We start from the raw sequence: 115,343 nt of genomic DNA on the forward strand, positions 1-115,343 counted from the left end.
CCCTAATCGATCAGAGCCTCCGGCCCACAACGTCCGAGTAGCCCCGCACCGAACCCACTTATCGATAGAGCGGGACAGGGTCCGGCGCGGACGGAAGCGGGACCGGGCCAGGCGCGGACGTGTCACGCACCGGCGCGGAGGACGCTGTAGACGAAGCCATCAGGCCGCAGGACCACCACGTCCCCCTCCCGCACCGGGAATCCGCGCAGTTCCTCGGAGTCCGGCGACACCCGCGCGAGCGCCGGTCCGCGGTGAGCCAACTCCGGCGGCACCGGCACCGTTCGGGGATCCACGCCCACGCCGACCAGCGACCACCCTGACCCCACGACCGTGTCCAGACGGCCCGTCGCAGCCCGTCCATCACCCGTGCGCCTCCCGGCGGCCCCTTCGGAATCCGCTACTTCTGTCTGCGCATTTGCCAGCTCCCGTCGCGCGGTGCGGGCTTCCATCGATCAGAGCCTCCGGCCCACAACGGCCGAGTAGATCCGAGCCGAACCCACTTATCGATGAGGTGGCGCTGGCCTGGCCGCGACGAGCGACGGGCTGCAAGCGGTAAGCGGCAAGCGACGGGCGCGCCGCGCTCAGCCGCGGACGGCGGCGATGACCGCGGCCCGGGCCTCCGCGGCGGTGTCGGCGTCCAGCGCGAGCGCCGCGAGCTCCCGGCACCGCTCCAGCGTGACCTCCGAGAGCGCCGCCCCGACGAACGGGATCGCGGCACTGGCCGCCGAGAGCGAGCTGACGCCCAACCCCAGCAGCACCATCGCCAGGTGAGGGTCGGCGGCGGCCTCACCGCACACGCCCACCGGCACCACGCGCCCGTCGGGCGTCGCCGATCCGGCCTGCGCGACGGCGCGGATCAGCCGGAGCACTGCGGGCTGCCACGGATCGGTCAGCGCCGCCAGCTCCGAGGACATGCGGTCGGCGGCCATGACGTACTGCGTGAGGTCGTTGGTTCCGATGGACAGGAAGTCCACGTGCGGCAGAAAGCGGTCCACGGCCACGGCCACCGAGGGCACCTCGACCATGATCCCGGGGGTCAGGCCGCGCTCGCGGCACCGCCGGGAGAAGTCTCGGGCCTCGTCGACGATAGCGACCATCGGGGCCATCACCCATGGCGAGGACTGGGCGCCGCCTACCCGCCCGCCGGCCTCGGCGAGGGCGTCGAGCTGCCGGTCGACCAGCCCCCGGTCGATCCTGTCGACGCGGATGCCCCGCACGCCCAGAGCCGGGTTCTCCTCCTGCGTCATCCCCGCGAACGCCAGCGGCTTGTCCGATCCCGCATCGAGGGTGCGGGTGACGACCTTGGCATCCGGGAACGCGCTGAGCACCTGGGCGTAGAGCTCCGCCTGCTCGTCGACGGTCGGCTCCGTCGGGCGGTCGAGGAAGGCCAGCTCTGTGCGGAAGAGCCCGATTCCCCCCGCCGGTCCCGCTGCGGCGGCGGCCGCGCCGTCGCCGTCCTGGACATTGGCAAGCAGGTCCACCGGGTGACCGTCGGCCAACACGGAGGGGCCCGTCCACCCCGCCGCCTTGAGGCGCATCTCCCTGTCCGCCGCCGCGGCCTCGGTGGCAACGCGCTCGTCGGGGCCCACCTCGACCGTCCCGGCCGCGCCGTCGACCAGCACGCGTTCCCCGTCTGCCACGTCGCCGAGGCCGGCGGCCGCGACGATGCACGGGATCCCGAGCTGCCGCGCGATGATCGCCGTGTGGGAGGTGGGGCCGCCGTGTTCGCAGACGATCGCCAGCACCATGTCGGGGTCGAGTCCGGCGGTGTCCGCCGGCGCCAGGTCGTCGGCCAGGAGCACGCCCGGCTCGTCGAACTCGGGGATCCCCGGCTCGGGCAGGCCCTGCAGCTCGGCGACCACGCGGGCGCAGATGTCGCGCAAGTCGGTGATCCGCTCTGCCTGCCGTCCGCCGATCTTCGTGAACATCGCGACGAAGGTCTCCGTGGCGGCGACGGTGGCGGCCTCTACCCCGAGCCCCTTCTTCAGCTCCTTGACCACAGCTTTCGCCCATCCCCGGTCCCGCGCGAGGACGGCGTTGGCCGTGAGGACTTCAGCGCTGACGCCGGTGGCGAGCGCGGCCCGACGGTCCAGCCGTTCGCCGACGGTCGCGGCGGCGTCGACGAACCGCTGCCGCGACTGATCGACCTGCTCCGGGGTCGAATCCGGGGCCTGGCCCGGGTCCGACGTCGGGGGCTGCTCCGGAGCCTGGCCGGTGTTCGGGGCCGGAGCGGCGGCGTCGCCCGAAGCGGGCGATCCCGGGCCGGATCCGTCGGAAGCGGCCGCCCCGGTCTCCGTCGGGTCAGCCCGCCGCACCCATCGGGCGGGGCCGTAGGCGAGCCCGGCCACCACCGCGGTCCCGCGGATCGTCGTCCGGGCCTGCCCGGCCGTCCCAGTCTGCGCGTCAAGGGGCATGAGGCTCTCCTGAAAGAGGAACGGGCACGCGGGCCCGGGTCCGACACTCGAATTGTGACGAGCCTAACTAATTCGGCTTGACTTTCCAACCGGATTGGGCAGAATCCAACGCAATCGGTCACCGGCGGAGGGCGGGCTCTACATGTACGGCAGCGAACGGCGTCGCCACATCACCGAGACCCTGGCCGCGTCCGGTCGGGTCACGGTGGCCGCCCTGGCGTCGGGGCTCGACGTGAGCGCGGAAACCATCCGTCGCGACCTGTCGGCGCTCGAGTCCGAGGGGATCCTCGAGCGCACCCACGGCGGCGCCGTCCCCGCGATCCCCGGCGGCAGAACCGAGCGCACGCTCGCTGCCCGCCGCGCCGAGAACGTGGACGCCAAGGCCGCGATCGGCCGCGCCGCCCTGCAGTTCCTGCCCGCCCCCGGCGGCACGGTCCTGCTCGACTCCGGCTCCACCACCGCCAGCCTCGTCGACGCGATGTGTACGGGCCCGGCGGAGGGGCACGGCCTGAGCCTCATCACCAACTCGGTGCCGCTGGCCGACACCCTCCACCGCGCCGGCCGCGATCGCCTGCACATGCTCGGCGGCAGCGCGCGCGGGCTGACCGGGGCCTGCGTCGGCGCCGAGACCCTGCGTGCGCTCCGGGCGATCCGCGTGGACGTGGCCTTCATCGGCGCCAACGGTCTCGACGCCGAGCGGGGGCTGACCACACAGGACCCCGAGGAGGCCGCGGTCAAGGCGGAGATGTGCCGGGCCGCCCGACGGGTGGTGCTGCTCGCCGACTCGAGCAAGTTCGGCCGCGACTTCCTGGTGTCGTTCGCCGGCCTGGACACGGTCGACGTCCTGGTCACCGACACCCGACCGACCGGGGCGCTGGCCACCGCGCTCGACGAGCAAGGAATCGAGGTGCTGCTGCCGTGATCGTCACGCTCACCATGAACCCGTCCATCGACCGCACGGCCACCCTGCCGGCCCCACTGCAGGTCGGGGGCGTCAACCGTATCGCGGAGATGGACGACTCCCCGGGCGGCAAGGGGATCAACGTCGCCCGGGTCGTCGCCGCGGGAGGCACGCCGACGCGCGCGGTGTTCCCCGCCGAGCCCGAGGACCAGTTCGTCGCGATGTGCGTCGCCACCGGCGTCTCTACGGCTGTGGTATCAACCGGGGGTGCGGTCCGGGTCAACCTCACCGTCGTGGACTCGGACGGCACCACCACCAAGATCAACGCCCCCGGCCCCGAGCTCGGCGCAGCGGCAAGCGACCGCGCCCGCGACACCGTCGTCCACCTCGCCCGGGAGGCTGACTGGGTGGTGCTGTGCGGCTCGCTTCCGCGTGGCGTGCCGGACCATTTCTACGCCGACCTGGTCGCCGGCCTGCGGGGGGCGGGGGCGCGCGTCGCCGTCGACACCTCCGACGCGCCCCTGGCGGCCCTCGCCGCGCGGTTCCCCGACGCCGCCCCCGACCTCATCAAACCCAACGGCGAGGAGCTCGGCCAGCTCGCCGGCACCGACGGCGCCGAGTTGGAGCGGCGCGCCGCCGCCGGTGACCTCGCCCCCGTCGTCGAGGCCGCGCGGGCCCTGTGCGCCGGGGGACTCGGCGCGGCCCTGGTGACGTTGGGTGGTGCGGGCGCCGTACTGGTCGACGACGACGAGGCGTGGTTCGCAGGTTCCCCGCAGGTCCGCGTCCGATCCACGGTCGGGGCGGGCGACTCCTCGCTGGCCGGGTATCTCCTGGCCGAGAGCCGGGGGCTCCCACCCGCCGACCGGCTCGTGTGGGCGGTCAACCACGGAAGTGTGGCCGCATCCCTGCCCGGGACGGGTCTGCCGCTCGGGCTCGACCCCGCGACGTTCACCACGCTCCCAAGACGACTCGACTAGGTCACGCGCCTCGACTCGGTCGCCGCCTCAGCCCCCGAAGTCTCCCCACCCACCCCTTTCACGAACACACCCACCCCTTTCACGAACACGGAGTACGGCCATGAACCACCCGATCATCGAGACCGCCACCGTGCGGCTCGACGCCGACCTCGGCGGCAGCAAGGACGAGGTGATCCGGTCACTGGCCGGTTCCCTGGTCGATGCCGGCCGCGCCCACGATCTCGAGCAGATGGTCACCGATCTCCTGGCCCGCGAGGCCAAATCAGCGACCGGCATGAAGGGCGGGATCGCCATCCCGCACTGCAAGTCCGAGTCGGTGGAGAAGCCGAGTCTGGGATTCGCCCGGCTCGACCCAGCCGTGGACTTCGGCGCCAAGGACGGACCTGCTGACCTGGTGTTCCTCATCGGTGCGCCCGCCGGCGGCGGCAAGGAGCACCTCAAGATCCTCGCGACGCTGGCGCGCAATCTCGTGCGGGCGGAGTTCGTGGAATCGCTGCGGACGGCCGCCACGCCCGAGGAGGCCGTGGACGTGATCCAGGGTGTGCTCGCCCCGAAGGACGAGGACTCGTCGTCGTCGTCGACCTCGTCGTCCTCCCCCGCTCCGAGTGCAGCCGGCGCGGCGGGTGCGGCGGGTGCCGCAGGTGCGGCGGGCGAGGCAGGTGCCGCAGGCGCGGCGGGGAGCACCGGCGGCTCGGGCGCCCGGCTCGTGGCCGTGACCGCGTGCCCCACCGGCATCGCCCACACCTACATGGCGGCCGATTCCCTCGCCCAGGAGGCGACGAGACGCGGCATCGACCTCCACGTGGAGACACAGGGCTCGGCCGGCGCCACGCCCCTGGACCCACAAGTCATCCGTGACGCCGACGCGGTGATCTTCGCCACCGACGTGGGCGTCCGCGACCGCGGCCGGTTCGCCGGGAAGCCGGTGGTCGAGTACGGCGTCAAGAAGGGCATCGACGCCCCCGGCCAGCTCATCGACGAGGCGCTCGCCGCGGCGAGCAATCCCCATGCCCACCGGGTCTCCGGCGAGACCGGCGCCGACGCCGCCACCGGAGCCGACTCTGGCGGCGACGAGCACTGGGCGCGCGGCCTGCAACGAGCTGTGATGACCGGCGTGTCCTACATGATCCCGTTCGTCGCGGCCGGCGGCCTCCTGCTGGCGCTCGGCTTCCTGCTCGGCGGCTACGACGTGGCCTACGCCTGGCAGGCGCTGGCCACCGACTACTCGCTCACCAACCTGCCCGGCCAGATCTTCGTCCTCGACGGCGAGATCGTCAACGCCGGTACCGCCGGCGCAGAACAACTCTCCCGGACCGGCCTCAGCCTCTACGTCGGCGCGGTCCTGTTCGCGATCGGCCAGGCCGCGATGGGCTTCATGATCGCGGTCCTGTCCGGCTACATCGCCTACGGCCTCGCCGACCGCCCGGGACTGGCGCCCGGTTTCGTGGGCGGCGCCATCTCCGTGACCCTCGGCGCCGGCTTCATCGGCGCGCTCATCACCGGCATCGTCGCCGGCTACCTCGTCCGCTGGATGACCTCGTGGAACACACCGCGCTGGCTCGCCGGACTCATGCCGGTCGTCCTGATCCCGCTGCTCGGCTCACTGGTGATCGGCCTGCTCATGTTCCTGCTGCTCGGTCGCCCACTCGCCGCCGTGTCCGAGGGGCTGGAGTCGTGGCTCAACGGCATGACCGGCTCGTCCATGATCGTGCTGGGGATCGTGCTGGGCCTCATGATGTGCTTCGACCTCGGCGGCCCGGTCAACAAGGCCGCCTACACCTTCGCCACCGCGGGCCTCGCCGCCGACAACCCCGCGTCGCTGAAAATCATGGCCGCCGTCATGGCCGCGGGCATGGTCCCGCCGCTGGCACTGGGGCTGGCGACCGTCGTGCGCAAGCGGCTGTTCAGCCCGGCGGAGCAGGAGAACGGTCGCGCCGCGTTCCTGCTCGGCGCGAGCTTCATCACCGAGGGCGCCATCCCCTTCGCCGCGGCGGACCCGCTGCGGGTGATCCCGTCGATGATGGCCGGTGGTGCCGTGACCGGCGCGCTGATCATGACGTTCGACGTCGGATCCTACGCGCCGCACGGAGGGATCTTCGTGTTCTTCGCGATCAACCCGGTGTGGGGCTACATCGTGGCTATCCTCGCGGGCATGGTGGTCTCCACGACCGCGGTCATCGTCGCCAAATCCACGCGGCGAGCGCCGGAGGTCGCGGCGACGGAGGAGCGCGTGGCCGTCGACGCCTGAGCCCCTCCGGGCCGGGGCCTGACCGCCTCCGGCCCGCCCACTCGAAGTAGCTGCACGTCCGTCACGATAAAGGAGACACCATGCCCAGCAAGACCGTGATCGTCGGTTCCTCCGAAGGACTCCACGCCCGCCCGGCGGGGATCATCGCCGAAGCCGCCGAGAAGTACGACGACGACATCATCATCACCTTCGACGAGGAGGACGCCGACGCCGCGTCCGCGATGCTCATCATGGCACTCGGCGCGGAGAAGGGCGCCAGCGTGATCGTCGCCAGCGACAGCGCCGCGGCAGTGGACGAGATCGCGGCACTGGTCGAGCAGGACCTCGACGCGGAGTAGTTCACCCGCGGTGTGCCGGGCCCCGCGTCAGTGGGGCCGCAGCGGCATGACGGACGAGTTGGTCACGTCCAGCACCGTCTGCCCGTCGTCGCCCACCAGCGCGGCGTCAATGACCAGCTTCGCGTCGCCCCGGTCGGGGCGTGGCTCGATCGAGCGGATCGTGATCTGCCCGGTGAGCGTCGTGCCCGGCAGGACGGGGCGACGGAAGGTCATCTCGAATCCGCGACCGATGCCACTGGGGAACCGGGTCCAGAACGCCTGCGCCGCCAGCCGCTGGTAGACGGCGAGGGTCTGGATACCGCTGGCGATCACCGAACCCAGCGGTGAGTCGTCCGCGGGGCCGGTGTGGATGGTGATCGGGTCCCATTGCCGGGCGAAGTCGACGATCGCTTCCTCGGTGAGCGTGTAGTGGCCGAGGGGGATCTCCTGGCCCGGCGTGAGATCGTCCGCGTACAGGGTGTCGGTCATGACCGCCTCCGGTTCCGGTTCCGGTTCCGGACCACCGGTGCCTCCGGCAGCCCGGTTCCAAGTGTGCTTCCGGGGCGGCGCGCCGGGGCGATTACCTCGGAAGTCACGGCGTTCGGGGACAGCCCCAGAAGCCAATCAAGCATTTGCTTGGTTGCTCGTGAATCCATATGCTCGACAGAAGCTCCCCCTCAGGCGACACCACCGGCCACCACCGCTCCATGTCGCCGAACGCCCAGATGAGAGGTCACCGTCGATGAGCCAGCAGGTCGCCCCCGGTCGCGAAGCACTGTTCCGCCCGCTCGAGATCCGGTCCCTGCACCTGGCCAACCGGCTCGCCATGTCGCCCATGACGCGCATGGGCTGCCCTGACGGTCTGCCGGACGAGGTCAACCGTGAGTACTACGCCTCGCGCGCGGCGGGCGGCACCGGACTCGTGGTGACCGAGGGCATCGGCATCGACCACCCCACCTCGGTCGACCACGCCTGGATTCCCCGGCTGGACTCGCCCGCGTCCGTCGCGGCGTGGCGCGAGGTCACCGGTGCCGTGCACTCCGCGGGCGGGAAGATCGTCGCGCAACTGTGGCATGTGGGCCCGCTGTGGGGCGCCAACGCCCGCTTCGACAAGCCGAACCGCGACCGCCTCATGGAGTTGCGGCCGATGCGCCCGTCGGGCCTGTGGGGCACCCCGGGCGTGACGACCTACTCCGAGCGCAGCGTGGCCCGGTGGATCCCGGAGATCGAGCCCATGACCGAGGCCGAGATCACCGAGACCATCGAGGCGTACGCGCGTTCGGCGGCACTGGCCATGGAGGCGGGTTTCGACGGCGTGACCCTGCACGGCGGCCACGGTTATCTTCTCGACGCGTTCGTCTGGGCCGACACGAATCGTCGCACCGACGCCTGGGGCGGCGACCTCGCGGCGCGCGTGCGCTACCCCGCGGCCGTGGTGGCCGCCGTGCGCGAGGCGATCGGCCCCGACGCGCCGCTGTTCTACCGCTTCTCGCAGCACACGCAGCAGGACTACAAAGCCCGCAAGGCGGAGACCCCGGACGAGCTGGGCGTGTACCTGGGTGCGCTCGCCGACGCCGGTGTGGACCTGTTCGACGCGTCGACGCGCCGGTTCAGCGATGCGGCGTTCCCCGAGCTCGAGGGCGACGACGGCGAGGTGACTCTGGCCGGTTGGGCCCGCCGCCTCACCGGCAAGGCGTCGGGAGCGGTCGGCGGCGTCGGCATCGGCACGTCACTGCGCGAGCAGAAGTCGGGCGCCGAGATCAGTGCCTCGGACAACGTAGACCTGGTCACGGAGCTGATGGACCGCGGCGAGTTCGACCTGATCTCCGTCGGACGTCTCCATCTGGCGGATCCGGGCATCGCCGGTGTCCTGCGTTCCGCGGGACCGCTGCCGGAGTTCATCCGTGAGCAGCACGAGGCCCCGCTGCGCGACCCGCAGGCCTGAGTCAATCCGCTCCGGCGGCGGGTGTGCCCACGATCTCCGGACGGGCGAGGAGGCGTGCGGCCATCTCGCGGCCCTGCCACACCATCTCGGTCCCGTAGATCGGTCGGTGCGCGAACGCCCCCTCCAGCAGGAGGAACAGGTGGTTGCCGAGCATTCGGTGGTCGATGTCCGGCGCGGAGTCCTCCTTGACCAACTCCTCGAGCAGATCGCAGATCGAGTGCTTGTGATAGCGGATGACCTCGTGGGCCGGGTGGTCGTCGGGGAGTTCGGCAGCGGCGTTGAGAAACGCGCAGCCGCGGCGTGAATTCATGTGGTCGGCGGCGTAGACGGTGAAGAACGCCAGTGCACGGGGGCTCTCGGCACGCGCCACCTCGTCCTCCAGCAGCGTCCACCACCAACGATGCCGGTCGAGCAGGTACGCCACGACCAGTCCGTCCTTGGATCCGAAGTTGGTGTACAACACCGGCTTCGAGACGCCGGATTCGGCAGCGATCGTGTCCACGCTGACGGGATGAATGCCCTGCTCATAGAAGAGCCGGGACGCCACGTCGAGAATCCGCCGGGCGCCCGGGGTGAGGTCACTGAGGTCTGGAAAATCGGAGGTCATATCCCCATTGACTTTACAGGTCTGTATACCTAATCTGTAGCCGAGGTTTACAGGTCTGTAAACCTCGCAACCGCCGGACCTCTCGGATCCGGCCCCTCACACGTTCACTCACCCCTCGAGGAGGGATTCCCATGACGTTGTTCCGTTCCGTCGTCACCTATGTCACCCAGATCTTGACCGCCTTCGACACCGCCAGCGCGCTGCGCCATGGCAATTCCGTGTCGGACCGGTCCCGCCGGCTGTGCATGAACCCGGTCGAGGACACCCAGGCCCCGGTCGCGGTACCCACCCTCGTCGCCGCCTGAGCTCGGCCCGGTCTGGGCAGGGCCGGACCGACCCGGACCTGCCGGAACTTCGACGCGCACTACCGACCGTGTGAGAACAGGCGTTCTCGCGCGGTCGGTAGTGGTCAGGTGGAGTCCAGAACGCCTTCTTGCTCCCGACTCCGTCGAATGAGGTCTCCGGCATGAGTACGTCCGCCGCCGCCAGGGGTGCCAAAGGCATGCGGCTCGCACTGATCACGGGCGGTCTGGTCGCCATCGCGTTCGGCATCGCCGTGCTCGTGTGGCCCGCCAAGACCGCCGCGGCGATCACCGGAATCATCGCCTTCTGGGCGATCGTCGCCGGGCTCATCTACATTGCGATGGCGCTCGTCGACGCCGGCCAGTCGACGGCGAGCCGAGTAGGCCATGCCCTACTCGGCCTGCTGTACGTCGCGGCCGGGGTCTACGCCATCATCGCGATCCAATCCACGACGATCGTCCTCGCCTTTTTCATCACCCTGATGATCGGCATCATGTGGATCATCGAGGGTTTCACCGCCCTCTTCGCGCTCGGCGAGCCCGGCTCGAAGGGCCTGACGATCGTCTTCGCGGTGATCTCGGTCCTCGCCGGGATCTCGCTCGTCAGCACCCCGCTGTGGGGCGCCGGATTCCTGTGGTGGCTCGTGGGCGTCTCGCTCCTCGTCCTGGGGGCGCTCAACCTGATCCGCGGGTTGTTGCTCAAGTCGTGAGCGAGTTCCGCGTGAGCGTGTTCCGCGTGAGCGTGAATGGCCGGTGATCACCGCACTGCACGTGTCCAGCAGGGGGTTCCCTCCAACCCGGGAACGCCCTGTGCTTACTCTGTCCCTATACTGCTGACATCCGGAACCAGCAGGGGAAGACCGGTGAGAATCCGGCGCTGACCCGCAACGGTGTGCGGCCACCCAGGTGACCGCGAGCCCGATTACCTGCCCGGATGTTCGCGACTCCAGGTACATCGCCGAGGTCTGCGATCCAGGGGTCCTGCACCGTGCGGGTTCGCGGCACTGCGCCTACCGCCGTCAGGTCTCTCGTTTCGTCGGTCTCACGACACGATCCGAGGACTGATCATGTTTCGTCGCACACCCGCCAGTACCGTCTCCGTCGGCGCCGCGCTGCTCGTCGCAGGACTCGCCCTCACCGGCTGTTCCCGAGGGGAGGCGCTCGAGTCCACCGCCGCAGCCGAGCCGTTCGCCGAACCGGTGACCATCACCAACTGCGACCGCGAGGCCACCTTCGACGCCCCACCGCAGCGCATCATCACGATGAACCACCATGTCACCGAAACGCTGATCCAGATGGGCGCCGGCGACCGGATCATCGGCCGCGCCTACGCGGACCGCGACTCCGAGCCCCTCCCCGAGGTCGCCGACGAGATGGCGGCGATCCCCGCCCTCGCCGATGAGTACCCCACCTGGGAGCAGATCGTCGACCTCGACCCGGACCTGGTGGTGGGCGGGATGAGGAGCGCGTTCGACGAGAAGGAGGGCCGTAGCCGCGACGCTCTGGAGGCCGAGGGGATCGACACGTTCCTGTTCTCCGAGTACTGCGGCGAGGGCTTCCCGGACCTGGACATGCTCGAGACCGACTACTCCCAGCTCGGTCACGTGCTCGGCGTCGAAGAGGGCGCTGCCGCACTCACCGACCGGATCGTCGGCGGATTGGACGAGGTCCGGGCTGCCCTGGACGCCCACGCCATCAGCGGCACCCCCACGTTCTTCTATGACAGTGGTGAGGACGTGCCCATGACCATCGGCGGCGTGGGCATCGGCCAGTTGGTCGGAGACGTTGCCGGCGCGGACAACATCTTCACCGAGGGCGAGAAGCCGTACGTCAAGACCACGTGGGAGATCCTCGGTGAGCGTCAGCCGGAGGCCATCGTGGTTCTGGACTACGGGTCCACGAGCGCCGAGGAGAAGATCGCCTATCTCGAGCAGCACCCCGTCATGTCCACCACGCCGGCCGTGCGGGAGGGCCGCTATGCGGTGATCCCCCTGGACGACCTGTTCGAGAGCTCGCGCATCGTCACCGCCGCCCGGACCATCGCCGGTGCACTGCACCCGGAAGTATTCGGGCAGTGACGTGACGACGGTTGCTGAGACGCCTCATCAGCTGGTCGGCTCCACCACTGAGCGGTCGGGCCCCTCGCCCTCGGGCCGCCGCTCACTGTGGTTCATCTGCCCTCCCCTCGTGGCGCTGCTCGCGCTCGCGATAGCCGCCGCCGTGTCCCTGGGCTCGGTGTCAATCCCGATCGGGGACGTGTGGGCGATCGTCGCGCATCGCCTGGCGCCCGGCACGTTCGCGCCGTGGTGGACGGACGCCCGAGAGGCGATCGTCATCGAATCCCGCCTGCCGCGGGCCCTCATGGCCGCAGCGGTGGGCGCGTCACTGGCGGTGGCGGGCGGTGTCGCCCAGGCGGTGACCCGCAACCCGCTGGCCGACCCGTACCTGCTGGGGGTGTCTTCGGGCGCGGGCTTCGGCGTGGTGGTGCTGACCGTCCTCGGGTGGGGCGCCGGGGTTGCGGGGGTCTTCACCCTTCCGGTGGCGGCCTTCGTCGGGTCCCTGTTGCCGCTGTTGGGCGTGGTCCTCGTGGCCCGGCGGGCGAACGACACCACCGCGATCGTGCTGGTCGGCGCCGCCATGACGATGGTGTTCGGCGCCCTGAACACCTTCACCCTGCTGGTGCTCGGCGACGATCACCAGCTGGGCACGGTCATGCGCTGGCTCGCCGGTGGTTTCGGCGACGCCGGCTGGACGATGCTGTGGGCTCCGCTGTCGATCCTGCTCGTGGTGGGGGCGGTGGTGTTGATCGTCGGCCGCCACCTGGACCTGCTGCTCACCGGCGACGACGGCGCCACCGCGATGGGCGTCAACGTGCCCCGGTTCCGGGTGCTCATGCTGCTGCTCGTCTCGCTGCTCACGGCGGGCGCGGTGGCCGTGTCGGGGACGATCGGGTTCATTGGCCTGCTCATCCCCCATCTGGCGGGCTTCGTCACCGGCCGCACGTCCGTCCGATTGTTGCCGACTGCGGCCCTGATGGGGGCGATCGCCCTGGTCGCGGCCGACATCGCGGCCCGCGCGGTGAGTGAGGGCACCGAGCTGCCGGTGGGCGTGGTGACCGGAATCGTGGGCGGTCCGGTCTTCCTGCTCATGCTGTGGCACCGCTACGGGAAGGCGACGGTATGACCACCCTGACCGCCTCCGAGGTCTCGGCCCACCTGGGCGGCCGCCAGATCCTTCACGGCGTGGACCTGACCGTCGCGCCGGGCCGGGTGACTGCACTGGTCGGCCCGAACGGCAGTGGCAAGACCACCCTGCTGCGTGCCTGCTATCGCGCCCTTCCGGTGTCGTCGGGGCTGGTGACGATCGACGACGCGGACATCCATTCGCTGCGCCGCCGCACGCTGGCCCGCACGGTCGGCGCGAGCACGCAGGAGCCGGTCTCGCTCGGCGGCATCACCGTTCGCGAGTCCGTGCGCCTGGGCCGGACCGTCACGCGCGGCCTGTTCGAGCCGTTCGGCAGCGACGATTCCGAGGTCGTCGACACCGTGCTCGCGCGGGTGGGACTGTCGGAGCTCGCCGATCGCGACGTCCTGGCCCTGTCGGGCGGGGAGCGGCAGCGGGTGTCGATCGCGCGCACGCTCGCCCAGCAGCCCGACGTGCTCCTCCTGGACGAACCCACCAACCACCTCGACCTGCACCAGCAGCTCTCTGTCCTCACCCTCCTGCGCGACCTCGCCGCCGGGGGTCTCGCCGTGCTGTTGACGGTGCACGACCTGCGGATGGCGGTCGAGTACTGCGATGCCGTGGCGGTGCTCAGCAACGGCGCCCTGGTGGCCACGGGTCCGCCGGAGGAGGTGCTCGGCGCCGCGGTCCTGCGCGAGGTGTTCGGGGTGCGCGGCGAGGTCCGCGAGGGTGCGGGCGGGCGCCGCACGTTGGACGTGATCGGACTGGCGGATGGGTGACGCGTCGGCGCGGTACCTGTGGAGGGACGACGACGACAACGCCGCCACCTCGATCTCCTCACCCGAGGGCGTGGCGTCGGCCTATGCCGGCGTCGCGGGGTACCTCGGGGACTTCGCCCGCACGATCAGTCTCGGACCCGAGGTGCTGCCGGGGCCGGTGCTCACGGATCCGGAGTGGCTGGCCCAGCGCGTCCTCGACACCGGACGCCGCTGGGAATACCGCGACCGGCGCGTGAACGGCACCCTGTGGTGGTATTCGGCCAGTTCATCACTGGTGGCGGCACCGTTGATGATGCTGCTCACCGCTGGTGTCGCGCCGGATCCGCGGCCCGGCAGCGTGACCCTCTCGTTGCAGCCGAACGGCTATCTGCGGGCAGTTCGTTCGGACCGACTCCTGCCCACTGTTGAGGCTTTCGCGGACGCACTCGTCGAGGCCCACTCCGCGGTGATCGCCGCGTTGGCAGAGGTGTCCGGGGCTGCGCCGCGGGCGTTGTGGGCCATCGCGAGTGATTCCATCGGCAACCGCGCGCTGGAGGCCGGCCGGTCCGTCGGAGACCCGGTTCTGGGGATCGAGTTGGCCGGTGCCGTCTGCGCGGCGCCGCTGCTGGAACCTCGCTACATCGATGTCGAGGGCTCCGAGCGTTCCCGGACGTTCGTTCGCCGCAGCTCGTGCTGCCTCATCTATGTGGCCACGAACGGTGACAAGTGCGTCAGTTGCCCGCGCCGCACACCCGAGGACCGGCACGCCCAGCTCCGCCTCAGGACGTAGCAGCCCCAGGACCGAGCAGACCCGGGACGTAGCAGTCTCGGGTCGTCGCGGCGTACCGCTCGGGCACGGTTGACCGGGCGCTGGCACTCCGCGTGTGCGCCCGATTCCGTCCGGTCGGCGCTTGCGGACGCCGCGCTGCTGTCGGTCAGCGCTTGCGGGCGCTGTTGCTCACCTTCTGGAAGAGCTCCTTGGCCTTGCGCTGGTTCTCCGGCTTCGCGGCCTCGCGCTTGGCCACCTCGACGGCCTTGACGGCGATCCCGCTCTTGATGGCCTTGCTCAGAAATCCCATGGTGCACCTCTGTGTTGTCGGAAGAGCCAGTGTAGATGCGGTGCGGAGGGGCTGCGCCCGACAGTCGGAGCTCGCGGTACCGGCGTGTCAGTCGAGCGGCACGATCATCGGGCTGCCGGCCACCGGGTCCGGAACCACCACGCAGTCCATCCCGAAGATCTGGTCGACCAGCTCCGGGGTGACTACCTGTGCCGGCGGACCACTCGCGACCCAGACGCGTTGCCGCTGGCCGCCGGAGAGCTCGGAGACCGGGCGGTCCGCGAGTTCGGTGACCCCGGCCGCGTCCATCGCGCGGTCCGTGGCCTCCTCGTCAGCCCGGGACCAGCTGTTGAGCATCGTCTGGTGGGCATAGCGGCCACGGCGTACGAGGGCCTTCACCCGGATGCCCTCCGGGCTCAGTGCGGACTGGGGCAGCCTGTCGTCGTAGCCGAGGCTCAGCCCGTGCGCGCGCACGCGGTTCATCGACGGATCTCCTTTGTCATGCGTCCCCGAACAGGAAATCTCGCAGTGGTGTCGACAAGATCCCCGCCCCGGCGGGCACCTCGGGTCCCCTCCGCTCAGGGTGATCAGTGCACCGTGTCGCCCCCGCGTCAGGCCGCCCACAATCACTGTCACCGCCGCGCGGAATCCGACCCGCCAACCCCGACCTTTTATCGCCGTGGGAGCTGACGCGCCAGGTGACCGGAGAAATGCTCCGCCAACCCGGCGACCGCCCCGATCACCGTGATCGCCGGTGGCTCGACACCCGCCTCGGCGCAGGCCCCGGCGATCGTGGCCGCCGTGCCATGCAGGACTAATTGCGTCGGCAACGAGCCGTCGGCGACCGTCACCGCCGGGGTATCGCCGGGCAGTCCCTGCGCCAGCAGTTCGTCGGTGATCGCCGGCAGGTTCGTCACCGCCATGAGCAGCACCAGTGTGGTGCCGGACCGGGCGAGCGCGCCGTAGTCGAGCGTCGAGTGCGGGCTATCCGGTGGGACGTGACCCGAGATCACCGACACCCCCTGCGCCAGCCCGCGGTGCGTGGCCGGGACCCCGACGAGCGCGGGCACCGAGAAAGCTGACGTCACGCCCGGGATCACCGTCACCGCCACGCCGGCGACCGTGCACGCCAGGTACTCCTCGCCGCCGCGGCCGAAGAGGAAACTGTCACCGCCCTTGAGCCGCACCACCGTCCGCTTCCGCCGTGCCTGCTCGACAAGGATCCGGTTGATCTCCTCCTGTGGCGTGGCCCGACCGAACGGGACCTTGCCCACGTCGATTATCTCGACGCCCGGCCCGAGCTCGTCGAGGACCGCCACTGGGCCCAGGCGATCGGTCACCACCACGTCGGCGGCGAAGAGCGCCTCCCGGCCGGCGACGGTCATCAGCCCCGGGTCACCGGGCCCGCCGCCCACCAGGATCACCTGACCCGTGTCCGCATCCCCGGTCGTCGTCACGTCGTCGTCCCTTCTCCGCGCCCTGCCCCGGCACCACGCCGCAGGAGATACACATCCATCACCCAGCCGTGCTCCGCGCGCAGCCGCTCCCGGTGCGCGCGCAGCTCGGCCAGCACGTCCCCGACGCGGCCTGCCACCAGCGTCTCGCCGGCGTCTCCGAGGTTGCCGCCCCACCAGATGTGCCAGTCGGTCAGCTCGTCGATCGGCAGGTCCGAGTTGAGCATCACCACCACGTTGTCCGCGCCGGCGGCCACGACCTCCTGCAGCCGCCGGCCGGTGGTGACGGTAACCGTGCCGCCGATCTCGTGCAGGACCAGCCGGTGCCGAGCGGCCAGCACCTGCAGCGCGGAGATGCCCGGGAGCACCTGTACGTCCAGCTCCAGCCGCCCGCGCTCGCGGATGCGATCGAGGATTCGCAGCGTCGAGTCGTAGAACGCGGGATCGCCCCACACCGGGATCGCCACGTCGCCCGGCCGCTGCGCCATCGCCTGCTCCCACGCCTCCGCGCGTGCCTCGTGCCAGTCCAGGACCACGCCGCGGTAGTCGCCGTGCGTCGAGGTCGACGACGACGAGCGGTCCCTCTCCGGATCCGGCACCCCCACCAATTCGACGCCCGGGGCGTGCCGCTCGAGTAGCTCGGCGCGTCGGGCGAACAGTGGATCGGTCGGCCATTCCGACGCGCCTGTGGGCGGCCCCTTCACCGCCGCCAGGGCGTAGTCGGCGGCTCTGAGGGCGTGCACGGCCTCGACGGTGATCTGGTCGAGCCCGCCCGAGCCGATGCCCACGACGTTGACCCGGCGGATCCCGGCCCCGGCACCTGTTTGGTCGACATCAGCGTTGCCGGTGCCGGCGTGTCGCGACGATTTTGTCGACCAAACCCGCGATGAGGTGGCCGCGGAGGAGGCCGATGGCGAGCGCGTGTCCGACTTCCGCGGGTCAGTCACCGTGGGCGTCCTCGAGATCACCCTCGACGTCGAGGTAGACCTGCCGCATCTGGTCTAGGAGCCCGGAGTCGGGCTCGGCCCACAGTCCACGATCGGCGGCCTCGGTGAGGCGCTCGATCATGCCGCGCAGTGCCCACGGGTTGGACTGCCGCAGGAACTCCTGGTTGACCTCGTCCAGCACGTACTCGCGGGTGAGCGACTCGTACATCCAGTCATGGACGACTCCGGCGGTGGCGTCGAACCCGAAGAGGTAGTCCACGGTGGCCGCGAGCTCGAAGGCGCCCTTGTACCCGTGCCGCTGCATCGCGGCGATCCAGCGCGGGTTCACCACCCGGGCGCGGAACACCCGGTTCGTCTCCTCTGCCAGCGTGCGGGTGCGGATGGCATCCGGCACGGTGGAATCCCCGACGTAGGCCCGCGGCTCGGCTCCGGTGAGCGCGCGCACGGTCGCGATCATGCCGCCGTGGTACTGGAAATAGTCATCAGAATCGGCGATGTCGTGCTCGCGGGTGTCGATGTTCTTCGCTGCCACGGCGATGCGCCGGTAGTTGGTGCGCATGTCGTCGGCCGCGGGCACGCCATCGAGGTCCCGGCCGTAGGCGTAGCCGCCCCAGCGGGTGTACACCTCCGCCAGGTCGCGGTCGTCGCGCCAGTTCCCGGCCTCGATCGTCTGCAGCAGACCCGCCCCGTACGAGCCGGGGGCGGAGCCGAAGATCCGCGTGGTGGCCCGCCGCTGATCAGTGTGCTCGGCCAGGTCGGCCCGCGCGTGGGCGGCCACGAAGTTCTGCTCGTCCGGCTCGTCCAGGCCCGCGACCAGCTGGACTGCGTCGTCGATCATGGCGATGACGTGCGGGAACGCATCGCGGAAGAAGCCCGAGATGCGGACCGTCACGTCGATGCGGGGACGTCCCAACTCCTCGAGCGGGATCACCTCGAGCCCGGTGACGCGCCGCGAGGCCTCGTCCCACTCCGGGCGCACGCCCAGCAGGGCCAGCACCTCGGCGATGTCGTCGCCTGAGGTCCGCATCGCGGAGGTACCCCAGATCGACAGGCCCACCGAGGCCGGATAACCGCCGGTCTCGGACACATGCCGCTCGAGCAGGGAGTCGGCCATCGACTGCCCTGTGTCCCACGCCAGCCGCGAGGGGATGGCCCGCGGGTCGACGGTGTAGAAGTTTCGGCCGGTCGGCAGCACGTTGACCAGGCCGCGCAGTGGCGAGCCCGAGGGCCCCGCCGGGATGAAGCCGCCGTCCAGCGCGTGCAGGACCGCATCCATTTCGCCTGTCGTCGCGGCCAGGCGCGGGACGACCTCGCGGGCGGCGAACTCCAGGACGTGGGCGACGTCGGAGCCGGAGTTGTTGTCGTCGTCGTCTTTCCCTCCGGCAGAGCCACCGGCGTCGAGCCCCGCGGCGGCGAGGACCTCGGGCACGGCGGCCACGTCCCAGTCGCGGGCGTCCATCGCCACCACCAGCTCGCGGGCGAGCGCCTCGACGCGGTCCACCTGCTCGGTCGGCGCGCCCTCGGCCAGCCCCAGCGCCCGGCGCAGACCCGGCACTGCCCCCGACTCGCCGCCCCACACCTGCGAGGCCCGCAGGATCGCCAGCACCAGGTTGACGCGCGCCTCGCCACCTGGTGCCTGGCCGAGAATGTGGAGGCCGTCGCGGATCTGGACATCCTTGATCTCGCACAGCCAGCCGTCGACGTGGAGGATGAAGTCGTCGAACTCCTCGTCACCCGGCTGCTGCTCCATCCCCAGGTCCTCGTGCATGTGCGCGGACTGCATGAGCGTCCAGATCTGGTCGCGGATCGGGCCGATCTTGGCCGGGTCCATCGCGGCGATGTTGCCGTACTCGTCCAGCAGCTGCTCGAGCCGGGCGATGTCGCCGTACGACTCCGCGCGGGCCATCGGCGGCACCAGGTGGTCGACGATCGTCGCGTGCGCCCGCCGCTTGGCCTGCGCCCCCTCGCCCGGATCGTTGACCAGGAACGGGTAGATCAACGGAAGGTCGGCGATCGCAGCGTCCGTGGCGCACTCCGCCGACAGGGCCGCGTTCTTGCCCGGCAGCCACTCGAGCGAACCGTGCTTGCCAATGTGCACCAGCGCGTGGGCGCCGAAACCGTGCCGGAGCCACCGGTACGCGGCCAGGTAGTGGTGCGACGGCGCGAGCTCCGGATCGTGGTAGATCGCCACCGGGTTCTCGCCGAAGCCGCGCGGCGGCTGGATGAGCAGCACCACGTTCCCGGCCTGGAGTGTGGCCAGCACGATCTCACCGGCGTCGTTGACGAACAGCTCGCCCGGCGCCTCGCCCCATGCCTCGACCATCTCGCCGCGCAGCGATTCCGGCAGGTCAGCGGTCCAGCGCAGGTAGTCGGAGGTGCTGATCCGCACGTGCGAGTCGGTGAGCTGCGCGGTGGTGAGCCACTCTTCGTCCTGGCCGCCGGCGTCGATGAGGGCGTGGATGAGGGCGTCGCCGGCGGCGGTGTCGTCAGCGTAACCGCCCGCGCTGGAGCCGGCGGGACTGTCGGCATCGGCGGGGGCCGCCGAGTGGCTGCGCTCCAGGAACCGCGCGAGGGGGCCGTCGTCCGGGCCCAGGTCGTAGCCCTCCTCTCGCAGTCGGCGCAGCAGCCGGATCGTGGACACCGGCGTGTCCAGGCCCACGGCGTTGCCGATGCGGGAGTGCTTGGTGGGGTAGGCCGAGAGCACCAGCGCGACGCGGCGCTCGGCCGGCGGGACGTGACGCAGCCTGGCGTGGGCCACGGCGATCCCGGCGACGCGGGCGCACCGCTCTGGGTCGGCGACGTAGCGCGGCAGACCGTCCGCGTCGATCTCCTTGAAGGAGAACGGCACGGTGATGATCCGGCCGTCGAACTCGGGGATCGCGATCTGGTTGGCCGAGTCCAGCGGGTTGACGCCGTCGTCGGAGCCCTCCCAGTCCTCGCGGCTCCACGTCAGGCTCAGCCCCTGGATCACGGGGATGTCCAGCGCGGCGATGCGCTCGACGTCCCAGCTCTCATCGTCGCCGCCCGCGCTCGCGGAGCCCGGCGTGGTTCCGCCCGCGGCCAGGACCGTCACGACCAGCGCGTCCAGCGTCCCGAGCGCGTCGAACAGCTCGTCCGGTGCCGAGCGCAGCGACCCGGCGAACACCGGCACACCCACGGCCTCGCCGGTCGCGTCGATCGCGTCGGCCAAGGCGTGCGCGAAGCCGGCGTTACCGCTCACCTCGTGCGCGCGGTAGTAGAGCACGCCGACGCGCGGCAGGGAGCCAGCGGAGACCCCAGGCCGCTCGGGGATCCCCCACACCGGCACGGCCACAGGGGGTTCGAACCCGGTTCCGGTGAGCAGGACGGTGTCCGAGAGGAAGGCGTGGAGCTGCGCGAGGTTGGCGGGCCCGCCCTCGGCGAGGTAGCGGTGCGCCTCGGCGGCGATGCCGATCGGGACGGTGGAGACCTCCATGAGGTCCGCGTCAGGGGACTGTTCGCCGCCCAGGACGACGACGGGCACGCCGGCGCCCAGCACCGCCTCGAAGCCATGGTCCCACGAGCGCCTGGGTCCGAGGATCCTGACGACGACGACGTCGGCCCCCTCGAGTAGTGGACCCAGCTCGGTGTCCACATCGATGCGGGACGGATTGCCAAGCACGAAGTCGGCCCCCGACTCCCGCGCGGAGAGCAGGTCCGTGTCGGACGTAGACAGCAGTGCGATGCGAGGAGCACGCGACTCCGCGGATGTGACCGTTGTGGCCTCTACAAGTGTTGCTGAGGCGTCGTCAGGGGACGCCGAACGCCGGTCGTGGCGCATGTTCTTCTCCAAACCCTCGTGGAACTCCTCGCCGTGGCCGGTCTCCTGGCTTTCGCATCGACGCCACGCGGGCCGACCTTCCCGGGTTGGTGTACCCAGTGGCCTCCGCCCCTTCAGGGACAGACGAGGGCCGCGGAACTCCGCGACTACAGTGGCGAGGGCCGCGCCGGCTTTTCCTCCGGCTTCCCGAACACCACGGCACCGCCGAGACTATCCGCCGCCTGCAGCGCCCGGCCCGCAGCCCTGCGTTTTGTGGGCTCCGCGTAGGATCTTTAGGCATCCCAAGGCGAGGAACCCGGTGCGATTCCGGGGCGGTTCCGCCACTGTGAAGCCCTGACCAGGGCTGTCAGCCAGATACTGGCCGAGGGATGGACGTGCGGTCACTCCGCGCCGACTTCGACTTCTGACCGGGGCGAGAACCCCGAGGAGGACCCATGCCTCGTGCCGTTCGGCCGCCGCGTCGCTATGACTACATCGACGACGGACCCGCCATCTACGTTGATTCCTTCGCCACCATCCGGCGGGAGACCGACCTCTCGCGCATCCCCGGTGACGCCGAGAAGCTCGCGGTCCGCATGGTGCACGGCACAGGTCAGACCGACCTGACCGACGACCTGCAGGTCCATCCCGGCCTGGTCGGCGCCGCCCGAGCCGCCCTCGAGGCCGGCGCGCCGATCCTCTGCGACGCCCATATGGTCGCCTCGGGAGTGACCCGATCCCGGCTGCCGCGGGCCAACGACGTGGTCTGCACGCTGAACGACCCGCAAGTCGCCGAGCTGGCGCGGCAGATGGGCACCACCCGCTCCGCGGCCGCGCTGGCGCTGTGGGGCGACCGACTGGACGGCGCGGTGGTGGCGATCGGCAACGCGCCCACCGCGCTGTTCCACCTGCTGGAGATGCTCCTCGACGGCGCTCCCCGACCGGCGGCGATCATCGGCTGCCCGGTTGGGTTCATCGGAGCGGCCGAATCCAAGGCCGCGCTGGCGTCGTTCGCCGACGACCACGGCATCGACATTCCGTTCGTCACCGTGCACGGCCGCCGGGGTGGGTCGGCCATGACCGCCTCGGCGATCAACGCCCTGGCGCAGGACGCCGAGTGAGCGGCGGGAAGCCCGGCGCGGAGGCCGTCGGTGTGGCCGTGGTCGTCGACACCGATGACGACGACGCGGTCGAAGACGCTGGCACTGGCACTGGCACTGGCACTGGCCGTCTCTACGGCGTCGGTGTGGGCCCGGGCGACCCCGAGCTCATGACCCTCAAGGCCGCCCGACTGATCGGTGCCGCCGACGTGGTGGCCTTCCACGCCGGTCGCGGCAAGCAGTCCAACGCCCGCCGCATCGCCGCCGACCTCATCCCCGCCGGCGCGATCGAGGAGGTGCTCGAGTACCCGGTCACCACGGGTCTGACCGAGCACCCCGGCGGGTACGCGGGCGCGATCGCCGAATTCTACGAACGGAGCGCGCGGCGTCTGGCCGAGCACCTCGCCGCGGGCCGGGACGTGGTGCTGCTGGCCGAGGGCGACCCGCTGTTCTACGGCTCCTTCATGTACATGCACGACCGGCTGTCCGGGGAGTTCGCCACCGAGATCGTCCCCGGGGTGCCCGCCTTCGCCGCTGCCACCGCCGCGTCCGCGACGCCGCTGGTCAGGCAGACCGATGTGCTCACCGTCCTGCCCGGCACGCTGCCCGAGCCCGAGCTCGCGCGGCGCCTGGCCGACACCGACGGCGCGATCATCATGAAACTGGGCCGCAACTTCCCGGCCGTCCGCAGGGCGCTCGAGGCGGCCGGCCGGCTGGACGGCGCGGTGTACGTCGAGCGCGCCTCGACAGATGCAGAAGCGCATCACCCGGTGCGCGAAGTCGACCCGGAGACCGTGCCGTACTTCTCCCTCGTCGTCGTCCCCGGGGACTCCCACCACCAGGACCCCACCGGCCGCCGACCCGTCCCCCTGGCCGCGTCGGCCCCCTCCCCCGGCGGCACCGCCGATGATGACGCCCGCCCCTCCGGCCACACCGGCCCGTCCAGCGGCCCCGCCCCGCGCGGCGTCGTGCACGTGGTGGGCCTGGGCCCCGGGCCGGACGACTGGCTCACGCCCGAGGCCGTGCGCGTACTCAGCGAAGTGGGCCATGTCGTGGGCTACGCACCGTACGTGAACCGCGTGCCGCAGCGGCCCGGCCTGCGGCGACACGCCTCCGGCAACACCGTCGAGGTTGACCGGGCAGGGTTCGCCCTGGAGCTGGCCGCCGGCGGAGAGCGCGTCGCCGTGGTCTCCGGCGGGGACGCAGGCGTGTTCGGCATGGCGTCCGCGGTGTTTGAGGCCGCCGAGGACCCGACGTTCGCCGGGATCGAGATCCGTGTCGCGCCGGGCGTCTCGGCAGTGCAGGCCGTTGCCGCGCGGGCCGGCGCACCGATCGGCGCCGACTTCGCCGTGGTGAGCCTGTCCGATCGTCTCAAGCCGTGGGAGGTGATCGCCCGTCGGCTCGACGCGATCGCCGCCGCCGACCTGGTCCTGGCCGTCTACAACCCGGCCTCACGCTCGCGCACCCACCAGGTTCGCGACGCACGCGACGTGCTGCTGCGCCACCGCGAGCCCTCTACGCCCGTCGTGGTGGGCCGGGACGTCGGCCGCGACGGCGAATCACTGACCGTCACCACACTGGGCGAGCTCGACTGCGCCTCGATCGACATGAAATGCCTGCTCATCGTGGGTGCGTCCGGGACCCGGGTGACCGGCGACAGGCGCGTGTGGAGCCCGAGGTTTGTTCGAGCATGACGCCCGCGAATCACGAGGAGCACTATGCAGCCGACGCGGACGCACCCCATGTAGCCGCCGCGAGCACCTTCCCTGCGTCCGACGCCGACGCGCTGTGGCGGGTACTCGCCACCCGGCGAGACCACCGACATTTCCACCCCACACCGGTGCCACGGGAGCTGATCGAGCGGCTCCTCTCGGTGTTCTCGGTCGCCCCGAGCGTGGGGCTCAGCCAGCCGTGGCACGTGACCGTGGTGCAGGAGCTTGCCGTTCGAGAGGCCGTCCATGCCGGTTTCCGGGACGTGCGCGCCACCGAGGCCGAGCGTTTCTCCGGCGAGCGGCGCGAGCTGTACAACACTCTGCGACTCGAGGGCATCCTCCAGGCCCCGGTCGGCCTGGTGGTGAGCCACCTGCCGCCGGACGGGCCCGTGTTGGGCACCACGGCGATGCCCGCCGCGTCGGAGTACAGCGTCATCTCGGCCATCACACTGCTCTGGTTGGCCGCCACCGCCGAGGGGCTGGGCATGGGCTGGGTGAGCCTGCTCGACCCGGCCCACCTCTCGGGCGCTGTGCCGCTCCCGACCGGCGCCCGGCCCCTGGCCTACCTGTGCCTCGGCTACCCGTCGCTCGACCTGGACGAGCCGTTGCTGCAGACCGTCGGCTGGGGGCAACGTAGACCGCTCCCGGTGGACTGGGTATAGCGACCACGCATTCCGCCGTCGCGCAGATAGCGCCCTTAGTTGCAGGACGGACTGGATCTCCGCACCGTGCCAGGCCGCCCCGGCGCCCGTTATCGGCTCTCGGCGGTGAAATCCGCCCGGCGGGATCGTCGGTCAGCTCATCGTGCCGTTCGTCGCGGGGCAGCTACTGCATCGCCGCATCGGCGACTGGCTGGCACGCAACCGGGTGCTGGTGTCGATCGTCGACCAGGGATCTGTACTGCTGGTGGTGTACGTAGCGTTCAGCACCGGCGTCACCCAGGGACTGTGGACCGTCGTCCCGCCGGTGCAGCTGCTCACCGTGGTCGGTGTCTACGTGGTGCTTCTTGCCGTGGTGATGGCTCTGTTCGCAAGCGTGGCGGCGGCCTCCAAGCTCCCACGGGCTGACCGGATCGTGCTGTTCTTCTGCGGCTCGAAGAAGAGTCAGGTCAGCGGGCTGCCGATGGCGTTCCTACTGTTCCCCGCGGCCGAGGTGGGCGTCATGGTGCTGCCGCTGATGATCTTCCACCTCATCCAGCTGCTGGTCTGCGCGGTGATCGCCAACCGGCTCGGCAAGACCGCAGCCGACCAGGGGTTGGAGCGGAAGCCAGCAGACGAGCAGGAGTTGCGGCCGCGCGAGAGCGTACGTACGCAGGCGTAAGCCCAGGTGGTCGACGCCGTGCTGATTCTTGTCGACACCACTGCGAAGGAGCACCCGGATTCTCGCAGTGGTGCAGACAAGCCTCGAGGTGACGGCAGCAGGCCGGCCACAGCCCTGCGTGGAGCCTCGCGGGTCAGCCCAGCGCCTCAGCCATCGCATTCGGCACACCCGGCGTCTGCCCGGACGCCACCACCTCGCCGAGCCCGCTCGGTTCGCCGTCGAGCGATCGCCCGCCCCTGACTGTCCCGCTCCCCGGCTATTCCGCGGTCCGCCGCCGCTTCAACTCGCGCTCCGGGTCCGACGCATAGAGCCACGACTCGGCCGAGCCTGGCCGCTCCAGCGCGTGGCCGACCAGGATGACCGCCGCCTGGCGCAGGCCGGCGGACTCGACGGAGTCGGCGATGTCGGCCAGCGTGCCGCGCAGCTCGACCCGGTGCGGGCGGCTCGCCTGGGCCACCACCGCGACCGGGCAGTCCGCACCGTGTGTGGGGAGGAGCCGCTCGGCCAGCTCCCTGATTCGGGTGATGGCCAGGTGTAGCACCAGGGTGGCGCCGGTGGCGGCGAAGTTCTCCAGCGCCTCGGAATCCGGCATGGCAGTGGACCGGGCCTGCACGCGCGTGAGCACCACGGACTGCACCACCTCGGGCACGGTCAGCTCCACCCCCAGCTCGGCCGCGGCCGCCGCGTAGGCGGGCACGCCCGGCACCACGTCCCACGGCACGCCGGCGGCGTCCAGGCGGCGGGTCTGCTCGGCCAGCGCCGAGTACAGCGATGGGTCCCCCGAACACAGGCGCACGACGTCCAAGCTCTCGGCGTGGGCGGCGACGACCTCGGCGATGATGGCGTCCAGGTCCAGGTGCTGGGTGTCCACGAGCCGCGCCTCCGGTCGGCAGTGCTCGAGCACGCCGTCGTCGAGGTAGGTGCCCGCGTACAGGCACACGTCGGCCCGGCGGAGCGCCTCGGCGGCGCGGAGGGTGAGCAGGTCGGCGGCGCCGGGACCGGCCCCCACGAAGTGAACGGTCACGAGCGCTCCTTTACATCTGTTCCGGCACCGACAGCTCCGAATGGATCTGTTCCGGCCGTCGTCTCCGGTGGCTTGACGGCCGCCCACTGGGTCACCGCGCGCGCAGGCGCCCAGCCGGTGAAGCTGCCGATCGCATCGGCGTGTTCCACATGGAACCTGGTCATCTCGCCGCCGAACTCGGCGTGGGTGTCCCACAACGCCTGCTCGGTCTCGACGGTCACCGCGTGCGCGACGAGCCGGCCGCCGGGCGCGAGCGCGTGCCAGCACCGGCGGAGCAGTCCGGGTGCGGTGCCCCCGCCGCCGACGAACACCGCGTCGGGCCGGGGCAGGCCGTCCAACGCCGCCGGCGCCCGGCCCTCCACGACCTCCAGAGCGGGAACCCCCAGGCGGGAGGCGTTGCGCGCGATCCTGGCTGCGCGGGTGGGATCGGCTTCGACGGCGACGGCCCGGCAACTCGGATGGGTTCGCATCCACTCGATGCCCACCGAGCCTGCCCCCGCCCCCACGTCCCACAGCAGGTGCCCCGCCGCCGGGGCGAGCCGGGAGAGCGCGGAAGCCCGCAGGTCACGCCGGGTGAGCTGACCGTCGTTCTCGAAGGCGTCGTCGGGAAGTCCGGGGGCCAGCCCCAGCGCCCGAGGGCCGGCGGCGGTGTCGACGTCATCGTCGTCGTCCCCTCCCCCTCCAGGTGGGTCGTCGGGCGCGCACTCCACCGCGAGCACGTGCAGTGGCGGCACCCGTTCGCCCGCACCCTCGTCTCCACCCACGGCCCAGTCCCGGGCGCGGCACCCGCTGCGTGCCTCTTCCGTGGCGCCGAGGTCGGACAGGATGGTCATCGCGCTGGCCCCGAAGCCCGCGTCACGCAGCATCCGGGCTACCTCGCCCGGGGTGTCACTGTCGGCCGAGAGGACCAGGACCCGGCGGCCCGGGGAGAGCTCGCGCGGGAGCGTGCGGTGGTCCCGCACCACCGCCACGGTCTCGGCGGGCCAGCCCATCCGCGCCCGCGCCAGCGCCACCGAGGACACCGCCGGCAGGACCGTCACGGCCTCGGCGCCGAGCACCTCGATCAGCGTCGTCCCGACCCCCGCGACCAATGGATCACCCGAGGCCAGGGCCACAATCCGCCGTCCCTCGTGCCGGGCGAGGAGCTCCGACACACCGGTCCGCAATGGCCGCGGCCAGGGCTCGCGGACGGCCGCGAGATCGTCGGGAACCATCGCCAGATGACGCTCGCCACCGAGCAGCACCTCGGCCTCCCACACGGCTCGCCGGCGCACCTCATCGAGACCTGCCCAGCCGTCAGCGCCAATGCCCACCACGACCACCTGTGCGTTCATGAGCCGGAAGACTACAGCCGACGCCGGAGGCCGCGATGTCCGAGATGGCGGGTAGCATCCGACCACATAACAGAACACCCACAGCACGAGGTGCCCCACGACCCGCCACAGGCGGAGCGGAGGGGAGAATCAGGGAAGCCGGTGAGAATCCGGCACAGGGCCCGCTACGGTGACCCGCGCCCCTCGACGTGCACGTCCGCCACGGCGGCGCCGCATGCCGAGATGAGCCGGGAAGTCCGGAGACCGGCCTCGCGCTGACCCACCTGGCAGACGAGAGCGGGAGCCCCCATGCCACAGCACTACCCGTTCAGCGCGGTCGTCGGATCGGACGACATGGCGCTGGCCCTCATCCTCACCGCGGTGTCCCCGGCGGTCGGCGGCGTCCTCATCCGCGGCGAGAAGGGCACCGCCAAATCCACCATGGTGCGCGCGCTCACCGGCGTGCTGCCGCCCATCGAGGTGGTCTCCGGGGACCGCTTCTCCTCGGCCCCCGACGACCGCGGCGCCGAGACCCCTGACGGCCGGATCCCCGCCGACGCGCCCACCGAGGAGCGCCCGGTCCGACTGGTGGAGCTGCCGATCGGCGTGGCCGAGGACCGCATCACCGGGTCTCTACACCTGGAGAGCGCGCTGAGCGACGGGGTGATGGTGTTCGAGCCCGGCCTGCTCGCACGCGCCCACCGCGGACTGCTGTACGTGGACGAGGTCAACCTCCTGCACGACCACGTAGTGGACCTGCTTCTGGACGCCGCGGCGATGGGCCGGGTCACCGTGGAGCGCGACGGGGTCTCGGTCGAGCACGCCGCGCGGTTCGTGCTCATCGGCACCATGAACCCCGAGGAGGGCGAACTGCGGCCGCAGCTGCTGGACCGTTTCGGGCTCACCGTGGAGGTGGCCGCGCCGCGCGACCCCGGACTGCGGGCGGAGGTGGTGCGCCGCCGCATCGCGTTCGAGACCGATCCTGCCGGGTTCGCCACGTCCTTCGCCGCTGACGAGGCCGCGCTGGCCGAGCGGATTGTCGCCGCGCGCGAGCTGGTCGGGCGGGTGCCGATGTCGGAGTGGGCGCTGGCCACCATCGCGCGGGTCTGCGCCGGGTTCGACGTGGACGGCATGCGCGCGGACATCGTCACCGCCCGCACCGCCGCCGCACACGCCGCGTGGCAGGGGCGGGAGCAGATCACGCGGGAGGACATCCGGGTCGCCGCGCGCATGGCGCTGCCCCACCGCCGCCGGCGCGCACCGTTCGATGCGCCGGGCCTCGACGAGGACCTGTTGGAGAGGTTGTTGGGCGACGACGACGAGCCCGACCCCGATCCCGACACCCGACCGGATCCCGACACCACTGATTCCGCAGACACTTCTCAGGACCAGCACGACGACGAGGGCGGCGCCCGGACTGAGGGCGGCCAGGAGGCGGACAGCGCTGAGGCCGGAGCTGCGTCGGATCCCGCGGAGGTCCCCGCCTCGTCGACCGCCAACGCCGACGCCGACGAGGACGATACAGAACCAGCGGCCGACGCATCGCCCGATTCCTCCCGACCGGATGCCCACGGCGAGGACCGCTCCCCCGCCGACACCGCTGGCTCCGGGACGCCCGGCTCCGGGGTCCCGGGTTCCGCCCCGCCGGGCACAGTGACCGCTGCCGCGGACCCGTACAGGACCCGGCTGTTGTCGGTGTCCGGAACCGGCCACGGCGCGGCCGGCCGCCGCTCGCGGGCGGTGACCAGCTCGGGTCGCCGCATCGGCTCCGGCGAGTTCACCGGAGCTGACCTGCATCTGCCCGCCACCATCCGGGCCGCCGCGCGGTGGCAGGCCGTCCGCGGCCGCGCCGGCGGCGTAGAGGGCGGCAGCGCTGGCAGAACAAGCGGCGGCCGGCTCCTGCTGGAGCCGACCGACCTACGCTCGGCCATACGGGAGGGTCGCGAGTCCAACCTCGTCCTGTTCTGCGTGGACGCCTCCGGCTCGATGGCCGCCCGGCGGCGGATGGAGCAGGTCAAGACCGCCATCCTTTCGTTACTGCTCGACGCTTACCGCCGCCGCGACACTGTGGGCCTGGTGACCTTCCGCGGGTCGGGCGCCGAGGTGACGCTGCCGCCCACCTCCTCGGTCGACATCGCCGCGACCCGCCTGGCGGAGCTTCCCGCCGGGGGACGCACACCGCTGGCGGAGGGTCTCCTGGCCACCGCGGAGGTGCTGCGGGTCGAGAGGGTCCGGGATCCGCGGCGGCGGCCTCTCGTCGTCGTCGTCACCGACGGCCGCGCCACCCACGGCCCGGACGCCCTCGCCCGGTCCCGCCACGCGGCGGCCGGGCTGGCCTCGCTCGGCACTACATCTGTCGTGGTGGACTGCGAGACCGGGCGGTTCCGGATGGGCCTGGCCGTCGAGCTCGCCGCGCACCTGGGCGCCGAGCACGTGCCGCTGGGCGAGGTCACCGCCGAGGGGTTGGCCGACGCCGTCCGCGCGCGCACCCACACCGGGCCCGCGGCGCAGCCTGGTGCCGACCGCGGCGCGGACCCCGGCGGCCACTCCGCCCCCGGCGCCGGCGCGCCGCACCCCGCCGACATCCCCTTCACTCACCGCTCCACTCCCCAGAACGAGGTGGCCTGATGCCCAAGGGACAGCCGCTTTCCGTGCCCGACGACGGGCTCAGCACCCGCCAGCGCCGCAACCGGCCGCTGGTCATGGTCCACACCGGGCCCGGCAAGGGTAAATCGACCGCCGCGTTCGGCCTGGCGATGCGCGCGTGGAACCAGGGCTGGGACATCGGCGTGTTCCAGTTCGTGAAGTCCGCCAAGTGGAAGATCGGCGAGCAGAACGTCTTGGAGCGGCTCGGGCAGCTGCACACCGAGACCGGTGAGGGCGGGCCCGTCGAGTGGCACAAGATGGGGTCGGGCTGGTCGTGGCGGCGCAAGGAAGGTACCTACGAGGACCACGCCGCCGACGCCGTGGAGGGCTGGAACGAGATCAAGCGGCGGCTCGCCGAGGAGCGGCACGACCTCTACCTGCTCGACGAGTTCACCTACCCCATCAAGTGGGGCTGGGTCGACGCGCAGGAGGTGGCCGACACGCTCGCCTCCCGGCCCGGTCGGCAGCACGTGGTGATCACCGGCCGCGACGCCGCGCCGGAGTTGCTCGAGGTGGCCGACCTCGTGACCGAGATGGGCAAGGTCAAGCACCCCATGGACGCCGGACAGAAGGGCCAGCGGGGCATTGAGTGGTGAGGCGGGCCGTGCTGCCGGCGCGACGCCGGGTCGCTTCGCGGGCGGCGCGGCGCAGGGCGGCGGCGTGACCCGATGAGCGTCGACCTGCCCCGGTTCGTCGTGGCCGCGCCCGCCTCCGGGCACGGCAAGACCACCGTCGCCACGGGACTGATGCTCGCGCTGCGGCGTGCCGGCCTGCGGGTCTCGGGCCACAAGGTGGGCCCCGACTACATCGACCCCGGCTACCACACCCTCGCCACCGGGCGGCCCGGCCGCAATCTCGACCCGCACCTGGTGGGCGAGGACCGGATCGTGCCGCTGCTGCTGCACGGCGCCTCCGCGGACGGGCCCGGCTCGGCTTCCGCGCCCGGCCCCGCCGACGTCGCCGTGATCGAGGGCGTCATGGGCCTGTACGACGGCCACATCGGCGGGGACGGTTTCGCCTCCACCGCCCACGTCTCCACGCTCACCTCGAGCCCCGTGATCCTCGTCGTGGACATCTCTCACGCCTCCCGCAGCATCGCCGCCGTGGTGCTGGGCATGGCCACGTTCCACCCGGACGTCCGCATCGCCGGCGTCATCCTCAACAAGGCCGGCTCGCAGCGGCACTCCGACGAGGTCCGCCGCGCTCTACAGCCGTTGGGCATCCCTGTCCTGGGCGTCCTCCACCGCGACGACGACGTCTCCGCCCCCTCCCGCCACCTCGGACTGGTCCCGGTGGCGGAGCGCCCCGAGGCCGCGCGCTCACTCGAGCACCTGGCGGACAAGATCGCCTCGTCGATCGACCTCGACGCCGTCATGCGCATCGCGCGCAGCGCATCGCCCCTGGTGGGAGCACCGTGGGACGCACGTGCGGCGCTGCCGGGGGTCGATGGTGGTGACGACGACAACGGTAGGCAGCCCCTGGGAGGTGCACTGTCGCTCAACGGCTTCGACCGCGCTCGCCCAGTCGTCGCCGTCGCCGGCGGCCGGGCATTCACCTTCCGCTACACCGAGACCGTCGAACTCCTCGAGGCCGCGGGCTGCGAGGTTCAGGTTTTCGACCCGACTGCCGACGAGGCGCTGCCGGCGGGGACCTCGGGCATCTACCTGGGGGGCGGGTTCCCGGAGGTGCACGCCGCGGAGCTCAGCGCCAACGCACCGCTCCGGGAGTCGCTGAGGTCGGCGATCGCCGAGGGCGTGCCGACCGTCGCCGAGTGCGCCGGGCTGCTGTACCTCTGCCGGACCGTCGACGGGGCGCCCATGGTCGGGGCCATCCCCGCCGACGCCGCGATGGCGCCCCGGTTGACGCTGGCCTACCGCCGCTCGACCGCGCCCGCAGACAGCGTGCTGGCCGCCGCCGGCACCGAGGTCACCGGCCACGAGTTCCACCGGACCGCGGTCACCCCGGCAGCGGGCGGATCGGGTGCGTCAGGCGCGTCCGGTGATCTGGGAGCCGCGGCTCCCGCTGCTGTTGCCGCTCCCGCGTGGACCAGCGCCGCCGGCCCCGAGGGCTTCGCCGGCCCGACACTCCACGCCTCGTACCTGCACACCCACTGGGCTGGGCACCCGGCGCTGGCCGCGCGCTTCGCGACGCACGTCCACCACTTCGCCGGCGCAACCCCCCGGCTGCAAGACACGCCCACGCGGTAGCAAGACCCAGGTTGCGAAATCGGGCGCGATTAACGAACAGGGTGTCGGGCAACCGGGTTGGCATGTCTTGCAACCGGCTGCAGGTTGCAGCCGGCGCAGGTTGCAGCCGGCGCAGGTTGCAGCCGGCGCAGGTTGCAGCCGGCGCCGGCTACGATCGGGAGCCGGGAGTGCGAGGACCGCTCAGGCGGTGGCGGCCCACTCTACGGCCTCGGCGGCCGTGTCGACCACCGTCACGCTGGACGGCGGGCCGGGGCGGCGCACCACGACCACCGGAATGTCCGCGGCCGTCGCGACCGCCATCTTGGGCCACGTCAACGCGCCGCCGGAATCCTTGGTGACCAGCACATCGATCCCGTGGCTCTCCATGAGCTCGCGCTCCCCGGCCTCGGTGTAGGGGCCCCGCGCGCGCAGCACCTGCCACGGCTCGGGCAGCGGATGCTCCGGGGGATCGACCACCCGGACCACGGCCGGGACATTGGCGAGCGGTCCGGTGAAGCGGTCGAGCGACTGCCGGCCGACGGTCAGCAGCGGTCGGCGGCCGAGTCTGGCGGTGGCCTCGGCGGCGGCGTCGTGCCCGTCGACCCAGTGCCAGTGCTCCGCGCCGGGGGCCTGCGACCAGCCCGGACGCTCGAGCCGCAGCAGCGGGACCCCGGCGGCCCCACACGCGGAGGCGGCGTTGCCCGAGATGACCCGCGCAAATGGGTGCGTGGCATCCACGACCGCACGCACGCCCGACTCCCGCAGATAGCCGGCAAGGCCGTCGATTCCCCCGAAGCCTCCGATCCGGACCTCACCCACCGGCAGCCGCGGCGCGGACACCCGTCCCGCGAGAGAGGACACCACCGGCACCCCGGCTTCGACCAGCAGTTCCGCGAGCGCCCGCGCCTCTCCGGTCCCGCCGAGGATCAGCACCGGACGTCCCGCCATCGCCGGTGATTCGGTTCCTATGCTCATCGACTCGCCCCCGGCTCGAGCAGGCGCAGGTCGGGCGCCCCGGCGCGGGCCAGTTCGAGGATCGCGTCCAGGTCGAGGTACTCCTCGGCGAGGTCGGCGAGCAGGTCCAGCCGCGCCTCCCGCGCCCGGCCGAAGCCCGCCCCCGACGCCTCGCGCGCCCCGCCGGCCCGCCCGTGAGGCGCACCACCGGCCGCAGCGGAGCGAGCCACCTCGGCCAGGAACGCGCTGCGGAAACCGTCCGCCTCCAGCGTGCCGTGCCACATGGTGCCGAACACCCGACCCCGCCGGGCCCCGCCTATGAAATCGTCGTCGTCGTCACCTGGGGTGATCCGTCCGTGGTGGATCTCGTACCCGGCCACGTCCTGCCCGAACTCCCGCCCGGTGGGCAGTCGCAGCACCTTCTCCGCGGCGAATCGCGTGGTCAGACCCAGCAGGCCGAGACCGTCGACGAGGGCGCCGGAGCGTCCCTCGGTGCCGTCGGGGTCGGCGATCGTACGGCCGATCATCTGGCAGCCGCCGCAGATCCCGAGCACCGCGCCGCCGCGCTTAACGTGTGTAGAGAGCGCGTGGTCGAGGCCCCGCGCGCGGAGCCAGTCGAGGTCGTCGAGGGTCGCCCTGGTTCCGGGGACGACGACGAGGTGGGCCCCGGCGAGGTCGCGGGGCTCCGTGACGAACTGCAGCTCGACGTCCGGTTCGAGCCCCAGCGCGTCGACGTCGGTGAAGTTGCTGATGCGCGGCAGCCGGATCACCGCGACGCGCAGGGGGGCGGTCGCGGTGCCGGCGGACGCAGGGTGCTGCCCGTCCGCTGCGGCGTCGGACGACGTGGCGGGCCCGGTGGCGCGGGGGGCGGGAACGGCGAGAGCGTCCTCGGAATCGAGCCAGAGGTCGGGATGCCACGGCATCACCCCGAGCGTGGGACGACCGGAGAGCGCCTCGAGCTCCCGCAATCCGGGCGTGAGCAGGGTGGGATCGCCGCGGAACTTGTTGAGCACGAACCCCGCAACCAGCCGTTGGTCCGCGGCTTCGAGCAGGGCGACGGTGCCGAACAGGGCGGCAAAGACGCCGCCGCGGTCGATGTCGCCCACCACCACGACCGGCATGTCGGCATGGCGGGCCAGGCCCATGTTGACGTAGTCGCTGCGGCGGAGGTTGATCTCGGTGGGGCTACCGGCGCCCTCGCAGATCACGAGGTCGTGGCGGGCAGCGAGGTCGTCGTAAGCGGCGAAGGCGGTCTCGGCCAGGTGCGCGCGGCCATCAATGAAATCGCGGGAGGACACCGAACCGGCCGGCTGTCCCAGGACCACGACGTGGCTGCGGCGGTCGCCGCCGGGCTTGAGCAGGACCGGATTCATGGCGGGTTCGGGCTCTACACCTGCCGCGACGGCCTGGATCCACTGCGCCCGGCCGATCTCGCCGTACCCGCCGGGCGCGGCCGGGCTGCGGACCACCATCGAGTTGTTGGACATGTTCTGCGCCTTGAACGGCGCCACCTTCAGTCCGCGGCGGGCGAACGCACGGCACAGCGCGGTGACCACCACGGTCTTGCCCGCGTCAGAGGTCGTACCGGCGATGAGCAGGGAAGAGGCCACGTTCGTCGACTCTAGTCCCTCGGATCGTCACGCCGTGAGGGAGTTCGGGCGTGACACACCAGCGGCATACAGATCAGGGTACGACCGCTCCGGCGACTTCGAGATCAGGGCACGACCGCTCCCGCCCATCCGCGGTCAGGGCACGAGCACCGTGCCACCGCAGCCGCCGTACGGGTTGCTCTCCGAGCCGGTCGGGATCTGGAACAGGCCCAGGGAGAAGGTCGGGAGGAACGCACCGACCTCGTCAGCGGTCATGCCCCACTCGATGGTTCCGGGACCGGTGTCGACGATGACGCCGCGACCCCGACCGCCTCCGATGTCTATCCGCCCGAGCATGGACTGATCCACAGTCCCCTCCGCCCCGGTGTCCCTGGTCGGAAGACTGCGCGACGGCGGCGGGGGCGCCCATCGACAAGGCGAGCCCGACGGCGGCGGAGACGGCGAGTGTCCTTCGGCGAGGGCGGTACGACATGGTTTCACTATCTCGCCAGGGCTGAACGGGGGCACGAGATTTCACCGGCGACCTTCAATTGTGGCCGCATTGACACCTCCGACCGTGGCCGTTGAACCGACATCACGCCCAGATGGACACCCGTACGAGTCCGCATCCACGATCAGGCCGCCTCACCCGACGGCATCGCCGGTGGTATCACCGCTGGCATCACCGGCGACACCCCCGCATCACCGCCGACATCGCCGGGGGCACGCCCGCACCGCCTCCGGCACATCCGCCTCCCGACCTGTCAATGAACCCTTGACGTTGTCGTCGTTGTCAATCTACCCTTGACGCGATGGCCACGTACTTCGACACCGCCCTCACCACCGACCTCGACCCCGCCGTCCAGGCCACCCACGCCGCCGCGGTCAATGCCACCTACACCCAGGCCCAGCAACTCCTCGGCCCGCAGCCAACCGACGCCGCAGACGCCGAGAGCTGGAACGTTGCCGTGCAGATCCTCGCGTTCCGCATCGAGCACGCCGCGGGCTACGACGCGTTCGGCTCGGTCCTGGGCCTCCGTCGCTGGGGCGTGACCTGGGAGACCATCGGCAGCGCCGCCGGCATCAGCCGCCAGGCCGCGCACGCCCGGTGGGGCCAGCAAGTCCGTGCCACCCTCGACCCGTACGGGACCGGCGAGATGGGCGGGCCCGTGGCGAACGACGAGGCCGACCTCGCCTGAACCGACCTCGCGCGCCCCACCGCACAGGGTAGGAAGGCCCCATGGCCACACATAGTCAGCCCGACCGCACGCCCACCGTCACCGGAATCGACCACTGCGGCAACTCGCCGCGCATGGCCCTCACCGCCGACTTGGTCGTCGCCTGGGCCAGGGGAGGAAACGACGACGACGTCGTCGGCACCCGGCTCGCCGACGATGTCTCCCATACCGTCCTGGGCCCCGGAGCCGCCGACAGCTCCCACGGCGCGGAGGCGGTCGCCCGGTCATTCCGGGCCCCGGGCGAGGTCGAACGGCTGACCGTCCACGGACTGCTGAGCCACGGCAAGGAGTCCGCTTGCGACGGCACCCTGACCCTGGCCGACGGGAGCGAGGTGGATTTCGCCCACCACTTCTCCTTCGCGTCCGCCGGTAAACAAGCCGGGCTCCGCTCGATCCGGACCTACCTGGTCCCGCGCGCCGCCTAGCGACGGACCCGCGTATCGGCGGCGGTCCCGGCGCCCCGAACCCCGTCAGCCGTCACTCCGGTCAGCGTTTCCCCAGGACAGTAACTCGGAAAACGTACCGGAGTGACGGCTGACGGATTTCTGGGCGGCGCGGAAGATCCGGAGCGGCGACGGTGCGGGGAAGCGCCAGTGCAGGCAGACCGCCGCGTAGGTAGTCGGCGGCGGCCGGGACTGCTAGAAGACGTCGATCCCCAGCGCCCGGCGCGCCCTCATGTCCCACAGGGCCGCGGTGTAGAGCCTGCGCAGGGGCGTGGGGATGACGCGGTCGCATCCGCGCGCCACGGTGTGGATCCTGCGCTTGCGACGCAGGTCGGACGGGGTGATCTCCCAGCCCATCTTCTCGCGGGCCCGACCCGGAACGCCGAAGCGCGTGTACGAGTGGTGCACGGGACCGACGGTGCGGTGCAGGAGGCTGCCCGAGCCTGCGAGCTTGCCGTCGAGCGGGCCGAACTCGCAGAGGTCGTCGAGCATCGCGCGGACCGGCTCGTCGATGGTCGCCTCCTCCATGCCCTCAGCGAACACCCGCTCGTACTCGTCCCACGTGGCGGGCCACGCCTCGGGGCGGACGTTGAGCACGGTCGCGAGCGGCTCCCCCAGCCCGAGCACGTGCTCGCGCTCGGCGGCGGACAGCGGCCGGTAGAGGAGCTCGAACTGGTCCACGAAGAACCGGATGAGGCACAGCGCGACCCACAGCTGGAGCTTCTGGGAGTTGCCCGAGTAGCGGACCGGCGAGTCGGACGTGGAGACCACCTCGTCGTGGATCCGCTTGACCTCCTCGTGGATGAACCGGCGGTCCTCGGCGCTACCGAGAGTGGCCACGGCCAGGTAGAGCGCGGTGGTGCGGGCCCGCTTGATGGGGTGCCGGTCGACGCGCCCGGACTCCACGCGACTCTCCACAACCCCGTGGCCGACGCCCGGGTTGGCCAGCTGCATCACGACATTCGCCCCGGCAAGCCACGGCCACAGCCCGCTGGACAGGTCGAGGAGGGAGTCGATCTGCGTGAGATCCCGCTCGGCGGGGCGACGCCGGACGAGGAAGCGGTCGAGGCGCGCCCGTGCGGCGGAACGGGCGGTCGTGCCCCCGCGCGCGAGGGCGCCCGGGGACTGCGTTGATCCGCTGTTCGACCCGGTCGGGCCGGGCAAGCTGGCGTGAGTGTGTACCGCGGTCATCGGCGTCCCTCCTGGACGGTGCGTGAGTCCTCGGGCGGGTGCCCGGGTCCGATGCCCTCACGGTAGACCCCCACACGCCATCTGAGCAAGCATGTAGTCAGATTGGTTCTGGCCGCGCCCCCCGTTCGCCCCGTTGCTAGTGTCTGATCGGCAACCACCGGACGAGCAGGACGGAACCACCACGGCCATGGCAGCGCAGGGCAAGCAGGGACGCGTCTACGGCGGCCTGTCCTCGGCCGATCGCGAGGCACAGCGCCGCCAGAGCCTGTTGGACGCGGCGATCGACCTGCTCATCGCCGGAGAGAAGCTCACCGTCCGCGGCGTGTGCGCCCCGACCCGCCTGACGTCCCGCTATTTCTACGAGAACTTCCGCTCCACGGACGAGCTCGCCGACACCGCGTACAACACGTGCGTCGCCGAGCTCGCCATGGCCGTGACCGAGGCCTTCGACGCCCCGTCGGGCCTGGAAGCGCAGATCGCCAACGCGATGACCGTGATGGTGACGAGCCTGGACGCCAATCAGCGGGCCGCGCACATCCTGTTCTCACACCGGATCACCAATCCGCTGATCCTGCGCAAGCGCCAGGAGTCGACCGCCTTCTTCGCGCAGATCACCGCGATCACGGCCGGCGACGCGACGCCGGCGGGGATCGACGCGGTCCAGGCCGCTCACTTCGTGGTGGGTGGGGTGACCCAGTTGCTGTCGGTGTGGCTCAACGAGGGTGACAAGAAATCCGACGACGACGACAACGCCGGTCCCGCACCACTCGACGGTCCCGCGGTGGCCGAGCTCGCCACCACGATGATCACCGCGCTGGCCACTCAGCTCGCCGGTGGGCAGGAGACCGACTGACTGTCCGTGAGGCCAGTCGGTCCACGAGGCTAGCCCGTTCCGTGAGGCCAGTCCGGTCCGCGATGCCCTCGCGTCCCGTGAGGTCAGTCCGTTCCCTGAGCTCAGTCGGTCGCTGTGGGATCGAGCTCCGGCAACCGATCGGCGCCCCAGCTGCGGTGCAGGTACCCCACGGCCGCGTCGATCTCCTCGGTCGTCACCGATCCGGTCTCGCCGGGTTCGAGTGGATCGAAGTGGAAGATGTACAGCCTCGAGGCGAACTGCTCGAACGGTAGTGACGATTCACCGAACCGCTCGCCGTGGCCTGCGGTGCTCACCACGACGGAGTCCCCCCAGTCCTGACCGCTGTCGTTGTTGGGGTTGAAAAAGTAGACCCGCATGGTGCCCTCGGGGTCCAGCGCGGCCCGCAGGATCGTGATGGCGTGCCAGCCGACGAACCTCGCGGAGCTGTCTGTCACGGCGACGCCGGCGGGCTGCGGGTGGATGAGCGGCTGGTTGCCGTTGTGCAGCGGGTGGTAGCTGCCGTAGAAGTGGCGGAGGAAGTCGTTGACTCCGGTGAGTCGTCCGGTGGCCACGTCCACGATGATCCGGAATCCGCGGGCGGCCCACCAGCCGTGGAATTCCGGGTTGACCCAGCGGTGCGGGTCGCCCTCGCGGTCTGCGCACAGGCGCCCCATCTCGGCGTAGATGCGGTCGAGATGCGGCACCACGAGTAGGGACACCGGGTCCAGGTCCACGGGCAGTGTGGCCGCGAGTCCCGCGTCGACCTCCTGCGAGGAGATCGGCCGCCCCTCAAAATGCATCACCAGCTCGTCGTCGCGGGCGGCGCGGGCGATGGTCTGCAGCAGGTAGTCGGGGTCGTTGTACGCCCACATCGACAGCGCGCGGGCGGACTGGCAGGTCGGATTGTCGCCCTGACCCACCCCGAGCGGCTGCCCGAGCATGGACAGGGTGCCGGCCAGCAGCCAGACGCGTCCCTCGTGTGCGTTCCCGTATGCGAGTGCCAGTCGCTCCCGCGCGTGCTCGGACAGCGGCAACGCGAGCTGACGCCACAGGCCGGGCGCGACGGGGGGCTGGAAGAGGATCCCACGTTCCAGGAGCAGTGCTAGCCCGTACACGGCCTGCGGCGTCTCCGGATGTACGGCGGCGTCGATGAGCGCATCCACCAGGGAGTGGAAGGACAGCAGACTCTCGCGCCCCGTGCTGGACAGTCCCAGCGCCTCCACCATGAGGAGGCTGCCCGATTCCCGGAGGAACCGCAGCAGCACCGGGTGATACGGGGAGACGAGTCCGGTGTCGTGCATCGATCGGGCGAAACCGGCCGCCTCGTACTGGAGATCGCCCTCGTCCATCGACTCGAGTCGTGCGCGGTAGACGTCCACCCCGGGATCTTCGCGGCTCGCCTCGGTGGTGCCGTAGATGCTCGTGATGAGGCGGTCCACCCCCACGCCGCCGCGGCTCATGTCCATGTCGGGGTCCTGGCGGGCCACGTCGATCTCGGAGATGGTCTGCTTGATCTGTTCCACCTGGATCGGCCGCTGGCGCAGGATCCGCCAGATCTCCTCGACCAGTTGGTCCAGGACACTGTCGAGGCCGATCTCGTGGGCGAGGTGCCTGATCGCCGAACGGGTCACCGTGGCCATGCGACCCTGCCTGGTCCGTTCGGCCTCGCTGGCCGTGGTGAACAGCAGCGAGGCGTTGTGCGCAAGGACCTCACTGAGGTGCCCTCGAGCCTGCTCCGCGCTCACGTCGGCGTGGGTGTGTTCGCCCAATGCCACGGCCGCCAGCCGGAGGTCACTGACGATCTCCATGACGACCGTGTCCGCTTCCGCGCTTCCGAGCGATCCGGTACTGAGCGCGGGCACCAGCGATCCGGGGCTGGCCCAGTCGGTGCCGTCGAACAGGCCGGCGGACTCGAGTCGCGCCGCGCGGTCCTGTACTGCGCGGGCGCCACCGTCCTGCAGCAGGACGAGGCGCAGCCCATCCAACACTCGACGCATGGCGGTGGCCTTGCCCAGTCCGCCGGCGTCGGCGAGCGCAGTGGTGGCGTCGTCGAGCGAGTCCAGACGCTTCTCGAGCACCTGCACGTTTCCGGTCACCGGCCACCACTCCCGTCTGCGCGTGCCGACTGAGGTGCACACGACATCATTTCCCGTTCCCGGTACCGTACCCGCGCCCACCCTGCGCACGGTCGGGCGTGGTGCCCGGTCGGGTCACGCTGACCGCGCTGGCGGCCGAGCGCGATCCCACAGCTTGGCGAGCGCGATCGCGCGGTACGCCGAGCGCGATCGCCCGGCTCGGCGCCGCTGCGCGACGACCTCACACGTAGAAGTCGAGCTCCTCCTGCCGGGAGAGAACGGAGCGCATCTCGTATGCGTCGTCGCCGAAGAAGTACACCAGTCCCCAGTGGGTGCCGAACGCGGTGCGCTTGGTGACGGTCTCCTCCAGCGGGGCGCTGAGCTCGTGGGACTCGAAGTACGGGTGGTCCTCGGTCTCCTCCGGGATCTCGAGCTCCGAGACAACGCGCCGCCGCGGGTAGACGCCGAAGCATCCGGCGTGCCCGGTGGCGTCCACGACCTCGCGTGGGAAGAAGTCGGCGATCTCCTCGGCGGTGGTCTTGGGATCGAACGACAGGACGAGACCCTGGTAGGCGTTGAACCCGTAGGCGCGCTCCAGCAACTCGAACACCTTGAAGCCCGGCGGCCGGTAGGCCACCTCGCCGAAGTACATCTCGCCATCGCTGGTGACGAAATACTCCGGGTGTACGAACCCGAACTTGATGTCGAAGGTCTTGATGAGCTTCTCGATCTGCCGGGTGATCTCGGGCCGGTACTTCTCCAGTTCCGGCGAGGCGGGCACGAACACGGAGTAACCGAGTCGCACGTACTCGGAGATGTTGAGGAAGACGATCTTGCCGTCGTGGACCCAGGCCTCAACGGCGAACTCCCAGCCGTCGAGGTGAGATTCCATCAATACGGGAAATTCTTCCTCCGGAATGGAGTCGATCTCGTCCGGAGTGCGGATCACCCGGTGCCCCAGGCACCCGGCCTTGTCGAAGGCCTTGAGGTGGATCGGGTCGTTGGGGTCGCCGTCGAGCTTGAGCAGGGTCTGGTTGACCCGCTTGAGGAAGCGGATCACGTCGTCACGTTCGTGCGCCTCCTCGAAGATGCCCACACGGATACCGCCGAGTTGGGCGCGACGCTTCATCAGTGCCTTGTCGCGCAGCAGTAGGGATTGTCCGTAGAGAGTCGGATTGTCCATGAGCATCGAGTTGATGGCGCCGGCCCATTCGACGGTCTCCTCGAACAGGGGAATCGCCACGTCGACTCCCATGTCCTTGAGTGTCTCGGCGATCTCCATGGACCGGTCGTTGAGACGCTCGAAGTTCCAGGGGACGTACGGGATCCCGTGCTCTCGGCAATAGTCCTCCGCCCAGTCCGGGGCCACCACGACGTATCGACGGTCGAACCGGTCCACCGCGTCCACGGCGCCGGGCGCCCACCCGAGGAGTGCGACGAAACCCTTGTCCGGATCTCGCTGGTCGATTTTCGGATCGAAGGTGCTCGGCCGTGTGTGCTCGGCCGACGTGTGGTCTGTGGCTGCCGTCTCGTGTGCTGTGGCGGATGAGATCAAACCTGTATTCCTCCTCGGTGCGGGCGCTGCTGGGACTCCCAAAACTACCCACGAGGTCACCTGATGCAAGGGCCCGGAGACCGCCACCACGAGCAGCGGGTCGACTCTCAGTTGATGCTCAGCCGCGTCGGGTTCCCGCGCCCCTTGCGGGTGAGGGCCGGGCAGGCCTAGCGCCGATTCGGTCGGCAACACCGTGGCCGACGATGGTCTCTCCGGAGGGCAGCACCCCCATGTCCCGCGTTCGCATCCACAACTACTTCGTCTCGCTGGACTATCTGCACGTCGTGGTGGTCCCGGTGACGCTCGGGGAGGGACAGCGCGCCTATCCCGACGGGCTGGATCTCTCCGAGCGGTTCGATCGGGAGTTCCTCTCCACGCCCACCGGTCGCACGCACCAGTTGTGGAACCGGCGAACGTAGGAGTTCCGGCGGGCGTAGGAGTACCGGCGGGTCCAGGAGGTCAGGCGGATCAGGGCACGGTGACCGTGCCGGCGCACCCTCCGTAGGGATTGCTGTTCGATCCCGCGTCGATCCCCATCATGGTGAGTGAGAAGGCCGGCAGGAAGAGGCCGTCCTCCGTGGCGTTCATGGACCACTCGATGGTGCCGGGCCCGGTGTCGACGATCGCGCCCCACGTCTCGTCACCTTGGAAGTCGATCCAGTTGATCTGGTCGAAACCGGACAAGGTGCCCTCGGCGCCGGTGTCGGTGTTGGTCCAGTGGATCTCGATGTTCTCCGTGGTGGTGCTGCCCTCGGAGTTGAGGTTCTGGTCCACGAGGAACACGGTCTCGCCGGGGTTCTCACCCGGCACGGCGCCGGTGTGATTGCGGTCGCCGATCCCGACCGATCCCATCGCGGTTAACGTCGCAATGGGCGAGAAGCGCCGCGCGGGTGGAGATGTGAGCTGCGTTCAGGTCCGTGTAAGTCACCGATAAGGAAGGAACGACGACGACCCTGCCCGACGCCTCAGTCCGAGGGGCGGTAGTGCAGGTACGTCGTCGAACCGAACACGCGGTGCTCGACGAGGTCCAGTTCGAGACGGACGTCGTCAGGCAGCGCGGGCAAGCCTCCGCCCACGATCTTGGGAATCACGAAGAAGCGGAAGTCGGACACCATCCCCGCGCGGATCGCCGGGGTGGCGACGGTGGGGCCGAAGATCTCGACCTCGCCGGGTGCCTCGTCGACGATCCGGCGGAGCTCGTCCAGTCCCAAGTCCGCGACCAGCTCGTCCTCTGACCTGACGAGCTCGCCCAAGGTCAGCGTGGACGAGGCCACGACGTGTCGGATCCCCAGCCAGCGCCGGGAGAACTCCTTCTCGTCGGGGCCCCACTCCTCGTCGTCGGGCTCTGCGTGCCAGTACCGCATCAGCTCGTAGGTCCGCCTGCCGAGCACCTCGTGCGACACCGGGCCCATGCGCTCGACATGAAAACTGAACACCTCGTCGTCGGGCGCTGACCACTGGAAATCACCGTCGGCGTCGGCGACATACCCGTCGAGGGAGACCGACGCGGTGTAGCACAGGGTTCCCATGGGCCCCTCCAGTCGTCTGGCGCCGCCCCCGGGCGACATCGGTCGCCGGGGGCTGGACGCGATCCACCGAGCGTAGGCCTCTCGCACCCACGGCGAAAGGGTCCGGCGCCGGTCAGCTCAGGTGTAGAGCGACTTCTTGCTGGTCTCGGGCGCGAGCACCAGGGAGATGATCGTCAGCACGGACATCGCGGCCAGGTAGTAGCCGACGTGCGCCACCGAGAAGTGCTGCACGAGCCACACCGCGGCGAACGGCGTGAGCGCGGCACCGAGGATGGCGGAGATGTTGTAGGCCACGCCCGAGCCGGTGTAGCGGGTGTTGGTGGGGAACAGCTCCGGCAGCACCGCCGACATGGGGCCGAAGGTCAGTCCCATGAGCGCCATGCCGACACAGAGGAACACCAGCATCCGGCCCACGTCGAGATTCTCGCCGGTGCCCATCGCCTCCGGGCTGAGCCACCACCCGAACGACAGGCCGAACAGGATGATCCCGACGGTCGTGGCGATGAGCATCGTGCGGCGCCCGAAGCGGTCGGCGAGGTAACCGGCGATCGGGATGAACGCCGCGAACAGCAGGATCGCGGTCACCTGCAGGACGAGGAACGACTGATAGCCGTAGCCGAGCCCGCCGGTGTCCTCGCCGCCGATCGCGAACGACAGGATCCACGTGGTCATGAGGTAGAACAGGCCATAGGTGGCCAGCATGATGAACGTGCCGAGGATGATCTCCCACCAGTTCTTGCGGAACACCTCGGTCACGGGCGCCTTGACGCGCTCGTTCTGCTCGATCGCCTTGGCGAAGACCGGCGTCTCCTCGATGCGCAGCCGGACGTACAGGCCCACGGCCACCATCACGACGGACAGCAGGAACGGCAGGCGCCATCCCCACACGAGGAACGGGTCGCTCAGGTCGGCGGCGGTCGAGTCGTAGGCGAACCAGATGGTCAGCAGCAGGAAAATCCCGTTGGCGAGGATAAACCCAAACGGGGCGCCGAGCTGCGGCCACATCGCGGCGAAGGCGCGCTTTCCCGGCTGGGCGGTCTCGGAGGCGAGCAGGGCAGCGCCCGACCACTCACCGCCCAGGCCGATGCCCTGGAAGAAGCGCAGGATCGTGAGCATCGCCGGGGCGAACACGCCGATCTGGTGGAACGTCGGCAGCAGCCCGATGAGGAAGGTCGCGATGCCCATCGTCAGGAGCGCGCCGACGAGGGTGACCTTGCGGCCGAGCCGGTCGCCGTAGTGCCCGAACAAGACCGAGCCGAGCGGGCGGGCGATGAACGCGGTGCCGAAGGTCGCCATGGAGGCCAGCAGTGCGGTGTCCGCGTCGCCGCCGGCGAAGAACAGGAGGGGAAAGACCGAGACCGCCGCGGTGGCGAAGATGTAGAAATCGTAGAACTCGATCGTGGTGCCGATGAGCGAGGCGAGGATGATCCGCCGCCGGGGGACGGTCGACGTGTCGCCCTCGGCGTCCCCGGCGTCCGCGGCGCGTTCAGCGTCCCCGACGCGATCCTGTGCCGCGCCGACGTGGGGTGCGTCGGTGGGGTCGACGACGACGTCGTCGTCCGGCCTCGATTCGGTTCTCGAATCCGACGATCTCATGTTTCTCCTCGTGTGCGGCGGCGGCCGGATCCCGGATCGCGGGGCCGGCCTTCCGGTCGTGGCGGGTGATGCCGTGCCGCCCGTCGTGGCCGACCACGCCGAACTGCTCGATCGGCGTGCCCGGTCCGGCGGGCGGAATACACAGTAGGAGAAGATGTGTCTTCCGTCACATCTTGATGCGTGGAATCTACAGGTGGTACCCGATCGCACCGGTTACGGCGCCTCCGACTGGACAATGTGTCCACTTCCGGGCGCCGGTCAGCTACCTCCGTCCAGACCCAGCGCTACTGGGCGAGGTACTTGTTCACCAGGCGCGTCGCGAAGTTCGGCGAGAACTTGGACAAGTTGCCCAGGAGGAGCGTCTGCAGACCGACCGAGTAGGACGTGCGGTGGATCCGGCGGTCGAGGGCCGTCGGGTGCACCGACTGCCACACCTTGTCGGCAACCTGCTCGGGAGTGATGTTCACGCCGAGGGTCTTGGTGGACTTGGCCTCGTTATCGGCGAGCGAGGTCTTGGCCCAGAGCGGCCAGATGCCCACGACCCTGACGTCGTGCTTCTCCCACTCGAGCTCGAGTGCCTCGGTCAGGCCGGCGACGTAGAACTTGGCGGCGCTATAGGTGGCGATGCCGGGCTGGCCGTAGATCGCCGACGCGGAGGCGATGTTGACCAGGTGCGCGCCCGGGGTCGCCTTGAGGTAGGGCAGGGCGGCCTGTGCTCCGTACGTCACGCCCAGGACGTCGATGTCGATCTGCGCCTTGATCGCGCCGGTCGAGATCTCGTCGAGGTCCCCGGCGACGAGCACGCCCGCGTTGTTGTCCAGCACGTCGAGTGTGCCGCCGGTGTGCGAGGCGAACTCAGCCAGGGCGTCCGCCCACTGCTGGGGCTCACGGACGTCGAGCTCACCGACGATCCAGTCCGGATGCTCGGACTTCACCGCGGCGAGTGCGGCCTGGTCGACGTCGTACACACCGACCTTCCAGCCTTCGCGCGCGAAGCGCTCGGCAGTGGCCAGGCCGATACCGGCCGCGCCGCCCGTGATGAAGATCGATGGCATGTGCTTCTCCCCCGTGAGAATTCTGGACGCTCGACGGTGCGGGAGCGTGATACCTGCACGTCAGCGCGGCGTAGTTCGCCGATTCCCCTACTAGGCCCAAGCGTAGTGCCTCAGGCCCCGCGGCCTAAAACACGAGGAAACCATCAGAAAGTCGATTCGCACATCACATGATCGTGAGTCAAATCACTGTTACGATCGGCAACGTCGGGCCGGCGCCCCTGACCGGTCGCGACCTTTTTCGAAAGGACCCCTCATGGATCTCGGCTCCATCGCAATGGGCTCTCTCGCCCTTCCCATCATCGGCTCGCTCGGCGGCTCACTCGGCACGGGCTCGCTCCTACAGAACGCCAGCAGCGGCGGCAGTGGCGGCGGCAGCGGCGACTCGCTGATCGGGATGCTCCCTACCGACATCCTCGGCGATCTGATCCCGACGGACCTCCTCGGCGGATTGTCCTGACCCACCGACAGGACTGACCTATCGACAGTCCTGACCGCTGTGCAGGCCTGACCCATCGGCGGCCCTGACCTATCGCCAGCCCTGGCCCGCTGAGAGCCCAGCTCCGCGGGTTATGGCGCGCCCAGGCGCCAAGGCCGCTTACTCACGCCTCGGTTCGTCTACGGCGTCGGTTCGATCCGGCTGCGGGGGATCTCGCCCCCGTATACGCGGTCGATCGCCCGACGTCCGTAGACGAACCTCGCGGTGGAACTGAGGTGCGAGCGATGATCGCCCACGATGTGCATTCCCCACGAGAAGAGGGTGGCAATACGGTTGCGGAACCCGATGAGGAAGGCCAGGTGGACCAGTAGCCACATCACCCAGGCGATGAAGCCGTGGAATTCGATCCCACCCATCTTCACCACGGCGCTGTACCTGGACACCGTGGCCATGGAGCCCTTGTCGAAGTATTTGAACGGCGGACGGCCGGCAGGGGTCTGCTTGCCGGCGACCTCTCGGGTGATGTGCTTGGCCACGTGCTTGGCGCCCTGGATCGCCACCGGAGACACGCCGGGAAGCTTGTCGAGGCTCATCATGTCGCCGATCACGAAGATCTCGGGATGCCCGGGAACCGAGAGGTCCTTGGTGACCTGAACGCGACCGGCGCGGTCGACCTCGGCCTCGGTCTGGTCGGCGATCATTTTCCCCAGCGGGCTGGCCTGCACCCCGGCGGACCAGATCTTGCAGGCCGTGGTGATCCGGTGCGTCGTGCCGTCCTCTTCCTTGACCTCGACACCCGTCGCGTCGACATCGGTGACCATGGCGTTGAGCATGACCTCCACGCCGAGCTCCTCCAGCCTCATCTGTGCGGCCTTGCCGAGCTTCTCCCCGAACGGCGGCAACAGGCCGGGGGCGGCGTCGAGGAGGATGATCCTGGCTTCGGCCGGATCGATGCGACGGAAGCTGTTCTTGAGGGTACGGTTGGCCAGCTCACCGATCTGTCCGGCCATCTCGACCCCGGTCGGTCCTCCGCCTACCACGACAAAGGTGAGGAGCTTGCGGCGTTCCTCCGGGTCCTCGGTGAGTTCCGCCAGTTCGAAGCTGCCGAGGATCCGACCACGGAGTTCGAGGGCGTCGTCGATGGTCTTCATCCCGGGCGCCCACCGCTCGAAATGGTCATTGCCGAAGTACGACTGGTTGGCTCCGGCGGCGACGATCAGGCTGTCGTACTCGAGTGTGAAGTCGACGTGTCCGGCCTGGGCGTGGACGGTCCGGGCTGAGACGTCGATCTGGTCGACCTCGCCGAGGGTGACCGTGACGTTCTTCTGGTCCCGCAGGACCAGGCGGGTCGACGGGGCGATCTCGCCGACGGAGAGGATCCCGGTCGCCACCTGGTAGAGCAGCGGCTGGAACAGGTGATGGCCTGTCATGGCAACCAGCGTCACGTCGACGTCGGCGTCCTCGAGCTGCTGCGCGGCGGTCAGACCGCCGAAGCCCGAGCCGATGATGACGACGCGATGCCGGCGAGCGGCAGCCGGGACGTCCTCGCCCTGACTGTTGATTGCATCCACTTTGGCACTCCTGATCTCGGTGGTCGGCGCCCAGAACGTTACCCCCGCCCCACAGGGTTCGTCCGGCTTCCGGAGCGCCCGCACCCCGATGCGCTAGTCGGGGAGATCGTCAATGCACCCGTGCGTCCGTGCGAGCATCGCGGCGAATCCGGCCAGGAAGTCACTTCCCCGCCGCGCGGCCTGCTGCTCCACGAGTCCGCGACCCAGCACCCGGGCTACTGCCTCGACCGCAGCACTCCCGTCGGACTGTCCGTCGGCATCGAGCTGGGTCAGCGCCAGTCCGGCAGCGCAGGCCTGCCCCTCGTAGAACAGCAGGTCTGGCAGGATCGCGTCGAGGGCCCGAGACAGCTCACCCGCCGGACGCTCGTCGAGCACCCCCGACACGGACGCACGGTACTGCTCGAACCGGTCGATGGCCGCCTCGAACTCCCGCCTCAACTCACTGGTGTCGTTCATGTGGCCTCCTCCTCCGCAGCGATCACTACTGGGTATCACGTGCGAGCCGCCGGTGGCGGATTCTCGAACGCGGAGAACGATGGTTCACATGAGCGGCCTGATGAGCAACGTTCTGCTGTTCCAGCAGACCACCAGTTTCGTCAAGAACGACTTCGCGATCCTCGACGAGGCCGGCCGCCAGGTCGGTCACGTCGAGACCGGCGGCAGCACCCTGATGCGGATGGTTGCCGGGTCCCGAGAACTGACCGTGTTCGAGGGTCCCGACAATCCGGTGCTCCGGGTGGAGGACGTCTATACGTTAGGCCGCGAGAGGATGCTGATCCGCGACGCCCATGGCGACCTCCTCGCGACGCTGGTCAGCAGGCTCCTACTGTTCGGCACCCGCATCACGCTCGACGTCCGCGGCGAGGAGCTCGAGTTCACCGGGAACGTCTGGGGCTTCGAGTTCCAGATCGCCGGCCCGGGCGGCGAGATGGGGACGGTGTCCCGCACGTGGTCCGGCGTCGGCAATGCGTTCTTCGGCAAATCGACCTACTCACTGCGACTCGCCGAGTACCTCACGGTTCCCCAGCGTCACGCGATCATCGGTGCGGTGCTGGCGCTGGACCTCATCCGGGATAAGCGCAAGCGCAGTAGCTGAGCCGAGCGAGGTCCCGCTGTGCAGTTCTGGGGCGCCACCACTGACCGCCAAGGCTGTGTACGCCGACTGCGGGCGTGACCCCTCGTTGTGCAGTGTGGCCTCGCTGATGGTGCGTTGAGATTCCCGTGGAGCGGCGTTGATCCCCCACACCTACCGTGCGGAGATATGCCCTTCATCACACCCCGTGCTCCCGAGGGGGGCTCCTCTCGAGCAGGGGTCTGATGTGCCCCTCGGAGGTGCGGGAGCCGTCGTTGACCCGTCACGGTCATCGAACCATGCCGGCGCTCCTCACGTCCCCTGATGAGTGGTAAGACGTCCCAGGATGAGCGGCGAGTCGCTGGGACGTGATCTGACCGATGCGCGAGAAGACGAGCGATCCGTGTCCCCGGTCAGGCCAGCGCTGCGGGTGAGCGAACTCGGTGTCGTCGTCGTTGTCATCGTCCCCCACCACACCGACTTTCGGCGATTTGCGGTGACACACCCCATACATAGGGCTTGATGGTGTGAACTCCCCCGCCGCACGTCACCGGCGGGGCGGCGACGCGCCGACCGAGTCACCGAGGGGAAGGACCGCCCGGACCGATGAACGATTCCGCACTGATCACCGTCGGGTTGCCGATCGCGCTGGCGATCATCATGTTCGGTCTGGGGCTGTCGCTCACGGTCGACGACTTCCGCCGCGTGGCCACCTCACCCCGCGCCGTGGTGGTGGCGCTGGTCCTGCAGATCCTCGTGCTGCCCGCGGTCGCGTTCGGCCTCGTGCTGGCCTTCGACCTCGACCCACTGCTGGCGGTGGGCGTGATGCTGCTGGCGGCCTCCCCCGGCGGGACCACCGCCAACCTGCTCAGCCACCTCTTCCGCGGCGACGTGGCGCTCAACATCACCCTCACCGCGATCAACTCAGTACTCGCCGCCGTGACGATTCCGGTGATCACCAACCTCGCGATCGGCTACTTCGACGCCGACGGAACCCTGGGCCTGCAGTTCGGCAAGGTCGTGCAGGTCATCGCGATCGTGATCATCCCGGTGATACTGGGCATGATCGTGCGCAGCCGCCGACCCGCGATGGCCGAGCGCGCGGACCGCCCGGTACGGATCTTCTCGATCGCCGTGCTGGTGATCGTCGCGGTGGGAGCGATCATCGGCGAGCGGGAGAACGTCCTGGACTACCTGTACTCCGTCGGCGCGGTGACCGGCCTGTTCTGCCTCGCCAGCCTCGCCCTGGGGTACTGGGTCTCGAGGCTGCTGCGCCTGGACCGACCGCAGTCGATCGCCGCGTCCATGGAAATCGGCGTGCACAACACCACCATGGCGTTGACCATCGCCCTGAGCGTGCTGGGCAGCGTAGAGGTGGCGATCCCGGCCGCGGTCTACTCGATCCTCATGTACATCCTGGCGCCGGCCTTCGGGTTCACGATCAGCAAGGGGCACGGCGGGTCCAGCGCGTCCAGCGGGCACGGCGGGCATTCCGGCCCCGCGGCGATCAGGGGCGCAGGCCCCGCAGAAAAACGTCGATGAGCCAGTCGGTGAGCCCCGGGACCAGTTGATCCACGATCTCCGGGGTCGGGCGGGTGAGCAGACTGAGCCCCAGGTGGATCTGCAGGGTGCTCGCGTCGTGGCGGACCAGCCCGGCTGACCGCGCCGCGTCGACGACCGTGTCGATCGCGCCGAAGGTCTCCTCCCGCAGGTCGTGGATCGAGCGGGGCAGCGTGTCAGTGCTGAGACCACGGAACAGGTGCGGGAACAGGATGCCCAGTCGCAGCGCGGCGATGTCCCCGGCGAACCCGGTCCAGCCCGCGGCCGGGTCGGTCCCCATCTCCTCGAGCCTGCGCGCGCAGATGTCGCGGATCTGCGCGGCGATGTCCCGGGCGAGTCCCTCGATCAGGTCGTCGGGCGTGGGGAAGTGACGGTAGAGCGTGGCGATCCCGACTCCCGCCTCGGCGGCGACAGCACTGTAGGGCACCACGGAGTCGCTCGCGTAGAGGGTGCGTGCAGCCGCGAGGATCGCGTCCCTGTTGGCGCGGGCATCGGCACGGATGACTCTGTCCTCCTCGGATCAAGGCGACTCGATATTGCGTCGCGCTGTAACGGAGTATTACACTCCGTTTGATCCGGAGCAAAAGGCTCCGTTTAGCACCTCTCGGAGGTCGAGATGAATGGTTCCCCGACACACAACACACCCGTCGACTCGCCCGACCCGGGCACACCGGCCTCCGACGTCGCCACGTCGCCCGGTCCTGACGCGGACCAGGCCGCTGCCCAGCGGCGGAACCCGAAAATGCTCATCGGGATCGTGCTGGGCATCCCGGTCGTCATCTGCCTCATGCTGCTCGCCTTCGCCGCACCCGCGCTGAACTCCGGGCCCAAGGACCTCCCGGTAGCGGTGAGCGGTCCCGGCCCGGCGGTCGAGCAGATCACCACCATGATGAGCACGGCTCAGCCCGGTTCCATCGAGGCGCACACCTACGACTCCGCCGAGGCGGCCGCCGACGCCATCCGGAACCGCGAGGCCGTCGGCGGGATCGCCCTCGGCCCGGAGGGCGTCACAATCCAGATCGCCTCGGGCGCGGGCGCCCCGTACGCGCAGATGCTCCGCGGCATCGGCACCCAGATGGCCTCCGGCGGTCAGCAGGTCACCTACGAGGACCTGGCGCCGTTGTCGGAGAAGGACGCCGCCGGCGCCAGCCTGACGATCCTCGCCCTGCCCCTCATCTTCGGCGGGATGGCCTCGGCCGCGGCGCTCGTGCTGGGCTACCGAGGACGGGTCACCGCGCGGGTCCTCGCCGCGCTGGGGATCGCCCTCCTGGGTGGGTTCGTCGCCACGGCGATCCTCCAGTTCGGCTTCGGCACCCTCGACGGGGACTACCTGACCACCTCACTGACGATCGCCGCCGGCATCGCCTCCATCTCACTGGTCGTGCTGGGCCTGGGACTCCTGCTCGGCCCGGCGGGGATCGGCCTGGGCGCCGTGCTCATGCTCTTCATCTCCAACCCGCTGTCGGGCATGGCCACCGGGCCGCTCTTCCTGCCGCAGCCCTGGGGCGCGATCGGCCAGTATCTCCCGCTCGGCGCGAGCGGCACCGCGCTGCGCTCGGTCGCCTACTTCGACGGTGCCGGCGCCACGCACGCCTGGATCGTGCTCGCCTGCTGGATGCTCGTCGGCATCGCGCTGGCCTACGCCGGCGCGCGCCGCACCCGCACCCGCGCCTGAGGAACGGCTCCGGCGGCGGGCCGGTCAGTGCCCGTCGCCGCCGTGCCCCGCGGCGAACCGCCCCGGCGTCATCCCGGTCACCGCGGAGAAGTCGCGAATGAAGTGCGCCTGGTCCGCGTAGCCGAGCATCGCCCCCACCTCCGCCGCGCCCTCCTCGCCCGTCCGCAGGAGCTCGGCGGCCTCCTGGAGCCGACGCCGCTGGATCAGCCACTTCGGAGTCAACCCGAGCCGCCGGTGCACCAGCCGCTGCAGCGTGCGCTCACTCATCCCGAACTCCTCGCACAGCTGGGCCACGCGCAACACCTCGCGATCCGTCTCGACGTACCGGACGAGCCGATTGACCATCTCTCCCTCTCCGTCGACCGGGAGGTATCCGCGCAGCACCGACGCGTAGGCGTCCATCGCCGCGAGGTGACTGCGCTCGGTGTGTGGATCGGGGTCCATCGCGGCCCGGACCTGTTCGGACAGGGCCGAGCCCGCCTCCCCCAGCACCTCTGTGAGGTCGACGAACCGGTCCGTGAAGTCGGAGACCGAGTCCGCGGGCCCCAGCCCCGGTTCGTCGGGCCCAGCCGGAGCCGAACCGCGCGCCAGCAGGTACCCGGCGGCCGGGGCGAGCATCACGCCCACCGCCCACCCGTCACCGGTCAGCGTGGTGGTGGACAGTCCCGACACCACGCCGTAGAAGCGCGCGTACCCGGGCGTGATGACGATCAGACACACCGGGTACTGCAGCACCTTCTGGGGCGCCTCCTCGCCGGGCGGCACCGACCACACCGGGATCCAGAACCGCTCGAGGAAGCCGGCGAACTCAGGCGGCGGGGCGTACCGGTACATCGCGTGCGAGGCGTCACCGGATTCCTTCAGGTGAGCACGCTCGATCGCGTCCATCCGCCGGCCGGAGGGGGACGGATCAGGGGCCTGCCCACTGTCGGATTTCATCAATCCCCGACATTGCCACAGGCCCTAGCGTTGCGGGCATGAACACCACAGCAGAGCGCTACGGCGCGGCCCGCGGGCCACTGACCGACCTCATCGAGACCGTTGACGCCGCGTCGTGGTCGTCGTCGTCCCCCTGCGAGGGGTGGACGGCGCGGGACGTCGTGCGGCACATCATCGACACCCAGCGCGATTTCCTCGCCACCCACGGGGTGGACCTGGGGGACGAACCGGATGTCGACGACGACCCCGCGCGGGCCTGGCGTGACCACGCCGGGCGCGTCCAGGCGAAGTTTGACGACACCGACAACGACGACACCGACGTGGCAGCGATCGCCTTCGAGGGATTCTTCGGCCCCACCACCGTCGGAGCCGCGCTCGAGCAGTTCTACATCTGGGACATGGTCGTCCACCGCTGGGACATCGCCCGCGCCACCGGGCTCGACGCGGGACTGACCGACGCCGAAATCGACGAGATGGAGCAGGGTGCGGACAGCTTCGGCGACGCGCTCTACATGGACGGGATCTGCCGCCCGGGCGTCTCCGCACCTGCCGGCGCCGGCCGTCTCGAGATCGTCCTCGCCCGGCTGGGCCGGGTCGCCTGAGCGGGCGGAATGATGCACCCTCGGTGACCGCCGAACGTGCCGGGATGCCCTGTGCCGTCTCGGCTTAGCCGGAGTGGATCTCGCGGAGTTCGTCGACCGTTTTGTCTGACGTCTCGGTGATGATGTCGAGGATGCGGGGATACCAGGGCGAATCGCTGCTCACCACCGAGACGTGGTCCTCGCCGTCGGCCAATGTCAGCCCACCGATCCCTCCGGCCTCCGTGACCGCGGCGATGTACCGCTCCGAGTTCGCGGGCGCCACCATCGTGTCCGCGGTGCCGTGGACGGCCACCACGGGGAGGTTCGTGTCGATGTTCTGGATCGGATCTACGGACGTATAGCGGTCCGGGACCTGCTCCGGCATGCCACCCAGGACGGTGACGATGCGACTGTCGCCGTGCGTGGCCGCGTATCGCATGTCCAGCGGCCCGGCCACCGAGACTACGCGGGTAGGACGGAACCGTGGACTGTTGCCGACCTCGTCGTCGTTCAGGGCATGGCGGGTACCGGCCCACATGGCCAGCTGTGCACCCGCGCTGTGTCCCACGACGAGCTCGTCGTCGATGGTGAACTCGGGGTGCTGTTCATTGAGTTCCACCACGTGGTCCAGCGCGTCGGCGACGTCGTGAAAAGTCGTCGGCCACCCACCGCCGGAGCCCACTCGTCGGTACTCGATGTTGTAGACAGCTATGCCCCGGTCCACGAGATCACGGGCATAGGAGTTCATCACCTCGGCACCGAGCTGCGACTCCCAGGAGCCACCGTGGATGAGCACCACCAACGGCACCGAGCCCTCGGCGTGCTGCCCGGCCGGTAGATAGAGGTCGCCCCAGTTCTGCTCGGGGTCGACCGGCCCCCTGGTGGGGTAGGGCACGCGCGTGACCGCCGGCTCAGGCCGATCGATCAACGCCTCGCTTGCCACCGCCGTCGACGTAGTGGGGTGGCTCGGCGACGACAAGGATTGTGCCGTGTCCTCAGCGGAGGCGCAGGCTCCGGTCACGAGCGGAATGACCGTCGACAGCGCCACCATTGCCGCGATGCGACGTCCGCCATTCGAGTCCACGGCCGTCACCGTATCGGTACCGCACCCTGCACTGGGCGCGATCGTCGAACTCCGTAGCCTGCAGCGCGAGCTGACCCGGGGGCTCCCCGATCCCCTACTGACGTGGGCGACGGACCGTGGTCAGAATTGCCTGACGCTCCCGATGGCATCGGCCGGTGGTACCCCCAATGCCTGCAGAGCGAGGGCCACCAGCGACTGCGGCAACACGAGCGACCCCGCCGCGGCCGACCCCATTCCGGTGGCGCATTCCATGCCTTCGCACGGGAAGATGTCACCGAGCGCGGGAAATGCGACGTTCTCGATGAAGGTGGTGAGCGAACCTGCCATGACAGCCTTCTTCCGATTGGTGACTACTCGTGGCCCTGGCACCGGGTATATCGAGTGGCCGCCGCCACCGCGTTACCCGTCCGATCCGACGACAGGCTCGGGAACACGGTCCGCTCCAGAAGCCACGCGATTCAGAACAGAGTCGCCCTGAGGATTCGATCTACTCAGCGCGCCCTTCTTCAGCTCCCCCCGCCACCGCCGTTGAGAACGTGCGCGACGTCGATGCGCGCCACGGTCCCGTCGGTGCGGAGTCCGCGGATCTGCGGGCCCGGGACCCAGACGGTGCCGTCGGCATCCGCGGTGACGTGCAGGTAGTTCGAGTCGACCCCCATCACACCTACCGGCAGCATGTTCGGCAGCTCGAGCAGGGTGAAGAGCCAGCGGCCGTCCTCGCGACTGAGCCGTTCGGATTCGTCTCCGTGCGGCCAGAGCCCTGACGGTCCGGTGCCGTCGGGATGGTGGGTGAGGATCCACAGGCGATTCCCGACGAAACCAGCTTCCAGGACCATCCCTGTCGGCAGCCGGTGGACGGTGTCGAGCGTCAGATCGTCGCTCACCGTGTACACGGCGCTCGCGGCCACCACGATCCGTCCGTCGACGATCCCGATCGCGCTGATCTGGTCGGTGAACTCGACCTCGGGTCCGATGACGACGACGCCGTCGTCATCAATAGTGGCGAGCCTATACACATATCGCGCGGTGAACCCACCATAGGAGCTCGGACGCATCGGTACGTCGGGAACTCCGAGCGCGACGACAAAGTGCGGATCTCCGGCCCTTCGCGGCGCGACAACCGGGCCGGGACCCCAGTCGGGCAGTTCGACCGGGCGCCGACTGCCCGCTGCGTCGATGATCACCGAGGATTCTCCGAGTACGAGCATCGTCCGGTTGTCGTACCCGCACGCAGACCACTTCCCGAGCGGTTCGGGATCCACGACCGCCTCGGTCGAATCGCGTTCGATGCGGTAGCGGCTGTTTCCGGCCAGCACCCAGCATCCGGTCTCGTCGGGCCACACCGACAATGGCCCGGAGGAGAACATCCCCTGGGCCGCCACCGGCAACGGCAGCACAGTCTCGGTGGCGGTTCCGGTTTCCAGATCGATGCGCACGACCACCGGTAATTGTCGGTCGGTCACCCAGAGTGTCCGTCCCTGCGCAGCGGCTCGCCCGGGGGCCACGAGTGGCCGCGGCTCGGGTGGGGCCGCGGCGTCCAGGTCGAGTTCAACGATCACATCGATCGGGTACTCGCGTGTGCCGTCCGGTTGGACCTCTCCGAATCTCGGCATGTCGAACGCGTGAGGTGAGACCTCCACGTCGACCCAGCGCCGCGAATCCGGTACCGCCTCCCACTTGTTCCTGAACACGGACGTGACCTTGCGTTGCCTCATGACCTGCACCCGGACCCGGCTGATGCGTCCGCGGGTCTCGGTCTGCCGAGCCGGGAATACCGCCTGCCCGAGCGAGTCGATCCACAGGTGCCCCCGCACGTGGACCGCACCGATCACCGGTCTGTCGGCATCCCAGATGGCGCTCCAGCCGTCCCCCTGCAGGTGGGTCGACCATCGCATCGTCCCCTGCCAGTCGTGTCTGGGTGGCCTGCCATCCGCCGGAGTCGCCTCGGCCACGAGGGCAGTCGGCTCGGAGCCTGCGGTGGCGGTGTCGTCGTCATCTTCGGGGACGAACATCAGCGCCCACTCAACGGTCTCGCCCACGCGCGGCGGTGACACGGACCCGTCCTCGATCAGCCACGTCTCCATCCGCACGGGCAACACGCGCCCCCGGCCGCTCGGCATCTCCCGTCCCGGCGCCGGTGTGGGGTCCGTCGCCGGCTTGGGGTCCGCCTCGGACTCCGACTTAGGCTCTGGCTCGGGCTCTGGCTCGGGTCCTGATACAGGCTCTGGGAGCGCGACGTCCTCGACGTTCCAGGTCCCGTCCTCGCGTTCGGCTATCTCCAGGGGTGTCGCCTCGGTGGACTCTCCGTCCCATCGGAACGTCTCGGGGTCGATCGACTCGGGAAACTCGATGGAGGCGAACTGCGCCGAGCAGTCGCCGTCGAGCGCGGTCACCGCCAGCACCACGCCGGACTGCTGATCCACGACGATCTCCGCGTCCACGTCTGCGATGGACCCGGGCACAACCCACGTGGGCCTGCCCAGATGCGTGTCGCTGCGGACCGGCCCCGAGGGGAACGACCGCGACAGCGCCTCGTCCGCGTTCTCCGACGCCGAGATCAGCTCGTACCCGGGGCCGATCACGGGGGCGTACCGCGACTCCGTGGTGACCGGACGCTCAGGGTTCTCGGAGAAGTCCCACGCCCAACCGTCCGCGATGAGGAAAAGCGGCGTCCCGTCCGGGCGGTCCATACGAAGCGAGCCGTCGGCCCGGGTCAGGTCCAACCCGTCCGGATGCAGGAACAGCGGCATGAACGGCACGCCGCCCGGGTACTCGAAGTGGAGGTTCGAATTCTGGTGCGCGGTGACCCGCCCCCGCACCGGGCGCCGACGCCCGCGTCGCATCGCCGCAAGTACGTCGAGCCAGTCGGTCATTGGTCGGCTCCCTGGTCTTCGTCTGGGTGGTTCGCCACAACGCCGGGCTCAGGAATCCACAAGTACCCTCATCGCGCCGTTGACGACTATTCCGCAGCGCATAATGTCAGTCTAGGGCACCTTGAATGACATTGTTCGGGCCGGGGATTCTGAGGCGCAGCGTATCCACGAGCCCGCCAGCGGTTGCTGCGCTGGTGGGCGCGCGGTAACACTGACGTCCGTGGACCTCGGCTTCGATTTCTCGCTCGAGCAGCTGATCAGCAATCTGGCGATCTTCGTGGTGCTCCCCCTCGCGATCGCGGCCGGTGTGGTTGCTGTCATCCACCGGTCCGAGCAGAGTGCGCCCCGCAGCGGCCTCGGCATGTGGGCAACCGGGGCGGTCGCTCTAATTCTCGGAATTCTGGCCTGTGCGGGATGGTTGAGCTGGACCGCGGCGGACCATGACGGCAACATCCGCGGGCCCGGCCTCCCCGCACCGACATCTTTCCCGACCTGGCAAGTCGTCGCGTGCGGCGCAACCATGGTGCTGGCGTGCTTCCTGGCCGCGCACTGGTCGCGCACCCTCTTCGCCGGTGGGCTTGCTGCCGCCGCCGGGACCGCAGGTGGATTCACTGCGGCGTTCTGCATCGACGCGGCACGAACAGTGACCAGCCAGGAGGGGATCGGGTTGTTCCTCTCGATCGTCGGCTGGGGGTTGAGCCTGTCCATTCTCATGTCGATCCGGTACTTCGTCCTCGCCACCCGGCACGGGAGCGGCGCGCCGTCATGAGCAAGCCCCTTGCCGAGACCACCAGCCGCAGATCCCGTGAATCGCACTGGGTCTGATGGAGGCTCGGGCTATTGGATTCCGACCAGGGTCTGGTCGGCCCGTTTCGTAGCGTAGAACGTCGCCTCGAATTCTGCTGGCGGCACGTCATGGAGGTAGCCGTGCAGGCGGTCGTTATTGTGCCAGTGGACCCAGCTCAAGGTGGCCAGCTCGACGTCCTCGACGGTCTTCCACGGCCGTCCCTCACGTGCGGGGCCGCGGATGAGTTCGGCTTTGTAGTAGCCATTGACCGTCTCGGCCAGGGCATTGTCGTAGGAGTCAGCGACGGTGCCGATCGAGGGAGTTGCTCCGATTTCGGCGAGGCGCTCGCCGTAGCGAATCGACGTGAACTGGCTGCCGGCATCGCTGTGACACCGCAGCCCGGTCAGCTGGGTGCCACGTGACCAGCGGGCCATCTCGATCCCATCCAGGACCATCGTGGTGCGCATGTGTGAGGCGACCCGCCATCCCACGATCGTTCGTGAGAAGGCGTCGATGATGGGGCGGACTTGCAACGCGTCGCCGGCCCCGATGCCCTGCCACCCGACTTGACGCTTCTCGACCCGCGCCCGGTCAAGCGCCGATAGCCCACTCACTGCGCACGGCCCGGCGGATCTGCCCCGGTCGGTGCCCCACTCGCCAATCGAGGTTTCCCAAGCCGCGCCTGCCAAGACCTGGGTCGCACGCTGCAACCGGGCAAGGCCGATCCCGGAACCGCGCCGCCAGTCCAACAGGAGCACAGAACGCGACTTGTCGGCGAAGTGGCGGTCCGCTTATCCGACGAACCCGGCGTTACCGTGAGCGATCCGACATCCTGCTGCGAGTGCTCGTACTCCAGATTCAAACTCGTTGAACTGGAGTCTTTTCGGCCCTCCCTGAAGTCGTTGGGGCTTGATGTCCAGGTCGCGGGCGGTGACTGCGATGGGGTCATAGGGCATGAACCTTGGTCGGGCAATGTTGACCCAGGGCCACCGTCGGCCGGCGTCTTCTCCCAGGTGGTCGGCCACCAGATCTGGGTCTTCTTCCGCGCTGTGGGCGATTTCCACCACGGCCACGCATCCGTGCTCCTCCTTGGAGTAGAGAAGGACCAGGTCGCCGGGTGCGCACGATGGCTTATTGCTGGAGGAGAACCATCCACCAGGAACCCAGCCATCCGGGTCCGGAGTGTTGTTCAACGTCTTAATCCACAGCCCAACGCCGTCGTGGCGGGCCTCCTCAACCAGTTGGGCTACGACAGCGTCGAGGTCACCAGGGGGACGGGGTCCAGATGGGCCGGGACGCGGGTCAGGCGGCAATGCGGCCGCCCGGCGCTCGAGGTGATCGATGTCGGCCTGCCCGACCTCAAAACCCTCGTCCCACCACTGATCCAGGATCTTCTGCACTCGTGGCACGTCGGAGCGGGGGACGACCACCGATAGCTCCAGGTTGGCAGTCTTAGCGGAGCCGAGGCCGGCGCCGGTGAGGTTGGCCGATCCGATCATGGCGAACGATTCGCCGACCACGTATGCCTTGGCGTGGAGCTGGGGGCAGTCTTGGATCATCACCCCCGCCTCCAGCAGCCTGGTCAAGCCCGCGATGGACAGGTAGCTGTTGGCTGCGGCGCGGGGATCGAAGCAGGTGAGCAGGTACCACTCGTGCCGTGAGCGTTCGGCGAGTTCGGCTAGGCGCAGCGCTATCGGTTCGGAGAGGTAGGGGCTGGCCAAGGTGACCTGCCCACTGTCGGAGTTCAGGGCCTCGAACAGTTCGGGTTCGGCGTGGTCAACGATCACGGTGGTCTCCTGGGGCTCAACTAGTCGGTCGCGGGGTTCGGTGCTTCGTATCGACTTGGGGGCCACGTTGTAGATCCGGCCGTCCTCACCGAGCAGCACGCAGGTCTTTTCGTCCGACTCCCAGGCCGGGTCGCCACCGTGATCCGGAAGTCCGGCGTACCGGCCCATGACTAGACGTCCGTTCTGCCGCAGCCGTGGGTGCTCGAGTTCTGGGCGCATGATGGTGCCCGCAATCCGTGCACGCAGACGCTCCTCGCCCGTTGGGTGCCGCACCTGCGGGTAGTGGGAGTCGTCCTCTGTCCAATACTGTCCGCAGTCGCCGCACCGGAACTCGTGCGTCACGCCGATGATGACGCAGCCGGCCGTCTCGTACCCAGGGGGAGGGGGACCGGGTGGAAACCCCCACAGCACTCGTACCGTGTGCTCGGCGGAACAGGAGGGACACGGTGGCCGGCCCTCCCCCAATAAGTCGGCTATCTGCGGTTCGACAGGGGAGTGGAGACGGTCGTGGCAGTCACGACAGACTGCGATTTCCCTGCACACGTCGTCAGGATGATTAGCGACATGCCACTCGAGATCTCGCTCTTCGCGCTCGCACACCGGGCAGCCGTACGCCGCGTGCTGGCCGGAGTCCCAGGGAACACGGGCGCACTTGGCATCGCCAAGCTCACGCCACGGAGTCGGAGATTCGGCCTCGGCCAGCACCGCTGCCCGGACCTTGTCCGCTAGGGCGGGATCAATCGTGCCCGGAAGAGACGGGAACGGGCATCCGAGCCGACGCTCGACCGCGGCAACCGAGACACCGTCCGGGTAGAACCAGAGGCTCTCGAAATCGAGCCCGTCCGGACTGTGCGGCCCATCGATGACGTAGTCCCACTCGACGATGGCCGGCCTCGCCGATCCGGTGACGTGGAAGATCTCATCACCGGGGGCACACCCCTCGGGAAGAACCCAGTCGACATCATTCAGATCGGCCCTGTCGTCGCCGGTGAAAAACGCCACTGCCTTGTGCGCCGGCGTGATCACAGAGACGTGCAGCTGGTTACGGGCAGTCGTGGCATGGGCCATACCTGCCGATGGTAAACGTCTCAGCGCCTAGCGCGTCGGTCTCTGCGTCGGCCGTTGAGATCACCGAACCCTGCTGACCTGCGAACATGACGGAACACACATTATCGGCAATGGCCTGTTGCACAAGGACAAGGCGGTGACTGCGGCTACACCCCGCCCCCCGCTGCTACTCAAGGGCAAGCTCAAGTCGAGGACTTCTCCCGATCACAGAAACTGACTTTCTGGCTCGGCTTAGAGCTACGTAGAGCTGCCTTGGGTCGGAGAAATTCTGGACATTCGCGATGAGCACGTGGTCGAACTCCAGCCCTTTCACTAGCAGAGTCCTAGAGGCGATCCGTTTACGCTCGCTGCGGCCACCGTGGCGTAGCCGGTCGCGAACGACCGCCAACGCATCTCCCGGCGACGTCCCTTCCTCGACGACAATCGCGACTGCTCTGAACGTGTCGTCCCAGGCTTCTTGCCGGTAGAGCTTCAGTCCAGGGGCTGTCCGGATCGCAGCGGCTGCCATGCACAGCTGGTCGTAGACCGGATTCGCGATGAGGCCATCAAGAGCAGTCTGCACCGGCATCAGCCCCTCGCGCTTGAGGTCGGAGACCGTCTGGCCCTTCTCAAGCCGTCGCTTGACCGTGGCGTCAAGACCCGCCAGGCCAACGAAGCAGCTCTTGGCCATCTCGACAAGCCACGCTGCCAGTAGAACGTCCTCCTCTGCCGGGAGGTTAGCGAGATGCTTGGCCATGAATCGGCCCGCCACGTCCTCCATTACAGCGTAGGAGCCGCCGAGACGGCTTGCGTGATTGGCGACCTGATCTGGCAGCTTGTCGAGTAAGACAACCGATTCCCCGGCGCTCGAAAGGTCGTACGCTGCCTTGTTAACTGTCTGTACCGCGGTCTTGAAGTCGGACTGCCTCCAATCAAGTCCCACCACGGAGTGTGCGGAGAAGTCGAACGAGCCTCCATTGACCAGGGACGGCCGGATGTCGAGTAGCCACTGCCCGAAGCTCACATTGTGTTTGCGCCAGCGCTGCGGCACGTACGGGACGGCCTTGGGTGGGTAGCGAGGCGTGACATGGGTGTCCCAGTCCATCAGAGGGCGCTTCTTGTCGAAACCGAAAATGGCCTGTAGGCGGTCACCTAGAAGGACCGCTCGAGGCACAGCCTCGGAGATCTCGACAATCAGCTCGTGTTGGTCGACGGTGCAGTCCTGGTACTCATCGACGAACAGGTAGCCGAAGCTCACGGCGTGGACCTGGCGCACTGCTGCAGTATTCGCCACCACAGTGGCACCCTCGACATACTCCCGGGAGGTATCCCAGTTGGGAACTGCAGGGACGCTGATTCCAGCGATACCCGGGAAAGACCGTGAGAGTATGAACGCCCAAGTGGTAATTGTTTCGACTCGCACCATGCTTGACGGGACACCGAAGCGTCTTAGTCGACTCCGGATGGCATCCACACCGGCATTGGTGTGCGTAAGGACGAGCGACCTCACGCCTTGCTTAGCCGCCGTGGCGACACACGCCGCTAGGAGCTCCGTCTTGCCGGTTCCGGCGGGCATCTCCAGCGAACATGGCGCTTCGGCAATTACCTCGGCTGCCAACCTGCTCAGCTCATCGCTACCCGCCTGCATCGGTCGACTCCGCGGCTTCACGAGTTGGCGACACTTCGTACGCGAACGCCTTGATCAGATCGAGCCGAGCGAACACGGCTACGAGGTTCGGCGAGGTACGCCGCTCCAGCAGCCACTCTCCGAGCGCACGCCCGGCGTCAACATTCTTGAACCAGCCCCGCTTGCTTGCTGCGAGCGCAACAAGCTCGCGAGCCTCCTCGATGCTTTGGGCGCCGAGCCAGTCCGCCACCACCAGGTTCCTGACCTGCGCTCGGCCCCGGCTGTTGATGTCGTCGAGCACCGTGCTCGTGGCGCCACGATGTTCCACTCCGAGCGATATGAAGTCCTGAAGTTCGTCAGTATCGAGCTGAGAGCAGATTTGAGACTCGATGCAGTGGGGGAATTCCCAGCGGACAACTGTGGCGCCAGCCTGCTCGGCTTTGACTACGTGCGGGTCTGCTGTGCGCACATCATTGTCGATCAGGGCCAGCGCGGAGCATCCGAGCGGTGCCATTGCTTCAGCTCGATTGACAGCCTTCTCGCCACCGTTTCCGTTCTGGATGGCCAGTCCCTCGCCGGCTGCAGTCGTGAACCCTGCTGCGCTGCGCTCTTGGTCCCAAGTATCGAAACAGGCCGCCAAGACGCCGTGTTCGGTCTTGCCTTCCCCGATGACGATCTTCCGAGCCAGCAGCGATGACGGAGCCGCCCGCCGGAGTGCCTGCATGACTTCGCCCGCACCGCCGAGCGAAGTGATCTTCACTTCACCGTTAGATGTCTGGACTACAGAGAGACTGCTGATCGGAGCCTGTTCAACTACGACGGGGGAGTGCGTCGTCACGAAGACTTGCGAGTAAGGATCGCTGTCGAGGTAGCTGAGCAACCGAACGGCCCGGTGCGGTTCGAGGCCGCTTTCCAGCTCATCGACTACAGCGATCGCCCGCTCGCCGGCTGCCATCTGCTGTATGGCCAGGCTGACCAATCGGCGGCTACCGAGGCCAAAGGCCATCAGCGGAACGACGTCTTCGTAAAGCGCCAAGTTGGCCCCCATGCCAGAGCGTGAGGCATCAAGGCCGGCCCGGACGGCCTTGAAGTCACTGGACCCCACCTTGTTGGCGTGGTCCTGCACCTTCTTGACCAGTTCTTCTAGAGCAGCGCTGCCGTGCCCTGCGAGCGCCTCCCGAGCGGCTCGCTCTGCCGCCGCTAGGGCTTCCCGCTCCGCGCCGTCTTTGGCCGACATTCGCCCGAGAGCCGAGGTGCGAGTCCAGCGCAACTGTGCATCGGTTCGGTCATCGACCCGGAAGGTCGAGAACTCGCGCCGCTGGCTGGAAGTGATGTTGCGTGCTTCGCCGTCAGCTCGGAGGACCTCCCACTGCGGTTCGAGTGACTCGCCAACAGTGAGGCGAACCACGAGGCACGGCTCAAGGCCATCCTCTGGCTCCTGGTGGATCTGACCGTTCGCAGCGAACCCGCTCTGCCAGAAGCCGAACGTGCTGTCCTTTCGGAGCGACACGGGTACGTCTGTCAAAACGGCCTTGATTCGAATCGGCACCGAGGGGTTAACGCCATAGAAGTCGACGTCCGAGAACGAGACGTTCCAGCGGTCACCAAGCAACAGGTGGACCGCTTCAAGAATCGTCGACTTGCCGCTGTCGCCCGGGCCGATCAGGACGATTAGGCGCTGGTCGGTCGGCAACGACCAGTCGAGCTTCCTAATCCCACGAAAGTTCTCGACGCTGAGGTGACGGACTCTCATGGCTGCTGTTGGGTCTCCTCCACGCCGTCGCTGGCGCACGATCGAGGCAGGTGTTTCACGCATTCCCCTGCAATTAGTGTTCACATGCGAAGCTACCGTCGAGGGACGAACGGTATGCACCCTTCGGACTGGAAGGTTGAGTGCTAGATCTCTTCGAAGAAGTCTTCGTCAATGCGATGCAGCACCACGGTGTGTGATTCCTGCACGCCGACGCCGTACTGGACCAGGAGGCGGGCCAGGCGAGCGCCGTCGATGAGTTCGATGCGGGCGTTGATTCGCTCGGCTTCCAGTAGGGCGCCTCGGGTGAACGACGAGGTGGTGATGAAGACGCCTCGGTCGCCTTGTTTGCCTAGGAGGGCGCCGGCGAATTCGTGGATGCGTGGGCGGTCGACGGTGCGGTCGAGGGCGTAGCGCTTGGCTTGGACGTAGATGCGGTCCAGTCCGAGGGGGTCTTGGCTGATGATGCCGTCGACGCCGGCGTCTCCGCTGGCGCTGGTGCGCTCCACGTTGCCCGCTCTGCCGTAGCCCATTTTCTCCAGCAGGCGGATCACGAGGTCTTCGAACCCGGTGGGGGACAGGGTGAGCGCTCTGTCGAGGAGTTCGGTTTCCAGAGTTGCCTGGTTTTCTAGGACTGCGGCGTCGATGAGATCTTGCGGGGTGGCGATCGAATCGTCCAGGTCCACCGGGGGTTGCGGTGTCTTCGTGCCGTCTCGGTTCCGGGCTCGGTCACGGAAAGCACGGAAGGACTCGAACTGCTCAAGCACGGTCAGGTCGACACGATCGGGGTGCTCGGCGAGGACGCGGCGTCCCTCGGCGGTGATGACCGAGTAGCCGCGTCGTGGGCGGTGGATGAGCCCTGCCTGGGCCAGGTAGGAGGTGGCCCAGCCAACCCGGTTGTAGATCAGACGTGAGCGCCCCGACGGGGTCATCTGGGCCCGCTCTTCGGCGGTCAGGTTGAACTGGTCGGCCATCGCTTCTTTGAGGTCGCGCAACCGATGCTCGCCTCCGTCGGCGAGGTACTCAAGGACCGGGCGCATCAGGGTCTGATAGTCCGGGATCGTCACTGGGGGTCCTCGGTGGTGAGGCTTGTGACGAGTTTGGTGGTTTCGGTGGCCACGGTGGTGACCCGGGCGATCAGGTCGTAGATGTACTTCGGATCGCCGACCTCGTCGCACCAGTCGTTGGGGTCGTTGACGATGCCAGAGGGTTTGTCGGTCTTGACCTGCCACCGATCGATGACCCAGCCAAGCGCGGAGCGGGAGCCGAGCATGTAGTCGTCGGCCTCGGGTGGGATGCCGGTGATCGTCACCTTCGAGTTGTAGATGATCGTGGTGGGATCGTTGACGAGCTTGCCCGTCTCCTCATCGCGGATGCGGGCCCACTTCATCTTCCACACCCGCCAGGTCTCGCGGTCCTCGGCGGAAGCGCCCTTCTTGAGCTCGACCTTTACGGGGTACGGCTCGACCTTCTCGTAGTTCATGTGCAGGTCTGCGAGCACTTGGCCCACACGCGTGACCGTCTCGAACCGGTCCCGGGTTTCCGGGGTCGGGATGTGCGGCAGCATCTTCTTCAGGTCAGCGGCATAGTCAATCCGGTAGTGCGGGTCATGCAGCTGGCCGTATACGTAGTAGAAGATGTCGTCCTTGCTCACCTGGGGCCCGACAGACTGCCGGTAGATCGCGAGAATCTCGTCAGTGATGTTGTCGACCCGGCGATACCCGTACTCATCGACTTCGGCGTCGTCGGCGAAATTGAACCCGCCATCTGCCGCATCGACCTTCTTATAGGTCCACCGGGGGAAGAACTGACCGCCGCTTCCAGCCCCGGTGACATGGAGGTCTGGCAGAGAATTCAACATCAGCACACTGAACGGCACAGCCGAACCATTGCCGACCTGGTAAAAGCCGACATTGGTGTGGTGGGGCGTCGGGAAAATTGATCGGAGCTGGTAGAGCCTGTCGTTTAATCGCGAATCGACGTAGGCCCACTGTGGGCTGAAAGGCCTGTAGGTCGACGGATAGACGAACTCGTCGCTCCACTCGAGTTGGGTCCTTCGGAGGACTTGCCGCCTGAGGGAGTGGTTCCAGCTGATCTTGCCCCCCGCTGTGTGGTGGGGGTTGTCTCCTAGGTATCGGGTGAGATTCTCGTCGGTGAGCTTGGAGGCGCCGCGGCTGTGCTGCTCGAACTCGGTCTTGACGGTTCGGTACTGATCAAGCAAGTTTCCGATGTTGCGGCCGAGCTCTTCGCTGGAGTAGTTGTAGCACCAGGCGTCCCGGCCGGTGGAGAGGCCGCGCGAGTGTGCGGTGAACACGGTGACTTGGCCGGGCTCGCGCTTCTTGGCGCCAATGGCGGGCCAGGTGGCGAAGGTGTCGTCGCGTTGGCCGATCCAGTCTCCATGGGAGTTTGGGATGATATTTGACCAGGCGATGCTGCTCAGATTGGCATCGGCGATGATGCGGAGCTTCTCTTCTCGGGTGAGGTAGTCACCGATGTCCCGGTAGGAGATCGCGCAGGGACCGGAATGTGCTGGGTTCTTAACCCCGATCCAGATCGCGATGGTGGCTTGGGAGCCTGCCCCGAATATCTGTCCGCCTTCTTCCTTCCAGTTAGATTTGCGCATGTTCCCGCGAAGGTTGAACACGTAGATGTGGCTGTATTCGTCGGCGAGGCTCAGACGGATGCCGTCGGCGGTGTTGCCGTCGATCCAGCCACCGTTGGAAACGAACGCGACGACACCTTGGTCGCCGATGCGGTCGGTGGCCCAGCGGAAGCCTCGCAGGTAGGAGTCATAGAGACTGTTTTTGTTGGTCGCGGTGGAGCGGGCCGCATACGACGAACTGATGCGAGCATCGAGGTGCGGGTACTTGACGTTGGCGTTGAGGTCATTCGCCGATCCCTGGCCCACCGAGTACGGAGGGTTGCCAACGATGACGTTGATCGGAGTCTCGAGCTGCCGGGTGATGCGGTCGTTGTTGGCGGGAAAGACCTTGAGGTCGAGCTCATCGCCTTGTTCGTGGATCTGGAAAGTGTCAGCGAGCACGATGCCGGGGAACGGCTCGTAGCCGGCGGTGTCGGTGTGGCCGGCGATGGCGTGATAGGTGGTCTCAATATTGACCGCGGCGATGTAGTACGCGAGCAGCATGATCTCGTTCGCGTGGATCTCTGATGCGTACTTCCGGGCCAGGTCCGCCGGTTGGATGAGACCGGACTGGAGCAGGCGGGTGATGAAGGTGCCGGTGCCGGTAAATCCGTCGAGGATGTGCACGTCGTGGTCGGTTAGGCCTCGACCGAAGGACTCGCGCAAAGCCTGGTCGGTGGCGCGGAGGATGAAGTCGACGATCTCAACGGGGGTGTAGACGATGCCGAGGGCATCGGATTGTTTGGCGAATCCGAGCTTGAAAAATCTCTCGTACAGCTCCGCGATAACCTGCTGCTTGCCCTCCGCGGAGGTGACCTCGGAGGCGCGGACGCGGACGGAGTCGTAGAACGAGTCGAGTTTCGCGGTCTCGGCGTCGAGGTTGGCGCTCGCGAGTTGGTCGACCATGGTCTGCATGACCTTGGAGACCGGGTTCTGGGCGGCGAAGTCGTGGCCCTCAAACAGGGCGTCGAAGACGGGCTTGGTGATCAAGTGCTGGGAGAGCATGCTGATCGCGTCATCTCGGCTGATCGACTCGTTGAGGTTTGCCCGCAGTCCGTCGACGAAGTCGTCGAATCCTTGGGCCAGTTCGGGACCGGCAGCGGCGAGGGTGGCGTTGATGCGGGTGATCTGCGCGGCGGCAATGTCGGCGACATCGGCGGCCCAGTCTTCCCAGTAGGTGCGGGTGCCGACCTTGTCGACGATCTTGGTGTAGATCGCCTCCGTCCACTCAGATAGGGAGAACAGCGCCATCTGCTTGGTCTGTTCGGCATCGCCCGAGCTGCCGGCACCGGAGTCAGTAGGAGAGTCGCCGCTGCTGGTGGACTCGTCGGCGGGGCCAATGTGCCCGCCGAGGAGTTGGTCGACGCCTTGACCGGTCTTGTCCCGGGTCTTGGAGTTCAGGGCGATGGAGTTGACCATCGCGTTGAACCGATCGTCATGTGCTCGCAGGGCGTTGAGGACCTGCCACACGGTTTTAAATCGCCGGTTGTCGTTCAACGCCTCCGACGGCTTGACGCCGTCGGGTACAGCGACGGGCAGGATGATGTAGCCGTAGTCCTTGCCTGGTGCTTTGCGCATCACTCGCCCGACAGACTGCACCACGTCGACTACGGAGTTGCGGGGATGCAGGAACAGCACCGCGTCCAGGGCGGGTACGTCCACGCCTTCGGACAGGCAGCGGGCGTTGGTCAGGATGCGGCACTCATTGGCATCTGGTTCGGCCTTGAGCCAGGTCAACTCCTCGTTGCGCTTGAGGGCGTTGAAGGTGCCGTCGACGTGGTGCACCGAGCAGTTCAGGGACCGGTTGGTGTCGGCGATCTCCTGGCCATCGTCTTCGGCGTGACGCAGCAGGTCTTGGTAGGACTCCACGACCCGAGGCAGCATCTCGGCGACCTGCTTGGAGGACTTGATGTCGCGGGCAAAGGCGACGGCTCGGCGCATCGGCGGCTCACCGGGGGCGAAGCCCTCACCTGTCGGGGAGGTGCCGGCCCGTTTGGCCAGTCCGTTCCAGCAGCCCACCAGCTTGGATGCATCATCGAGCTTGAGCTCACCGGCATCGGCCAGATCTGATTGAAGCCGGCTGGCCATGACCGATTCGTCCACCGTCAGGACCAGGACCTTGTAGTCGGTGAGCAGTCCGCGGTCGACGGCCTCGCCGAACGAGAGCCGATGGAACTCGGGACCGTACGTGTCTAGGTCATCCATGGAGGCGATCTCCGCGGAGTGATCCTCTGCCTTGTCCTTGGTATCGTCGTTGAACAGGCGCGGGGTGGCGGTCATGTACAGCCGCCGGCTGGCCTTAAGGAAGTCCGGGTCGTGCACTGCGACGAAGTTCGACGCATCCTCGCCTGCGAGGGTGATGCCGGTCGTGCGGTGCGCTTCGTCGCAGATCACCAGATCGAACGGGTCCACACCAAGGCTTTGGGCCTTGGAGACTGAGGGCAGTGATTGGTAGGTGGTGAACACCACCGTCATCCCCGCTGCCCGCTTGCGGTGACTCATCTTCTCTGCGAGCTGCTCTGGGCTGGTGGTGACTGGAATGGCGACGTCAGAGGTGTCGTAGTCCTCTGCTGCACGAGAGACCTTGGTGTCCGAGCAGACTGCGAACGCTCGAATATCCAACTCGGAGCGGGCAGTCCATTCGCGCAACGTCTGTGACAACAGGGCGATTGAGGGGACGGCGAACAGGATGCGGGCGCGCCCGCCGTTGTCGAGGGCTGTCTGCTCAGCGATCTTCAGCGACGTGAAAGTCTTGCCAGTGCCGCAGGCCATGATGAGCTTGCCCCGGTCGTTACCCTCGGCAAACCCGCGGAACACCGCCTCCAGTGCTTCCTGCTGGTGCGGGCGCAGGGTGTAGGGCGTGGACGGGGCCAGGTCGACTTGTAGCTCGCCTTGGGGCCACGCGATGTCCCAATCGATCGCTGACTCGGCGAGGTCCTCGAGCGAGATCCGCTGGACCGGGATGGTCTGCCCATCGAGGGCGCCTTCGGCGTGCTTGCCCCACTTGTTGGTCGTGGAGATGATGACCCGGTTGGTGAACGGGGCCTTGCCCGATGCAGTGAAGAACGAGTCCAGATCGCCCTTCTGTAGGGAGTGGTCGGGCTCGTAGAACTTGCACTGGACGGCGGTGTACTCACCGGTGTCGCGTTCCCGGGCGACCAGGTCGATCCCGGTATCGGGCTTGCCGTCCCGGCCGGGCCAGTCGATCCACCGCCACACCTTGTCGTACTGCTGCGACAGCATCGGATCGAGCTCGAAGTAGCGCACCATGAGCTGCTCGAACTTCGTCCCTCGCTCCGAATTCGTCGGAGCCTGACGGAACGCCTCGATCACCTCATGCACAGAAGCCATGACGCCAGTCTTACAAGTAGGGACTCATCGCCGTCCGGCGGATCCAACTTTCGATTTACGGGAGTTCCCACTCCCAGCCGCCGCCGTCGTAGTGAAGGATCAAGTCGGTCGCTCCTGCTGGCACGTCTAAATTGAACGTCGCGCGATATTGCGAGTTGGAGGCCAAGCCGGAAGCCAACTGTTGCCACGTGCCGCACGAGAATGAGTAGTTGCCCTGCTGGGCGGTGACTCCCGAAGTCGTCCCATCTTCTTGTACCCATTGCCAACTGCCCGGGTTGAAGAGGGCTCCAGCCGAGAGTCGGTACTCCTCCGGCACATCCGCCGTAGCTATCGAGACATCAACACGCGTGGGGACCCCTGTCGGGGGCTCATAGCTGTCGCACTGCTCATTCTCTACGATCTCGTCCACGGTAAACGTGATCCACCTCGAGTCGGGGTCCTCAGGCAGCCCTAGGCTTCCCTGCTCCCCGACCTCCTTCAAGATGTACCCACGAGGACTCCGCTGCGGGCCGTCGCGCTCTTCGAGCCGCCATCAGCCGAAGAGCAGCCCGCCAAGAGCAGTGCGGCAGCCAGTGCTGGGACCACGTACTGAACCTTCATCCGTCCTCCATCGTCAGATAAGAGCGTTTATATCAGCAGCATCCGACAGTGCCTTCAGTTAAACCCTTGCTGGAGGGGCGATGATCGACGTTGTGACTCTTACCTTCGTTTGGCGGGATTTCGCAGGTTCGTTTGGCGGTGTGAGGCGATGCCGATGACGAGGATGGAGCGGGGTTCGCGACCCATATCGATTTCGGGCCGTAGTTATGAGCACTATTGTTAACGCAGTTCGCTCTCGGAACGATTACTGAATCGAACCCCACCACTTCTACCGAGGACACCGTATGCGCCGCGCACTCAGATCTCTGCTGGCCGTTTCAGCTGCCTCCGTATGTTTACTGGCCGGCGCGGGATCGGCCAGTGCGCAGGATGCATGGCCAGTCGATCCGGGCCCAGGTAGCGCGGTGCGCCCTGTGGATGCTGGCCCCTATGTCCTCACCTCCGATCAACCGGAGTTCTACAACCCGGCCGATCAGCGAGTTCGGATTATCACCCCGTTCGGGCACTCCACCCGGATCGTGTGTAGCGGCTTCCGTGCGTTCAACGACTGCTGGCAAGCCGATCGCGATGGGCACCCGCACAAACTCGAACTGATCTTCGGCTTCAACCTCGGTTCGGTTTCTGCGCCGAACGTCTTCCTCTACCCCGGCATGATTCCTGGTCTGTAGCCAAGCCAGATTCCGTGAGGTGCGGCTCCAGTGCCCTGTCGGATCCCCGCGGGGTGCAGTAACATCAACTGGAGACTGATCAGGTCGTCGGGTATCGGCCCCCCCACACCCAGGGGCCCCAGAAGGATGAGACGCGTAAACCGCGTTCCTTACCTATGCGCCGGGCAGGAGCCAACTCACGTCGGGGCGGGCTTCACTCGCCCGTCACCGCGACTGTCACCGGCAAAGCCTTTCGTGGCAGAGACGTCAATGCGGGCGGGAGGCAAGAGTGGAGGCCTTCCTCGTTCCGCTCCTGCCGCCTGTGGCGATGTCGCTCGCGCTTTGGGCGTGGATCATCTGGATTTCCTTTCGGGCCGCGGGTCGAGGCACGCAGAGAACGACGGCCGCCGTGTCTGTGCTGCTGTCGATCTGCGGAGCTATCGCTTTTCTCGGGTTCAGCGGCAGCGACGATTACAACGACTTCCCCGGTTACACCTGTGCCCGTCGCGACGGGCACGTGCCGGACGGCTTCCCTCCCGACCGGCTTCCCCCGCAGGAACAGGTGAGCACTTTCCATACCAATCTCGACTGGTCCCACGGGTACGAGTTGCTTCCCGCGGGCGTCCGCTGTACTTACTGGACCAGAGACGCCCCCAGCGTCACGGTGGTCACTCACAGCCCTTGGTCTTACTCGGTGTGGATCTACGGACTGCTCATCGTTGCCTTGGCACAGGCCGCACGAGTCTTCGACCCGGACCTGCTTTCCCAGCGCCATCGCTGACCCTTGGCAGCAGTTCGGAGCCAGCCCAAGCGGCATAAGTCTCGACGTCGTCTGGCAGCTCGTCTCGCCTCCGATCTTCGCCAGCCTACTTATCACTCTGGACTGCATACCGACAGCAGACTGAGCGCGCCCAGCTCCCGGAGCCTGCCGGATGTTGCGCCGCTGACCTTCTGTCAGCTCGTCCCTTAAACGATCGATTCTGCGACAATCGGCGAGGCTTGCAGTTCACTGCCGGGGCCCGCTCGGGGCCTCTACGCTGAAGGCATGCCGGTCGAAGTGGTGGACGCTCCCAATACTCGCGGGACTCGCTTAGCGTCTGGCGCTGTCCGCGCCGCAAGCGTGGTCGCTGCGGTGGTCGCCGTGGCGTCTTCCGCTGCATTCATCGTCCTTGCAGCCGACAGGGTTCCATTCAGCAACTACAACGTGACGACCACCGACTGGCTGCTCGTTTTCGTGGTCTCTGGATACGCACTGGCGATTGCCGGCTTAGCGTGGCTGATCGCACTGATCGCGGCGTGGCGAAAGCGACACCTTCGCACACGTTGGCTTGCTGCTCCTCCCGCCCTTCTGGCGGTTGGCGTGCTCTCCGCCGTACCGATAGGTCTCGCTATCCCTGAGGGATTCGATGCATCCCGCCCTGAACTCGAAGCAGTGGCCGCTCAGGCCCGGTCACACCCGCCGGGGTGGTCGGAGAACTACGGTTACGACGACCCGCGCCATGTGGGGAATATGGATGTCGGCTCAGTGCTCCACCGCAAAGATGGGGTGGTCGTGGTGAGCAATGCCGACTCTGGCCTCTTCTTCCAGATGAGTGGTTGGGCGCATTCACCCGAGGGCCCGCCCACCTTCGATCCCGGAGTCAGAGGGTTAGAGGTAAACCACCTCGAAGGGCCCTGGTACTCGTACCGGTACGTCTTGTAGTGGTGCCCCAGACTTGTCGACTGAGCCTGAGGACCGCCATTCAGAACTGCAGAAACCCGCCAAACGAAGCTGCTAGTCACAGTTTGGAGGCGCAGCATTCCCGCTGTGTCGCAGGGTGTGTTTCACCTCTTGCGAAACAGGCGCCGCTGGGGTCTAGAGGGCCTACGACCCCGTTGGTCGGCATCCCAGATCCTGCGCCACGAATGCGCCTAGCATCGTTTGGCTCCACGATGTCCTGCCCCGCAAGGAACCGGGCCCAGCCACCTACCGCACTAGAAGGCAGAATCTTGCACTTTCAGACAATTCTCAGCAGTCCCAACCAATCCCATTAAAACTGGCTCAAAATCCCAGAATCCCAAGATTTCGACCCAGAGTCCCAACTTTCGCCTTGCGCGGCACCTACAGCCCCCGCGCCATGTCCACGAACCGCGAGTAGTGCAGCTGGTGCGCCACCGTGATGGTTGCCGTGGGACCACCTCGGTGCTTGCCCAGGATCAGATCCGCCTCGCCGGCGCGCGGGTCGTCGCGTTCCGTCGAGTCCGGGCGGTGCAGCAGCATGACGATGTCGGCGTCCTGCTCCAGTGACCCCGACTCACGGAGGTCGGAGACCTGCGGACGCTTGTCGGTGCGCTGCTCGGGTCCACGGTTCAGCTGTGAGATCGCGATGAGGGGCACGTCGACCTCCTTGGCCAGTAGCTTGAGCTGACGCGAGAAGTCCGACACCTCCTGCTGGCGGGACTCGACCTTCTTGCCCGAGGACATCAGCTGCAGGTAGTCCACCACGATCAGCCGCAGGTCGTGCTTCTGCTTGAGCCGTCGCGCCTTGGCGCGGATCTCCATCATGGTGAGGTTCGGCGAATCGTCGATGAACAGCGGCGCCTCAGAGATCTCTCCCATCCGCCGTGCCATACGTGTCCAGTCCTCGTCGCTCATCGTGCCGGACTTCATATCGGACAGCTTCACCCGCGCCTCTGCGCTCATGAGGCGCATGACGATCTCGGTCTTGCTCATCTCCAGCGAGAACATGACCGAGGTCAGCCCGTTCTTGATGGAGCAGGACCGCATGATGTCCAGGCCGATGGTGGAGTTGTGCGTGGGAATCGAGGTGGGTCCGGCGAGGTACAGGTGATCGTCGGCTGCGACCTCGATGCACCGGACCGGGACGCTGTCCGCGCTGCGTACGTCGGTGATGATCCGGGCCGGGCGCCCGGAGTCGGGATGTTCGGGGACGACGATCCCGAAGTCGGACACCAGCATCAGGGTGTCGAGCGACTTGGTGGTGACCACCTGGTTGGTGCCGCCCATCTCGATGCGCCACTCGTGTTCGGCATCCGCGACGATCTCGGCACCGTCGTTGAACCGTACGACGAAGCAGGGACGATCTTCCCACACCTCGGTGACACCGGTGACCTCGGTGGGGTTGCCGTCGACGCCGAGGACACGGTCGCCCACGGCGACCTCGCCCATCGTGGTCTGCCCCTCGGGCGTGGGCAGGACGGTGTCCAGGGCAAGCGCCTTACCGACGCCGGGACGCGCGGCGATGATGATCATCTGGCCGCCGTGGAGGCCGTTGGTAACGGCGTCGAGATCCGCGAACCCGGTCGGCACACCCTTGCTCAGGCCACCGGCGGTGTGGATGTTGTCGATCTCGTCCATCGTGGGCTGGAGGAGCTCCTCGATCACGACGAAGTCCTCAGTCGTACGCCGCTCGGTGACCTCGAATATCTCCGCCTGGGCCCGGTCGACCACCTCGGTCACGTCGGCGCCCTCGGACCCCGAGTAGCCGTACTGCACGATCCGAGTCCCCGCATCGACGAGACGACGCAGGACGGCCTTCTCCGCGACGATCTCCGCGTAGTAGCCGGCGTTGGCGGCGGTGGGGACTGTCGAGATGAGGGTGTGGAGGTACGGCGCACCTCCGACGCGGCGCAGTTCCCCACGGCGGTCGAGCTCGGCTGAGACCGTGACCGCATCGGCGGGCTCACCGCGCGCGTAGAGGTCCAGGATCACGTCGTAGATGGACTGGTGCGACGGCTTGTAGAAATCACCGGGCTGGATCTCCTCGACCACGTCCGCGATCGCGTCCTTGCTCAGCAGCATGCCGCCGAGGACCGATTGCTCCGCGGTCAGATCCTGCGGAGGCGTCCGGCCGAACTCTCCGCCGCCATTGTCCTCGGGAGGTGGTGCCATATTGCCGGGATCGTCGAATCCCCCCTGCGCCATGACTGCTCCTCTCCGCTGTAGTACTGCCGTGTCACCGGCCCGTGCGACCTCTCCACTGTAGGTCACTCCCCCGACACGCCCGGACGCACCAGGTCCGAGTTATCCACAGGTTTATCCACATTCGCGAGTGGCCACCTGTGGACAACTGTGGATGACTGTGAGTTACCCGGGCGAGATGAACGGTGAAATGTGGATAACTCGTGGAATGGCCAGGTCATTCGGCCAATAACCGCAGGTCACTGCAATAGTTGCAGGTAGAGCGCCCGGTGGAGAACCGCCGATACCACGTTGGATTCCGAGACACAACGGTTACCCGAAAGTGAACCAGGGCATCCGTCCAAGCAACTTTAACCTAGCTTTCCTACGGAGTTATCCACAGGGAGTCCACACCCCGCCCCGGGGTCGTGAACACCCGCGCCTGCACGGGGATTCCACGGATCGTTGCCGGTCGGCGCGCTGCCAACTCCGGCGCGCTGCCGACTCCGGCTCGCGGCCATCGCTGACTCCCCGTCTACGCCGCGCCCACCGACCCTCAGCACGAGTCGTCCCTCGAGCACGAGTCGACCCACTGCACTCACCGACCCCCGAGCACGAGTCGACCCGCAACACGACTGAGGGCCCCGGCCGTCGTGGTGACGGCCGGGGCCATCAGCCCTGGTACTTGACGATCAGGCCGGGACTACCTCGACCGCGACGTGCGCGGTGGTGTCGTGACCTAGGTCGACGACGACGCTGTGCGCGCCGGTCGACTTGATGTGCTCCTTGGGCATCTGCACCGAGCGCTTGTCGAGCACGGGGCCGCCGGCGACCTTCACGGCCGAGGCGACGTCGCCCGCGGTGACCGAACCGAACAGCTTGCCGGTGTCGGAGGTCTTGACCGCGACCTTGACGTTCTCGAGCGACTCGAGCTTCTGCTTGAGCTCGTTGGCGTGCTCCGAGTCGCGCACCGAACGAGCCTCCTGGGCCCGCTTGATGGACTCGATCTGACGCTCCGCGCCCGGGGTGGCCACAATGGCGAGCCCGCGCGGGAGCAGGAAGTTACGACCGTATCCGCCCTTGACCTCGACGATGTCGCCCGGAGCACCGAGCTTGTCGACGTCGGCGGTGAGGATCAGCTTCATGATCCGTCTACCTTTCTTTCCTCCGACGATCCGACCTGGGCCGGGTTGTCGCGAGGTCATGTCTCATGCTTATGGGGGTGGGGCGAGCTGCGCCCCTGGGAACTCGACCCGTCCTAGAACGGGGGCTCGTCGTCCATGCCGCCGAACCCACCGGAACCGCCGGCCTGCGGGGCACTGCCCCACGGATCGTCGTTCTGGGGCCGACCCTGGCCGCCGCCATAACCGCCCTGCTGTGGCTGGCCTCCGCCGTAGCCACCCTGCGGCTGGCCGCCGCCCTGAAAACCGCCACCCTGGCCGCCGCCGCCCTGGAAACCGCCCCCGCCGCCTTCGCGGTTGGTGCGGGTCACCTTGGCGGTGGCGTACTTCAGCGACGGACCGACCTCGTCGACCTCGACCTCGTACACGGTGCGCTTCTCGCCCTCACGCGTCTCGTACGACCGCTGGCGAAGCCGGCCGTTGACGATGACGCGCATGCCCTTCTGCAGGGACTCGGCGACGTTCTCCGCCGCCTGGCGCCAGACGTTGCAGGTGAGGAACAGACCTTCGCCGTCCTCCCACTGGTTGGTCTGCGAGTTGAAACGACGCGGCGTGGACGCGATACGGAAATTCGCCACCGCGGCACCCGACGGCGTGAACCGCAGCTCGGGATCCGCGACGATGTTTCCGACCACGGTGATAGGGGTGTCGCCCTGTGCCATGCGCTTCTCCTCCGTGAAGAACGACTGCGTGCGCAGCCTGAGGTTGTTGGTGATCGAGGCCGACCGACCGTGCCCAGATTAGCGGGCTGGTCGGACAGTCAGGCTCACTTGCCGGTGCGCATCACCTTGGTGCGGAGCACGTTCTCGTTCAGGCCGAGCTGACGATCCAGCTCCTTGACGGCGTCCGAGCCGGACTTCATCTGGATGACGGCGTAGATGCCCTCGGTCTGCTTGTTGATCTCGTAGGCGAAGCGGCGCTTGCCCCAGACATCGACCTTGTCGACCGAACCGCCCTCTTGCCGGATCACGTTGAGGAACGTATCCAGCGACGGCGCCACGGTGCGCTCGTCGAGACTCGGATCGAGGATGACCATTACTTCGTATTGACGCACGGGACCTCATCACCTCCTGTGGACTACAGATATCGGCCACGGTGTTTCCGTGGCAGGAGGGTCGTTGCGTCAGCAACCGCTCAAGGCTACCCCGTCGGCACGCCGCTGATGAAATCGATCCCCGCGATCACCTGCGAGGACTCCCCACTAGAGATCGTCCAGTCGGATATGGCCGTCCTCGAGCGCCCTCAGGAGGAGTCGGACCTTGGTCCGGGCCGGGCGACCCACGGCGTCATACTTGGACCGGACCCGCTGGATGTAGGTGCTCACCGTCGAATCCGCCAGGAAGAGCCGCTCGGTGACCTCGCGCTTGCTGTCGCAGACGAGCCAGGCGATGAGGACTTCGATCTCGCGCTCACTGAGGTCTGGGCGGCGGGGAAGCATCGCGGTCATGGAAAACTCCTTACAAATGAGAATGCTCTCATGATGTGTCCGGCACGCACACCGGTCGAGCGGAGTCGAGTTCTCCGTACAAGTCCGTACGGATCTGTCATACGTTCACCTGAAAGTGGCTTACCAACCAGCGCATATGTCCCCCGTACCCCCTATAGAGCACCGTACGATCAACATCGTGAACACCCACCGCGGGCCGTACGAGAACCCTCTTCCGCCGTCAGGACCCTCTCAGGTTCAGACACGGGAAGAGCTCGGAGCGGCGTTGACTCTCCTCCGGATCAGGGCCGGACTGTCCGTCAGGGACGTCGTGCGGTCCGTGCCGTCGCTCTCTCTCGGCACCGCCTCCGGGTGGTTCTCCGGGCAACACGTCCCCACCCGGGCGAGCGAGTCCACGCTGATCGAGATGCTCGGACTGTTGGGCGCGGACTCCGATCTCCCCGAGTGGCGCGCAGCAGTCGAGCGCGTCCGGTCCCGGCCCGGGCCCAGGCGCAGGTCCCGGAGAGTCGGCACCGCCGGCTCCGCCGCCGATCCGGCAGACGTCCCCGGGCCGGGATCGACGCACACCACAGGCATCGGGTCCGCGACGACCGACAACGGAGAAACCACGTCCGCGACGCCCTCCGGCACCGCCGCCCCAGGCGTGAACGCGCGCGCCGCCTCCGACCCAGGGGTGAACGCAGGCACCGCCGCCGGCCAAGGCGCGAACGCGGGCACCGCCCCTGACACCGGCACCGACCCCGGCTCGGGCAGCACCGCGCCCGCGGCACCGCCACCCGACGATTCGGCGTGCCCCTACGTCGGGCTCCGTCCGTACCACCTCTCCGACGCCGCCCTGTTCCACGGCCGGTCGGCCGAGATCACGCAGGTCCTCGACCGTGTCGCCGCGCGGCGCACCCGGCCGCTCATCGTGGTGGGAGCGTCCGGCTCCGGCAAGTCCTCGCTGCTCGCCGCCGGTGTGGCACCCCGCTGGACGGAACAGGGAGCCGTCGTGACGATCGTGCGTCCGGACGGACTCGTCGGGTCGCACGCGACGTCCCCCGGCCCTCTGGTCGTGGACCAGCTCGAGGAGATCTGGTCAGGCGAGGTCGCCGTCGACCAACGACGCCGGCTCCTGGCAATGCTCGGCCGTCGCGCCGGGGCCGGGCTTCCCACCGTGCTGGTCCTGCGGGCGGACTTCTTTCAGTCGGCGCTCACCGAGCCGGTGCTGCGTGACGCCCTCGACGACCCCGTGGTGGTGGGTCCGCCCAGCCGGTCCAGGCTGGCGGAGATCATCGTCGAGCCCGCACGGTCACTGGGTTTCACCGTCGAACCGTCCCTGGTCACCCTCCTGCTTGACACGGTCGCCCCCGCCGACGTCGGTTCCGAGAACGGCTCCGACGACCGCTCCCTGCTCCCCCTGCTGTCGTACGTACTGCTGATGTGCTGGGAGCGCAGCCGCCGACGGCGGATCACGGTGGCCGACTACTACGACTCGGGCGGAGTCGAGGGCGCGGTCCGGGACGCCGCCGAAGCCGTGTACCAGGGCCTCGATCCGGCGGGACGCGCATCCTGCCGCGCCCTGTTCCTCCGACTGGTCGACGTGAGCGCGGGCCGGGCCGTCCGCCGCCGCGCCCCGGCGGGGGAACTGACCGACGAGCTCGTCGTCGTCGCCACCTCGTTCGCCCGCGTCGGCCTCCTCACCCTCGACGACGACGCGGTGACACCCACCCACGAGATCCTCTTCTCCTCCTGGCCGCGCCTCGTCGACTGGATCACCGCGGACCGCGAAGCCCTGCGCGTGTGGGCGCGCGTGCGCTCCGACGCCGCCGACTGGGAGGCCTCCGGGCGCGGCGAGGCCGCCCTGCCCACCGCGTCGGCCACCGCCGACTACCTGAAGTGGAGGGACGACGACGACAACGGCCCGGGCACCCACCTCGCGGAATCCGAGCGCCAGTTCCTCTCGGCGGCCGAAGCACACCACGAGTCCGTCGCCCGCACCGACCGGAGGCGCATCCACGCGCTGACCGCACTCGCCGCCTCCCTGGCCGTGGTGACCGTCCTCGCCCTGGTCGCGAGCGGTCTCGCCCTCTCCGCCACGTCGGAGGCACGCCAGACCCGCGACGTCGCGCTGTCCCGCTCCGGAGCCGTGTCCTCCACCAGCGCCATGAACCGCGACCCCGCACTCGGCCGCGCGCTCGCGTTGGCCGCCTACCGCATCGCGCCCACCACCGAGGCGCGGTCGGCCCTGCTCAACACCAGCCGCGCCGACGTGCCCCTGCGCTATGAGGCGGCGCCCGGCACCGGCCGCATCGAAGAGATCACCGGCACCGGCTGGTTCGCCAGCGTCAGCACGGACGGCGTCCTGCGACTGTTCGAGGGCGGCGCCGACGACGCGGGCGCAGCCCTGACGCTCGGCACCGGCGACAGGACCGAGATGTACTCCGTCGACCTCTCGCCGGACGGGAGCGCCCTCGCCATCGCCGCCCAGAGCGGGGTGCACCTGGTCGACGTGCGGGATCCGGCCGCGCCCGAGCACCTGTCGACCCTCGAGCCGGAGAACGGCTCGTTCCACTCCGTCGCCTTCTCTCCCGACGGCTCCACCCTCGCCGCCGGGGCCGGGGACGGCACGGTGCTGCGCTGGCCGTTGACACTGCGGCGGGGACTGCCGACCGTCACCGTCCGGCACCCGGTCGTCGCGGTGCCCGATCCAGGGGACGAGCAGGCCAAACAGGTCGAGGCGCTCGCCTGGCTCCCCGACTCCTCGACGCTGCTGGTCGCCAACCGCACCTCGCACGTCAAGACTCTGCTCGACGCCGGGGCGGACGGTACCGCCCGACGGGGACCGGAACTCGACACGGGCCCTGCCGCCATCCCGCTCTCCCTGACCGTGTCCGAGGACGGCCGCCGGATCGCCGCCGGCACGACCGGCCGGGCGGTCCACCGCTGGGCGCTCGACGGGCGCGACATCGCGGCCGCACGCCCCCTGCCCGAGCTCGCCGGGTGGAACGCCTACGTGGGCGACGTCCACTACGACGCCACCGGCCGCCTCGCCGCCGCGGGCTCCGACGAACGGCTGCGCGTCTACGACCCGGCCGGCACGCTCCTGGTCGAACTGTCCGCCTCGCAGGTCGCCACCGGCATCCACCTGACCAGCGACGACCACCTCGTGTCCTTTTCCGTCGACGGCCTGATCCGGAACTGGAGGCTCGACCGCCTGGGCGCCGCATCGGAGTCCAACTCGATCTTCCAGACCGCCTCGTCCGCGGACCGGACGACCGGGGTCCTCGGCGTGACCGCGGCGGAACTGCACCACACCGTCGTCGACACCACCGGACCCGTGCCGCGCGAGACCGGACGTGTGATCCCCGACGACGACACCAGGTTCTCCGGCTCGGTGGCGATGTCCCCCGACGGCCGGACGGTCTACGCCGGGCTCACGGACGGGGGCATCCAGGTGTTCACCGCGCCGTTCGGGCAGGCCGACCGGTCTGTCGGGACACTGCCCGTCGTCTCGGGAGTGGTGGTGGCCAGTCCGCTCTCCCCCGACGGCGGGACCCTCGCGGTCTGCAGCGACACCGACCCCACCCTCGCGTTGGTCGACGTGACCGACCCCGCCCGGCCCGAGATCCGGGCCAGCGTGGCGCTGCCCGACGCGTGCGTGACCGCCGAGTTCTCCGCCGACTCACGGCAGCTCGTCGTGCCGACGCTCGGACCCGAGACCCTCATCGTCGACACCAGCGATCCCGACCGGCCGACAGTGGCGCACCGGCTCACCACCGGGATCGGCGCGTCGCCGTCCGCCGGCTACGCACACGACGCATCGCTGTTGGCCACCTCGGGTGGAGACCAGACGATCCGGCTCTGGGATGTGAACGATCCCGTTGCGCCGACCGAGCTGGCGTCGTTCCCCGCGCCGGGAGGGGAGATCTACTGGACGGCCTTCTCCGCCGACGACCAGCTGCTGCTCATCACCTCGAGCACCGGGCAGGTGACGGTCGTCGACGTGTCCGACCCGGGAGAGCCCGTCCCCTGGGCCGTGCTCGGCGCGACCACCGACCCACTGCTCTACCAGGGGCGCAGCGCCTCGCCGGACGGTGGTCTGCTGGCGGTCGGCGTGGAGGGCGCGATAGTGATGTGGCAGCTCGACCCGGAAATCGTGATGGACGAGGCCTGCACGGGCGGCGTCCAGCTCACCGACGAGGAATGGGGTCAGCACTTCCCCGACACCGAGCCGTTCGCGCTCTGCGACTGACGCAGGGCGGATCAGCCGTGCTTGAGGCCGATCGTCAGTGCCAGCACCACCGGGAGCACGGTGAGGAAGAAGAACGCCGCCACGACCCAGCCGATCCACACCTGCTGTCGCCAGCCCGCCCGGAAGCCGGCGGCACCGGTCACCATGCAGACGAATCCGGTGAGAATGCACAGGAACATCCAGATCATGGCGCTGGTGCTCATCGGGAGGGGTTCTCCTTCTCGGTGGGATGGTCTCCGCCGGTCGTGACCTCGGAGGCCACCGGCTCGTACGGGATGGACTCGACGGTTGAGGGGTGCGCGGCCGGCTGATCGTCGACCGTCGCGGACCGTGCGGGTCGCCCGCCGATGACCGCCCCAGGGGCAGCAGCGAGGCCTAGAGCGCGATCTGTAGCAGGCTCGGCCAACACCCCCGCCAGGGGATCGGTGCCGCCGGGATCACCGCGATGACTCCGGCGTACCAGGTCGCGGCCCGGCTGGTAGATCTCCACGATCACCACCACACACACCGCCACGACCAACGCGTCCCGGACCAGCACGAGGGAGTGGAACAGCTCGGGATCGATCCCCTTGTTCGCGACCCCGTGGAAGTACGACATGTGCGCGACCCACAGCAGCGCATCGAACGCCATCCACGGCAGCAGGACCTTCACCCGGGGCACGGCCAACACCGCCAGCGGCACCAGCCACAACGAGTACTGCGGACTCCACACCTTGTTGGTCAGCAGGAACACCGCCACGATGAGGAACGCCAGCTGCGCGATCCGCGGAGTCGTGGACGCGGTCAGCCCGATCACCAGCACCGCCACGCACCCCACCGCGAACAGCACCAGCGACACCATGTTGAGCGTGGCGGGAGCCTCCCCCGCGGCCCGGCCCGCGTCGAACCCGGCCCACCCGGTGAGCGTCTGGATCGCGACGTAGATGCTCTCGGGATTGGCCGGCCGATCCGAGTTGAGACGGAAGAACTCGCGCCAGCCCTGCGGGAACGGGATCAGGATCGGCAGATTGACCGCCGACCACGCCACCACGGCGGCGCCCGCGGACAGAGTGAGCTCACGGAATCGTCGTCGTCGTATCGCCACGACCAACCACGCTCCGAACAGGAACAGCGGATACAACTTCACGGCCACACCCAGGCCCAGCACCACCCCGGCCCACACTGGCCGGCGACGCGCCCACAACAGCAACGCGACCGAGGCGAACGCCACCGCCAGAAGGTCGTAGTTCGTGAACGCCTGGAACACCACCAACGGGCTCGCCGCCATGAGAACGGTGTCCCAGGGCCGACGCCCCGCGGACCGGTAGGTGGCCCAGACCGCGATCATCCAGAAGAACGCGAGCACCACCACACCCAGGACGAAGTATTTGACCACCTCGATCGGGCCGCCCGGGAAGATCGCGTGCCACGCCTGCGCGCCCTGCGCCATCACGTACTGGAACAGCCCCGAGAGCACCGGGTACTCCATGAACCGGACGTCGCCTGAGTCGGTGGTCCACGAGTACTTGTACGGGAACGCGCCCTGCCCCAGGCCCTCGATCGAGTACAGCGGCAGCGGATCGGCGTAACACGCCTTGTAGTACTGGCGACCGTCCCACATCAGGCCCGGCTGCGAACCGTCGGTCGGGTGCGAGGTCTCCAGGCAGGCGGCCTTGGAGAAGAAACCGAACGCCAGGAAGACCACGGTCAGCAGCATGATCACGCGCAGCGGCGTCCAGAACCGCTGGCGGCCGACCACCGCGTGCTCACCGACCGGGCCGCCCCACGCGTCGAGGACGGAACGCGCCGGGCCGTCGCCGGGACGCTCGCGCTCCTCCGGCGTCAGGGAGCGGAGGTCCTCGTCGAGCGGAAGCGGGGAGACGCGTCCGTTGCTCAGCACGGCCACACTCTAGTCGACGCCCCGCCGGCCCCGTCCGGGTCGAGTCGTCAGGGACGAGCCGGCGAGGTCGAACGGACCACGTCGAGACGTCAGGGCGGTCACGCCCCCGGCGTACCGCCACCGGCCCCCGGGTCGCCGCCGCCGGGCGGGGCGGCCGGGGCAGGTGCGGGCTCGGGCGCGGGCGCCGGTCCACCGGCGCCGGGGATCACGATCTCGGGCAGGCCCGGCACCTGGATCGTCAGCGGCGGTGCCTGAGGTGCGGGAGCCGGAGCCGGCGCCGGCTCCGGGGCCGACTCGACGGGAGCTTCGGGCTCAGATGAGGTGTTCGGTGAGTACGAGTCATAGGTGGAATCACTGCTCGAACCGGAGGACTCCCACGACGGTGCCCCCGCCTGGCCACCGATCGCGCCGGGCGTGGGGAACTGCTCCCAATCGGTGCCCGAGAGCGCTCCGTCCATGACGGACTTCCAGATGTCCGCGGGCAGCCCCGCGCCGTACATCGTCCCGCCGTAGGCGTTGTACAGCGGCTGATTGTCGTCCGTACCGACCCACACCGCCGTCGCGATGGACGGGGTGAAGCCGACGAACCACGCGTCCTTGTTGTTGCCCGTGTCGCCGAGCTGCGTGGTCCCGGACTTGGCCGCGGACGGACGTCCCCCGGCCAGACTGTGACCGTTGGAGTACGCGGCGATCGGTTGCATCGCGGAGGCGAGGTTGTTGGCCACGTCCTCGTCGATGACCTGCTCGCCCTCCGGCGCGGAGTTGTCCAGCAGCACCTCTCCGTCCGCGGTCTCGACCTTCTGGATGAAGTGGGCCTGGTGCAGGACGCCCTCGTCGGCGAAGGTCGCGAGAGCGCTGGCCATGTCGCGGACCCGGACCGGGTACTGACCGAGGATGATGCCGTCGTACGGGTCCTCGCCCTGCTCGGTCAACGTCTCCCACGGCAGGCCGGGGATCTTCTTGGCGATGCCGGCACGATGCGCGATCTCCTTCGTGTCGTTCGCCCCGTTGTCGAGCATCCGCTGGAGCCGAATGAACGACGTGTTGAGCGACATCTTGAGCGCCAGCGACACCGAACAGGAGCCACAGGACTGGCCTCCGACGTTGGTGACCGAGACGTTGCCGGTCTGCACGGGCGCCGACGACACCGTCGTGCCCAGGCCGATTCCCTGCTCGAGAGCGGCGGCCACGCCGAAGATCTTGAAGGTCGAGCCGGTCTGGAGCGGGGCGTTGGCGTAATCCCAGCCCTCGGCCTCCTCGCCGCCGTAGTACCCCACGACGCCACCGGTGTTCGGGTCCACCGAGACCACCGCGGTACGGGTGGACTCGTTCTCGCCCTGCATGTTGTTACGGACACCGTTGAGCACCGAAGCCTGGGTGTCCGGATCGATGGTGGTGGTGATCTTCAGCCCGCGGGTGTTGAGCATCTGCTCGTCGATGCCGGAGTTCGACAGCTCGGCCAGCACCTGACGGCGGATGGCGCCGTTGGTGGGGTCGCCGACGTTCTGCTCGACGACCTGCGGGTCCTGGACCACTTCCGGGAACACCGCGCCGCCGCGCAGGCCCGGGTCGACCGCACCCATCTGGACCATGCCGTCCATGACGTAGTTCCAGCGGTTCTCGGCGGCCTCGCGGTTGGCGAGCGGGTCCAGAGCGGACGGCGACTGGATGACGCCGGCCAGCAGTGCCCCCTCCTCGACAGTGAGGGACTCGACCGGCTTGTTGAAGTACGCCGTCGAGGCGGCCGCGATGCCGTACGCGCCACGGCCGAAGTAGATGGTGTTGAGGTAGGCCGCGAGGATCTGGTCCTTGGACCACTCGTTGGTCATCTTGGCCGCGATGATGATCTCTTTGGCCTTGCGCTCGTAGCTGACCTCGTCGCCGACCAGGGTGTTCTTGACGTACTGCTGCGTGATCGTGGAACCGCCACCTGCGGTGGCCTCGCCGGTGATCTGCCCGATCGCCGCTCGCCCGATGCCCGTGGGGTCATAGCCCTCGTTGGTGTAGAAGCTGCGGTCCTCGGCAGCGATCACCGCGTCGCGGACGTGTACCGGGATCGCGTCGATATCCACCAGGGTGCGGTTGCCCTCGGGCGGGACGATCCGCCCGATGAGGGTGGAGCCGTCGCTCTGGTAGATCTCGGAGATCTGGTTGGAGAAGACGCTCCCGGGCGTCGGGACCTCGACTCGGTTGTAGGCCACCGCGACGATCACCGCGGGGATCACCAGGACGACCACCGCGAGAATGATCAGCGTCGACCAGATCGGGTGACGACGGAACCAGCCGCGCTCCGAGGAATCGTCATGATCCCCGTCGGCGCGACGGCGTGCCTGGTCACTTCGCGACATCATCCAACCTCCTGCGAGCGGATCCGACCGGTCCGGGCGACCCCCGGTGACGATGCTCTGGCAACTATTGTGTACGAAAACGGGCCTCATCCAGAACCGGCGCGCGTCGTCTCCCGGTGTTCGGGCGGGCCCGACGCCCACCGCCGACGGTCATCAGCGCAGTTCGCGGGGCATCCAGCGCGGCCAGCGGGCCGCGCGATGTGAATTACCGTGCAGACGCCGGCGACGCGCGCTAACGGCGCATCTGTCGGACCACTCTGCGGACCCGCCTGCCCTCACCCTCGGGAAGGCCGAGTTCATAGGACAGCACGAGGTGGTTCCACGAACAGCTCCGGCACACCTCCACCACGTGGACGGTGAACGCGTCATGGGTCAGTGCCAGGTGCTCGATCTCGTCGGCACCGCGGGCGGACCCCGAGGCCGATCCGAGATCGTCCCCGAACACCCAGGACACCTCGGTGAGGTTCTCCTTGCGGCACACGGGGCACACTGTCTCCGTCGCGACACCGTGGAAACCGGCGGCCCGCATGAGATAGACGTCGGCATCGCAGACCTCGCGGAGCGACAGACCGCCCTCGCGGAGCTCGGACAGGACGCCGCGCCGACGCAGCGCGAAGTCCACCACCCGTCGTCGCGTCAGCGCCGCACGGCCGGTGGCGTCCTCCGCCCGGGGCGGAGGACCGGGGCGCGGGTCGCGCATGTCGGCCTGGTCCACATGGCCAGACTACGACCCCGACGCCGGGCCCGTGCGCGAGCGGGCCCTTCCCGTGGCCCTGTCGGTGACCTGTCCACCGACAACCCCACCGCACTGGCCACCGCACTCCTCGCCCGGGCGAGCGGACGAGGTGTCGACACGATGGCACGGCCCTATATATCGAACCGATACATCTGAGGGTGTATCGTCGATCTCCGTCGCACGCTGTACCCGATCCACCCGCGGAAAGGAGGAGATGAATGCTGGAACTGGCCATCCTCGGCCTGCTCGATGAGCGACCGATGCACGGTTACGAACTGCGTAAGCGGCTGTCCGAGATGCTCGGCACGGTCCGCACCGTCTCCTTCGGGTCGCTGTATCCCACGTTGCGTCGGCTCCAGCAGCAGGGCGACATCGTGGAGGACGCCTCCGCCGCCACGGCCACACGTCCACCGGCCACGACCCGACGCGGACGCAAGACCTACCGCATCACCACGGGGGGCGAGGCCACTCTGGCCGGACTCCTCGACGAACCCGGCGCCGCCTCGTTCACCGACGACGGCTTCGGCGTGCACCTCGCGTTCTTCGATCGCACGCCCGGCCCCGCGCGGGTCCGGCTGCTCGAGGGACGCCGCCGCGTCCTGGAGGAGCGGCGAGAGGGCCAGCGTGACGCGGCGACACGAACCGGCCCCACCGAACTGCGATACGCCCGGCAACTCACCCTGCTCGGGCTGGAGACCAGCGAGCGCGAGCTGCGGTGGATCAACGAGCTCATACAGACAGAGAACCCATCACAAGGAGAACCCCAATGACCGACAAGAAGGTGCGCGTCGCGATCGTCGGCGTCGGCAACTGCGCGTCCTCGCTCGTCCAGGGCGTGGAGTACTACAAGGACACGGCGGTCGACTCGACCGTCCCCGGCCTCATGCACGTCAAGTTCGGCGACTACCACGTCAATGACGTGGAGTTCGTGGCCGCGTTCGACGTGGACGGCAAGAAGGTCGGCATGGACCTGGCCGAGGCCATCCTGGCGTCCGAGAACAACACCATGAAGCTGTGCGACGTTCCGCCGACCGGCGTGACCGTCCAGCGCGGCCCCACCCTCGACGGTCTGGGCAAGTACTACCGCGAGACCATCGAGGAGTCCGACGCCGAGGCCGTGGACGTGGTGCAGACGCTCAAGGACGCGAACGTCGACGTCGTCGTCTCCTACCTCCCGGTGGGTTCGGAGGAGGCCGACAAGTTCTACGCGCAGTGCTGCATCGACGCCGGCGTGGCCTTTGTCAACGCCCTGCCCGTGTTCATCGCCTCCGACCCGGAGTGGGCCGAGAAGTTCCGCGCCGCCGGCGTGCCGATCGTCGGTGACGACATCAAGAGCCAGGTCGGCGCCACCATCACCCACCGCGTCATGGCCAAGCTGTTCGAGGACCGCGGCGTCGCGCTGGACCGCACGTACCAGCTCAACGTGGGCGGCAACATGGACTTCAAGAACATGCTCGAGCGCGAGCGCCTGGAGTCCAAGAAGGTCTCCAAGACCCAGGCCGTGACCTCCAACCTCGAGGGCTCGCTCAAGGGCAAAATCCACGACCGCAACGTCCACATCGGCCCGTCCGACCACGTCGAGTGGCTCGATGACCGCAAGTGGGCCTACGTCCGCCTCGAGGGCCGCGCCTTCGGTGACGCCCCGCTGAACCTCGAGTACAAGCTCGAGGTGTGGGACTCCCCCAACTCGGCGGGCATCATCATCGACGCCGTCCGTGCGGCCAAGATCGCCAAGGACCGCGGCATCGGAGGGCCCGTCCTGCCCGCCTCGGCCTACCTGATGAAGTCGCCGCCGGTCCAGATGGCCGACGACAAGGCCCGCGCCGAGCTCGAGGCCTTCATCATCGGGGCCTGACCCCCGAGCGCACGGACGAGGGCCGGGACCTGACACGGGTGCCGGCCCTCGTGCATCATCGTCAGCAGGACACACCGGTGCCCCGGTCCGTGGCGGCGAGCCCGCCCGGGAGGGGCCAGCCCGGCGAGAAGACGAACAGGAATCCAGCAGCATGAACCCCACCGCGACGACCCGCCCGCAGACCCGCACGGGACGTCGCCGTGCGTCCGTCGCCCTCGCCGTCGCGGCGGCCGCCGGGCTCGCGCTGTCCGCCTGTTCCGCCGACCCGGCCGACGACTCGGCGGGGGCGCCGGCCGAGCAGGCGGTGACCTCGTCGTCGTCATCGACCCTGACCAGCCCACCCACCACGCCGGCCTCCGAGCCCACCGCGGCGCTCGCCCCGGCCGTGGCCGCGGTGCCGAGCCCGGCGGCGGCCAGCGCGTCCGCTCCCCAGCTGCCCGCCAACGTGGTGGGCACCGGCGGGCCGTGCCACACCGTCGGAGAGGTGGCACAGTCCGAGGACGGGTCAGCGCTGTTCTGCACCAACGACCCCGTCGTGGGCCCGATCTGGCAGCTGGCGGGCGGCGAGGACGCGGGCGCCGGGCAGGCCACGCCGGGCGGCCCGTGCGCGCAGGAGGGGCTGGCCGTGGCCGGTCCGGAGGGCGCGGTCCTCACGTGCACGCTCGTCGGCGGCGGCGACACCCCCGGCGGCCTGACCTGGCAGTAGGGCGCGGATAACCGTCGGCGCGCGGGCCCGTGCCGTCCGGTTGCGGCGGCGCGGGGGTTGGGATTGACTCGTGGCCTCACCCGCGATCCGACCGGAGGCGAGATGGCAGCACCATTACGCAGCACCATTCCCCTGCAGGTGAACGACGGTGTCTATGCGCCGCAGGAGGACTCCTGGCTGCTGAGCGGCGTGCTCGAGGCCAGCGGGCTGGCCGAGGGACGGCGCGTCCTCGACATCTGCACCGGCAGCGGGGTGCTCGCACTCGAGGCCGCCAGGCTGGGGGCCCGGGAGGTCCTCGCGTTTGACCTGTGTCCCGCCGCGGTGGAGTGTGCCTCGGGCAACGCGGCGGCCAGCGGGCTCCCCATCGAGGTCCGGCTCGGCACCCTGCAGGACGCGGTGCAGCACGGACCCTTCGACCTCGTGGTGACCAACCCGCCCTACGTGCCGTCGACGCTGCCGCCGGCCGGGACCGGACCCGACCGCGCGTGGGATGCCGGGGCCGACGGCCGGGTGGTGCTCGACGAACTCTGCGCCCTCGCGCCGCGACTGATCGCCCCCGGGGGCGCCCTGCTGCTCGTCCAGTCGGAGTTCTCCGCGCCCCGGCAGACCGTGCAGATGCTCACCGACTCGGGATTCATCGCCCACACCGCGGCCCGCCAGATGATCGACTTCGGCCCGGTGATGACCGCGCGGGCAGACGAGCTCGAGGCGTCCGGTCTGCTCGAGCCCGGACGACGGACGGAGGAGCTGGTGGTGATCCGTGCCCACCGCGTCTGACCGCGAGCCCCGGGTCGTCCGCGTGGTGCCGGGCGGCCCCGTCCTCGTGGAAGGCCCCGTGGAGATCGTCACCCCAGACGGCGACTGCGTGAGCTCGGACCGCTTCATGGTGGCGGTCTGCGCATGCCGCCGCAGCCGGAACTATCCGCTGTGCGACACCAGTCATCGCAAGAAGGTCCGGTCGACGGACGACGACTGAGCGCCGCCCGGGGGGCGGCTCGCCGGGGAGCTGGCCGGAAGAGCGTCAGGGCAGGAGCGAGGACTCGCCCCGCTTCCACGCCGCGAGCATCTTCTCGGCCGCGAGGTCGTCGAGGTAGTCCAGCGCCCGCATCCCGAACACGATGTCGACGGCCAACTCTGGCTCCCGTCCGATCAGGTCGCCCACCACGTCGTGGCGCATGACCTGCTCGTGGACCGCGTCGGCCTCGACGTGCTCGGCGTAGAAGTGCACACACTCCTCGGGGGCGTCCATCCGGCGCAGACCCGCCACCAGCCGCGCGGATCCCGGCGACGAGGTGATCTCGATCGCCGCGAAGTGCCCGATCGCGGCGCCGCGCAGCGAGCGGTGCAGGCCGAACATCGACATCAGGTTGACCGTCGACAGCGTCTCGGCGCTCACCCGGTCGATGTAGCCGAGATACGACGGGTCCAGTCCGGCCGCGCTCATGAGATCCGCCCACAGCTGTTGGTGGATGCGATCACCGCGGCCACCGCCGAACTCGTCGAACTCGACGGCCACGAACGACGCCTTGGCCTGACCCTGCAGCCGCGGGATCGCGAACGCGTGCGGGTCACCTTCCTTGAGGTGGTACAGCGAGCGGTGGGCGAAGTACTCGCGGATCTGATCCCACGTGCCCTCGTCCTTGAAGTACCACGACGGGCCGGTGCCGGAAGTGGCCTCGACCGACATCGCGTCCATCTCGGCCACCGGGTCGTCGCCCGCCTCGACCGCGCCACGCAGGTGCTCGAGGAACACCCGCTCGAGGTCCCGACGCATCCGCAGGATCACCGGGTCCCACTCGAGTTCGGCATCGACGCCATCGAAGCCCCGGTAGTGCAGCTCGTACAACATGTAGAGCGTCAGCTGCAGGTCGCGACCCAATGGCTCGACCTCGGCCGGGACCGCCGGAAGCCCGTCCGTGCGCTCGGTCGACAGGGCCTCGATCGCTGCATCCGACAGCGGCCCGCACGCGCGGGGCAGCGGAGACGCGGTCGACGTGGCGTCGTTCACCGGGGCGAGGTCGGCGGGTGCGGCGGTCATGCCCCTTGTCTACCCTCTCGACCGGTCATCCTCCACCTGTCGAGAGGACCCGGAGTCGCCGTCTGCGATGACGCCCCCGCGGTGCGAGGTCCTGTCGTCGTCGACCTCTCCGCTACTGTCATCGTCGGCGGCCGTGTCGACGCCGGGGTGGTCGCTGCGGCTCTGCTCACCGCGGCCGCGGGCGTCGTCGCTGTCGTCGTACTCGCGCTCGATCCGCTGCTGTTCCTGCTGCTCGTCGGGGTCGCCCTCACGGCTCTGATAGCTGTCGAACATCTTGCGGCGCTCGTGCCACCGAAGGCTGTAGGTGGACTCGCGCACCACGTTCTCGTCGTCGAAGTTCGACCCCAGGGCGCCGGCGAAGGCACCCAGGCAGCTGGAAAGCCACGCCAGGTGGACGTAGTCGAGCAGGACCGTGGGGCGACCGAGCTGCGTCGCCAGGTAGTCAGCGTCCATCACGGTGAGCGCCAGGACGAACATCGTCGCCAGGAGGGCGACGAACATGATGCCCACCCCGACCCCCACGGTCAGCACCGTGGCCGCGTTGTCCATCCGGCGGTTGCCCGGGGTGAACTCGTCGTCCCGCCGGGTCCAGAGCCCGTTGTGCAGGATGAGCCACGTGACCAGCGTGAGAACCCCCATCACGCTGATGAGCAGCAATCTGAGCGCGTGCAGCTCCACCGACAGCGCGGCGATGCTGCCGTAGAAGATGCCGAAGGCGCCCGTGCCCGCGCCGGCGGCCACGACGCCGGACAGGGCCGTTACCATCCGGACGGGCCGGTTGTTGTGCACCATGCCCGCGAGCAGGCGGGCCTTGTTGACGAGCCCACGCCGGTGCGCCGGGGGCAGGTCGTCGGTGCCGCGCACACCCATTCCTTCGCGGCGGGTTCCCGAACGCACCAGCTGGAGCGCCAGCTCGCGGACCTTCGACCGCACGCGGAAGACCCCCAGCACCGGCACGCACACCAAAGCGGCCGCGGTCGAGCGGCTGACGTCGTACAACACCGGCACACCGTCGGGGTGGGTCGCCAGGTCCGTCAGATAGATCACGAAGTCCCACCCGTGCTGCTGCAGCAAGCGAGGGGCGTGATCGGTGAGCCGGATCTCTCCCTCCGGCCCCAGCGGGAGGGTTTCCTGGTCGACCTCCACCCGCCAGCGTCCACCGAGTTCGCGCGTCAGGTCGTCGGCGAGGTCGTCCGCGATCGCCACCGCGACCCGGCGGGGCACTCCGGGGTCGGCCATGAGCCCGACGGTCGCGAACGCTCCGGAATCGGCCTGAGTCTGCTCGTCCATGCCGCCATGATGCGCGTCGGCGGCGTTCCGGGGAAGGGTCGGTCACCGCCCGCCCGCGACCGGGCGGGTCCGACGGTGATTCGGTTGCGGGGCCCGGGGGGGCTCGCGTTATATAGGGGCGGACTCGAGACATGGGGCGGACGCGAGGACCGGAGGTGGCGATGTCGGAGCAGCAGCGTCGGCCCGACCGTCCGCGATCGCCGAAGCCCGCGTTGGGCCGCCGCGGTTCACCGCTGAACTGGCCCGTGTGGCGACAGTTCACCGGTGACGACCTGCTCGGCCGCGGCAGTGCCACCCGTTCGCGCCGCTCGCTGGAGATCACCCCTCGTACGAAGACGGCCGACGGCGTGGTCAAGAGCGTCTGCCCGTTCTGCGCGGTCGGGTGCGGCCAGGACGTCTATGTCTCCGACGGCAAGGTCGTCCAGATCGAGGGGGATGACGACAGCCCCATCTCGCGCGGCCGGCTGTGCCCCAAGGGTTCGGCGAGCAAGCAACTCGTGACCAACCCGGACCGCATCACCACGGTGCTCCACCGCAAGCCGTACGCCACAGAGTGGGAGGAACTGGACCTCGAGACGGCGATGGACATGGTCGCCGAGCGCGTCCTGGCCTCACGGGAAGAGTTCTGGGAGGACACGGACGACAAGGGCGACACGGTCCGGCGCACCCGCGGCCTCGCCAGCCTCGGCGGGGCGACGCTGGACAATGAGGAGAACTACCTCATGAAGAAGCTCTACACGGCGCTCGGCGCCATCGAGGTGGAGAACCAGGCGCGCATTTGACACTCCTCCACCGTTCCCGGTCTGGGAACCTCATTCGGGCGTGGTGGTGCCACGAACTACCAGCAGGACCTCGCGAACGCCGACTGCATCGTCATCCAGGGCTCCAACATGGCCGAGGCCCACCCCGTGGGCTTCCAGTGGGTCATGGAGGCCAAGCGGCGCGGCGCGACCATCATCCACGTGGACCCGCGGTTCACGCGCACCAGCGCCCTCGCGGACGTGCACGTGCCGATCCGCGCCGGGTCGGACATCGCCTTCCTCGGCGGGCTGATCAACCACGTCCTGACCAACGACGCATGGTTCTCCGAGTACGTGCTCGCCTACACCAACGCGTCCACGATCATCGGCGAGGACTTCGAGGACACCGAGGACCTCGCGGGACTGTTCTCCGGTTTCGACGCCGACGACCGGACCTACGACCTGGAGTCCTGGCAGTACGCGGGCGCCCAGAACGACATGCCCGACGAGGGGCGCACCGACGACGACGCCGAGGACGAGGCCTCCCAGACCCCCGGCGCCGGTGGCGCCCGGGCATCGGACACGACCGAGGCGCCCGAGCGGGACGAGACCCTGCAGGACCCGCGCTGCGTCTTCCAGATCCTCAAGCGGCACTTCAGCCGCTACACGCCGGAGATGGTCGAGCGCACCTGCGGCATCGCGACCGACGACTTCCACCGAGTCGCCCGGGCGCTGACCGAGAACTCGGGGCGCGAGCGCACCACCGCGTTCTGTTACGCCGTCGGCTGGACCCAGCACACCGTGGGAGTGCAGTACATTCGCACGGCCGCGATCCTCCAGTTGCTGCTCGGCAACATCGGCCGCCCCGGCGGCGGCATCATGGCGCTGCGCGGGCACGCCAGCATCCAGGGCTCCACCGACATCCCGACGCTGTACGACCTCATGCCGGGGTATCTGCCCACACCGAACGCCGGCGAGCAGCCGGACCTCGACAGTTACATCGGGACCGATGACGAGGCTCAGGGCTTCTGGGGGCACATGCGGTCGTACACCGTCAGCCTGCTCAAGGCCTGGTGGGGCGACGCGGCCACCGCGGACAACGACTTCGCCTACGACTACCTGCCCAAGCTGACGGGCAAGCATGACTCGACCGTCACGGTGCAACGGCAGATCAACGAAGGCGGCGGCGGGTACTTCCTCGTAGGCGAGAACCCCGCCGTGGGCACCGCGAACGGGCGGATGCAGCGCGCCGGGCTGGCCAACCTGGACTGGCTGGTCGTCCGCGACCTCGTCATGATCGAGTCGGCCGACTTCTGGAAGAACGGGCCGGAGATCGAGACCGGCGAGATGCGCACCGAGGACATCGGCACCGAGGTGTTCTTCTTCCCCGCCGCCAACCACGTGGAGAAGAAGGGCACGTTCACCAACACCCAGCGACTCCTGCAGTGGCGGCACCAGGCCGTCGAGCCGCCGGGAAACGCGCGCAGCGAGCTGTGGTTCTACTACCACCTCGGGCGTCGTCTCAAGGAGAAGCTGGCCGGCTCCACCGATCCGCGTGACCGGCCGCTACTGGACCTGACGTGGGATTACCCCATGGAACCCGGCACGGTGGACGAGCCGGACGCCGAGGCCGTGCTCGCCGAGATCAACGGCCGCGGCCCCGACGGCGAGCCGCTGTCCACGTACACGCAGCTCAAACCGGACGGCTCGACCGCATGCGGCTGTTGGATCTACTGCGGCGTCTACGCCGACGGCGTGAACCAGGCCGCGCGGCGCAAGTCCCGGCACGAGCAGGGCCCGGTCGCCCCGGAGTGGGGATGGGCCTGGCCCGCCAACCGGCGCATCATCTACAACCGTGCCTCGGCGGACCCGGAGGGCCGGCCGTGGAGCGAGCGCAAGGCGCTGATCCACTGGGATCCGGATGCGAACGACGGCGCCGGCCGGTGGGTGGGTGACGACGTGCCCGACTTCGAGGCCGACAAGTCTCCCGACTACACCCCACCCGCGGGGGCGGTGGGTCCGGAGGCGATCGGTGGCGCTCAGCCGTTCATCATGCAGGACGACGGCGTGGGCTGGCTCTACGCTCCCCGCGGGCTCGCCGACGGTCCGTTGCCCGCGCACTACGAGCCGCCGGAGTCGCCCGTGTCCAACCCGGTCTATCCGGGCCGGGACGCCAACCCCGCCCGGTCGATCCGGCCGGGTCGGTACAACGAGACGCAGCCGGGTCACGGGGATCCGGGGACGGAGGTGTTCCCGTTCGTCTTCACCACCTACCGGCTGACCGAGCACCACACGGCGGGGGCCATGAGCCGGACGCTGCCGTACCTGTCCGAGCTGCAGCCGGAGTTCTTCTGTGAGATCTCCCCGGAGCTCGCGCGTGAGCGGGGCCTGGTCAACGGCGGGTGGGCCACGATCGTGACCGCCCGTTCCGCGATCGAGGCCCGCGTGCTGGTGACCCGTCGGATGACGCCGCTGCAGATCGACGGTCGGACACTTCACCAGATCGGGCTGCCCTACCACTGGGGTGGCAACGGCGTGAGCATCGGCGACCCGGCCAACGACCTGTTGCCGCAGCAACTCGACCCCAACGTGTCCATCCCCGCGACCAAGGCGACGAGCTGTGACATCGTCGCGGGAAGACGCCCGCGTGGCCCCGCGCTGCTCGAGTTCGTCGAGGGGTACCGTCGCCGCGCCGGCGCGCCCACCGAACCGGGAACGGAGAGCTAAAGCCATGTCCGCCTTCCTGTCCGACCTCGGACGGTCCTTCTTCGGCGACATCGACCCGGCCGGGGACAACGGCTACTCGGATCCGCCGCCGCGCAAGGGCTTCTTCACCGACACCAGCGTGTGTATCGGCTGCAAGGCCTGCGAGGTGGCGTGCAAGGAGTGGAACCTCATCCCCGAGGACGGCATCGAGCTGTCGGGGATGAGTTACGACAACACCCGGGCGCTGGGGGCGTCCACGTGGCGGCACGTCGCCTTTATCGAGCAGGAGGTGCCCGCGCGGGTGGCGGGCGCGTCCGTCGCGCCGGCGCCGAGTGCGCCCGTCGACCTGGGTATACCGGCGCCGACCCTGCCCGGTGACTCCCCCGACGCCGGCGAGTCCACCGACTTCCGCTGGCTCATGGAGTCGGACGTGTGCAAGCACTGCACCCACGCGGCGTGCGTCGACGTGTGCCCGACCGGTGCGCTCATGCACACCGAGTTCGGCACGGTCGTGGTGCAGAGCGACATCTGCAACGGGTGCGGGTACTGCGTGAGCGCGTGCCCGTACGGCGTGATCGAGCGGCGCTCGGGGCCGGCGGGCGACCCCGCGGTGGGCATCGCGCAGAAGTGCACGCTCTGTTACGACCGGCTCACCGAGGGCCAGACCCCGGCGTGCGCCAAGGCGTGCCCCACCGAGTCGATCCAGTTCGGTGATCTCGACGAGCTCCGCGAGCGCGCGGCTGGCCGGCTGGACCAGCTGGTCGAGGCCGGCGAGCCCAACGCCCAGCTGTACGGTCACGACTCCCGCAACGGCGTGGGCGGTACGGGCGCGTTCTTCCTCCTGCTCGACGCCCCCGAGGTGTACGGGTTGCCGCCGGATCCCGTGGTGACGACGCGGCACGTGGGGTCGATGTGGCGCCAGGCGGCGCTGGCGGCCGTGACGCTGTTGGGCGGCGCCGTGGCGGCGTTCGCCGCGGGGGGACGGTCCTGATGGCCGTCGACGGTGGGAACCGCGCCGAGCACGACGACGACAAGGCGGGCGTCCCAGAAAACCCCGGGCAGCGCGCCCGGCCCCGCCGGAAGGGCCGCGGGGGCCGCGAGCAGCTCGTGGTGCCCCCCGCGGAGTTCCGCTCGTACTACGGCAAACCGATCGTCAAGGCTCCGCCGTGGAAGCATGACATCGCGGCGTATCTCTTCCTCGGCGGGCTGGCCGGTGGCTCGTCGCTTCTCGCGGCCGGCGCGGACCTGGCCGGGCTGCCCAACCAGCGTCGCTCGGCGCGGATCGTCGCGCTGGGCGGGATCACCGGCAGCCTGTACTTCCTGGTCAACGACCTGGGGCGCCCCGAGCGGTTCCACCACATGCTGCGGGTCCTCAAGCTCACGTCGCCGATGAGCGTGGGCACCTGGATCCTCTCGGCGTACGGGCCGTTCGCGGGCCTGGCGCTCGGTGAGGAGATCGTGCCGCTGCTGCCCGAGAAGCTCGCCCGGCGGCTGCCGACCGGGCTCATCGCCCGGGCGTCGCGGCCGGCCGGCATCGTCGCGGCGCTCGTCGCCCCGGCGGTCGCGTCGTACACGGCGGTGCTGCTCAACGACACGTCCCTGCCGAGCTGGAGCGCCGCGCGTCGGGAGTTGCCGTTCGTGTTCGTCGGCAGTGCCGCGGCCGCGTCCGGCGGGGTGGGCCTGCTGCTCACTCCGCTGGAGGAGATCGGCCCCGCCCGTCGGCTGGCGGTGGGCGGAGCCGTTCTCGAACTCACCGCCGACCAGATCATGCAGCGGTCCATGGGCATCACCGCGGAGCCGCTGCACGAGGGCCGGGCCGGGAAGTACCACCGGGCGGCGCAGATCCTCACCGGCACCGGTGCGGTGAGCGCGGTCCTCGGGCGGCGCAGTCGACTGCTGTCCGCGGTGTCCGGACTGGCGATGGCGGCCGGGTCAGCGTGCACGCGGTGGGCGGTGTTCCACGCGGGCATGGCCTCGGCGCAGGACCCGAAGTACGTGGTGGTCCCCCAGCGTGAGCGCCGGGACGCGCGCGGTGGCGGCGAGGCATACGCGGAGTAGGTGGGCGTGCGGCCGCGCCCGCTAACGGAGCCGCGCGTGCGGCCGGCCCGTTGACGGCACCGCGCATGCAGCCAGACCGCCCGGCCGCGCGGCGGGATCCGCCGTTCAGAGCACGAGGTGGCCGTCGTCGCCCTCGCGGCGGGTGAGCCCACGCGCGGCGAGCGCCTCGAGCAGCGGCATCACCACGCGCCGCGAGGAGTCCAGGTGCGTCCGAGCCGCGCTCGGGGTGAACGGCTGCGGCAACTGGCGTAGCCGGCGCACGGCCTCGTCGAAGACGTCCGGGCCCAGCCACACCCCGGCGCCCAGTCCGGTCAGCAGTCCGGCGCGCCCGCACGCCGCCAGTTCGCGCGGCCCTAGGCCCAGCTCGTCGAGCTCGTCGGCGGTGGGCGCGTCGAACGGGGCGACCCGCAACCGCTCGGCCACCTGCTCCGCGGCGAACCTAACCTCCTCCGGTAGCGCAGCCGCACCGGCCGTCACCCGCCCGCCCTCCGTACGCAGCGTCGCGGCGGCGGGCTGCGCGAGCACCGCCTCCAGCAGTGCGGCATCCGGCAGGTCGAGGGTGCGACGCGCGGACTCCGTGGGCAATCCGGGATCGAGGGGGTCGTCGCGGTCGTGCACGCGGACGGCCTCGACCAGGCGTCCGGCCAGCGCGGCCGCCCACTCCGGGTCGATGAGCCACCCGCGGTACGCCTCACCGACGGGCGGGGTGGACACGCCCCACGCCCGCAGGTCTTCGACGTGCGCGACACCCCGTCGACGCAGCTCCGACCCCAGCTCCGGCGACTCGGGCACCTGCGTGAGCTCGGCCGCCCGCCGGCGGGCGGCGCCGCGGCGCCGCAGCTCCGGCGGCGCGGGGTCGAGGACAACGGCGCCCGAGGGGATCCGGTCCGCTCCCGGTTCGCGCAGAATGAGGCGGTCTCCGATCCGCATGGGCAGCGGCGCGGAGATCGTCAGCCTGGCGTGGCGTTCGTCGAGGCGCCGGACGCGTGCGGCCACCGCGGCGGAGCCGAGATGCACCATGACCTGCTCAGGGAGCTCATCGGCCCGCCCGTCGACCCGCACGTCGACGGTGTCGACCGCCCGCCAGCGGCCCGGCGCCACCAGGGTGCTACCCCGCGGGACGTCGTCCGCGGCGATCCCGCGGAGATTGACGGCGACGCGCGCCACCGCGGTGACCTCGTCCCGCGTGTCCCCGAGCGACTGCAGGCCACGCACAGTGACGCGCGGGCCCGACGGCCCGAGCTCGAGTGCGTCGCCCACGCGGATCGTGCCGGCGGGCAACGTCCCGGTGACGACCGTTCCCGCGCCGCCGATCGTGAACGAGCGGTCCACCCACAGACGCACGTCGGCGTCGGGAGCGGGCCGGGGCAGGAGCGAGCCAAGCTCGGCCAGTTCGGCGCGCAGTCGGTCCATGCCCTCGCCGGTGACCGCGGAAACGCACACGGCCGGGATGTCGGCGAGCGGGGTGCCGTCGAGCGCCTCGCGGGCCTCCGCCAACGCGAGCTCCGGCTCCAGCAGGTCACTGCGGGTGATGACAAGTACCCCGTGGCGCACCCGCAGGGCCGCGAGCGCGGCGAGGTGCTCGGCGGACTGGGGCATCCAGCCGTCGTCGGCGGCCACGACGAACATCACCGCCGGCACCGGCCCCACCCCGGCGAGCATGTTCGGCACGAACCGCCGGTGCCCGGGCACGTCGACGAACGCGACGGTCCTGCCGTCGTCGAGGGTCGTGGAGGCGTAGCCCAGGTCGATCGTCAGTCCGCGGCGCCGTTCCTCGTCCCACCGGTCGGGCTCCTCGCCGGTCAGCGCGCGTACGAGCGTCGACTTGCCGTGATCGACGTGCCCGGCGGTGGCCACGACGAACATCAGGCGAGCGCCCCCGCGCGGAGCACGAGCCCAGCGAGCTCGTCATCGTCCCCCGGAGGCAACGCCCGCAGATCCAGGAGGCACCGGCGCTCGGTGACCCGCCCCAGGACGGCGGGGCGGCCTGCGCGAAGTGCGTCGGCGAAGGACTCCGGCAGGGACACCGCGGCGCTGGGGAGCTCGATGCCCGGCGCCCCGCCGCCGCCGACGGCCGCCACCGACCGCACCGCCCGCGCGTCGACCCCGGCCTCCTGCAGAAGGCCGGCGATGCGCTCGGCGCGCGCCATCAGCTCGACGTGGTCGGCCTCGAGCCCCAGCACGACGGGCGGGCGCGGTCCCCGCAGCGTCGCCTCGAGCGCGGCGAGCGTGAGCTTGTCGACCCGCAGCGCGCGGGCGAGCGGGTGGCGGCGCAGGCGGTGGACGAGCTCGGCGTCGCCGGCCAGTATCCCGGCCTGCGGGCCGCCGAGCAGCTTGTCGCCGCTGGAGGTCACCAGGTCGGCACCCGCCGCGAGCATCGTCGTCATGTCGGGCTCGTCGGGGAGCACCGGGTGCGGGGCGAGCAGGCCGGAGCCGATGTCCACCACCAGGGGCACGCCGTGGCCCGCGAGCTGCGCGGCCGGTACGACCGAGGTGAAGCCGCTGACCAGGAAGTTCGAGGGGTGCACCTTGAGCACGAAGGCCGTGGTCTCGTCGATCGCGGCGAGGTAGTCCTCGACGCGGACGCGGTTGGTGGTGCCCACCTCCCGCAGCCGGGTGCCGGTGGACTCGAGCAGCTCGGGCAGGCGGAAACCGTCGCCGATCTCGACCATCTCGCCGCGCGAGATCACCACCGTGCGTCCAGGGCCGCCCAGCGCGGTGACCGCGAGGGCGAGCGCCGCCGCGCCGTTGTTGACGACATGGAGGTCCCCCGCGGTCGGTACCGCGTGACGTAGCGCGTCCAGCGCACCCCGGCCCCGGCGACCCCGCCGTCCGGTGGCCAGGTCCAGCTCGACGTCGTTGGTGCCGGCGGCCTCGCCGAGCGCGCGTACCGCGGCCGCCGACAGGGGTGCCCGGCCGAGGTTGGTGTGCAGCAGCACCCCGGTCGCGTTGAGGACGCGGGTGAGCGAGACCGGCGCCGGCGGCAGGCAGGCCAGCACGGCGTCGACGATCTCGTCCGCGGGCAGATGGCCGGCACGTGCCCGACCCTGGGCGTCCCGGACCCGTGCCTTGACAAGCTCGCGGCCCAGCTCGGCGAGCGCGTCGGCAAGGCGCGGGTCGCGGAGCACGGCATCGGTGGAGGGCACGCGCCGACGGGGATCGCCGGTCGTGGACTGCTCGGTGATGGCCCGCTCCTTTTTCCGCGGCCCCGCCGACCGGGGCCGCCCACTCGAGGTGGCCGGGTCGGGGACGGGCGAGGACTGTTGGCGGAGGCGGACGGGAATCGAACCCGCCTGACCGAGATACTCGGCCACGTCGGTTTTGAAGACCGCGGGGACCACCAGGTGCCCGGACGCCTCCCTCAGGAACGAGTAAGCACCACGGCCGGCGCCTGAGTCAACCCGGCCACGCCGAAGGATGCGTCCGGCCGCGCGCCCTCGCCGCTGTCGCTAGGGTCTGGCCCATGGCCTCCGACCAGACCCTCGCCCGTCTTACCTCGTACGCCCACGGCGGCGGTTGCGCGTGCAAGATCCCGCCCGGCGCGCTCGAGTCGGTCGTCGCCGGACTCGTCGGCGCTCCCGTCCGCGACCCGGCTGCCGAGCTCATCGTGGGTCTGGACGACGGCGACGACGCAGCCGCCGTGCGGATCGCCGGCCGTCAGGCCGTGATCAGCACCGCCGACTTCTTCACGCCCGTCGTCGACGACCCCTACGACTGGGGGCGGATCGCCGCGGCCAACGCCCTGTCCGATGTGTACGCGATGGGCGGCACGCCGATCGTGGCGATCAACCTGCTGTGTTGGCCTATGGACGTGCTGCCGTACGAGATGGCCGGCGAGGTGCTGCGCGGGGCCCAGGACGTCGCCGGGAGCGCGGGCTGCCACGTGGCCGGCGGGCACAGCGTGGACGACCCCGAGCCCAAGTACGGCATGGCCGTCACGGGGATCGCCGACCCCGACCGGCTACTGCGCAACGACGCCGGCCGCGCCGGTGTGCCGCTGTCGCTGACCAAACCGCTGGGGATCGGAGTCCTCAACAGCCGGCACAAGAACACCGGCGCGGTGAGCGAGGAGGCGATCGCGACCATGACCCGCCTCAACGACGTCGCCGCCCGCGACGCCCTGGCCGCCGGGATCGTCTGCGCCACCGACGTGACCGGATTCGGACTGCTCGGCCACCTGTACAAGTTGACCCGCGCCAGCGGGGTCTCCGCCGTGATCGACTCGGCCGCGGTGCCGTATCTGGACGGAGCGCGCCAGGCGTTGGCCGACGGGTTCGTCAGCGGCGGGACGAGGCGCAACCTCGACTGGGTGCGGCCTCACCTCGCGACGGATGTGGACGAGGACGAGCTGCTCCTACTCGCGGACGCCCAGACCTCCGGCGGTCTGCTCGTGGCCGGGGAGGTCCCCGGAGCGCCGGTGATCGGCGAGCTCGTTCCCGCCGGGGACGCGGCCATCACGGTCCGGTGAGCCGGAAACGCTGAATCCGGGAGGCCCCGTTAAGGTTGCAGCCGATCGATGATTCAGGTCCGGAGCGATCCGCACGGAGGTGTGATGGGCAACGCGTGGCGGGTGTTCAGCCGTGACGTCAGGCGACTCGGGCGCGTGCGCAAGGCGTGGATCATCCTGATCGGGATGATGATCACCCCGTCGCTCTACGCGTGGTTGAACATCGCCGGCTTCTGGGATCCGTACGGAAGCACCCGCAGCATCGACGTCGCCGTGGTGAATCTCGACGAGGGTGCCTCCACCGAGGCGACCGGCGACGTCAACGTCGGTGACCAGGTCGTCAACCAACTCGAGGCCAACGATCAACTCGGCTGGCACTTCCTCGACGAGGACGACGCGATGGAGTCCGTCAAGACCGGTGACAGTTATGCGGCGATCGTCATCCCCGCGGACTTCAGCCGCGACTTCACCAGCGTCACCTCGGGCCGTTTCACCCGTCCGAATCTGCAGTATTACGTGAACGAGAAGGCGAACGCGGTCGCCCCGAAGATCACCGATGCCGGCGCCTCGACGCTCGATAATCAGATCAACAGCATGTTCGTCTCCGTGGTGGCGGAGGCCGTGACGGGGGAGCTGAAGAACGCGGGCAGGGATGCTCAGGGGCGGTTGCGCGACGCGCAGGGCAACACCCTGGACGCCCTCGACGACGCTGTCGGCACGGTGGAATCCGCGCATGAGCGGATCACCGAGCTGCGCAGCACCCTCGCCGAGGCCCAGGATCGGCTGGACGCGGCGAAGGGCACGCTCGGCAAGGTCGACGACACTCTCGGCGACGTCCAGAGCGCCGTCAACCAGGCACAGGAGATCGTCACCGAGACCCAGCAGGAGTTGATCACGGTCACCGACTCGGTGGCCGGTGCCTACACGTCGGGGGTGACGCTGCTCGCCGAGACGTCGGCGCGACTGAACGCATCGATCACGACGTTGTCCTCGGAGATCCGGCAGGCCGAGGCCGGAGTCGGCTCCGCGATCGACGACGTCATTGCGGTCATCGCGGCGCGGACCGATGCCCTCGCGGAGTTGCGTTCGCTCCGCGACCGGTCCGGTCCGGGGTCCGACGTCGCGCAGCAACTGAGCGGCCCGGTCACGGCGCTTCAGGACCGCCTCACAGCCGACGAGGAGTTGCTCGACGAGCTACGGCGACTGGCCACAGATACCGCCGCCGCGACCTCGGCGATCGAGGAGTCCGCGGACGGTCTCGACTCCGCCGTGCACGGTGCGGCCACGTCGGCCGGTTCCCTCCGCGGTGTGCTCCTGCAGACCTTCCCCGAGCTGGGCCACTCCATGTCCACGCTGTCCGCGAGCGCGGGCGGGCTCTCGTCCGCACTCGGCGCGCAACGTACCCAGCTCTCGCAGGCGCAAAACCTGCTCACCGGGCTGGGAGACCAACTCGGCGCCGCGTCCACCGCACTCGGCGCACTCGACGGCAACTTCTCCGGCGCACAGGCCGGACTCGAGGAGGTACGTACCGATGTGCTCGCGCTGGGCACCGCCGACGCACGGGACCAGCTACAGACGGTGACGGGCTTGGACACCGAACAGATCGGGCAGTTCCTCGCGTCCCCGGTCGAGGTGCGGGAACACGCCGTCTTCCCCGTCGCCAACTACGGTTCCGCGATGGCGCCCCTGTTCGTGAACCTCGCACTCTGGATCGGTGGCTTCGTCCTGGTGGTCCTCCTCAAACTCGAGGTCGATACTAAGGGGGTCGAGGGCATCACCGCGCGCCAGGCCTATCTCGGACGCTGGCTGCTACTGGCCGTTATGAGCATCGTCCAGGCGTTGATCGTCACCGTCGGCACCCTGCTCATCGGCGTGCAGGCGGCCAGTGCCCTCGCGTTTGTCGGGACCGGTGTGCTCATCGGCCTCGCGTATCTCAGCATCATCTATGCGCTCTCGGTCTCCTTCGGGTTCGTCGGCAAGGGACTGGCCGTGCTGCTCGTGATCATGCAGATCCCCGGTGCGTCCGGCCTGTACCCGATCGAGGTGATGCCTGGATTCTTCCGTGCGCTCTACAACTTCTTCCCGTTCTCGTACGGGATCAATGCGCTGCGGGAAACGCTCGCCGGGTTCTATGACGGCCATTACTGGCGTTCGATGGCGGTCCTCGCGGTGTACGTGGCGCTGGCGTTCGCCCTCGGGCTCTTCCTTCGCCCGCGGCTGGGCAATCTCACGCTGCTGTTCAATCGCAGGATCGCCGACACGGGGCTGCTCGTCAGCGAGGACGTGCAGATCGCGTCCGGCCGCCACCGACTGTCCCGGCTCATCGACGCATTGGTGGACCGCGAGGAGTACCGCAACACGATCAGACGTCAGGAGGAGCGGTTCACCCGTCGTTATCCGACTCTGTTGCGTCTCACCGCTCTGGTCGGCATCGCGGGCGTGGCGCTGATCGGGCTCGTTGGAGGGCTGGCTCCGATCGGGAAGGCCACGGTCCTCGGCTTCTGGGTCCTCTGGGGCCTGCTCATCGTCGTGGTCCTGGTGACACTGGAATACACCAAGCGGAGTTTCCAGCTCGCCACGGAGGTGGGGCGGATGCCGGAGGCGGAGCTCCGCCGGGCACTCGCGGACGCACGCGCCGGGGGCGAGTCGCCGCAGGCGACGCCCGACGTGGAGGCCGACCAGCCCGGCGAGCCAGACCAACGCGGTGACTCCGAATGAGAAACACCTGGCGGCTCGCCCGACATGATCTGCGCCGGGCCACGAGCAATGTCATGGCGATGATCGTCCTGTTCGGACTGATCGCGATCCCGTCGCTGTTCACCTGGTTCAACGTCATCTCGAGCTGGGACCCGTTCGACAACACACAGAACCTCAAGGTGGCCGTGGCCAACACCGACGAGGGCTATCAGAGCGACCTCATCCCGCTCCGCATCAACGTCGGCGAACAGGTGCTCTCCGCGCTACGCGCGAACGACGACCTGGACTGGGAGATCACCTCCGCAGAAGACGCCATCGGAGGCACGAGGTCGGAGGAGTACTACGCCGCGATCGTGCTCCCCCCGACGTTCAGTAGAGAGATGCTGACGTTCTACTCCGGTGACGCGGAACGGATCGGGATCGACTACTACGACAACGAGAAAACGAATGCCCTCTCGCCGAAGATCACCGATCAGGGCGCGAGTCAGGTCGCCACCCAGGTCAACGAGACCTTCGCCGCGACACTCGGCGAAGCCGGACTGAACATCGTCTCGACGCTCTCCGAGTATCTCAACGATGCCGACACACAGATCGTCCTCTCCCGGCTCCAGGCACACGCCGGTGCGGTCGCGGCACAGCTCCGCTCCGGGGCGGACACCGCGACGATGTTCACGTCCCTGATCGCCTCGAGCAAACCGCTCGTGAGCGGTGCCTCGGATTCCGTCATCGCCTCGGGCCGGGCGCTCGACGACACCACGGAGGCGATCGGCGGCGGAGTGGAGGCGGCGAAGTCGCTGAAGTCGACCCTGGATTCCGCGACAGGGTCCCTCGGGGCCGCTCTCACCGCGAACGCGGAGAGCTACCCGGCGTTGTCGGCTCGTGCAGACGAAGTGTTCGCGTCGCTCGATACGCAGTCGGAGAGCTCCGCGGCGGCGGTCCGGGCGCTCGCGGAGAGGGTGCAGACGCAGACCGACCAGTACCGGGATCTGCGCGACGCCCTGGTCACGACGGTCGGACCGGTGACCCCCGAGGTGGCCAGAGGCACTCTCGACCTGGTCGTCTCGAGGATCGACGGCGCGATCGCACAGCAGCAGGCGCTGCACGACCGTCTCGAGGCCGCGGCCACGCAGGTGACGGAGGACAACGCCGACATCAAGAACACGCGGCGCGAGATCCGCGCCCTCATCGACGAGGCGAGCGATGCCGTCCGCGGCGCGGAGACCGCGTACTCGGACAGCCTCAAGCCGAAGCTGGATCAGCTCGCCACCACACTCGCCTCGATTGACGACGGGATCGCATCGATCGGCGCGGACCTGTCCGGGACGGGGACGACGCTCTCCGGCGACACCGACTCACTGCTCGGTGCGCTCACACGAGCGGAGTCGACGACCACCTTGGTGGCGGGTTCGCTCACCGATGCCGCCCGACGGTTCGACGAACTCGCATCGGCGCTGGCCACGGCCATGGATTCCGGCGATCTCGGCGACCTCACCGACCTGATCGGCACCGACGCGCAGACACTCGCCACCTCGCTGTCCGCTCCCGTGGATCTCGACCGCGTGCCGGTGTTCCCCGTCGAGAGCTTCGGCACCGCGATGGCGCCCTTCTACACGGTGTTGGGATTGTGGGTGGGAGCGCTGCTGATCGCCGTCTCGATCCGCGACGACGTCCCCGAGGACACGCTGCCAGACAGCGCTCCCCTCACGCCCACCCAGTCCTACCTCGGTCGCTACGGCATCGTCGCCCTGATCGGATTCCTGCAGAGTTCGCTGGTCACGCTCGGCAACATCCTGTTCGTCCAGGTACACCCGGTCCATCCGTTCCTGCTGCTCCTGGCGGGGTGGATGACGTCCCTCGTCTTTACTCTGCTCATCTACACGTTCGTCGCGGCGTTCGGGAACGCCGGGAAGGCGCTCGGGGTGCTCCTGCTCGTTGTCCAGATCTCCGCGTCCGGGGGCGCGTATCCGCTGGAGGTCCTTCCCGGGTGGTTCCAGGCCATCAGCCCGTGGCTGCCGGCGACGCACGCCATGAACGCGATGCGCTCGGCGCTGGCCGGGACCTATCACGGTGACTACTGGATATCCCTGGGCTGGCTCGCACTCTTCCTCGTACCCGCCCTGGCGCTGGGACTGGTGCTCCGCCGGCCACTGATCGGCTACAACCGCAACCTCAAGGAAGCACTCGAGTCAACGAAACTCATGTGAGATCGTCCGGTGAACGAGGTCCGTGGCGAGGTCCGGTCCGGATCCCGAGGTGGCGCCGGGCCTGGGAGATGAGCTCGGGTACGGGCGCGGCACCGTCGAGCGTGATCCCGGGCTCGTCGGGCCCGAGCGGCTCGAGTACCCCGAACTGCGATCGGACCAACGACGCTGCTCCCGAGCAACCGCGTTGAGCCGGCGCAGCCACAGCGCCCTGTCCTTCTCGCCGAGTCCGGTCCCGCCACGCATCTTGGCGATCGACGCGGCGCTGTGAAAGTCGTCGCCATCGAAGAAGGGGCCTGGGACCACGTCCGCGATCTGACGGCCGAATGTCGTCTTGCCGCAGCCGCTCACACCGAACACGACGATGGTCACGGCGGGGGAACTTCCGCGTCGCGGCGGACGGCTCAGCTCCGCTCGCCCGCGTCCCGGTCGAGGCGGGCGAAGGCGTCGAACAGCCGGGCGCCCGGCTCGAGCGCCGACTCGTCGAGCATGAAGCCCGGGTGGTGCAGGTCGGTCTCCTCCGACTTCCCGTCCCACACGCCATACCGCAGATACACGCCTGGGATCTCCTCGGTGTACCAGGCGAAGTCCTCGCCACCACTGGACTGGTCGGCGGTGCCCACACCGTCCTTCCCGAGCACCCGGCGCACCGCCTCGGTGGCCAGATCCGCGCAGTCGGCGTCGTTCACCACCGGCGGAACACCCTGCGTGTACTCGAGTTCGACGCGGATGCCGTAGGGCGCGGTGAGGTCCTCGACGGCTTCCCGCACGAGGTCCTCGACCGTGGCCCACACGTCCCGGTCCGCGCTGCGCAGCGTGCCCAGCAGCTCCGCGTGATCGGGGATCACGTTCGGGGCATCACCGCCGGCGTGCAGGGCGCCCCAGGTGAGCACGGTCCCCGACCGCGGGTCGAGACGACGGTCGAGGACCGCCGTGAGCCCGGTGGCGAGCTCGGCGGTCGAGAAGACGGTGTCCTGGGTCTCGTGCGGACGTGCCGTGTGACCACCGTCGGACTCGAGTCGGATCCGCACCTTGGCGTTGGAGGAGGTGATCGGCCCGGCCGTCACGCCCACCTCGCCCACCCGCCGGTGCGGATCGCAGTGCAGGGCGAGGATACGGTCCACGCCCTTGACCACACCTTCCTCCACGCAGTCCTTCGCGCCGCCGGGCATGGTCTCCTCTGCCGGCTGGAAGATCAGCCGCACGGGCCGGGGCGGCGGGTCGGCGACCAACAGTTCGGCCGCGCCGAGCAGCATCGCGGTGTGGGCGTCGTGACCGCAGGTGTGCGCGACCCCCTCGGTGGTCGAGGCGAAATCCAGGCCGCTCTCCTCGTCCATGGGCAGCGCGTCGATGTCCGCGCGCAGCGCCACCACGTCCTTCGCGGTGGCACCCTTCGCGGCGGGCACGTCGCACCACAACCCGGTGCCGAGGTCGAACCGGCGGGGCTTCAGTCCCATCCTCTCGAGCTCGCCCGCGATGAAGTCGGTCGTGCGCTCCTCCTCGTAGGACAGCTCGGGATGGGTGTGGATGTGACGCCGCCACTCGATGAGCCGGTCCTCGAAACCGCCCTCAGCGTGCGGGTCGTTCTTCTCCGTCGACTTGCGCCCGAACATCGAACACCTCCTGGCAGAACTGGACCACCCGGTCGCCGAGCAACTGACGGTTGGCCAATTTCACGAACTCATGACCTTCGTCCTCGAACAACAACACGTCCACCGGTACGCCACGCGAGCGCAGCTCCTCGACCGCCTGCTCGGTCTCGCTGACCGGCACGTTCGTGTCGTGCGCACCGTGGACGAACAACATCGGAACGGTGATCCGGTAGTACCTGCGCAGCGGCGAGGCCTCGCGGAGCAATTCCCGCTCCTGGAGCGGGTGCCCGTATTTGGGGTGGGCGGCCGCTGCGATCCACGGTTCGGTGTCGCGGTAGAAGGTCTGCAGGTCGCTCATCCCGCAGGCGGCGATTCCTCCGCACCAACGACCGGCGTGCCGGACCAAGGTCGCGTTGACCAGGTAGCCGCCGTAGGACCGGCCCGAGACCACCACATGGTCCGGATCGGCGATCTCCTCGTCGACGAGGTGCAGCAATGCGTCCTCGACGTCGTCGATCCCCGCGAAGCGGCCGTACCGGTCGTCGGCATGGCCGAACGCCCGGCCGCCCCCGGTCGAGCCCCGAACGTTCGGTGTGAAGTAGTTGACGCCCTCGTCGAGCATCCGCCGGGCGATGTCGTCATATCCCGGACGGGACTGGCCTTCCGGGCCGCCGTGCAGGTGCACCACCGTCGGCGCGGGCCCGCTCTCCGGATCTGCCCGGTACAGCCACCCGCTCAGCTCGAGCCCGTCGCGTGCGGTGAACCGCAGCAGCTCCGGGCCGGGGTCGGGCTGCGCGGGCGACTCCCCGATCCAGCGACGACGACGCACGTCGTAGATCACCACGTGCGGTGGCTGGTCGAGACTCTCCACGGTGACGGCGAGCAGTCGGCCGTCCGCCGTGAGCGTGGGCGCCGAGGCCACGACCTCCGGCAGCTGCGGCCGGGCGATCACCCGGGGCCGGCGACGCGACAGGTCAAGGATCTCGATCTCGGACAGTCCCCCGTGAACATTCCAGAGCAGCGCCGCCGTGCGCCGGTCATAGCTCACCTCCACGCGGTCGAGGTCGGCGTCCGCGCGGTAGGCAATCGGCCACGAGGTGGTCCCGGACTCGTCGGCCCGCACCTCGAGCAACCCCACGCGATCGGACGAGTGGTCGCTGCGCACCACCATGCGCATGGGCCGGTCGTCGCCGCCGGCGTCGAGCACCTCCCCGGCGTCGGTGGTGGACCCGGTGTCCGTGGGCAGCAGGGGCCACCACCGGCCGTCCGGCATGATCCGCAGCAACTCACGATGCCCGCGGGCACCCACCCGGAACAGCGCCGCGCCGTCCCGTGAGTGCTTGAGCGCCCCGCCCATCCGGCGGTCGATGACGGTGATCTCCCCGGTCTCCGGGTCCACGAGCCGGCCCTCGGCCTGGCCCTCGGCGTCGAAGGCCGTCACCGCCAGCTGACCCCCATCCCAGCAGACGATCTGCTCGGTGGCGTCACCCGGGGCGTTCAAGGCGTACGCACTCTGGTCGTCCGGATCGGTGGTGACGAGCCAGATGCGCTCACGCTCACCACCGTCAGGGGCCACCTCGCACGCCAGCCACCGGCCGTCCGGTGAGTAGGCGACCCTGCGGACCGGGCCCTCCACGGGCAGCACCACGTCCCGTTCGGGCCCCGCGCCCTTGAGACCGTCTGGGCCCAGCGGTCGCTGCACCGCCCGCGGATAACCGGTGCGTTCGGTGACCACACAGGCCAGCAGCGACCCGTCCGGGGACAGACACGGGGAGCTGGTGTGCCGGAGTTCGCCCGGCCCCCCGGCCGCGTCATCCGGCGGGCCCGCCTGCTCGCGGGAGCCCGTCTCCTCGGTGACCTCGGTGACGTCCGGGTTCTCGGTCGTGTCGACGGTGTCGGTCGTATGGAAGGTGTCGGTCATGTCGATGGTGTCGGGGTCAGGCACGGTGAATCCAGGTGTCCTTTCCACCGCCTCCACTCGAGGCGTTGACCACCATCGTGCCCGCCGGAGCCACTCGTGTCATGGCCACCGGAGGGGCCGACGCGTGGATCTCGCCGGTCGGCCCGTTGCGCAGCATGACGAACGCGCGCATGTCCACGTGCCGCCGCTGCAGGTCGCGCCCGTCGAACGTCGGCAGAGTCGACAGCGCCTGCACCTCCTGCGCCACGAACCGCTCGCCGTGGCGCCGCAACTCGGCCCGTCGCTCGTCCAGCTCCCGCGGCGAGCACTCCGGGCCCACCGTGATGTCGGAGCCGCCGTAGCCGTCGATCGGCTTGACCACCAGCTCGTCCAGCCGGTCCAGCACCTGCTCCAACTGCGGCGGGTCCGCGCACAGGAATGTGTCGACCTGGCCGATGAGCGGCTTCTCGCCCAGATAGAAGTCGATGATCGACGGCACCAGCGCGTAGATCGCCTTGTCGTCCGCCGCCCCGTTGCCGGGGGCGTTGACCATCGCGACGGTGCCGTCCGACATCGCGCCGAGCAGCCCACGCCGCAGGACCGTCCCGTCCGCACCCGAGGAGGAGAGAAGAGCCTCGTCGTCCATCCGGACATAGAGGACGTCGACGCCGATGCGCTCGTCGTCGTTGTCGTCGTCGACCCTCCACAGTCGCCCGTCGTCACCGACCAGATCCCTCGGGGTCACCACCGCACCGCCCACGGCCTCGGCCGCGTGGATCAGGTCGTGCGCCGTGAGCTCGTCGGGCGCCACCACCACGGCGATCGACGGGTCCCCCACACCCTCGGGCGCCGCGGCCCGGAGAGTCTCCCGCAACATGTCCAGCCCCTCGGCCGGGTCGTGGATCTCCCCGCGCGCCCCGAACTCCGGGTACGCCTCGAGGATGCGCTCTCGCAGCGTCACCGCCATGGCCAACCCGCCCGGCATCCGCAGGTTGTCCTCCAGGACCACCCACTCGCCCGACCCCGTCGACACCAGGTCCACACCGCTCACCGCCGCACGCATCGTCCCCGCCGGCACGGCCCGGCCCGCCTTCCGGTAACCCGGGGCGCGATCCAGCGCGTCCTGCGGCACGATCCCGGCGCTGACGATCTCACCGTCGCCGTAGATGTCCCGCAGGAACATCTCCAGCGCCCGGCCCCGCTGCTCGATCCCCGCCGAGATCCGCCCCCACTGATCGGCCGGCACGATCCGCGGCACCGGGTCCAGAGGGAACACCTGCGGCTCCGGCTCGCCGTACACCTTGAGCGTCACGCCGCGGTCCCGGAGCTCCTCGTCGACCAGCTTCTTGCGCTCGCGGACCGTCGCCGCGCCCAGATCCGAAACGGCCTTGAGCACGTCCACGTACTGCGGCCGCGGGGCGCCGTCCTCGGTGATCGCCTCGTCGTGGACCTCCTCCGTCACCGCCTCACCCAGCGGGGAATACGCGTCGAGCATCGAGCGCATCCCGCCGTCGTCGGCCGTGGCGCGCGGCCTGATCCTGCCCACCGTCTCTGCCAGCAGCACGGACACCACGTCGGCGCGGCGACCCCTGCGGCGATGCGCCGCGCGCTGCCGGGCGGCCGACGAGCCCGCCCCCAGCGCGCCGTCGACCAGGTCGTCGATGAGGTCGCGCTCGCCGGTCGCGTCGAGCTGGTCGGCGAGTGACTCGACCAGCGCCACGCACACGTCCCGCGCGGGCAGGGGCCGGCCCGTGCCCGGATCCACGAGATCGCCCTCCAGTCCGGAGCGGGCCGCACGCCAGAACGCGGCCGCCAGCACGGCCGGGGTGGGGTCGCCCCAGGCGTTCTCGGGATCGGCGAGCACCCGGTCCACCAACGCCCGGAACAGGGCTGCCACCAACACGATCGTGTCCACTGTGCTGCACGAGTCGCACAGCCGCAGCTCCACCCCGGTTCCATCGGCGGACGGACGGATATCCGCGTCGATCAGGCCGCGGTCGGCCACCACGCCCGTGGCTACCAGCGCGTCCTCCGACTCCAGCACGCCGTCCGCGGTGTCCGTGCGGAACGCCGACACGTGCGCGGGCGACCACCGGGCCTCGAACGACCGCACCGAGGCGTACCCCGAGTCACTGCCGTCCGCCCGGAACGGTGAGCCCGCGGCAAGCGCCAACAGCGCCGGCGCGTGCGGGACCACCCGGCGGGCCACGAACTGCGCCTCGTCGGCGTCCGCGACCTCGACCGTCACCACGAAGCGCGCCGAGGCGCGGGTGCGGAACTCATGGCCGGGAGCGGTCCCCGGCTCATCGGGGTCTGGAGCCAGCTCCACACCCGGTGAGCCGAGCGCACCCGCGGCGACGATGCCTGTACGCAGGGCGTTCGCCACCCCCGCCAGCTGCGTCCGCCGCTCGCGGATCGCCGCCCCGAGATCCTCGAGCGTGACGTGCTCGCCGCAGTCAGTGGCCACCACCGCCCCGTGGCGGGCAGCGCGTACCCGGTCGTCACCGGCCTCGGCGATCACCTCCACCGCACGCCGTGCCGGCAGCTTCGTCCGCAGGTCGACCAGATGTAGCTCTTCCTCGACCGAAATCCGTCGTGATCCGTCTGTCATGGCGCCGACGGTAGGACAGCATCCGCGGGTCCGCACCCGCACGGCCGGCGGGCGGGAGTTCGGCGAACCCGGCGGCCGGGTTCAGCTCATCGGCGGCGCCTGCTGGTCAGCGGGCCTTCCAGACCGGCGCGCGCTTCTCGGCGAACGCGCGCGGTCCCTCCATCGCGTCCTCCGACGTCATGACGGTGATCATCTCGGTGTCGCTGATCTTCCACTTCTCGACCTCACCCGGCCGCGTCCCGTCGGCGATCCCCAGCGCGACCCGCTTGCTCGCCTGCACGGCCAGCGGCGCGTTGGCGGCGATCACCTCCGCCAGCTCCAGTGCGGTGTCCAGCAGAGCGTCCGCGGGGACGACCCGGTTGACCAGGTGCAACTCGAGTGCGCGCTCCGCTGAGATCGGCTCACCGGTGAGCATCATCTCCATCGCCACCCGGTGCGGCAGCTGCTCGGCCAGTCGGAACGCCCCGCCGGCGGCGGCCA

General features: G+C 69.2%; 95 protein-coding genes, 1 tRNA gene and 4 riboswitches (1 of these 100 running past the window's edge). Of the genes, 44 read left to right on the forward strand and 52 right to left on the reverse strand.

All coding sequences use genetic code 11. The annotated features are described in order from the left end of the window. Positions 1-122 precede the first annotated feature (122 nt). Together OPF83_RS05480 and OPF83_RS05485 are read right to left on the reverse strand one after the other, a co-directional pair. A complete protein-coding gene (locus OPF83_RS05480; RefSeq protein WP_264886228.1) occupies positions 123-449 on the reverse strand; it encodes a hypothetical protein in 327 nt (108 codons plus the stop codon). A gap of 132 nt (positions 450-581) precedes the next feature. Continuing rightward, entirely contained in the window at positions 582-2,414 is a 1,833-nt protein-coding gene (locus OPF83_RS05485) for a putative PEP-binding protein (protein ID WP_264886229.1), read from the reverse strand. A 142-nt stretch (positions 2,415-2,556) separates the two neighbouring features. Here OPF83_RS05485 and OPF83_RS05490 point away from each other — a divergent pair, with 142 nt between their 5' ends. The 4 genes from OPF83_RS05490 to OPF83_RS05505 all read left to right on the forward strand — a co-directional run bounded on the left by OPF83_RS05490 (position 2,557) and on the right by OPF83_RS05505 (position 6,878). Next, positions 2,557-3,336 carry a DeoR/GlpR family DNA-binding transcription regulator gene (locus OPF83_RS05490; protein WP_264886230.1) on the forward strand — a complete coding sequence of 260 codons (780 nt, stop codon included), beginning with the start codon at positions 2,557-2,559 and terminating at the stop codon, positions 3,334-3,336. Further along, positions 3,333-4,292, forward strand: coding sequence for a 1-phosphofructokinase family hexose kinase (locus tag OPF83_RS05495; RefSeq protein ID WP_264886231.1), 960 nt, complete (start codon positions 3,333-3,335; stop codon positions 4,290-4,292). Before OPF83_RS05490 ends, OPF83_RS05495 begins: the two co-directional genes overlap by 4 nt. A 100-nt stretch (positions 4,293-4,392) precedes the next feature. After that, positions 4,393-6,540, forward strand: coding sequence for a fructose-specific PTS transporter subunit EIIC (locus OPF83_RS05500; protein ID WP_264886232.1), 2,148 nt, complete (start codon positions 4,393-4,395; stop codon positions 6,538-6,540). 80 nt (positions 6,541-6,620) lie between these two features. Further along, complete coding sequence (locus tag OPF83_RS05505; RefSeq protein WP_264886233.1) at positions 6,621-6,878, forward strand: HPr family phosphocarrier protein; 258 nt, start codon at positions 6,621-6,623, stop codon at positions 6,876-6,878. Positions 6,879-6,905: 27 nt separating this feature from the next. Here OPF83_RS05505 and OPF83_RS05510 read toward each other — a convergent pair whose 3' ends face one another. Further along, positions 6,906-7,346 carry a MaoC/PaaZ C-terminal domain-containing protein gene (locus OPF83_RS05510; RefSeq protein WP_264886234.1) on the reverse strand — a complete coding sequence of 147 codons (441 nt, stop codon included), beginning with the start codon at positions 7,344-7,346 and terminating at the stop codon, positions 6,906-6,908. 253 nt (positions 7,347-7,599) lie between these two features. Between OPF83_RS05510 and OPF83_RS05515 the strand changes: the two genes are divergently transcribed. Then, positions 7,600-8,802, forward strand: coding sequence for a 12-oxophytodienoate reductase (locus tag OPF83_RS05515; protein WP_264886235.1), 1,203 nt, complete (start codon positions 7,600-7,602; stop codon positions 8,800-8,802). A gap of 1 nt (position 8,803) precedes the next feature. Here OPF83_RS05515 and OPF83_RS05520 read toward each other — a convergent pair whose 3' ends face one another. Continuing rightward, positions 8,804-9,409, reverse strand: coding sequence for a TetR/AcrR family transcriptional regulator (locus OPF83_RS05520; protein ID WP_264886236.1), 606 nt, complete (start codon positions 9,407-9,409; stop codon positions 8,804-8,806). A 131-nt stretch (positions 9,410-9,540) separates the two neighbouring features. Between OPF83_RS05520 and OPF83_RS05525 the strand changes: the two genes are divergently transcribed. The 6 genes from OPF83_RS05525 to OPF83_RS05550 all read left to right on the forward strand — a co-directional run bounded on the left by OPF83_RS05525 (position 9,541) and on the right by OPF83_RS05550 (position 14,442). Beyond that, positions 9,541-9,714 (forward strand): hypothetical protein, encoded by a 174-nt coding sequence (locus OPF83_RS05525; RefSeq protein WP_264886237.1) that lies wholly within the window; start codon positions 9,541-9,543, stop codon positions 9,712-9,714. Positions 9,715-9,875: 161 nt separating this feature from the next. Continuing rightward, positions 9,876-10,421: an HdeD family acid-resistance protein gene (locus OPF83_RS05530; RefSeq protein ID WP_264886239.1), complete on the forward strand. Its 546-nt coding sequence runs from the start codon at positions 9,876-9,878 to the stop codon at positions 10,419-10,421. Between the two features lie 104 nt (positions 10,422-10,525). Next, positions 10,526-10,660, forward strand: a riboswitch (cobalamin riboswitch). 118 nt (positions 10,661-10,778) lie between these two features. Beyond that, positions 10,779-11,789 (forward strand): ABC transporter substrate-binding protein, encoded by a 1,011-nt coding sequence (locus OPF83_RS05535; RefSeq protein WP_264886240.1) that lies wholly within the window; start codon positions 10,779-10,781, stop codon positions 11,787-11,789. Between the two features lies 1 nt (position 11,790). Continuing rightward, positions 11,791-12,894 carry a FecCD family ABC transporter permease gene (locus tag OPF83_RS05540; RefSeq protein ID WP_375546216.1) on the forward strand — a complete coding sequence of 368 codons (1,104 nt, stop codon included), beginning with the start codon at positions 11,791-11,793 and terminating at the stop codon, positions 12,892-12,894. After that, on the forward strand, positions 12,891-13,673 hold the full coding sequence (locus OPF83_RS05545) for an ABC transporter ATP-binding protein (RefSeq protein ID WP_264886241.1): 783 nt from the start codon (positions 12,891-12,893) through the stop codon (positions 13,671-13,673). The genes OPF83_RS05540 and OPF83_RS05545 overlap by 4 nt, the downstream gene beginning before the upstream one ends. Then, on the forward strand, positions 13,666-14,442 hold the full coding sequence (locus OPF83_RS05550; protein WP_264886242.1) for a (2Fe-2S)-binding protein: 777 nt from the start codon (positions 13,666-13,668) through the stop codon (positions 14,440-14,442). The genes OPF83_RS05545 and OPF83_RS05550 overlap by 8 nt, the downstream gene beginning before the upstream one ends. 145 nt (positions 14,443-14,587) lie before the next feature. Here the strand turns inward: OPF83_RS05550 and OPF83_RS05555 are convergent, their stop codons facing one another. From OPF83_RS05555 to cobN, 5 genes are all read right to left on the reverse strand, one after another. Continuing rightward, positions 14,588-14,731, reverse strand: coding sequence for a hypothetical protein (locus OPF83_RS05555; protein ID WP_264886243.1), 144 nt, complete (start codon positions 14,729-14,731; stop codon positions 14,588-14,590). Positions 14,732-14,818: 87 nt separating this feature from the next. Further along, entirely contained in the window at positions 14,819-15,193 is a 375-nt protein-coding gene (locus OPF83_RS05560) for an ABC transporter ATP-binding protein (protein WP_264886244.1), read from the reverse strand. Between the two features lie 188 nt (positions 15,194-15,381). After that, a complete protein-coding gene (gene cobA / locus OPF83_RS05565) occupies positions 15,382-16,167 on the reverse strand; it encodes a uroporphyrinogen-III C-methyltransferase (protein ID WP_264886245.1) in 786 nt (261 codons plus the stop codon). Further along, the gene (cobF, locus tag OPF83_RS05570; RefSeq protein WP_264886434.1) at positions 16,164-16,970 is read right to left on the reverse strand and encodes a precorrin-6A synthase (deacetylating); all 807 of its coding nucleotides are present in this window, start codon (positions 16,968-16,970) and stop codon (positions 16,164-16,166) included. The genes cobA and cobF overlap by 4 nt, the downstream gene beginning before the upstream one ends. A gap of 133 nt (positions 16,971-17,103) precedes the next feature. Then, a complete protein-coding gene (gene cobN, locus OPF83_RS05575; RefSeq protein ID WP_264886246.1) occupies positions 17,104-20,910 on the reverse strand; it encodes a cobaltochelatase subunit CobN in 3,807 nt (1,268 codons plus the stop codon). Between the two features lie 17 nt (positions 20,911-20,927). Then, positions 20,928-21,123, reverse strand: a riboswitch (cobalamin riboswitch). Between the two features lie 44 nt (positions 21,124-21,167). Further along, positions 21,168-21,291, forward strand: a riboswitch (cobalamin riboswitch). Between the two features lie 53 nt (positions 21,292-21,344). On the opposite strand from cobN, the gene OPF83_RS05580 reads away from it, so the two are divergent. The 4 genes from OPF83_RS05580 to OPF83_RS05595 all read left to right on the forward strand — a co-directional run bounded on the left by OPF83_RS05580 (position 21,345) and on the right by OPF83_RS05595 (position 25,021). Continuing rightward, positions 21,345-22,010, forward strand: a complete 666-nt coding sequence (locus OPF83_RS05580; protein WP_264886247.1) for a precorrin-8X methylmutase — start codon at positions 21,345-21,347, stop codon at positions 22,008-22,010. 149 nt (positions 22,011-22,159) lie between these two features. Next, positions 22,160-23,683 carry a precorrin-2 C(20)-methyltransferase gene (locus OPF83_RS05585; protein ID WP_375546219.1) on the forward strand — a complete coding sequence of 508 codons (1,524 nt, stop codon included), beginning with the start codon at positions 22,160-22,162 and terminating at the stop codon, positions 23,681-23,683. Then, on the forward strand, positions 23,680-24,363 hold the full coding sequence (gene bluB / locus OPF83_RS05590; protein ID WP_264886249.1) for a 5,6-dimethylbenzimidazole synthase: 684 nt from the start codon (positions 23,680-23,682) through the stop codon (positions 24,361-24,363). Before OPF83_RS05585 ends, bluB begins: the two co-directional genes overlap by 4 nt. 124 nt (positions 24,364-24,487) lie before the next feature. After that, positions 24,488-25,021 carry a bile acid:sodium symporter gene (locus OPF83_RS05595; protein WP_264886435.1) on the forward strand — a complete coding sequence of 178 codons (534 nt, stop codon included), beginning with the start codon at positions 24,488-24,490 and terminating at the stop codon, positions 25,019-25,021. A gap of 256 nt (positions 25,022-25,277) precedes the next feature. On the opposite strand, the gene OPF83_RS05600 is transcribed toward OPF83_RS05595, so the two are convergent. Both OPF83_RS05600 and cbiE read right to left on the reverse strand, forming a co-directional pair. Beyond that, a complete protein-coding gene (locus tag OPF83_RS05600; protein WP_264886251.1) occupies positions 25,278-26,045 on the reverse strand; it encodes a cobalt-precorrin-4/precorrin-4 C(11)-methyltransferase in 768 nt (255 codons plus the stop codon). Then, positions 26,042-27,379, reverse strand: a complete 1,338-nt coding sequence (cbiE, locus tag OPF83_RS05605) for a precorrin-6y C5,15-methyltransferase (decarboxylating) subunit CbiE (protein WP_264886253.1) — start codon at positions 27,377-27,379, stop codon at positions 26,042-26,044. Before cbiE ends, OPF83_RS05600 begins: the two co-directional genes overlap by 4 nt. 71 nt (positions 27,380-27,450) lie before the next feature. Further along, positions 27,451-27,646, forward strand: a riboswitch (cobalamin riboswitch). A 21-nt stretch (positions 27,647-27,667) separates the two neighbouring features. Between cbiE and OPF83_RS05610 the strand changes: the two genes are divergently transcribed. The 3 genes from OPF83_RS05610 to OPF83_RS05620 all read left to right on the forward strand — a co-directional run bounded on the left by OPF83_RS05610 (position 27,668) and on the right by OPF83_RS05620 (position 32,211). Next, positions 27,668-29,986, forward strand: a complete 2,319-nt coding sequence (locus tag OPF83_RS05610) for a magnesium chelatase subunit D family protein (RefSeq protein WP_264886254.1) — start codon at positions 27,668-27,670, stop codon at positions 29,984-29,986. Further along, complete coding sequence (cobO, locus tag OPF83_RS05615; protein ID WP_264886255.1) at positions 29,986-30,600, forward strand: cob(I)yrinic acid a,c-diamide adenosyltransferase; 615 nt, start codon at positions 29,986-29,988, stop codon at positions 30,598-30,600. Before OPF83_RS05610 ends, cobO begins: the two co-directional genes overlap by 1 nt. A 72-nt stretch (positions 30,601-30,672) precedes the next feature. Continuing rightward, positions 30,673-32,211 (forward strand): cobyrinate a,c-diamide synthase, encoded by a 1,539-nt coding sequence (locus tag OPF83_RS05620; protein WP_264886256.1) that lies wholly within the window; start codon positions 30,673-30,675, stop codon positions 32,209-32,211. A gap of 180 nt (positions 32,212-32,391) precedes the next feature. Here OPF83_RS05620 and OPF83_RS05625 read toward each other — a convergent pair whose 3' ends face one another. From OPF83_RS05625 to OPF83_RS05635, 3 genes are all read right to left on the reverse strand, one after another. Then, the gene (locus tag OPF83_RS05625) at positions 32,392-33,165 is read right to left on the reverse strand and encodes a cobalt-precorrin-6A reductase (protein ID WP_264886257.1); all 774 of its coding nucleotides are present in this window, start codon (positions 33,163-33,165) and stop codon (positions 32,392-32,394) included. Then, positions 33,162-34,754 carry a cobyric acid synthase gene (locus OPF83_RS05630; protein WP_264886258.1) on the reverse strand — a complete coding sequence of 531 codons (1,593 nt, stop codon included), beginning with the start codon at positions 34,752-34,754 and terminating at the stop codon, positions 33,162-33,164. Before OPF83_RS05630 ends, OPF83_RS05625 begins: the two co-directional genes overlap by 4 nt. A 135-nt stretch (positions 34,755-34,889) precedes the next feature. Continuing rightward, on the reverse strand, positions 34,890-35,102 hold the full coding sequence (locus tag OPF83_RS05635; protein ID WP_264886259.1) for a hypothetical protein: 213 nt from the start codon (positions 35,100-35,102) through the stop codon (positions 34,890-34,892). 443 nt (positions 35,103-35,545) lie between these two features. On the opposite strand from OPF83_RS05635, the gene OPF83_RS05640 reads away from it, so the two are divergent. After that, on the forward strand, positions 35,546-35,932 hold the full coding sequence (locus OPF83_RS05640; RefSeq protein WP_264886260.1) for a hypothetical protein: 387 nt from the start codon (positions 35,546-35,548) through the stop codon (positions 35,930-35,932). Between the two features lie 41 nt (positions 35,933-35,973). Continuing rightward, positions 35,974-36,396 (forward strand): hypothetical protein, encoded by a 423-nt coding sequence (locus OPF83_RS05645; protein WP_264886261.1) that lies wholly within the window; start codon positions 35,974-35,976, stop codon positions 36,394-36,396. 213 nt (positions 36,397-36,609) lie between these two features. On the opposite strand, the gene OPF83_RS05650 is transcribed toward OPF83_RS05645, so the two are convergent. Then, complete coding sequence (locus OPF83_RS05650) at positions 36,610-37,605, reverse strand: oxygenase MpaB family protein (protein ID WP_264886262.1); 996 nt, start codon at positions 37,603-37,605, stop codon at positions 36,610-36,612. Between the two features lie 187 nt (positions 37,606-37,792). Here OPF83_RS05650 and OPF83_RS05655 point away from each other — a divergent pair, with 187 nt between their 5' ends. Beyond that, positions 37,793-38,458 (forward strand): TetR/AcrR family transcriptional regulator, encoded by a 666-nt coding sequence (locus tag OPF83_RS05655; protein WP_264886263.1) that lies wholly within the window; start codon positions 37,793-37,795, stop codon positions 38,456-38,458. A 101-nt stretch (positions 38,459-38,559) separates the two neighbouring features. Here the strand turns inward: OPF83_RS05655 and OPF83_RS05660 are convergent, their stop codons facing one another. Next, a complete protein-coding gene (locus OPF83_RS05660; RefSeq protein ID WP_264886436.1) occupies positions 38,560-40,455 on the reverse strand; it encodes a hypothetical protein in 1,896 nt (631 codons plus the stop codon). Positions 40,456-40,774: 319 nt separating this feature from the next. Further along, positions 40,775-42,088, reverse strand: coding sequence for an acetyl-CoA carboxylase biotin carboxylase subunit family protein (locus tag OPF83_RS05665; protein WP_309297743.1), 1,314 nt, complete (start codon positions 42,086-42,088; stop codon positions 40,775-40,777). Positions 42,089-42,291: 203 nt separating this feature from the next. Between OPF83_RS05665 and OPF83_RS05670 the strand changes: the two genes are divergently transcribed. Continuing rightward, the gene (locus OPF83_RS05670; RefSeq protein WP_264886264.1) at positions 42,292-42,507 is read left to right on the forward strand and encodes a hypothetical protein; all 216 of its coding nucleotides are present in this window, start codon (positions 42,292-42,294) and stop codon (positions 42,505-42,507) included. Between the two features lie 49 nt (positions 42,508-42,556). On the opposite strand, the gene OPF83_RS05675 is transcribed toward OPF83_RS05670, so the two are convergent. From OPF83_RS05675 to OPF83_RS05690, 4 genes are all read right to left on the reverse strand, one after another. Continuing rightward, positions 42,557-42,940: a hypothetical protein gene (locus OPF83_RS05675; RefSeq protein WP_264886265.1), complete on the reverse strand. Its 384-nt coding sequence runs from the start codon at positions 42,938-42,940 to the stop codon at positions 42,557-42,559. Positions 42,941-43,053: 113 nt separating this feature from the next. Then, complete coding sequence (locus tag OPF83_RS05680) at positions 43,054-43,617, reverse strand: dihydrofolate reductase family protein (protein WP_264886266.1); 564 nt, start codon at positions 43,615-43,617, stop codon at positions 43,054-43,056. 117 nt (positions 43,618-43,734) lie between these two features. Then, positions 43,735-45,213 (reverse strand): MFS transporter, encoded by a 1,479-nt coding sequence (locus OPF83_RS05685; RefSeq protein ID WP_264886267.1) that lies wholly within the window; start codon positions 45,211-45,213, stop codon positions 43,735-43,737. A gap of 284 nt (positions 45,214-45,497) precedes the next feature. Next, complete coding sequence (locus OPF83_RS05690; protein ID WP_264886269.1) at positions 45,498-46,268, reverse strand: SDR family oxidoreductase; 771 nt, start codon at positions 46,266-46,268, stop codon at positions 45,498-45,500. Positions 46,269-46,521: 253 nt separating this feature from the next. On the opposite strand from OPF83_RS05690, the gene OPF83_RS05695 reads away from it, so the two are divergent. After that, positions 46,522-46,725 carry a hypothetical protein gene (locus OPF83_RS05695; protein ID WP_264886270.1) on the forward strand — a complete coding sequence of 68 codons (204 nt, stop codon included), beginning with the start codon at positions 46,522-46,524 and terminating at the stop codon, positions 46,723-46,725. Between the two features lie 158 nt (positions 46,726-46,883). Here OPF83_RS05695 and OPF83_RS05700 read toward each other — a convergent pair whose 3' ends face one another. Together OPF83_RS05700 and OPF83_RS05705 are read right to left on the reverse strand one after the other, a co-directional pair. Continuing rightward, positions 46,884-48,275 (reverse strand): NAD(P)/FAD-dependent oxidoreductase, encoded by a 1,392-nt coding sequence (locus OPF83_RS05700; protein WP_264886272.1) that lies wholly within the window; start codon positions 48,273-48,275, stop codon positions 46,884-46,886. A 93-nt stretch (positions 48,276-48,368) separates the two neighbouring features. Beyond that, on the reverse strand, positions 48,369-48,731 hold the full coding sequence (locus tag OPF83_RS05705) for a hypothetical protein (RefSeq protein WP_264886274.1): 363 nt from the start codon (positions 48,729-48,731) through the stop codon (positions 48,369-48,371). A gap of 88 nt (positions 48,732-48,819) precedes the next feature. Between OPF83_RS05705 and OPF83_RS05710 the strand changes: the two genes are divergently transcribed. Beyond that, positions 48,820-49,371 carry an LURP-one-related/scramblase family protein gene (locus OPF83_RS05710; protein ID WP_264886276.1) on the forward strand — a complete coding sequence of 184 codons (552 nt, stop codon included), beginning with the start codon at positions 48,820-48,822 and terminating at the stop codon, positions 49,369-49,371. A 582-nt stretch (positions 49,372-49,953) separates the two neighbouring features. Then, complete coding sequence (locus OPF83_RS05715; protein ID WP_264886278.1) at positions 49,954-50,889, forward strand: bile acid:sodium symporter family protein; 936 nt, start codon at positions 49,954-49,956, stop codon at positions 50,887-50,889. Here the strand turns inward: OPF83_RS05715 and OPF83_RS05720 are convergent. Next, positions 50,855-51,409, reverse strand: coding sequence for a TetR/AcrR family transcriptional regulator (locus tag OPF83_RS05720; RefSeq protein WP_031264621.1), 555 nt, complete (start codon positions 51,407-51,409; stop codon positions 50,855-50,857). The genes OPF83_RS05715 and OPF83_RS05720 overlap by 35 nt on opposite strands. A gap of 114 nt (positions 51,410-51,523) precedes the next feature. Between OPF83_RS05720 and OPF83_RS05725 the strand changes: the two genes are divergently transcribed. Beyond that, positions 51,524-52,582 carry an ABC transporter permease gene (locus tag OPF83_RS05725; RefSeq protein WP_264886279.1) on the forward strand — a complete coding sequence of 353 codons (1,059 nt, stop codon included), beginning with the start codon at positions 51,524-51,526 and terminating at the stop codon, positions 52,580-52,582. A 24-nt stretch (positions 52,583-52,606) separates the two neighbouring features. Here the strand turns inward: OPF83_RS05725 and OPF83_RS05730 are convergent, their stop codons facing one another. Then, on the reverse strand, positions 52,607-53,521 hold the full coding sequence (locus OPF83_RS05730) for an AraC family transcriptional regulator (protein ID WP_264886280.1): 915 nt from the start codon (positions 53,519-53,521) through the stop codon (positions 52,607-52,609). A gap of 38 nt (positions 53,522-53,559) precedes the next feature. Here OPF83_RS05730 and OPF83_RS05735 point away from each other — a divergent pair, with 38 nt between their 5' ends. Next, positions 53,560-54,123: a TIGR03086 family metal-binding protein gene (locus OPF83_RS05735; protein WP_264886281.1), complete on the forward strand. Its 564-nt coding sequence runs from the start codon at positions 53,560-53,562 to the stop codon at positions 54,121-54,123. Positions 54,124-54,187: 64 nt separating this feature from the next. Here the strand turns inward: OPF83_RS05735 and OPF83_RS05740 are convergent, their stop codons facing one another. The 3 genes from OPF83_RS05740 to OPF83_RS05750 all read right to left on the reverse strand — a co-directional run bounded on the left by OPF83_RS05740 (position 54,188) and on the right by OPF83_RS05750 (position 58,059). After that, complete coding sequence (locus OPF83_RS05740) at positions 54,188-55,186, reverse strand: S9 family peptidase (RefSeq protein ID WP_264886282.1); 999 nt, start codon at positions 55,184-55,186, stop codon at positions 54,188-54,190. A gap of 120 nt (positions 55,187-55,306) precedes the next feature. Beyond that, a complete protein-coding gene (locus OPF83_RS05745; RefSeq protein ID WP_264886283.1) occupies positions 55,307-55,513 on the reverse strand; it encodes a hypothetical protein in 207 nt (68 codons plus the stop codon). 179 nt (positions 55,514-55,692) lie between these two features. Beyond that, on the reverse strand, positions 55,693-58,059 hold the full coding sequence (locus OPF83_RS05750) for a hypothetical protein (RefSeq protein WP_264886284.1): 2,367 nt from the start codon (positions 58,057-58,059) through the stop codon (positions 55,693-55,695). A 220-nt stretch (positions 58,060-58,279) separates the two neighbouring features. Between OPF83_RS05750 and OPF83_RS05755 the strand changes: the two genes are divergently transcribed. Next, entirely contained in the window at positions 58,280-58,828 is a 549-nt protein-coding gene (locus tag OPF83_RS05755; protein WP_264886285.1) for a hypothetical protein, read from the forward strand. Between the two features lie 68 nt (positions 58,829-58,896). On the opposite strand, the gene OPF83_RS05760 is transcribed toward OPF83_RS05755, so the two are convergent. The 6 genes from OPF83_RS05760 to OPF83_RS05785 form a co-directional block, all read right to left on the reverse strand. After that, entirely contained in the window at positions 58,897-59,604 is a 708-nt protein-coding gene (locus OPF83_RS05760; protein ID WP_309297744.1) for a DDE-type integrase/transposase/recombinase, read from the reverse strand. Between the two features lie 33 nt (positions 59,605-59,637). Beyond that, positions 59,638-61,701, reverse strand: a complete 2,064-nt coding sequence (locus OPF83_RS05765) for a phospholipase D-like domain-containing protein (protein ID WP_264886286.1) — start codon at positions 61,699-61,701, stop codon at positions 59,638-59,640. Between the two features lie 166 nt (positions 61,702-61,867). Then, a complete protein-coding gene (locus OPF83_RS05770; protein ID WP_264886287.1) occupies positions 61,868-63,328 on the reverse strand; it encodes a UvrD-helicase domain-containing protein in 1,461 nt (486 codons plus the stop codon). Further along, positions 63,315-65,060, reverse strand: a complete 1,746-nt coding sequence (locus OPF83_RS05775) for an ATP-dependent endonuclease (protein ID WP_264886288.1) — start codon at positions 65,058-65,060, stop codon at positions 63,315-63,317. The genes OPF83_RS05770 and OPF83_RS05775 overlap by 14 nt, the downstream gene beginning before the upstream one ends. 143 nt (positions 65,061-65,203) lie before the next feature. Continuing rightward, the gene (locus OPF83_RS05780; RefSeq protein ID WP_264886289.1) at positions 65,204-66,124 is read right to left on the reverse strand and encodes a restriction endonuclease; all 921 of its coding nucleotides are present in this window, start codon (positions 66,122-66,124) and stop codon (positions 65,204-65,206) included. Next, on the reverse strand, positions 66,121-71,049 hold the full coding sequence (locus OPF83_RS05785; protein ID WP_264886290.1) for a DEAD/DEAH box helicase: 4,929 nt from the start codon (positions 71,047-71,049) through the stop codon (positions 66,121-66,123). The genes OPF83_RS05780 and OPF83_RS05785 overlap by 4 nt, the downstream gene beginning before the upstream one ends. An 884-nt stretch (positions 71,050-71,933) precedes the next feature. Here OPF83_RS05785 and OPF83_RS05790 point away from each other — a divergent pair. The 3 genes from OPF83_RS05790 to OPF83_RS05800 all read left to right on the forward strand — a co-directional run bounded on the left by OPF83_RS05790 (position 71,934) and on the right by OPF83_RS05800 (position 73,998). Then, positions 71,934-72,317, forward strand: coding sequence for a hypothetical protein (locus OPF83_RS05790; RefSeq protein ID WP_264886291.1), 384 nt, complete (start codon positions 71,934-71,936; stop codon positions 72,315-72,317). Between the two features lie 268 nt (positions 72,318-72,585). Continuing rightward, positions 72,586-73,077: a hypothetical protein gene (locus tag OPF83_RS05795; RefSeq protein WP_264886292.1), complete on the forward strand. Its 492-nt coding sequence runs from the start codon at positions 72,586-72,588 to the stop codon at positions 73,075-73,077. A gap of 264 nt (positions 73,078-73,341) precedes the next feature. Further along, complete coding sequence (locus OPF83_RS05800) at positions 73,342-73,998, forward strand: hypothetical protein (protein ID WP_264886293.1); 657 nt, start codon at positions 73,342-73,344, stop codon at positions 73,996-73,998. A 399-nt stretch (positions 73,999-74,397) separates the two neighbouring features. On the opposite strand, the gene dnaB is transcribed toward OPF83_RS05800, so the two are convergent. The 5 genes from dnaB to OPF83_RS05825 form a co-directional block, all read right to left on the reverse strand. Continuing rightward, positions 74,398-76,221 (reverse strand): replicative DNA helicase, encoded by a 1,824-nt coding sequence (gene dnaB, locus OPF83_RS05805; RefSeq protein ID WP_375546217.1) that lies wholly within the window; start codon positions 76,219-76,221, stop codon positions 74,398-74,400. A 668-nt stretch (positions 76,222-76,889) separates the two neighbouring features. Beyond that, positions 76,890-77,342, reverse strand: a complete 453-nt coding sequence (rplI, locus tag OPF83_RS05810; protein WP_264886294.1) for a 50S ribosomal protein L9 — start codon at positions 77,340-77,342, stop codon at positions 76,890-76,892. Positions 77,343-77,455: 113 nt separating this feature from the next. Then, entirely contained in the window at positions 77,456-78,040 is a 585-nt protein-coding gene (locus OPF83_RS05815; RefSeq protein WP_264886295.1) for a single-stranded DNA-binding protein, read from the reverse strand. A gap of 104 nt (positions 78,041-78,144) precedes the next feature. Continuing rightward, positions 78,145-78,432 (reverse strand): 30S ribosomal protein S6, encoded by a 288-nt coding sequence (rpsF, locus tag OPF83_RS05820; RefSeq protein WP_264886296.1) that lies wholly within the window; start codon positions 78,430-78,432, stop codon positions 78,145-78,147. A gap of 147 nt (positions 78,433-78,579) precedes the next feature. Continuing rightward, complete coding sequence (locus OPF83_RS05825) at positions 78,580-78,825, reverse strand: LuxR C-terminal-related transcriptional regulator (protein ID WP_264886297.1); 246 nt, start codon at positions 78,823-78,825, stop codon at positions 78,580-78,582. Between the two features lie 178 nt (positions 78,826-79,003). Here OPF83_RS05825 and OPF83_RS05830 point away from each other — a divergent pair, with 178 nt between their 5' ends. Continuing rightward, entirely contained in the window at positions 79,004-83,059 is a 4,056-nt protein-coding gene (locus tag OPF83_RS05830; RefSeq protein WP_264886298.1) for a hypothetical protein, read from the forward strand. 11 nt (positions 83,060-83,070) lie between these two features. On the opposite strand, the gene OPF83_RS05835 is transcribed toward OPF83_RS05830, so the two are convergent. The 4 genes from OPF83_RS05835 to OPF83_RS05850 all read right to left on the reverse strand — a co-directional run bounded on the left by OPF83_RS05835 (position 83,071) and on the right by OPF83_RS05850 (position 88,001). Beyond that, complete coding sequence (locus tag OPF83_RS05835; RefSeq protein ID WP_264886299.1) at positions 83,071-83,262, reverse strand: hypothetical protein; 192 nt, start codon at positions 83,260-83,262, stop codon at positions 83,071-83,073. Further along, complete coding sequence (locus OPF83_RS05840) at positions 83,259-84,938, reverse strand: glycosyltransferase family 87 protein (RefSeq protein WP_264886300.1); 1,680 nt, start codon at positions 84,936-84,938, stop codon at positions 83,259-83,261. Before OPF83_RS05840 ends, OPF83_RS05835 begins: the two co-directional genes overlap by 4 nt. Positions 84,939-85,036: 98 nt before the next feature. Then, on the reverse strand, positions 85,037-87,286 hold the full coding sequence (locus tag OPF83_RS05845; protein ID WP_375546220.1) for a transglycosylase domain-containing protein: 2,250 nt from the start codon (positions 87,284-87,286) through the stop codon (positions 85,037-85,039). Positions 87,287-87,518: 232 nt separating this feature from the next. Next, positions 87,519-88,001: a DUF5318 domain-containing protein gene (locus OPF83_RS05850; protein WP_264886302.1), complete on the reverse strand. Its 483-nt coding sequence runs from the start codon at positions 87,999-88,001 to the stop codon at positions 87,519-87,521. A gap of 239 nt (positions 88,002-88,240) precedes the next feature. Between OPF83_RS05850 and OPF83_RS05855 the strand changes: the two genes are divergently transcribed. The 5 genes from OPF83_RS05855 (at position 88,241) to OPF83_RS05875 (ending at position 91,559) form a co-directional block, all read left to right on the forward strand. Beyond that, a complete protein-coding gene (locus OPF83_RS05855; protein ID WP_264886304.1) occupies positions 88,241-88,792 on the forward strand; it encodes a PadR family transcriptional regulator in 552 nt (183 codons plus the stop codon). After that, positions 88,789-89,877: an inositol-3-phosphate synthase gene (locus OPF83_RS05860; RefSeq protein ID WP_264886306.1), complete on the forward strand. Its 1,089-nt coding sequence runs from the start codon at positions 88,789-88,791 to the stop codon at positions 89,875-89,877. Before OPF83_RS05855 ends, OPF83_RS05860 begins: the two co-directional genes overlap by 4 nt. Positions 89,878-90,028: 151 nt before the next feature. After that, the gene (locus tag OPF83_RS05865; RefSeq protein WP_264886307.1) at positions 90,029-90,583 is read left to right on the forward strand and encodes a hypothetical protein; all 555 of its coding nucleotides are present in this window, start codon (positions 90,029-90,031) and stop codon (positions 90,581-90,583) included. Between the two features lie 102 nt (positions 90,584-90,685). Further along, positions 90,686-91,360: a HemK2/MTQ2 family protein methyltransferase gene (locus OPF83_RS05870; RefSeq protein WP_264886309.1), complete on the forward strand. Its 675-nt coding sequence runs from the start codon at positions 90,686-90,688 to the stop codon at positions 91,358-91,360. Continuing rightward, positions 91,344-91,559, forward strand: coding sequence for a CDGSH iron-sulfur domain-containing protein (locus tag OPF83_RS05875; RefSeq protein WP_264886310.1), 216 nt, complete (start codon positions 91,344-91,346; stop codon positions 91,557-91,559). The genes OPF83_RS05870 and OPF83_RS05875 overlap by 17 nt, the downstream gene beginning before the upstream one ends. Before the next feature lie 45 nt (positions 91,560-91,604). On the opposite strand, the gene OPF83_RS05880 is transcribed toward OPF83_RS05875, so the two are convergent. Then, entirely contained in the window at positions 91,605-92,621 is a 1,017-nt protein-coding gene (locus tag OPF83_RS05880; protein WP_264886311.1) for an iron-containing redox enzyme family protein, read from the reverse strand. Between the two features lie 9 nt (positions 92,622-92,630). Then, a complete protein-coding gene (locus OPF83_RS05885; RefSeq protein WP_264886312.1) occupies positions 92,631-93,911 on the reverse strand; it encodes a hypothetical protein in 1,281 nt (426 codons plus the stop codon). A gap of 212 nt (positions 93,912-94,123) precedes the next feature. Here OPF83_RS05885 and fdh point away from each other — a divergent pair, with 212 nt between their 5' ends. The 3 genes from fdh to nrfD are packed head-to-tail and all read left to right on the forward strand — an operon-like array spanning position 94,124 to position 99,415. Beyond that, the gene (gene fdh / locus OPF83_RS05890) at positions 94,124-97,378 is read left to right on the forward strand and encodes a formate dehydrogenase (RefSeq protein WP_264886442.1); all 3,255 of its coding nucleotides are present in this window, start codon (positions 94,124-94,126) and stop codon (positions 97,376-97,378) included. A 4-nt stretch (positions 97,379-97,382) separates the two neighbouring features. Continuing rightward, positions 97,383-98,348 (forward strand): 4Fe-4S dicluster domain-containing protein, encoded by a 966-nt coding sequence (locus OPF83_RS05895; protein WP_264886313.1) that lies wholly within the window; start codon positions 97,383-97,385, stop codon positions 98,346-98,348. Then, positions 98,348-99,415, forward strand: a complete 1,068-nt coding sequence (gene nrfD / locus OPF83_RS05900) for an NrfD/PsrC family molybdoenzyme membrane anchor subunit (RefSeq protein WP_264886314.1) — start codon at positions 98,348-98,350, stop codon at positions 99,413-99,415. The genes OPF83_RS05895 and nrfD overlap by 1 nt, the downstream gene beginning before the upstream one ends. A gap of 105 nt (positions 99,416-99,520) precedes the next feature. Here nrfD and selB read toward each other — a convergent pair whose 3' ends face one another. The 3 genes from selB to OPF83_RS05915 all read right to left on the reverse strand — a co-directional run bounded on the left by selB (position 99,521) and on the right by OPF83_RS05915 (position 102,775). Next, positions 99,521-101,281, reverse strand: coding sequence for a selenocysteine-specific translation elongation factor (selB, locus tag OPF83_RS05905; protein ID WP_264886315.1), 1,761 nt, complete (start codon positions 101,279-101,281; stop codon positions 99,521-99,523). Beyond that, positions 101,281-102,561 (reverse strand): L-seryl-tRNA(Sec) selenium transferase, encoded by a 1,281-nt coding sequence (selA, locus tag OPF83_RS05910; protein ID WP_264886316.1) that lies wholly within the window; start codon positions 102,559-102,561, stop codon positions 101,281-101,283. The genes selB and selA overlap by 1 nt, the downstream gene beginning before the upstream one ends. 118 nt (positions 102,562-102,679) lie before the next feature. Further along, positions 102,680-102,775, reverse strand: a tRNA-Sec gene (locus OPF83_RS05915). 103 nt (positions 102,776-102,878) lie between these two features. Here OPF83_RS05915 and selD point away from each other — a divergent pair. The 4 genes from selD to OPF83_RS17470 all read left to right on the forward strand — a co-directional run bounded on the left by selD (position 102,879) and on the right by OPF83_RS17470 (position 109,031). Beyond that, positions 102,879-103,883: a selenide, water dikinase SelD gene (gene selD / locus OPF83_RS05920; RefSeq protein WP_264886318.1), complete on the forward strand. Its 1,005-nt coding sequence runs from the start codon at positions 102,879-102,881 to the stop codon at positions 103,881-103,883. 84 nt (positions 103,884-103,967) lie between these two features. Further along, entirely contained in the window at positions 103,968-106,580 is a 2,613-nt protein-coding gene (locus OPF83_RS05925) for a YhgE/Pip domain-containing protein (RefSeq protein ID WP_264886319.1), read from the forward strand. After that, the gene (locus OPF83_RS05930) at positions 106,577-108,763 is read left to right on the forward strand and encodes a YhgE/Pip domain-containing protein (protein WP_264886320.1); all 2,187 of its coding nucleotides are present in this window, start codon (positions 106,577-106,579) and stop codon (positions 108,761-108,763) included. Before OPF83_RS05925 ends, OPF83_RS05930 begins: the two co-directional genes overlap by 4 nt. Positions 108,764-108,785: 22 nt before the next feature. Then, a complete protein-coding gene (locus tag OPF83_RS17470; RefSeq protein ID WP_375546218.1) occupies positions 108,786-109,031 on the forward strand; it encodes a hypothetical protein in 246 nt (81 codons plus the stop codon). A gap of 133 nt (positions 109,032-109,164) precedes the next feature. Here the strand turns inward: OPF83_RS17470 and OPF83_RS05940 are convergent, their stop codons facing one another. The 4 genes from OPF83_RS05940 to OPF83_RS05955 form a co-directional block, all read right to left on the reverse strand. Continuing rightward, positions 109,165-110,373, reverse strand: a complete 1,209-nt coding sequence (locus OPF83_RS05940) for a M20 family metallopeptidase (RefSeq protein ID WP_264886321.1) — start codon at positions 110,371-110,373, stop codon at positions 109,165-109,167. After that, positions 110,330-112,273 (reverse strand): prolyl oligopeptidase family serine peptidase, encoded by a 1,944-nt coding sequence (locus tag OPF83_RS05945; protein WP_264886444.1) that lies wholly within the window; start codon positions 112,271-112,273, stop codon positions 110,330-110,332. The genes OPF83_RS05940 and OPF83_RS05945 overlap by 44 nt, the downstream gene beginning before the upstream one ends. A 16-nt stretch (positions 112,274-112,289) precedes the next feature. Next, the gene (locus tag OPF83_RS05950; protein WP_264886322.1) at positions 112,290-114,863 is read right to left on the reverse strand and encodes a carboxylate--amine ligase/circularly permuted type 2 ATP-grasp protein; all 2,574 of its coding nucleotides are present in this window, start codon (positions 114,861-114,863) and stop codon (positions 112,290-112,292) included. A 106-nt stretch (positions 114,864-114,969) separates the two neighbouring features. Then, positions 114,970-115,343, reverse strand: partial view of a crotonase/enoyl-CoA hydratase family protein gene (locus tag OPF83_RS05955; protein WP_264886323.1) — the 3' portion only. It continues 427 nt past the right edge of the window; 374 of the gene's 801 nt are visible here — the last part of the coding sequence; its start codon lies beyond the right edge, outside the window — the gene reads right to left on this strand; its stop codon occupies positions 114,970-114,972.

This window comes from Dietzia sp. NCCP-2495 (assembly GCF_026011735.1).
Classification (GTDB): domain Bacteria; phylum Actinomycetota; class Actinomycetes; order Mycobacteriales; family Mycobacteriaceae; genus Dietzia.

Bases quoted from the DNA above. Each gene is read 5' to 3' on its own strand.
- cobO (WP_264886255.1), top strand. From the start codon at position 29,986: ATGCCCAAGGGACAGCCGCTTTCCGTGCCCGACGACGGGCTCAGCACC.
- cbiE (WP_264886253.1), bottom strand. From the start codon at position 27,379: ATGAACGCACAGGTGGTCGTGGTGGGCATTGGCGCTGACGGCTGGGCA.
- OPF83_RS05650 (WP_264886262.1), bottom strand. From the start codon at position 37,605: ATGACCGCGGTACACACTCACGCCAGCTTGCCCGGCCCGACCGGGTCG.
- OPF83_RS05550 (WP_264886242.1), top strand. From the start codon at position 13,666: ATGGGTGACGCGTCGGCGCGGTACCTGTGGAGGGACGACGACGACAAC.
- cobN (WP_264886246.1), bottom strand. From the start codon at position 20,910: ATGCGCCACGACCGGCGTTCGGCGTCCCCTGACGACGCCTCAGCAACA.
- OPF83_RS05815 (WP_264886295.1), bottom strand. From the start codon at position 78,040: ATGGCACAGGGCGACACCCCTATCACCGTGGTCGGAAACATCGTCGCG.
- OPF83_RS05555 (WP_264886243.1), bottom strand. From the start codon at position 14,731: ATGGGATTTCTGAGCAAGGCCATCAAGAGCGGGATCGCCGTCAAGGCC.
- OPF83_RS05535 (WP_264886240.1), top strand. From the start codon at position 10,779: ATGTTTCGTCGCACACCCGCCAGTACCGTCTCCGTCGGCGCCGCGCTG.
- OPF83_RS05845 (WP_375546220.1), bottom strand. From the start codon at position 87,286: ATGTCGCGAAGTGACCAGGCACGCCGTCGCGCCGACGGGGATCATGAC.
- OPF83_RS05750 (WP_264886284.1), bottom strand. From the start codon at position 58,059: ATGACCGACTGGCTCGACGTACTTGCGGCGATGCGACGCGGGCGTCGG.
- OPF83_RS05950 (WP_264886322.1), bottom strand. From the start codon at position 114,863: ATGACAGACGGATCACGACGGATTTCGGTCGAGGAAGAGCTACATCTG.
- OPF83_RS05895 (WP_264886313.1), top strand. From the start codon at position 97,383: ATGTCCGCCTTCCTGTCCGACCTCGGACGGTCCTTCTTCGGCGACATC.
- OPF83_RS05645 (WP_264886261.1), top strand. From the start codon at position 35,974: ATGGCCACACATAGTCAGCCCGACCGCACGCCCACCGTCACCGGAATC.
- OPF83_RS05940 (WP_264886321.1), bottom strand. From the start codon at position 110,373: ATGTTCGGGCGCAAGTCGACGGAGAAGAACGACCCGCACGCTGAGGGC.
- OPF83_RS05860 (WP_264886306.1), top strand. From the start codon at position 88,789: ATGACCGACAAGAAGGTGCGCGTCGCGATCGTCGGCGTCGGCAACTGC.
- OPF83_RS05880 (WP_264886311.1), bottom strand. From the start codon at position 92,621: ATGACCGCCGCACCCGCCGACCTCGCCCCGGTGAACGACGCCACGTCG.
- OPF83_RS05620 (WP_264886256.1), top strand. From the start codon at position 30,673: ATGAGCGTCGACCTGCCCCGGTTCGTCGTGGCCGCGCCCGCCTCCGGG.
- OPF83_RS05825 (WP_264886297.1), bottom strand. From the start codon at position 78,825: ATGACCGCGATGCTTCCCCGCCGCCCAGACCTCAGTGAGCGCGAGATC.
- OPF83_RS05525 (WP_264886237.1), top strand. From the start codon at position 9,541: ATGACGTTGTTCCGTTCCGTCGTCACCTATGTCACCCAGATCTTGACC.
- OPF83_RS05680 (WP_264886266.1), bottom strand. From the start codon at position 43,617: ATGGGAACCCTGTGCTACACCGCGTCGGTCTCCCTCGACGGGTATGTC.
- OPF83_RS05560 (WP_264886244.1), bottom strand. From the start codon at position 15,193: ATGAACCGCGTGCGCGCGCACGGGCTGAGCCTCGGCTACGACGACAGG.
- OPF83_RS05705 (WP_264886274.1), bottom strand. From the start codon at position 48,731: ATGAACGACACCAGTGAGTTGAGGCGGGAGTTCGAGGCGGCCATCGAC.
- OPF83_RS05520 (WP_264886236.1), bottom strand. From the start codon at position 9,409: ATGACCTCCGATTTTCCAGACCTCAGTGACCTCACCCCGGGCGCCCGG.
- OPF83_RS05930 (WP_264886320.1), top strand. From the start codon at position 106,577: ATGAGAAACACCTGGCGGCTCGCCCGACATGATCTGCGCCGGGCCACG.
- OPF83_RS05480 (WP_264886228.1), bottom strand. From the start codon at position 449: ATGGAAGCCCGCACCGCGCGACGGGAGCTGGCAAATGCGCAGACAGAA.
- OPF83_RS05885 (WP_264886312.1), bottom strand. From the start codon at position 93,911: ATGGACGAGCAGACTCAGGCCGATTCCGGAGCGTTCGCGACCGTCGGG.
- OPF83_RS05730 (WP_264886280.1), bottom strand. From the start codon at position 53,521: ATGAAATCCGACAGTGGGCAGGCCCCTGATCCGTCCCCCTCCGGCCGG.
- nrfD (WP_264886314.1), top strand. From the start codon at position 98,348: ATGGCCGTCGACGGTGGGAACCGCGCCGAGCACGACGACGACAAGGCG.
- selD (WP_264886318.1), top strand. From the start codon at position 102,879: ATGGCCTCCGACCAGACCCTCGCCCGTCTTACCTCGTACGCCCACGGC.
- rplI (WP_264886294.1), bottom strand. From the start codon at position 77,342: ATGAAGCTGATCCTCACCGCCGACGTCGACAAGCTCGGTGCTCCGGGC.
- OPF83_RS05515 (WP_264886235.1), top strand. From the start codon at position 7,600: ATGAGCCAGCAGGTCGCCCCCGGTCGCGAAGCACTGTTCCGCCCGCTC.
- OPF83_RS05765 (WP_264886286.1), bottom strand. From the start codon at position 61,701: ATGGCCCATGCCACGACTGCCCGTAACCAGCTGCACGTCTCTGTGATC.
- OPF83_RS05500 (WP_264886232.1), top strand. From the start codon at position 4,393: ATGAACCACCCGATCATCGAGACCGCCACCGTGCGGCTCGACGCCGAC.
- OPF83_RS05625 (WP_264886257.1), bottom strand. From the start codon at position 33,165: ATGAGCATAGGAACCGAATCACCGGCGATGGCGGGACGTCCGGTGCTG.
- OPF83_RS05610 (WP_264886254.1), top strand. From the start codon at position 27,668: ATGCCACAGCACTACCCGTTCAGCGCGGTCGTCGGATCGGACGACATG.
- OPF83_RS05775 (WP_264886288.1), bottom strand. From the start codon at position 65,060: ATGAGAGTCCGTCACCTCAGCGTCGAGAACTTTCGTGGGATTAGGAAG.
- selB (WP_264886315.1), bottom strand. From the start codon at position 101,281: ATGTTCGTCGTGGCCACCGCCGGGCACGTCGATCACGGCAAGTCGACG.
- OPF83_RS05485 (WP_264886229.1), bottom strand. From the start codon at position 2,414: ATGCCCCTTGACGCGCAGACTGGGACGGCCGGGCAGGCCCGGACGACG.
- OPF83_RS05675 (WP_264886265.1), bottom strand. From the start codon at position 42,940: ATGGGATCGGTCGGGATCGGCGACCGCAATCACACCGGCGCCGTGCCG.
- OPF83_RS05530 (WP_264886239.1), top strand. From the start codon at position 9,876: ATGAGTACGTCCGCCGCCGCCAGGGGTGCCAAAGGCATGCGGCTCGCA.
- OPF83_RS05580 (WP_264886247.1), top strand. From the start codon at position 21,345: ATGCCTCGTGCCGTTCGGCCGCCGCGTCGCTATGACTACATCGACGAC.
- OPF83_RS05800 (WP_264886293.1), top strand. From the start codon at position 73,342: ATGCCGGTCGAAGTGGTGGACGCTCCCAATACTCGCGGGACTCGCTTA.
- OPF83_RS05735 (WP_264886281.1), top strand. From the start codon at position 53,560: ATGAACACCACAGCAGAGCGCTACGGCGCGGCCCGCGGGCCACTGACC.
- OPF83_RS05770 (WP_264886287.1), bottom strand. From the start codon at position 63,328: ATGCAGGCGGGTAGCGATGAGCTGAGCAGGTTGGCAGCCGAGGTAATT.
- OPF83_RS05670 (WP_264886264.1), top strand. From the start codon at position 42,292: ATGGTCTCTCCGGAGGGCAGCACCCCCATGTCCCGCGTTCGCATCCAC.
- OPF83_RS05745 (WP_264886283.1), bottom strand. From the start codon at position 55,513: ATGGCAGGTTCGCTCACCACCTTCATCGAGAACGTCGCATTTCCCGCG.
- OPF83_RS05715 (WP_264886278.1), top strand. From the start codon at position 49,954: ATGAACGATTCCGCACTGATCACCGTCGGGTTGCCGATCGCGCTGGCG.
- OPF83_RS05785 (WP_264886290.1), bottom strand. From the start codon at position 71,049: ATGGCTTCTGTGCATGAGGTGATCGAGGCGTTCCGTCAGGCTCCGACG.
- OPF83_RS05685 (WP_264886267.1), bottom strand. From the start codon at position 45,213: ATGAGATCGTCGGATTCGAGAACCGAATCGAGGCCGGACGACGACGTC.
- dnaB (WP_375546217.1), bottom strand. From the start codon at position 76,221: ATGGCGCAGGGGGGATTCGACGATCCCGGCAATATGGCACCACCTCCC.
- OPF83_RS05545 (WP_264886241.1), top strand. From the start codon at position 12,891: ATGACCACCCTGACCGCCTCCGAGGTCTCGGCCCACCTGGGCGGCCGC.
- OPF83_RS05865 (WP_264886307.1), top strand. From the start codon at position 90,029: ATGAACCCCACCGCGACGACCCGCCCGCAGACCCGCACGGGACGTCGC.
- OPF83_RS05655 (WP_264886263.1), top strand. From the start codon at position 37,793: ATGGCAGCGCAGGGCAAGCAGGGACGCGTCTACGGCGGCCTGTCCTCG.
- OPF83_RS05835 (WP_264886299.1), bottom strand. From the start codon at position 83,262: ATGAGCACCAGCGCCATGATCTGGATGTTCCTGTGCATTCTCACCGGA.
- OPF83_RS05725 (WP_264886279.1), top strand. From the start codon at position 51,524: ATGAATGGTTCCCCGACACACAACACACCCGTCGACTCGCCCGACCCG.
- OPF83_RS05490 (WP_264886230.1), top strand. From the start codon at position 2,557: ATGTACGGCAGCGAACGGCGTCGCCACATCACCGAGACCCTGGCCGCG.
- OPF83_RS05790 (WP_264886291.1), top strand. From the start codon at position 71,934: ATGCGCCGCGCACTCAGATCTCTGCTGGCCGTTTCAGCTGCCTCCGTA.
- OPF83_RS05640 (WP_264886260.1), top strand. From the start codon at position 35,546: ATGGCCACGTACTTCGACACCGCCCTCACCACCGACCTCGACCCCGCC.
- OPF83_RS05870 (WP_264886309.1), top strand. From the start codon at position 90,686: ATGGCAGCACCATTACGCAGCACCATTCCCCTGCAGGTGAACGACGGT.
- OPF83_RS05585 (WP_375546219.1), top strand. From the start codon at position 22,160: ATGACCCTCAAGGCCGCCCGACTGATCGGTGCCGCCGACGTGGTGGCC.
- bluB (WP_264886249.1), top strand. From the start codon at position 23,680: ATGACGCCCGCGAATCACGAGGAGCACTATGCAGCCGACGCGGACGCA.
- OPF83_RS05505 (WP_264886233.1), top strand. From the start codon at position 6,621: ATGCCCAGCAAGACCGTGATCGTCGGTTCCTCCGAAGGACTCCACGCC.
- OPF83_RS05710 (WP_264886276.1), top strand. From the start codon at position 48,820: ATGAGCGGCCTGATGAGCAACGTTCTGCTGTTCCAGCAGACCACCAGT.
- OPF83_RS05925 (WP_264886319.1), top strand. From the start codon at position 103,968: ATGGGCAACGCGTGGCGGGTGTTCAGCCGTGACGTCAGGCGACTCGGG.
- OPF83_RS05510 (WP_264886234.1), bottom strand. From the start codon at position 7,346: ATGACCGACACCCTGTACGCGGACGATCTCACGCCGGGCCAGGAGATC.
- OPF83_RS05660 (WP_264886436.1), bottom strand. From the start codon at position 40,455: ATGCGTCGAGTGTTGGATGGGCTGCGCCTCGTCCTGCTGCAGGACGGT.
- OPF83_RS05695 (WP_264886270.1), top strand. From the start codon at position 46,522: ATGGATCTCGGCTCCATCGCAATGGGCTCTCTCGCCCTTCCCATCATC.
- OPF83_RS05855 (WP_264886304.1), top strand. From the start codon at position 88,241: ATGCTGGAACTGGCCATCCTCGGCCTGCTCGATGAGCGACCGATGCAC.
- OPF83_RS05690 (WP_264886269.1), bottom strand. From the start codon at position 46,268: ATGCCATCGATCTTCATCACGGGCGGCGCGGCCGGTATCGGCCTGGCC.
- OPF83_RS05945 (WP_264886444.1), bottom strand. From the start codon at position 112,273: ATGACCGACACCTTCCATACGACCGACACCGTCGACACGACCGAGAAC.